Annotated in this window: 89 protein-coding genes (1 of these 89 running past the window's edge); 57 read left to right on the forward strand and 32 right to left on the reverse strand. The window is 60.5% G+C overall.

Going from position 1 to position 115,343, the window contains the following annotated elements; all coding sequences use genetic code 11:
- From CAG02_RS29915 to CAG02_RS00015, 4 genes are all read left to right on the forward strand, one after another.
- Positions 1–183: hypothetical protein (locus CAG02_RS29915; RefSeq protein WP_218190634.1), on the forward strand; the 183-nt coding region annotated here is incomplete at its 5' end.
- Positions 184–486: 303 nt separating this feature from the next.
- Positions 487–1,104: a hypothetical protein gene (locus CAG02_RS00005; protein WP_139831856.1), complete on the forward strand. Its 618-nt coding sequence runs from the start codon at positions 487–489 to the stop codon at positions 1,102–1,104.
- A 76-nt stretch (positions 1,105–1,180) separates the two neighbouring features.
- Positions 1,181–2,209 (forward strand): hypothetical protein, encoded by a 1,029-nt coding sequence (locus tag CAG02_RS29925; RefSeq protein WP_256576861.1) that lies wholly within the window; start codon positions 1,181–1,183, stop codon positions 2,207–2,209.
- A gap of 913 nt (positions 2,210–3,122) precedes the next feature.
- On the forward strand, positions 3,123–3,509 hold the full coding sequence (locus CAG02_RS00015; protein WP_085710167.1) for a DUF6124 family protein: 387 nt from the start codon (positions 3,123–3,125) through the stop codon (positions 3,507–3,509).
- Positions 3,510–4,183: 674 nt separating this feature from the next.
- Here CAG02_RS00015 and CAG02_RS00020 read toward each other — a convergent pair.
- The 3 genes from CAG02_RS00020 to CAG02_RS00030 form a co-directional block, all read right to left on the reverse strand.
- Positions 4,184–4,546, reverse strand: a complete 363-nt coding sequence (locus tag CAG02_RS00020; RefSeq protein ID WP_085710166.1) for a DUF6124 family protein — start codon at positions 4,544–4,546, stop codon at positions 4,184–4,186.
- Positions 4,547–5,041: 495 nt separating this feature from the next.
- Complete coding sequence (locus tag CAG02_RS00025) at positions 5,042–5,383, reverse strand: hypothetical protein (protein ID WP_256576860.1); 342 nt, start codon at positions 5,381–5,383, stop codon at positions 5,042–5,044.
- Positions 5,384–5,507: 124 nt separating this feature from the next.
- The gene (locus tag CAG02_RS00030; protein ID WP_085710164.1) at positions 5,508–5,921 is read right to left on the reverse strand and encodes a hypothetical protein; all 414 of its coding nucleotides are present in this window, start codon (positions 5,919–5,921) and stop codon (positions 5,508–5,510) included.
- Positions 5,922–6,138: 217 nt separating this feature from the next.
- Here CAG02_RS00030 and CAG02_RS00035 point away from each other — a divergent pair, with 217 nt between their 5' ends.
- The 5 genes from CAG02_RS00035 (at position 6,139) to CAG02_RS00055 (ending at position 8,794) form a co-directional block, all read left to right on the forward strand.
- Positions 6,139–6,627, forward strand: coding sequence for a hypothetical protein (locus CAG02_RS00035; protein ID WP_085710163.1), 489 nt, complete (start codon positions 6,139–6,141; stop codon positions 6,625–6,627).
- 6 nt (positions 6,628–6,633) lie between these two features.
- Positions 6,634–7,464 (forward strand): hypothetical protein, encoded by an 831-nt coding sequence (locus CAG02_RS00040; RefSeq protein WP_170931551.1) that lies wholly within the window; start codon positions 6,634–6,636, stop codon positions 7,462–7,464.
- A complete protein-coding gene (locus tag CAG02_RS00045) occupies positions 7,461–7,844 on the forward strand; it encodes a hypothetical protein (RefSeq protein WP_085710161.1) in 384 nt (127 codons plus the stop codon). The genes CAG02_RS00040 and CAG02_RS00045 overlap by 4 nt, the downstream gene beginning before the upstream one ends.
- Positions 7,845–7,898: 54 nt before the next feature.
- Complete coding sequence (locus CAG02_RS00050) at positions 7,899–8,288, forward strand: hypothetical protein (RefSeq protein ID WP_085710160.1); 390 nt, start codon at positions 7,899–7,901, stop codon at positions 8,286–8,288.
- A 125-nt stretch (positions 8,289–8,413) separates the two neighbouring features.
- On the forward strand, positions 8,414–8,794 hold the full coding sequence (locus tag CAG02_RS00055; protein ID WP_085710159.1) for a hypothetical protein: 381 nt from the start codon (positions 8,414–8,416) through the stop codon (positions 8,792–8,794).
- 37 nt (positions 8,795–8,831) lie between these two features.
- On the opposite strand, the gene gspI is transcribed toward CAG02_RS00055, so the two are convergent.
- Positions 8,832–9,212: a type II secretion system minor pseudopilin GspI gene (gspI, locus tag CAG02_RS00060; protein WP_085710158.1), complete on the reverse strand. Its 381-nt coding sequence runs from the start codon at positions 9,210–9,212 to the stop codon at positions 8,832–8,834.
- Between the two features lie 146 nt (positions 9,213–9,358).
- On the opposite strand from gspI, the gene gspG reads away from it, so the two are divergent.
- The 10 genes from gspG (at position 9,359) to CAG02_RS00110 (ending at position 32,968) form a co-directional block, all read left to right on the forward strand.
- Positions 9,359–9,817: a type II secretion system major pseudopilin GspG gene (gspG, locus tag CAG02_RS00065; protein WP_007959380.1), complete on the forward strand. Its 459-nt coding sequence runs from the start codon at positions 9,359–9,361 to the stop codon at positions 9,815–9,817.
- 8 nt (positions 9,818–9,825) lie between these two features.
- Positions 9,826–10,779 (forward strand): type II secretion system minor pseudopilin GspK, encoded by a 954-nt coding sequence (gene gspK / locus CAG02_RS00070; RefSeq protein WP_085710157.1) that lies wholly within the window; start codon positions 9,826–9,828, stop codon positions 10,777–10,779.
- On the forward strand, positions 10,776–11,921 hold the full coding sequence (gspL, locus tag CAG02_RS00075; protein ID WP_085710156.1) for a type II secretion system protein GspL: 1,146 nt from the start codon (positions 10,776–10,778) through the stop codon (positions 11,919–11,921). Before gspK ends, gspL begins: the two co-directional genes overlap by 4 nt.
- The gene (gspM, locus tag CAG02_RS00080; RefSeq protein ID WP_085710155.1) at positions 11,914–12,459 is read left to right on the forward strand and encodes a type II secretion system protein GspM; all 546 of its coding nucleotides are present in this window, start codon (positions 11,914–11,916) and stop codon (positions 12,457–12,459) included. Before gspL ends, gspM begins: the two co-directional genes overlap by 8 nt.
- On the forward strand, positions 12,456–14,828 hold the full coding sequence (gene gspD, locus CAG02_RS00085; RefSeq protein ID WP_085710154.1) for a type II secretion system secretin GspD: 2,373 nt from the start codon (positions 12,456–12,458) through the stop codon (positions 14,826–14,828). The genes gspM and gspD overlap by 4 nt, the downstream gene beginning before the upstream one ends.
- A complete protein-coding gene (gspE, locus tag CAG02_RS00090; RefSeq protein ID WP_085710153.1) occupies positions 14,825–16,231 on the forward strand; it encodes a type II secretion system ATPase GspE in 1,407 nt (468 codons plus the stop codon). The genes gspD and gspE overlap by 4 nt, the downstream gene beginning before the upstream one ends.
- Positions 16,231–17,442 (forward strand): type II secretion system inner membrane protein GspF, encoded by a 1,212-nt coding sequence (gene gspF, locus CAG02_RS00095; protein ID WP_085710152.1) that lies wholly within the window; start codon positions 16,231–16,233, stop codon positions 17,440–17,442. Before gspE ends, gspF begins: the two co-directional genes overlap by 1 nt.
- A gap of 496 nt (positions 17,443–17,938) precedes the next feature.
- Positions 17,939–19,051: a substrate-binding domain-containing protein gene (locus CAG02_RS00100; RefSeq protein ID WP_085710151.1), complete on the forward strand. Its 1,113-nt coding sequence runs from the start codon at positions 17,939–17,941 to the stop codon at positions 19,049–19,051.
- Positions 19,052–19,146: 95 nt separating this feature from the next.
- Positions 19,147–20,271: a substrate-binding domain-containing protein gene (locus CAG02_RS00105; RefSeq protein ID WP_085710150.1), complete on the forward strand. Its 1,125-nt coding sequence runs from the start codon at positions 19,147–19,149 to the stop codon at positions 20,269–20,271.
- Between the two features lie 196 nt (positions 20,272–20,467).
- A complete protein-coding gene (locus CAG02_RS00110; protein ID WP_085710149.1) occupies positions 20,468–32,968 on the forward strand; it encodes a filamentous hemagglutinin family protein in 12,501 nt (4,166 codons plus the stop codon).
- 48 nt (positions 32,969–33,016) lie between these two features.
- Here CAG02_RS00110 and CAG02_RS00115 read toward each other — a convergent pair whose 3' ends face one another.
- The 3 genes from CAG02_RS00115 to CAG02_RS00125 all read right to left on the reverse strand — a co-directional run bounded on the left by CAG02_RS00115 (position 33,017) and on the right by CAG02_RS00125 (position 34,688).
- Complete coding sequence (locus tag CAG02_RS00115; protein WP_346428897.1) at positions 33,017–33,310, reverse strand: type II toxin-antitoxin system RelE/ParE family toxin; 294 nt, start codon at positions 33,308–33,310, stop codon at positions 33,017–33,019.
- Positions 33,291–33,485: a stability determinant gene (locus tag CAG02_RS00120; protein WP_085710147.1), complete on the reverse strand. Its 195-nt coding sequence runs from the start codon at positions 33,483–33,485 to the stop codon at positions 33,291–33,293. The genes CAG02_RS00115 and CAG02_RS00120 overlap by 20 nt, the downstream gene beginning before the upstream one ends.
- Positions 33,486–33,740: 255 nt before the next feature.
- Positions 33,741–34,688, reverse strand: a complete 948-nt coding sequence (locus CAG02_RS00125; protein WP_085710146.1) for a transporter — start codon at positions 34,686–34,688, stop codon at positions 33,741–33,743.
- Positions 34,689–34,899: 211 nt separating this feature from the next.
- On the opposite strand from CAG02_RS00125, the gene CAG02_RS00130 reads away from it, so the two are divergent.
- The 11 genes from CAG02_RS00130 (at position 34,900) to CAG02_RS00180 (ending at position 45,383) form a co-directional block, all read left to right on the forward strand.
- Positions 34,900–35,934 (forward strand): AraC family transcriptional regulator, encoded by a 1,035-nt coding sequence (locus tag CAG02_RS00130; RefSeq protein ID WP_085710145.1) that lies wholly within the window; start codon positions 34,900–34,902, stop codon positions 35,932–35,934.
- Between the two features lie 57 nt (positions 35,935–35,991).
- Entirely contained in the window at positions 35,992–36,879 is an 888-nt protein-coding gene (locus tag CAG02_RS00135; protein ID WP_085710144.1) for a Dyp-type peroxidase, read from the forward strand.
- Between the two features lie 9 nt (positions 36,880–36,888).
- The gene (locus CAG02_RS00140) at positions 36,889–37,857 is read left to right on the forward strand and encodes a Gfo/Idh/MocA family protein (RefSeq protein WP_085710143.1); all 969 of its coding nucleotides are present in this window, start codon (positions 36,889–36,891) and stop codon (positions 37,855–37,857) included.
- A 219-nt stretch (positions 37,858–38,076) separates the two neighbouring features.
- Positions 38,077–38,829, forward strand: a complete 753-nt coding sequence (locus tag CAG02_RS00145; protein WP_085710142.1) for a GntR family transcriptional regulator — start codon at positions 38,077–38,079, stop codon at positions 38,827–38,829.
- The gene (locus tag CAG02_RS00150) at positions 38,826–40,556 is read left to right on the forward strand and encodes a fumarate reductase/succinate dehydrogenase flavoprotein subunit (protein ID WP_085710141.1); all 1,731 of its coding nucleotides are present in this window, start codon (positions 38,826–38,828) and stop codon (positions 40,554–40,556) included. The genes CAG02_RS00145 and CAG02_RS00150 overlap by 4 nt, the downstream gene beginning before the upstream one ends.
- A 25-nt stretch (positions 40,557–40,581) precedes the next feature.
- Positions 40,582–40,827, forward strand: a complete 246-nt coding sequence (locus tag CAG02_RS00155; RefSeq protein WP_085710140.1) for a ferredoxin family protein — start codon at positions 40,582–40,584, stop codon at positions 40,825–40,827.
- Between the two features lie 237 nt (positions 40,828–41,064).
- Entirely contained in the window at positions 41,065–42,468 is a 1,404-nt protein-coding gene (locus CAG02_RS00160; protein WP_085710139.1) for an ABC transporter substrate-binding protein, read from the forward strand.
- Positions 42,469–42,470: 2 nt separating this feature from the next.
- Positions 42,471–43,253 carry an ABC transporter permease gene (locus tag CAG02_RS00165; RefSeq protein WP_085710138.1) on the forward strand — a complete coding sequence of 261 codons (783 nt, stop codon included), beginning with the start codon at positions 42,471–42,473 and terminating at the stop codon, positions 43,251–43,253.
- Complete coding sequence (locus tag CAG02_RS00170; protein ID WP_085710137.1) at positions 43,253–44,101, forward strand: ABC transporter ATP-binding protein; 849 nt, start codon at positions 43,253–43,255, stop codon at positions 44,099–44,101. The genes CAG02_RS00165 and CAG02_RS00170 overlap by 1 nt, the downstream gene beginning before the upstream one ends.
- Positions 44,098–45,060 carry a HEAT repeat domain-containing protein gene (locus CAG02_RS00175; RefSeq protein WP_085710136.1) on the forward strand — a complete coding sequence of 321 codons (963 nt, stop codon included), beginning with the start codon at positions 44,098–44,100 and terminating at the stop codon, positions 45,058–45,060. The genes CAG02_RS00170 and CAG02_RS00175 overlap by 4 nt, the downstream gene beginning before the upstream one ends.
- Positions 45,057–45,383 (forward strand): gamma-butyrobetaine hydroxylase-like domain-containing protein, encoded by a 327-nt coding sequence (locus CAG02_RS00180; protein WP_085710135.1) that lies wholly within the window; start codon positions 45,057–45,059, stop codon positions 45,381–45,383. Before CAG02_RS00175 ends, CAG02_RS00180 begins: the two co-directional genes overlap by 4 nt.
- Here the strand turns inward: CAG02_RS00180 and CAG02_RS00185 are convergent.
- Positions 45,343–49,512 (reverse strand): glycosyltransferase, encoded by a 4,170-nt coding sequence (locus CAG02_RS00185; protein ID WP_085710134.1) that lies wholly within the window; start codon positions 49,510–49,512, stop codon positions 45,343–45,345. The genes CAG02_RS00180 and CAG02_RS00185 overlap by 41 nt on opposite strands.
- A gap of 121 nt (positions 49,513–49,633) precedes the next feature.
- Here CAG02_RS00185 and lexA point away from each other — a divergent pair, with 121 nt between their 5' ends.
- The 7 genes from lexA (at position 49,634) to CAG02_RS00220 (ending at position 57,399) form a co-directional block, all read left to right on the forward strand.
- Positions 49,634–50,251 carry a transcriptional repressor LexA gene (gene lexA / locus CAG02_RS00190; protein WP_085710133.1) on the forward strand — a complete coding sequence of 206 codons (618 nt, stop codon included), beginning with the start codon at positions 49,634–49,636 and terminating at the stop codon, positions 50,249–50,251.
- Entirely contained in the window at positions 50,251–50,868 is a 618-nt protein-coding gene (imuA, locus tag CAG02_RS00195) for a translesion DNA synthesis-associated protein ImuA (RefSeq protein WP_085710132.1), read from the forward strand. The genes lexA and imuA overlap by 1 nt, the downstream gene beginning before the upstream one ends.
- Positions 50,869–50,875: 7 nt before the next feature.
- The gene (locus CAG02_RS00200; protein WP_085710131.1) at positions 50,876–52,291 is read left to right on the forward strand and encodes a DNA polymerase Y family protein; all 1,416 of its coding nucleotides are present in this window, start codon (positions 50,876–50,878) and stop codon (positions 52,289–52,291) included.
- On the forward strand, positions 52,288–55,365 hold the full coding sequence (locus CAG02_RS00205; RefSeq protein ID WP_085710130.1) for an error-prone DNA polymerase: 3,078 nt from the start codon (positions 52,288–52,290) through the stop codon (positions 55,363–55,365). The genes CAG02_RS00200 and CAG02_RS00205 overlap by 4 nt, the downstream gene beginning before the upstream one ends.
- 299 nt (positions 55,366–55,664) lie before the next feature.
- The gene (locus tag CAG02_RS00210; RefSeq protein WP_167748751.1) at positions 55,665–56,351 is read left to right on the forward strand and encodes a CsgG/HfaB family protein; all 687 of its coding nucleotides are present in this window, start codon (positions 55,665–55,667) and stop codon (positions 56,349–56,351) included.
- A 29-nt stretch (positions 56,352–56,380) separates the two neighbouring features.
- Positions 56,381–56,743 carry a DUF4810 domain-containing protein gene (locus tag CAG02_RS00215; protein ID WP_085710128.1) on the forward strand — a complete coding sequence of 121 codons (363 nt, stop codon included), beginning with the start codon at positions 56,381–56,383 and terminating at the stop codon, positions 56,741–56,743.
- Positions 56,740–57,399, forward strand: a complete 660-nt coding sequence (locus CAG02_RS00220) for a DUF799 domain-containing protein (RefSeq protein ID WP_085710127.1) — start codon at positions 56,740–56,742, stop codon at positions 57,397–57,399. The genes CAG02_RS00215 and CAG02_RS00220 overlap by 4 nt, the downstream gene beginning before the upstream one ends.
- A 147-nt stretch (positions 57,400–57,546) precedes the next feature.
- Here the strand turns inward: CAG02_RS00220 and CAG02_RS00225 are convergent, their stop codons facing one another.
- The 7 genes from CAG02_RS00225 to CAG02_RS00255 all read right to left on the reverse strand — a co-directional run bounded on the left by CAG02_RS00225 (position 57,547) and on the right by CAG02_RS00255 (position 64,899).
- Positions 57,547–58,206 carry a flavin reductase family protein gene (locus tag CAG02_RS00225; RefSeq protein ID WP_085710126.1) on the reverse strand — a complete coding sequence of 220 codons (660 nt, stop codon included), beginning with the start codon at positions 58,204–58,206 and terminating at the stop codon, positions 57,547–57,549.
- A gap of 11 nt (positions 58,207–58,217) precedes the next feature.
- Positions 58,218–59,705, reverse strand: a complete 1,488-nt coding sequence (locus CAG02_RS00230; RefSeq protein ID WP_085710125.1) for an amidohydrolase family protein — start codon at positions 59,703–59,705, stop codon at positions 58,218–58,220.
- Positions 59,702–60,898: an amidohydrolase family protein gene (locus CAG02_RS00235; RefSeq protein ID WP_085710124.1), complete on the reverse strand. Its 1,197-nt coding sequence runs from the start codon at positions 60,896–60,898 to the stop codon at positions 59,702–59,704. The genes CAG02_RS00230 and CAG02_RS00235 overlap by 4 nt, the downstream gene beginning before the upstream one ends.
- Before the next feature lie 143 nt (positions 60,899–61,041).
- The gene (locus CAG02_RS00240) at positions 61,042–62,094 is read right to left on the reverse strand and encodes an extracellular solute-binding protein (RefSeq protein ID WP_085710123.1); all 1,053 of its coding nucleotides are present in this window, start codon (positions 62,092–62,094) and stop codon (positions 61,042–61,044) included.
- Positions 62,095–62,109: 15 nt separating this feature from the next.
- Positions 62,110–62,898, reverse strand: a complete 789-nt coding sequence (locus CAG02_RS00245) for an ABC transporter permease (protein WP_085710122.1) — start codon at positions 62,896–62,898, stop codon at positions 62,110–62,112.
- The gene (locus CAG02_RS00250) at positions 62,895–63,812 is read right to left on the reverse strand and encodes an ABC transporter permease (protein ID WP_085710121.1); all 918 of its coding nucleotides are present in this window, start codon (positions 63,810–63,812) and stop codon (positions 62,895–62,897) included. Before CAG02_RS00250 ends, CAG02_RS00245 begins: the two co-directional genes overlap by 4 nt.
- 1 nt (position 63,813) lies before the next feature.
- Positions 63,814–64,899 (reverse strand): ABC transporter ATP-binding protein, encoded by a 1,086-nt coding sequence (locus tag CAG02_RS00255; protein ID WP_085710120.1) that lies wholly within the window; start codon positions 64,897–64,899, stop codon positions 63,814–63,816.
- Positions 64,900–65,038: 139 nt separating this feature from the next.
- Between CAG02_RS00255 and CAG02_RS00260 the strand changes: the two genes are divergently transcribed.
- The 3 genes from CAG02_RS00260 (at position 65,039) to CAG02_RS00270 (ending at position 70,635) form a co-directional block, all read left to right on the forward strand.
- Positions 65,039–65,728: a GntR family transcriptional regulator gene (locus tag CAG02_RS00260; protein WP_085710119.1), complete on the forward strand. Its 690-nt coding sequence runs from the start codon at positions 65,039–65,041 to the stop codon at positions 65,726–65,728.
- 132 nt (positions 65,729–65,860) lie between these two features.
- Positions 65,861–67,972 (forward strand): PAS domain-containing hybrid sensor histidine kinase/response regulator, encoded by a 2,112-nt coding sequence (locus tag CAG02_RS00265; RefSeq protein ID WP_085710118.1) that lies wholly within the window; start codon positions 65,861–65,863, stop codon positions 67,970–67,972.
- A 29-nt stretch (positions 67,973–68,001) separates the two neighbouring features.
- Positions 68,002–70,635, forward strand: a complete 2,634-nt coding sequence (locus tag CAG02_RS00270; protein ID WP_085710117.1) for an excinuclease ABC subunit UvrA — start codon at positions 68,002–68,004, stop codon at positions 70,633–70,635.
- A gap of 120 nt (positions 70,636–70,755) precedes the next feature.
- Here CAG02_RS00270 and CAG02_RS00275 read toward each other — a convergent pair whose 3' ends face one another.
- The 7 genes from CAG02_RS00275 to CAG02_RS00305 all read right to left on the reverse strand — a co-directional run bounded on the left by CAG02_RS00275 (position 70,756) and on the right by CAG02_RS00305 (position 76,943).
- Positions 70,756–72,699, reverse strand: coding sequence for a response regulator (locus CAG02_RS00275; RefSeq protein WP_085710116.1), 1,944 nt, complete (start codon positions 72,697–72,699; stop codon positions 70,756–70,758).
- Complete coding sequence (locus tag CAG02_RS00280) at positions 72,689–73,564, reverse strand: sensor histidine kinase KdpD (RefSeq protein WP_085710115.1); 876 nt, start codon at positions 73,562–73,564, stop codon at positions 72,689–72,691. Before CAG02_RS00280 ends, CAG02_RS00275 begins: the two co-directional genes overlap by 11 nt.
- Complete coding sequence (locus CAG02_RS00285; protein ID WP_085710189.1) at positions 73,557–74,567, reverse strand: ATP-binding protein; 1,011 nt, start codon at positions 74,565–74,567, stop codon at positions 73,557–73,559. The genes CAG02_RS00280 and CAG02_RS00285 overlap by 8 nt, the downstream gene beginning before the upstream one ends.
- Positions 74,564–74,968, reverse strand: a complete 405-nt coding sequence (locus CAG02_RS00290; protein WP_085710114.1) for an anti-sigma regulatory factor — start codon at positions 74,966–74,968, stop codon at positions 74,564–74,566. Before CAG02_RS00290 ends, CAG02_RS00285 begins: the two co-directional genes overlap by 4 nt.
- The gene (locus tag CAG02_RS00295; protein ID WP_007959463.1) at positions 74,965–75,327 is read right to left on the reverse strand and encodes an STAS domain-containing protein; all 363 of its coding nucleotides are present in this window, start codon (positions 75,325–75,327) and stop codon (positions 74,965–74,967) included. Before CAG02_RS00295 ends, CAG02_RS00290 begins: the two co-directional genes overlap by 4 nt.
- A 3-nt stretch (positions 75,328–75,330) precedes the next feature.
- Entirely contained in the window at positions 75,331–76,182 is an 852-nt protein-coding gene (locus CAG02_RS00300) for an STAS domain-containing protein (RefSeq protein ID WP_085710113.1), read from the reverse strand.
- Between the two features lie 239 nt (positions 76,183–76,421).
- Positions 76,422–76,943: a DUF4142 domain-containing protein gene (locus tag CAG02_RS00305; RefSeq protein WP_085710112.1), complete on the reverse strand. Its 522-nt coding sequence runs from the start codon at positions 76,941–76,943 to the stop codon at positions 76,422–76,424.
- A gap of 205 nt (positions 76,944–77,148) precedes the next feature.
- On the opposite strand from CAG02_RS00305, the gene CAG02_RS00310 reads away from it, so the two are divergent.
- On the forward strand, positions 77,149–77,391 hold the full coding sequence (locus CAG02_RS00310) for a YdcH family protein (protein WP_085710111.1): 243 nt from the start codon (positions 77,149–77,151) through the stop codon (positions 77,389–77,391).
- A gap of 109 nt (positions 77,392–77,500) precedes the next feature.
- Positions 77,501–77,671 carry a hypothetical protein gene (locus CAG02_RS29735; RefSeq protein ID WP_170931552.1) on the forward strand — a complete coding sequence of 57 codons (171 nt, stop codon included), beginning with the start codon at positions 77,501–77,503 and terminating at the stop codon, positions 77,669–77,671.
- 33 nt (positions 77,672–77,704) lie between these two features.
- On the opposite strand, the gene CAG02_RS00315 is transcribed toward CAG02_RS29735, so the two are convergent.
- The 4 genes from CAG02_RS00315 to CAG02_RS00330 all read right to left on the reverse strand — a co-directional run bounded on the left by CAG02_RS00315 (position 77,705) and on the right by CAG02_RS00330 (position 82,699).
- Positions 77,705–78,721: an SMP-30/gluconolactonase/LRE family protein gene (locus CAG02_RS00315; protein ID WP_371856480.1), complete on the reverse strand. Its 1,017-nt coding sequence runs from the start codon at positions 78,719–78,721 to the stop codon at positions 77,705–77,707.
- A gap of 56 nt (positions 78,722–78,777) precedes the next feature.
- Positions 78,778–79,923, reverse strand: coding sequence for an SRPBCC family protein (locus CAG02_RS00320; protein WP_085710109.1), 1,146 nt, complete (start codon positions 79,921–79,923; stop codon positions 78,778–78,780).
- Positions 79,924–80,032: 109 nt separating this feature from the next.
- Positions 80,033–80,896, reverse strand: coding sequence for a LysR family transcriptional regulator (locus tag CAG02_RS00325; protein WP_085710108.1), 864 nt, complete (start codon positions 80,894–80,896; stop codon positions 80,033–80,035).
- An 84-nt stretch (positions 80,897–80,980) separates the two neighbouring features.
- Positions 80,981–82,699: a hydrogenase maturation protein gene (locus CAG02_RS00330; protein WP_085710107.1), complete on the reverse strand. Its 1,719-nt coding sequence runs from the start codon at positions 82,697–82,699 to the stop codon at positions 80,981–80,983.
- A gap of 297 nt (positions 82,700–82,996) precedes the next feature.
- On the opposite strand from CAG02_RS00330, the gene CAG02_RS00335 reads away from it, so the two are divergent.
- The 10 genes from CAG02_RS00335 (at position 82,997) to CAG02_RS00380 (ending at position 97,102) form a co-directional block, all read left to right on the forward strand.
- Complete coding sequence (locus CAG02_RS00335; RefSeq protein ID WP_085710106.1) at positions 82,997–83,503, forward strand: sigma-70 family RNA polymerase sigma factor; 507 nt, start codon at positions 82,997–82,999, stop codon at positions 83,501–83,503.
- Positions 83,500–84,450, forward strand: coding sequence for a FecR domain-containing protein (locus tag CAG02_RS00340; RefSeq protein WP_085710105.1), 951 nt, complete (start codon positions 83,500–83,502; stop codon positions 84,448–84,450). The genes CAG02_RS00335 and CAG02_RS00340 overlap by 4 nt, the downstream gene beginning before the upstream one ends.
- A gap of 91 nt (positions 84,451–84,541) precedes the next feature.
- Positions 84,542–87,463, forward strand: a complete 2,922-nt coding sequence (locus tag CAG02_RS00345; RefSeq protein ID WP_085710104.1) for a TonB-dependent receptor — start codon at positions 84,542–84,544, stop codon at positions 87,461–87,463.
- A 249-nt stretch (positions 87,464–87,712) separates the two neighbouring features.
- Positions 87,713–88,204, forward strand: coding sequence for an MbcA/ParS/Xre antitoxin family protein (locus CAG02_RS00350; protein WP_085710188.1), 492 nt, complete (start codon positions 87,713–87,715; stop codon positions 88,202–88,204).
- Positions 88,201–88,704, forward strand: coding sequence for an RES family NAD+ phosphorylase (locus tag CAG02_RS00355; protein WP_085710103.1), 504 nt, complete (start codon positions 88,201–88,203; stop codon positions 88,702–88,704). Before CAG02_RS00350 ends, CAG02_RS00355 begins: the two co-directional genes overlap by 4 nt.
- A 116-nt stretch (positions 88,705–88,820) precedes the next feature.
- Entirely contained in the window at positions 88,821–91,475 is a 2,655-nt protein-coding gene (locus CAG02_RS00360; RefSeq protein WP_085710102.1) for a TonB-dependent receptor, read from the forward strand.
- 118 nt (positions 91,476–91,593) lie between these two features.
- Positions 91,594–93,444 carry an extracellular solute-binding protein gene (locus tag CAG02_RS00365; RefSeq protein ID WP_085710101.1) on the forward strand — a complete coding sequence of 617 codons (1,851 nt, stop codon included), beginning with the start codon at positions 91,594–91,596 and terminating at the stop codon, positions 93,442–93,444.
- Complete coding sequence (locus CAG02_RS00370) at positions 93,431–94,495, forward strand: microcin C ABC transporter permease YejB (RefSeq protein ID WP_085710100.1); 1,065 nt, start codon at positions 93,431–93,433, stop codon at positions 94,493–94,495. Before CAG02_RS00365 ends, CAG02_RS00370 begins: the two co-directional genes overlap by 14 nt.
- Positions 94,495–95,517, forward strand: a complete 1,023-nt coding sequence (locus tag CAG02_RS00375) for an ABC transporter permease (RefSeq protein ID WP_085710099.1) — start codon at positions 94,495–94,497, stop codon at positions 95,515–95,517. Before CAG02_RS00370 ends, CAG02_RS00375 begins: the two co-directional genes overlap by 1 nt.
- Before the next feature lies 1 nt (position 95,518).
- On the forward strand, positions 95,519–97,102 hold the full coding sequence (locus tag CAG02_RS00380; RefSeq protein ID WP_085710098.1) for an ABC transporter ATP-binding protein: 1,584 nt from the start codon (positions 95,519–95,521) through the stop codon (positions 97,100–97,102).
- A gap of 52 nt (positions 97,103–97,154) precedes the next feature.
- On the opposite strand, the gene CAG02_RS00385 is transcribed toward CAG02_RS00380, so the two are convergent.
- Together CAG02_RS00385 and CAG02_RS00390 are read right to left on the reverse strand one after the other, a co-directional pair.
- Positions 97,155–97,472: an SCP2 sterol-binding domain-containing protein gene (locus tag CAG02_RS00385; RefSeq protein WP_010223709.1), complete on the reverse strand. Its 318-nt coding sequence runs from the start codon at positions 97,470–97,472 to the stop codon at positions 97,155–97,157.
- Between the two features lie 48 nt (positions 97,473–97,520).
- Positions 97,521–98,231, reverse strand: coding sequence for a histidine phosphatase family protein (locus CAG02_RS00390; RefSeq protein ID WP_085710097.1), 711 nt, complete (start codon positions 98,229–98,231; stop codon positions 97,521–97,523).
- Between the two features lie 206 nt (positions 98,232–98,437).
- Here CAG02_RS00390 and sohB point away from each other — a divergent pair, with 206 nt between their 5' ends.
- Positions 98,438–99,460, forward strand: coding sequence for a protease SohB (gene sohB, locus CAG02_RS00395; RefSeq protein ID WP_085710096.1), 1,023 nt, complete (start codon positions 98,438–98,440; stop codon positions 99,458–99,460).
- A 191-nt stretch (positions 99,461–99,651) separates the two neighbouring features.
- Positions 99,652–104,523 carry an NEL-type E3 ubiquitin ligase domain-containing protein gene (locus CAG02_RS00400; RefSeq protein ID WP_085710095.1) on the forward strand — a complete coding sequence of 1,624 codons (4,872 nt, stop codon included), beginning with the start codon at positions 99,652–99,654 and terminating at the stop codon, positions 104,521–104,523.
- A 20-nt stretch (positions 104,524–104,543) separates the two neighbouring features.
- Here CAG02_RS00400 and CAG02_RS00405 read toward each other — a convergent pair whose 3' ends face one another.
- Positions 104,544–105,038 (reverse strand): DUF934 domain-containing protein, encoded by a 495-nt coding sequence (locus CAG02_RS00405; protein ID WP_085710094.1) that lies wholly within the window; start codon positions 105,036–105,038, stop codon positions 104,544–104,546.
- Positions 105,022–106,680 carry a nitrite/sulfite reductase gene (locus CAG02_RS00410; RefSeq protein WP_085710093.1) on the reverse strand — a complete coding sequence of 553 codons (1,659 nt, stop codon included), beginning with the start codon at positions 106,678–106,680 and terminating at the stop codon, positions 105,022–105,024. Before CAG02_RS00410 ends, CAG02_RS00405 begins: the two co-directional genes overlap by 17 nt.
- A gap of 525 nt (positions 106,681–107,205) precedes the next feature.
- Between CAG02_RS00410 and CAG02_RS00415 the strand changes: the two genes are divergently transcribed.
- The gene (locus CAG02_RS00415) at positions 107,206–108,279 is read left to right on the forward strand and encodes an ABC transporter substrate-binding protein (protein WP_085710092.1); all 1,074 of its coding nucleotides are present in this window, start codon (positions 107,206–107,208) and stop codon (positions 108,277–108,279) included.
- Between the two features lie 6 nt (positions 108,280–108,285).
- Here the strand turns inward: CAG02_RS00415 and CAG02_RS00420 are convergent, their stop codons facing one another.
- Both CAG02_RS00420 and metH read right to left on the reverse strand, forming a co-directional pair.
- Entirely contained in the window at positions 108,286–108,504 is a 219-nt protein-coding gene (locus tag CAG02_RS00420; protein WP_065257810.1) for a DUF2970 domain-containing protein, read from the reverse strand.
- Positions 108,505–108,604: 100 nt separating this feature from the next.
- A complete protein-coding gene (gene metH / locus CAG02_RS00425; RefSeq protein WP_085710091.1) occupies positions 108,605–112,315 on the reverse strand; it encodes a methionine synthase in 3,711 nt (1,236 codons plus the stop codon).
- A 158-nt stretch (positions 112,316–112,473) separates the two neighbouring features.
- Between metH and CAG02_RS00430 the strand changes: the two genes are divergently transcribed.
- Together CAG02_RS00430 and CAG02_RS00435 are read left to right on the forward strand one after the other, a co-directional pair.
- Entirely contained in the window at positions 112,474–114,768 is a 2,295-nt protein-coding gene (locus tag CAG02_RS00430) for a fatty acid cis/trans isomerase (protein ID WP_085710090.1), read from the forward strand.
- Between the two features lie 59 nt (positions 114,769–114,827).
- Positions 114,828–115,343, forward strand: the 5' portion of a protein-coding gene (locus CAG02_RS00435) for an acyltransferase (RefSeq protein WP_085710089.1). It continues 486 nt past the right edge of the window; only the first 516 of its 1,002 coding nucleotides appear in the window; its start codon is at positions 114,828–114,830; its stop codon lies off the right edge, out of view.

A 115,343-nucleotide genomic window follows, 5' to 3' on the forward strand; every position in this document is an offset into this window, starting at 1 on the left:
GTTGGAGGTGGAGAGGTTGGGGGAGGTGGGGGAAATGCCGAAGCTAACTCGGCACTGAGTTGCGGGCTGATTTTAGTCGCGTCTCCCAGTCAATTGGGATATTACTTCCATGTTTTGCGATTAATGTGTTTCGACAAAGAAATAGAGACGATGGTCGAAAGTGTTTCATCAGTAAATTATTGATATGAAAGGATATATTTTTTGTGGGACGCGAAAAAAGGGGGCTGATTTATTTCTAGAAAATAAGTCAGCCCCCTTTAAATTTTTTCCGCTCCTCAATTGATCCGACGGGAGTAGCTTTTGGCGGCAGTATGAGGGGGAGTGCGTTCAATTCTCACCCGGTAAAGGGTTCCGTTGATAGGCCGTCCGACAGCACTAGGTACTTTCTGGGTTTATCCTAACCAGCAGTACATTTTGAGTATGTCTCGATTTCAAAGTGCTATCATTGTCAGCCGGGCTATGATGCTAGCTACTGCGAGGGATGGCATGCAAGATCATGAGTATTCAGTTATAGGCCATCGCAGGAGCACTGTCGGTCGCTATCTAGGCATGCTGGCCACGATTGTTGTTTCCTTTCTCCCTGCGGTTGGGATCGGGCTATCCGATCTCATGGTGCAATTGGGTGTGCCCGAGTGGGGCAAGTATTTCGTTGTGATCCCACTCACCGCTAGCGTGACTTATACAGCCCTTTATTGGTTCTTCAATAAATATGGCTGGCGCCCGTTGAGCTTTCTGGCTCAGGTTCCCAACATCTCTGGGGACTGGAAGTGTATCGGCCAAACATTAAATGATGACGGGACTGTCGCTCACGATTGGGAGGCAGATCTGGCCGTATCTCAAACCTGGGAGAAGATCCGGGTTAGGCTGGAAACTAAAGCCTCTGTATCTCATAGCTTGTCGGTTGCATTGATTCCTGAGCCAGATGGCTGCTGGATGTTGATGTATAGCTACGTGAACAAACCGAAGACGGGTAATGCTCATCTCAATGGTCATCAAGGATATAGCGAGATGAGATTTTCAAAAGGTTTAAAATTCGCCAAAGGTGAATACTTCACTGCCAAAGGGCGTGGTACTGCTGGGATCATGACATTTACCAGGAGATAAAAGGATGGGTAAGGATGTTAATCGGAGGCTGACAGATCTTAAATCTCGGCGCCGGGGGAGTAGCAGTAACGTTGTAATGGATAGCATTACTGCGAGTTCGAGGTCAATTTCAGAGAAGTTCGAAACCCGTTCGAGCGGGCAGTGGGCAAAGTATGCGCTAGGGATCATGCAGGAAGTTGATCCGACCTACACAAAAAATTCCGTGGCGGAAGGTGAGAGGGTGAAAAATCAGATCACGAACCGCATTTCTACGGGGGTTAGTTTTGAGTACCAAGGCTCTGTTCCACTGAATGTTCACATCCGAGGTGTAAGCGACATCGACATACTGGTACTTCTGGATCGTTACTTGACTATTGATCTTCAGGGGGCTCGGGCGAACACAGCAGATTACTCAAATTGGGTAGGCCCCAGCGGTATTGCTCAACTCGCTAGTCTCCGAAGTGAGCTTGAGTTGGCCTTGACGGCGGCCTACCCAGCCGCCGATGTTGACATTACAAAAGACAAAGCCATTGCATTGTCGGGTGGGAGCTTGTTGCGAAGCGTAGATGTGGTGCCTTCGCATTGGCATGACTCTGCTGAATATCAAGCTAGCAAGATGAAGAAAGATCGTGAAGTGAAGATTTACCAGAAAAATACTGGTGATACTTTTTTGAATAGGCCATTCCTTCATATCGATAAAATAAACCAAAAAGAGGCGAGTACTCGAGGTGGTGCAAAAAAAATTATTCGCATGCTTAAGAACTTGAAAGCGGATAGTGACAATCCTTCGGCGATTCTGGTGAATAGTTACGAGATAGCTGGACTCGTTTATCACTTTGATGATGCTCCGCTTTCGGTGCCTGGGTACAATGAACTAGCTTTGGTTGCTGTGGCAAAGCAGCAGCTTACTCGGCTAATTGATAATAAACACTGGACAATGTCGCTGGTGACGCCGGATGGGATTAGAAAGATTATCGACTCTGAAGAAAAATTCAAATCGATAAAGCTACTGCGAGATGAAGTGAGCGAATTGGGTAGGAATTTGGCAATTGAGCTTACATCGCGTTACTGGATAGATGATCTGGAGACGCTAAAGGCTTTGCGTGAGTCCTATATCGCGGAGTAACAAAGCGCCCGTAGCGGGAAAAGAAACAAAAAAGGGCGGCTGATTTATTTTCGCAAAAAATCAGCTTCCTTTTTTTGTTTTGATAGGCGAATTGCACTCCTGGCTAATCATCTATCAATGTATATTTATATGGTTGTATAACTAGAGTGCGCTAAAAGTCAAGGTGGTAATTAGTTGGTGCAACTTTCAGCGCATTATTGTCTTAGTCAGAATGACGTTGATGCTAATGTTTGGGTGGCGGGAGGAAGCCAAATTTATAGAGTGAAAGTTAGGGTCCCAGAGGCTGGCTGGCAGGAATAAAATTGCCAGACTCGACGAATCAAAGTAATATGGATCAATTTGTATAGTTGTCGAGAGCTAAGCATATGGCTGATGAAAATTTTAAATATATTACTATTGATGGCGACGATATTGGCCAAAAAATAGCTAGTGCTTACTTTGCAAACAACTCGTTGGAGCTTATGGGACTAAAAGGGGACTGATTTATTTCCAAAAAATACTGAGAATCAGCTTGCTGGCCTCTCTACCTCATGAAGGTGCCACAGTAAGACCTCGATAAACACCAACGTTTAAAAAGACATCTCCAGACACTCTCTCAGGCTACATATCCTTGCGCCATTGCCTACAGCTACGCCAGAATCCGCCGGCTTGTGCGCTTTGTACCTGGTCTTTATCGTCTATGGGTCGCTGGCAACCCAGCGACCGGGTTTAGCGACCCGACCAGGTATAAGTTCAACGACGCTCCCGTTTGTCGCAGACATTTGCGATGACGATATGGTGGCTGTGCGTGGGAGACCTTCGGGTCTGCCGGGTCTTATACCTCTCGGTTCGCTAACCCGCGTACAGCTGCCACCCTTACTTGTTTAGCGACAGGTGTTGGTGGTTCCACCAGGTATAAAAATGGAGCTTCACCATGATCAAACCAACACCCAACCCGCCTGAAACCGACTCGGTTTCCCCCTACGAATCCATCGATTCCAGAAAACTCCACGAAGCCGCCGACCGCGCGCTCGACCATTACCTCCGTCCGCCCGGCTCCACGCCGCCGCCACGTAGAACCCGCGGGATGTATGCCGTGACTGCGGACAACAAAAACGAAGAACTGCTGATTGATGCCAGTGAAACACTCGCTTCGGCCCAAACCATTGCCCAAAACATCGCCAGTCTGGTGCCGGCTTCGCAGCGTCGGGCGTTGGTGGGCATTGCGCAGTTGATCATGCTCGGAGAGTTGGCGGTGAATCGGGCGTTGGATAATTTGCAATTGCCGGTGAAGCAGACCTCAGGATCACCTGCTGATTAAGCTGGTATCAATTCTGGCGCCTTCGCGAGCGAGTCGAATCGTGAAAAAGGGGACTGATTCATTTCAATCGGTCCCCTTTTTGTTGCTTAACCCGCGTCGCCGCTATCTGGCTATGAAGGCGCATCCGGCAACTCGATAACAGCTTTGCGTCAGTGCCAGTCTCTAAAACAATGCATGCATTGGCGCGCACGCCAAGTCCTCAACTGCCCTCCGCAGTGTGGACAGTGGGCAAGCTTTTGCTCGCACAGAGGTGACATTCGATGGCGGAAGTATTCCCAAACGATATCCGGATCAATATTTTCTCGACGGACTATCTCATCTACTACTGCTTGGTCACCCTTCTTGTGGAAGACCCCAATGATCGCTAGCGTTTCAACCGATGGACAGTAAGCCGTAATGAGCTCGCCGCATCGATTACAAACACGTTGACCATGGCCATTAATCATAAATTCGCTTCAGTATCGGGAATTGGATAAGTCCTTTTACTAGACGCTCGGTGCAGAGGCAACGGACGCTAATGGCCAAAAGTGGCCGATCGTGAATGGCAGAAATGGGTGATGTCTCAAAATGTCGTTGAAACGTGCCGGAAAAAAGAAAAATGGCCTAGGTCGTCAGCTACACCTGACAAACACGGCCATTTTCTTTTCATCTGTTGAGCTACAGCGATCAGCCGCTTACGTCTTCACCTCAACATGATCCAACGCCTGATTCACCGCCAACCCCGCAACCATAACCACCTGCGCAATCCCCAGCGCAGTCTTGCGGTGCGCAGGTTCCAGAATCGCGGCGAAGTTGCTGAGCATTTCGCTGGCGGAATCCAGGGACTCGCTGGCGTTGGCCAGGAGGGATTCGCTGTTGTAGGCGGGGTTGGCCAGGAACATGGGGTCGTGTGTGGTGTGGCTGCCCATGATGCGTTGTTGCGGGGTGAGGTAGTGATCGAGGGCGCGTTCGGCGGCTTCGTTCAAGGTTCGGGAGTCGGGGAATTTGTAGGGTGAAACCGGATCGGTTTCTGGTGGGTTGGGTGTTGGCTTGATCATAGATGTAACTCCTCATGCTTCAAAAAGGGAGGCCATCCAATTTCGCTACCAAACGAAGGTGGCGGCCATGCTCAGGTTGGTAGACCGGCACATGAGGAACCCGGCGCACCCGAAGGTGCCCTGTGCATGACCACCATAAAGCCGAGACGAAACGACGCCGCGAATGGTGATGCTGTGCAACTCTCATGTGCGGGCTACCAAACCCGATCACTGTTCTTCAGTGACCCGGAAACGATAAAACCCGCACCCTGGACGCACAAGCCGGCGGATTCTGGCGTAGTCGTAGGCAATGACGCAAGGCGTTGTAGCCTTGAGGAAGTAACGATGAGTGTCTTTAAACAGAGTTAAAGAAGTCGGTTAAACGGGCGGGTCAAAAGCTACTATCACCCAAGCCCTCCTGATACGTCGGACCGCCCGGAGGGAGAGGGGACTGACCGGGTTGGCCGGCTCATTCATTGACCTGAACGACCGCAAAAAGGGAGCAGGTTTCTGGCTTCAATCCTTTTCAGGACATTTGAAGTTCCAGGAATAAATCTTCATGTCTTTGACTTCTTCTCCGACAGTTCCTACGCCTAAACAATCTCCGTTCTTGATGTAGTTGAAGCTGCAGTAGCGGACGCCTTCCGTGCAGGACTCGATTTCATTGAAGCCTTTTCTTTGGATGACGCTTTCAACCCCGAACTCACCTGAGTAGGTCGGGTTCGGCTCCCAGCCATTTTTGATCAAAGCTTCTCGGGCTTTTGAAAATGGCATTCCCTCTTTGATAGGAAGGTCTGCTGCGCTAGTAAATAAACTGACGCAACCTAAAAGGCTGATGGCTAATGGTTTTAGTTTCATTTTTTGATGGTTTTCCAACTGCAGTTTTTAAGTCGCCGCCGATCAGCGGTTCGCACGTTGCGCAGGAGCTCAACGGCAATGGGGAAAAGGGGACTGAATTATTTCATTCAGTCCCCTTTGTTTCTTAACCCGCGTCTCCGCGATCTGGCTCTGAAGGCGCATCCGGACATTCATCAGCCCATCGCGTAACCGTCATGTCTTTGAGCTGCTCACCCATGGTGTCAACGCGCAAGCAGGCGCCTTTCTTTGAATAGAACAGGATGCAGCGCGAGCTATCAAAAGAGCAGGTATCGAGTTCCAGGAAATTGCGTGCAACCAGCTCGCGCTCGACACCGCTGTACTCATAGCCATCGCGGGTGTGCATCCGGGTTGGCTTCCATCCTTGTTTGATTAGCTTGGATCTGGCCGACACCAAGGTCTCATCGACGGCGATGCCTGCTGGCCCGTGCTTGTTGTTTGTCGCTTGCGAGCCGCCGGCATGCGCAAGGCTTGTAGCGGTGCAATACATTGCGAAGAGCAAGAGGATCGGGGCCTTCATCTGACATTTCCTCCGGTTGACGTCCATGTACCTATGCTTCGAGCAGGATGCCTGAGGCAAAAGTTGCGCTCAACAGCCGCCATAAAGCACTGATGTTTCGAGCTCGGAATCCGCAAGCCAAAAATCCGGATTTTCCCTACAAAGAACACCGATCCATCCTGCATTCAAACCTGAGTCCGTTCGCCAAAGTCTCCCGTTTTCAGAACGGGACACAGACGTGACCAGACTCATCCCGCAAAGCGAACTCCATGGCCAGCGCGACCGGATCCTCGACTCCTACCAAGCCTTGGAGGACTTCCGACAGGCATTGAATCGCCCGGACGAGCTGCCCGGATTCGACGACCTGTTAAACGCCATGGGCCTGCATCGTTCGAACTGCATGCAAGGCGCGAATGAGCGGAAACTTATCGATGCTGTGCGTAACGGTGAGTGGGCACTGGTGAAACCGCGCCCGGCTACAGACAGCGGCGGCGCCTCCTGGAACGCCTTCAACCCCAAACCCGAACCACCTCCCGCACAACATCTGGTGGAGGAGCACGCCTACACCTTGCCGCAACCCGCTGAATCGGGTTTCCACATCGTTCAGAAATCCATGACGCTCGATGCGCTTGAACGGGAGTTGTACGAAGTCAGGCCCGGCGACTCACTGCGTCGCGAATTCCGCTCACTCAATAGACATCTCGGTGAGCGGGTCAAGCCGGGGTAAATGGTCTTGTTCAGCGATTCACGCAACTACATGTGCCGGCGCGAAGAAGCACAGATGATGGCCGCTGCGGAGAAGGTGAACGAGGCGTTGAAAGATCTCTCGGATGAAGAGGCTTCGTTCATGGTTGAACATCATGAGGTCATTGAGCCGTTTCTGGAGGTGTCGGCGGGTACGTTGGGCGTGGCGTCATTCATGATCGGCCATCATCTGGAAGGATTGAAAAACACCCTCAAAGAGTTGGAGCAACTGCATCAGCAGCAATACACCCAACATCGCCATCTGCATGCCCCGGAGTTCTTTGCCAAACGCAAACGTCTGATGGCGAAACTGGATGCCAGCCTTGGGCCGCTGGTACGCAAAGGCACCGGTCTGCCAGATCATCCAAAACTCAAACGTGCACTGGGGTTGTCCAGCCGCCGAATTGTTCACCGATGGGGCAAGGCAGGCGCACCGGCACAACTGCCTGGATATGCAACCAACATTGCGGGCGTTGCCAGAGCAGCGAAGTTCATGAAGGGAGGGGGCTATCTCGGCATAGGTCTGCAACTCGGCGCATCCAGCTCAAAAATCTACGAGGTTTGCGCGTCCGACCGGGAGGCGGAATGCAGGCAAGTGAGGTTTGTTGAGGGAGGGAAAATGGTCGGCGGTACCGCTGGAGCTCTCGCTGGTGGATATATCGGCGAGAAAGTAGGTTCGGCGGTATGTGCGAAGTTGAAAGGAATGGGAAAACTGGTGTGTGTGCTTGTGGTCGGTGCGGCAGGGTCCGTGGAGACAGGAGCTCAGATGACTGAAGGTGGTGCGTATTTAGGACAAAAAATCTACGAGTACTCCGAATGATAGAAGTCACCAGCACGGTATATGCCTTGGCTTGGGGAGTGCTGATCCTGCTCGCAGTGATCAACTGCGCAATGATTTTCTACGCCGTTTATACAAAACTCGAAGCGCTGGAAAATCACTTTGACGAGTGGCTATACCTGAGCACGGACTGGCGTTCTTCAGGTGGGAGTTTTCACTGGAGAACTCTTCGAATGACAGAGGTCAGCCGGTTGATTACCTCCAAGAGTATCCAACGGCAGGCCCCGTTGCTGATCGACGCCGTTGAACGCCTCCCCAGAGGACTCAGGTTCTGGGCTACGTGTCCGTTTCATGTCGGCTATTTCGTGTGCGGCGGGACGACGCTGCTTTGGCTTTATGGGAAATACAGAGGTTTTTTGTAATGGGGCAAAGAGAAAAACAATCCTTCGGTGAGGTGGTTTACGAAGTCTCTCCCCATGACTGAAATCAAACTTCTGTTCGCCGCCACTGGCATTGGGTTACTGGTGCTGATCATTTCCAACGTTCTGGTGATGATTTATGTCGGGTATTTCAAGCTTTCCGAAATCGAGTCGCACCTTGAAAATTGTTATCTGCTCCAGAATTGCCCGCAGAAAGGAAGTGCCGGTTTTTGGGCGCGCAGGTACAGGCTCAATTTGATCACTGCTTTGCTTCGCAAGCGTCCTTCGCGTCTGTTGCTGGATAATCCGAAGGCTCTCGAAGATGTCCGGCGCCTTCCGCTGAATTTGCGGCGGTGGATCGAAATTCCATATCGATTGAATGCATTTTCTCTGCTGGGAATTCTGGCCTTGTATGGTTGGGCGGAATATCTAGGGCTGTTCAAGTAAGCGCCGTTGAGAGGCGGTCCTCTATAAGAGGGCTATCGCGAGTCGGTAGCGTGCTGTTGAGACAGAAAAAAGATGACTGACTGTGGTGAGTTTTCAGGACAAAAAATCTACGAGTATTCCGAATAATGGAAATCACCAGCACAGTATTCGCCTGGGCCTGTGGAGCGCTGATCCTGCTGGGCATCATCAACTGCGCAATGATTTTCTACGCCGTTTATACAAAACTCGAAGCGCTGGAAAATCACTTTGACGAGTGGCTATACCTGACCACGGACTGGCGTTCTTCAGGTGGGAGTTTTCACTGGAGAACTCTTCGAATGACAGAGGTCAGCCGGTTGATTACCTCCAAGAGTATCCAACGGCAGGAACCGTTGCTGATCGACGCCGTTGAACGCCTTCCCAGAGGACTCAGGTTCTGGGCGACGCGTCCATTTCATGTCGGCTATTTTGTGTGCGGCGGGACGGCGGTGCTTTGGTATTACGGGAAATACAGAGGTTTTTTGTAGGAGCAGGTGTCTTTAACGGTCCAACGCTTCGCGAAGGCTAGGGGCTTTCGGGGCGGCTGAGTAAGGTCTCCAATCGAGCCAGAGGAGGCCGTTCCTGGCTGCGATCAAACACCTGCACCCCAACCTTCAACAACCGCCCATTCTCCACCCCCCCAATCACCTGCTCACACCGCAACAACAACCTCCCTTGATCACACTCCATCGCCTTAACCCCCATCGGCAATCGCCCTTCCAACCGAAGTTCCGCCATCCGACTCTGCGCCGCAATCATCGCAATCGAGCGATCCCGCAAAACCCCGCTGCTCTGCGTCATCAACCCCGCCACGCGCACGGCGGCGGACATGGCGACGGCGATGATCGCCAGCGCGACGAGCACTTCTATCAGGGTGAATCCGGCTTGCGGGGAGGGGGTGCGCATCGGGGGCTCGGGCAGTCGGGCAGCCCTTGACGCTAACGCCCGTGCTTGACGGCTTGACGACGAAAACACCCGAGGATTTTCAACATCCCTGACATATCTTCTTGCAACACTGCGCGTCGAATCGAATCAAGCCAGGGAATGACGAGATGGATATCGCGCAATTCAAACAGCCCAATCGACCGAGCCGGATGCCCCGTGGGCAGCAGGGTTTTACGCTGATCGAGATCATGGTGGTCGTGGTGATTCTCGGGATTCTGGCGGCGATGGTGGTGCCCAAGGTGCTCGACCGGCCGGATCAGGCGCGGGCCACGGCGGCGAAGCAGGACATTGGCGGGTTGATGCAGGCGCTGAAGCTGTATCGCCTCGATCACGGCACTTACCCGAGCCAGAGTCAGGGCCTGAAGGTGCTGGTGGAGCGGCCGGCCGATGCGAAGAACACCAACTGGCGCTCGTACCTGGAGCGTCTGCCGAATGACCCGTGGGGTCGTCCTTATCAGTACCTCAATCCCGGTGCCAACGGCGAGATCGACATCTTTTCCCTCGGCGCCGACGGCCAGCCTGACGGCGACGGTGTGAATGCCGACATCGGTTCCTGGCAGTTGTAAGGCCGGCCATGAACAGCCAATCGAACCAGCAGGGGATGGCGATCATCAGTGCGCTGCTGATTGCGGCGGTGGTCGCGGTGATTGCTGCCGGCATGCTGACGCGCCAGAGCGTTTCGACCCGGGCGCTGGAAGCCGAACAACTGCGCGTGCAGGGCCGTTGGGTGTTGCACGGTGGGCTGGAGATCAGCCGGCAATTGTTGTGGGATGCGCGGCAGCGCGATCCGTTGACCCGGCTCGATCAGCCATGGGCGCAGGTGTTGAACACCCAGGGTTTCGAGGGGCGGCTGGAGGACGAGCAGGGCAAGTTCAACCTGCGCAATCTGGTGGCCAACGAGCGGATCGATGATGCGCAGGTGCAGGCGTTCGAGCGCTTGTGCGAGTTGATTGGTGTCAACAGCGGGTTGAGCCGGCGCATCAGTCAGCGGGTGATCGGCTCTTATCCGCACCTGTTGAATGCCCAAGTGGTGGACAAGCCTGTGGCGAAAAACACCTTCGACAGCGGGCGCGCCACGTCGCCGTCCGCGTCGCGCAAACCGCAATCGCCGACCTTGCCGATGCTGCGTACGCTTGATGATTTGCGCAGTGTCGACGGGGTCAACGATGCGGTTTTGGCGAAACTGGCGCCGTACCTGACGGTGATTCCGGCGACCACCTGGCTCAACGGCAACACGGCCACCGCGCCGGTGTTGGCGGCTTATGTGCCGGGGCTGTCGCTGGAGCGGGCGCAGGCGTTGATCAATGAGCGCGACGCCGGGCGTTGGTTTATCAATCGCGGGGATTTCGTCAATCGTCTGCGCCTGCCGCAATTGGAGATCACCAGCGTCAAGGTCGGCATCACCAGCGACTGGTTTCGGTTGCGCGGGCAGGCGCGGCGTGATCAGCGGCGGGTCAGCCTCGATGCGTTGTTGCATCGCAGTCAGGATCGGTTGCCGCAAGTGATCTGGTCGCGGGTGGGCGTATGAGCCAGTTGCGTGTGAGTTTGCCGCCGCTGGCGGAGCTGAGTCTCGACAGTGAAGTGGATTGTGCGTGGCTGGATCGACAGGGGCAGGTCGTGCGCCAGGAACGCTTGCGGCTCGATGCACTGCCGAAGCAGCCGCTGGTGTGCTTTCTGCACCCGTCGGACAGCCTGCTGGCGAGCATCGATTTGCCGCCGCTGCCCGCGAACAAAACCGCTGCGGCTGTGCAATGTGCGGCGCAGGCCTTGATGCTCGGTGACAGCGCCGAGATGCACATCGCCCATAGCACTCGCAATGAAAGCGGCCAGGTGCAGATTGCCTGGGTAGCACGCAAGGATTTGCAGCACCTCGGGCAGTTCGGTTTGAACCTCAAAGGCCTGTACCCGGCGGCCTACAGCTTGCCGGTGATGGCCGGCGGCGTTGGCTGCTTGCACGACGATCATCTGTTGCTGCGCCACGGCCCGAATGTGGCGCAGGTGCAGCCGATGATCGACGAAGCGTGGCTGCTGGAAACCGGTCTGCCGGCGCACTGGATCGGTGACGGCGCGCCGGAAGCAGTGCAATCGACATTGCCCCACACTCAGCGCAATGCCGGCCCGTTGCCGAACTGGGGCCTGCACGGCGGCCTTCAGCAACCGGGCACCGAACACCGTGGTTGGGGCAGGGCGCTCGGTTGCTGCGCGCTGGCGCTGGCGGTGTGGGTGATCGGTTTGAACCTGTACGCCGCCCGCGAGGCCGGGCAGGGCCAGCAGCTCAAGGCGCAGATGGCGCAGCGGGTGAAGCAGGCGTTTCCCGAGTTGCCGGTGATCCTCAATCCGCTGCAACAGGCCCGTCAGCAAATCGCGGCGCGTCAGCAAGGCGCGGTGGATGCGCCGGGGCAGGACTTCACGCGACTGGTGTTGCAGGCCGGCAGTGGCATGCCGTCCATGGCGGGCACGGTGCAGCGGCTGGAGTTTGTCGACGGTGCGTTGCAACTGAGCCTGCTACCCGAGGCCCGGCGTTCGGGTAACGACAAGGATTGGCAAGGCACGCTGGCCCAGGCCGGCATCAGCATCAGCCCGAATGATGACGGCTGGGTCCTGCGCCCGGCCGGCGAGGTAACCGCCGCCACCGACAACGACGACAGCAGCGGAGCCGAAGATGAATAGCCCCTCGCTTGCGAAATACCGCGCGGGTTGGCAGCGCTTCAATGCTCAGTTGCAGGCCCGTTGGCAGCCGTTGGCGCTGCGGGAAAAACGCATGGTGGGCGGCATGGCGGCGCTGTTGCTGGGGCTGTTTGTGTGGGTGGCGTTGATTCAGCCGCCGCTGAAGAAGATCGCCGCGTCGCAAGTCGAAACCCCAAAACTGCGGGCCCAGGCCGAAGCGCTGGAAGTGCTGTTGCGCGATGTCAACGTGCGCCCGGACGGGCAGAACCTGGAGCAGTCGCTGCAGCAAACCTTGCAGGCCAGCGGACTGGGCGGCCATTACCAATTGGCGGCCGCGTCCGCCGGCTGGCAGTTGACCTTTGACGCGGCACCGGCCGACGCCGTGCTCGACTGGCTGCTGAGTCAACCCCGGAATTTTTCACTGCAAGTGGTCGAGGCCCGTCTGCAACGCGCAGACGACGCCGCGACCGATGACACGGCCGGCACTCTGTCGGGCACCGTACGCATGGATCAGGCGCTGGGCGCTAAGGAAGCTTCATGAAGGGGTCAGGATCCAAACGCATGGCGTTGCCGATGCTGTTGATGGCATTGAGCGCGTGCAGCAACACCACACCACCGAATCAACCGCCGCTGCTGGTGGACAGCGAACTCGGCCGGCCGCTGGCCAACACCCAGCGCAGTGGCGACGCGGTGCTCGACCGCGAGCGTGCGCAGGCTCAGGCCAGACCTGCGCCGAAGCAATTGCACAACATCACCGAACGCGCCCGCAGCGGCGGTTCGGCCCGGGGCACGACATTGCCGGCGAACCCTTTGGGCGATCAGCCGGTGACGCTGAATTTTGTCGACGCGGATATTCAAGCGGTGGTGCGGGCGTTGTCGCGCTCCACCGGTCAGCAGTTTCTGGTGGATCCTCGGGTCAAGGGCAACCTGACGCTGGTCTCCGAAGGCCAGGTACCGGCGCATCAGGCCTACGACATGTTGCTGGCGGCGCTGCGCATGCAGGGTTTCAGCGTGGTGGATGTGGGCGGCGTGGCGCAGGTGGTGCCGGAGGCCGACGCCAAGTTGCTCGGCGGGCCGATCTACAGCGCCGACAAACCGGCCGGCAACGGCATGCTCACCCGCACGTTCCGCCTGCAATACGAGAACGCGGTGAACCTGATCCCGGTGCTGCGCCCGATCGTGTCGCCGAACAACCCGATCAACGCCTACCCGGGCAACAACACCATCGTCGTCACCGACTACGCCGAAAACCTCACGCGGGTCGCGCAACTGATTCAGGGCATCGACACCCCTAGCGCCATCGACACCGACGTTGTGCAGATCCAGAACGGCATCGCCGCCGACATCGCGCCGATGGTCGCCGACCTGCTCGACGCGCCGGGCAATGATCCAACCCAGAAAATCGCAGTGATCGGCGACCCGCGTTCCAACACCATCATCATCCGCGCCGGCAGCCCCGAGCGCACGGAGCTGGCGCGCAACCTGATCTACAAACTCGACAACGCCCAGAGCAACCCGAGCAACTTGCACGTGGTGTATCTGCGCAATGCTCAGGCCGGCAAACTGGCGCAAGCGCTGCGCGGTTTGTTGACCGGCGAGAGCGACAGCGGCACCAGCGACAGTGCGCGTTCGGTGCTCAGCGCCATGGGCAGTTCCACTAATTCGAACGGTGGGCAGAACGGCCAGAGCGGTACGCAAACTAACGGCAGCACCTCGACCACCAACAGCGGCAGCACCGGCGGCAGCTACGCCCAGGGCAGCAGCAATAGCAGTGGCAGCAGCAACGGGCAAAGCAGTGAGCAGAACGTGGCCTTCAGCGCTGGCGGTGTGACCATTCAGGCGGACGCGACCACCAATACCTTGCTGATTTCCGCGCCGGAACCGCTGTACCGCAACCTGCGCGAAGTCATCGACCTGCTCGACCAGCGCCGCGCGCAAGTGGTGATCGAAAGCCTGATCGTCGAAGTCGGCGAGGACGATGCCAGCGAGTTCGGCGTGCAATGGCAGACCGGCAATCTGGCCGGCAACGGCGTGATCGGCGGCGCCAACCTTGGCGGCTCGGGGATCAACGTCAACGGCAAGACCAGTGTCGACGTGCTGCCCAAAGGCTTGAACCTCGGCTACGTCAACGGCACCGTCGACATCCCCGGCATCGGCAAGATTCTCGACCTGAAAGTGCTGGCCCGGGCGCTGAAGAGCAAGGGCGGCACCAACGTGCTGTCGACGCCGAACCTGCTGACCCTGGACAACGAAGCGGCGAGCATTTTTGTCGGCCAGACCATCCCGTTTGTCAGCGGCAGTTACGTCACCGGCGGCGGGGGCACCAGCAACAACCCGTTCCAGACCGTGACCCGTGAAGAGGTCGGTTTGAAGCTCAACGTGCGACCGCAGATTTCCGAGGGCGGCACGGTGAAGCTCGACATCTATCAGGAAGTCAGCAGCATCGACGAGCGCGCTTCAGCGGCTTCGACTTCGGCGGGGATCGTCACCAGCAAACGTGCGATCGACACCAGCATCCTGCTCGACGACGGGCAGATCATGGTGCTCGGCGGTCTGCTGCAGGACGGCTACAGCCAGAGCAATGACGCGGTGCCATGGCTGTCTAGCATTCCGGGGCTGGGCGCGCTGTTTCGCAACGAGCGCCGCTCGATCACCAAGACCAACCTGATGGTGTTCCTGCGCCCGTACATCATTCGCGACAGCGCGGCGGGGCGCAGCATCACCCTCAACCGCTACGACTTCATGCGCCGCGCTCAGGGTGGTCTGCAACCGGAACGCAGCTGGGCGATGCCGGACATGCAGGCGCCGCAATTGCCGACCGCTGCGCAGGGGGTGCCGGCAGCCGTTCCGACTTCCGGGCCTCGCGCGGTCATCAAGGCTGTGCCGATTGAAGCAGGCCCGCGGTTATGAGCAGCTTGCCTTACGCCTGGGCCAAGGCGCAGCGGATTCTGCTGCGCGACGGCGTGCTGACGGTGTGTCCGTCGACGCCAGGCTGGTCGATCAGCGAGGTACGGCGGCAGTTCGGCGCAGCCAGGCTTGAGCGGGTGCGCGATGACGAACTCGATGGCTTGCTCGCCACGGCCTACGCCGACACCGGCAGCGCGGCGGCGGTGGTCGGCGCGGCGGAAAACGAAGTCGACCTCGACCGCCTGATGCAGGACATGCCGGAAATCACCGATCTGCTCGACACCCAGGACGGCGCGCCGGTGATCCGCATGATCAACGCCTTGCTCACCCAAGCGGCGCGGGACGAGGCCAGCGACATTCACATCGAACCGTTCGAAACCCATTCGGTGGTGCGCTACCGGGTCGACGGCACCCTGCGCGACGTGGTCTCGCCACGCAAGGCGTTGCACGGTGCGCTGGTGTCGCGGATCAAGATCATGGCGCAGCTCGATATCGCGGAAAAACGCCTGCCGCAGGATGGCCGCATTGCGTTACGCGTGGCCGGGCGGCCCATCGACATTCGCGTCTCCACCGTGCCCACCGGTCATGGCGAGCGGGTGGTGATGCGTTTGCTGGACAAGCAGGCCGGACGCCTGCATCTGGAAACCCTGGGCATGGACGCGCAGGTGCTGGCGAAACTCGATCATCTGATCCGCCAGCCCCACGGCATCGTGCTGGTCACCGGCCCGACCGGTAGCGGCAAGACCACCAGTCTTTATGCGGCGCTGGCTCGACTCGATGCGAGCACCAGCAACATCCTCACCGTGGAAGACCCGGTGGAGTACGACTTGCCGGGCATCAGCCAGATTCAGGTCAACGCCAAGATCGACATGACCTTTGCCCTCGCGCTACGCGCCATTTTGCGGCAGGACCCGGACATCATCATGATCGGCGAAATCCGCGACCTCGAAACCGCGCAGATCGCAGTGCAGGCTTCGTTGACCGGTCACCTGGTGTTGGCGACCTTGCACACCAACGATGCGGTGTCGGCAGTCAACCGCTTGGTCGACATGGGCGTCGAGCCGTTTCTGCTGGCCTCGTCGATGCTCGGCGTGTTGGCCCAGCGTTTGGTGCGGCGCCTGTGCAATCAGTGCAAACAGGAAGACCCGGCCACGCCCGGCACCTGGCGCCCGGTCGGTTGTGTGGCGTGCAATCACACCGGTTACAGCGGCCGAACCGGCATTCACGAATTGTTCTGCATCGATGACGACATTCGCACCCTGATTCACCAAGGGGCAGGGGAGCAGGCGTTGCGCGCGGCGGCGAGCAAGGCCGGGATGTTCAGCCTGCGCGAGGACGGCGAGCGCTGGATTCGCAGCGGTGCCACGGCCCCTGAAGAAATCCTTCGTGTGACACGGGACGCCTGATGAATCGCTATCGTTTTGAGGCCGCCGATGCCAGCGGCAAGATCGAATCCGGGCATCTGGAGGCGGACAGTCAGAGCGCTGCGTTTGGCGTGTTGCGCGGTCGCGGCTTGACGGCGTTGTCGGTGGAGAAGGAGAGCAACGTCTCCCAGCACGGCGGCGGTGGATTGTTCAGTGCCAAGCTGTCGGACAACGATCTGGCCTGGGCCACCCGGCAGCTGTCGAGCCTGCTCGGCGCCAGTCTGCCGCTGGAAGCTGCACTGAGCGCCACGGTCGAGCAGGCCGAGAAAAAACACATCGCCCACACCCTCAGCGCCGTTCGTGCCGACGTACGCAGCGGCATGCGCCTGGCTGAAGCGCTGGCAGCGCGGCCACGGGATTTCCCGGAGATTTACCGGGCGCTGATCGCGGCGGGTGAAGAGTCCGGTGATCTGGCGCAGGTGATGGAACGGCTGGCGGATTACATCGAGGAGCGCAACAACCTGCGCGGCAAGATTCTCACCGCGTTCATCTATCCGGGCGTGGTCGGATTGGTGTCGATCGGCATCGTGATTTTCCTGCTCAGCTACGTGGTGCCGCAGGTGGTCAGCGCGTTTTCCCAGGCGCGGCAGGATCTGCCGGGGCTGACGCTGGCGATGCTCAATGCCAGTGATTTCATTCGGGCGTGGGGCTGGTTGTGCGCAGGCGTCATGGCCGGTGCGTTCTGGAGCTGGCGCCTGTATCTGCGCAATCCGGCGGCGCGATTGAGTTGGCATCATCGGGTGCTGAAGCTGCCGCTGATCGGGCGGTTTGTGCTGGGGCTGAACACCGCGCGATTCGCCTCGACGCTGGCGATTCTCGGTGGTGCCGGGGTGCCGTTGTTGCGGGCACTGGAGGCGGCGCGGCAGACCTTGTCCAATGATCGCTTGAGCCTGAGCGTCAATGAGGCCACCGCCAAGGTGCGTGAGGGCGTCAACCTGGCGGCCGCGCTGAAAGTGGAGAACGTGTTCCCGCCGGTGCTGATTCACCTGATTGCCAGCGGCGAGAAAACCGGCGCGCTGCCGCCGATGCTTGAACGCGCCGCACAAACCCTGTCTCGTGATATCGAGCGCCGGGCGATGGGCATGACTGCGTTGCTGGAGCCGCTGATGATTGTGGTGATGGGCGGGGTTGTACTGGTGATCGTGATGGCGGTGCTGCTGCCGATCATCGAGATCAATCAGCTGGTGCAGTAGGGGTGTGTTAGTTGGTTTGATGTTGTCTGTTCCGGCCCCTTCGCGAGCAAGCTCGCTCCCACAGGTTTCTCGGGCGTGCACAAAATCTATATCACCACTGTCCATTGTGGGAGCGAGCTTGCTCGCGAAGGGGCCAGTCATAGCAGTAAATAATCCAAACTTTTTTCCAGGACTTCAGCATCACCCGACCCTCATTTCCCCCATCCTCGGGTTCTCCTTTCTGTCATCTGCAACGGCCCTTCAAGGGCTGTGGCCGATTCCCTCGAAAAGCTTGCCGTAGACACTCCGCACAACCGCAAGAACACCCGAGAAAATCCCTCGAAAATCACCTCGCACCTCCCGAGGTTTTTTCCTTTATCTGTCACCGGAAACTGCGAATTTCTCAGTGCGACTTAACCACGGACCCCGCTTGCGAAGGTCAGCGGTGAGTCTTCCCAGTGTCATGCAAGCAATCCGAAAACCTGTGTTCCCAACCTAGTTGAAAAGGAGATTCTTCATGTTCAAGCGCACTCTGATCGCCGCTTCCCTGACCGTCGCTGCCCTGGCTTCCGCTCAAGCCATGGCCGTTACCGGTGGTGGTGCAACTCTGCCAGCCGCTCTGTACAAAGGTTCTGCCGACAGCATCCTGCCAGCCAACTTCAGCTACGCTGCCATCGGCAGCGGCGGTGGCAAAACCGCTTTCCTGACCAACAACCCGGCTGGCTTCAGCACCACTGGCACTGTGCACTTCGCCGGTAGCGACTCGATCCTCAGCGCTTCGGAACTCAGCACCTACAAAGCCACCTACGGTGCTTCGTTCGGTCCGCTGATTCAACTGCCTTCGGTTGCCACTTCGGTTGCCATCCCTTACAAAAAAGCCGGTCAGACTGCTCTGAACCTGACCAGCGCTCAGCTGTGCGATGCCTTCTCCGGCGCCAAAACCACCTGGGGCGATCTGCTGGGCACTGCCGACACCACGCCGATCCGCGTTGTCTATCGCAACGTTTCCAGCGGCACTTCGGAAATCCTCAGCCGTCACCTGAACTCGGTCTGCCCGACTCAGTTCGCCACCAACTCCACCTTCACCAACGCTCGTCTGCCAGCCGGTTCGGCGCTGCCATCGAACTGGGTCGGCGTTGCCAACACTTCCGATGTCGCTACTGCCGTGAACGCGGTTGACGGTTCCATCGGTTATGTCGGTCCGGACGGTGTCGACGCTACCAGCAACGCTGTTGTTGCCCGCGTCAACGGTGTTCAACCTACTTCGCTCAACGTGACCTTGGCGCTGTCGTCGGTGACCCCTCCATCGTCTGCTGTCGATGCTGCCGATCCATCCAAGTGGTCGCCAGTGGTTGCCAACCCGACTTCGGGTTACAAACTGGCTGCCTACACCAACTTCATCTTCGGTCAGTGCTACAAGGATGCAGCCGTGGCCGCGGACGTCAAAGCCTTCCTGACCCAGCACTACAGCAACCCGGGCAACAACACTGCGACTCAGGCCCACAAGTTCGTCGCCGTGCCTAACGCCTGGAAAACCGCTGTAACCGCCAACTTCATCACCAACACCTCGGGCAACAACCTGGACATCAACAACGCCAGCGTCTGCAACGCTATCGGTCGTCCTTTGTAAGCCGTCTGGTTTAGTCAGCTGTAACGGTGGCAGCCCTTCGGGGCTGCCATTTTTTTTTGGCTCCCGTTCGGGTGCATTCGATAAGGAGGTTGAACATGTTCAAACGTATTGGAGTGGCCGCACTGGTATCGGCGGCGCTGGTTTCGGGGCAGGCGATGGCGGTGACGGTAATCGGAGGTGGGGCAACCATCCCGGCGAAACTTTACAGGGGCTCGGTGGACAGCATATTGCCGGCCACCTTCAACTACGCCGCAGCAGGTAGCGGTTACGGAAAACAGGCCTTTCTGACTAACGATCCCATGCGGCTCGGTCAAACCGGGACGGTGCATTTTGCCGCCAGTGACTCCACACTGACTGCCTCGGAGCTTTCGACCTATAGCACCCAATATGGGGCTTCATACGGTCCATTGATTCAGCTACCGTCGGTTATCACGTCCGTGGCGATCCCTTATAGAAAGTCTGGCCAGACTGCTCTGAACTTGTTTGATAATCAGCTGTGCGATGTGTTTTCCGGTAATAAAACCACGTGGGGTTCTCTACTGGGTACCTCGGACACCACTCCTATTCGCATTGTCTTCCGGAAGGAAGCGAGCGGCGCTACGGAAATCCTGACCCGCCATTTGAGCTCGATCTGCCCAACGCAATTCGTGACCGATGCGCGATTCACTGTCGCGCGCATACCCTATTCCTCGATACCTGCAAATTGGGTAGCGGTGGAATATGACCAGGATGTCGCACAAGCCGTAAACGCTGTCGATGGTTCTATCGGATATGCCGGCCCGGATAACGTTGATGCAACGAGCAACGCGGTTGTTGCTCGCATCAATGGCATCCAGCCGACGAACCCTAATGTCCTGTTGGCGTTGGTGAGTTTAAGTCCACCGACGACAATCTTTGATGCGGGTAATCCGGCCAAGTGGTCGCCAGTGGTCGCTAATCCGACTTCGGGTTACAAACTGGCTGCCTACACCAACTTCATCTTCGGCCAATGCTATAAAGATGCTGCGGTTGCAGCGGAAGTTAAGGCCTTTCTGGCAGCTCACTACAGTATTCCCGGCAACAACGTCGCGACGCAGGCCCATAAATTCATTGCCATGTCTTATGCCTGGAAGAACGCGGTCATCGCCAACTTCGTCACTAACACCACCGGCAACAACCTCGATATCAATAACCCCAGCGTTTGCAACGGCATTGGCCGGCCTCTAAACGACAAATCTTGAGACCCAATGGCGGCCCTTTCTGGGACCGCCATTTTATTCGCCCGGCATTCGGTCCCGCGGATTGCGCGAATACTCCCCCAACATGAAGTTTGTGTGACATCCGTTCGGTCGCGCCCCTCGCCAACTGCCTATGACGTAACAGCAGGTTTTTGCATGCCTGCGGCCTTGTGTGGCAATCAAAAAGGATCTCGTAGTGATGCTCGCTCGCCCATCCCGTCGTCGTACCAACGTTCTGTCCTCCAAGCGTGAAACCGGGGAGCCGTCGCTGTGGCTGCTCAAGCCGTTGGCGCACGCGGTGGCGTTGTGTCTGGTGGCGGGCAGTGCGCAGGCGCAGACAGCGTTCAGTTCGGGCTGGTTTGCCGCCAAAGGAGCGGCGCAGCAGGCCGCAGCAGCGCGCCCGAGCGTGGGTGGCTTGCCGGGCATGACGCCGCCGCTGGCCCAGCAGCAAAAGGCCAATGCGCAGTTACAGCGTTCGATTCAGACCCTGAACAACACGGTCGCTGCGATTGCCGCTCAACAGGCGGCGCAGGCGGCCGGACGCGCCGCTGCGTTGGGCACGGTGCAGTTCGTGCCGGACGGCCTGGGCGAGGGTGGTTTGAAGGTCGACAACAGCCTGACCCAGGGCTGGCAGAACGCGAAGGGCCCGCAGCAGAACCAGGTCGATGGCAAAACCACGGTGACGATTGAGCAGACCGCTGACAAGGCAATCCTCAACTGGGAAACCTTCAACGTCGGTCGCAACACCACGGTCGATTTCGCCCAGCAGTCGAACTGGGCGGTGCTCAACCGGGTCAACGATCCGAACGCCCGGGCCAGCCAGATACAAGGCCAGATCAAGGGCAACGGCACGGTGATGCTGATCAACCGCAACGGCATCGTGTTCAGCGGCAGCAGTCAGGTCAACGTGCGCAACCTGGTGGCCGCTGCCGCCAACATCACCGACATCCAGTTCCGTGATCGTGGCTTGTATTTCGACAGCACCGGCACTCAGCCGACCTTCACCGATGCCGCTGGCAAAGTGTTGGTGGAGCGTGGTGCGTCGATTGAAACCCACAAACCGGCGGCTTCCACCGATGCCGGTGGCTATGCGCTGCTGCTCGGCAACGAAGTGCAGAACGACGGCAGCATCAACACTGCCAAGGGCCAGACCGTACTGGCGGCCGGTGACCGTTTCTACATCCGCAAGGGCTCGGGCACCGAAGGCAATGCGCTGTCGACCACATTCGGCAGCGAAGTCATTCCGGGCTTCAAGGCCGGTGCCGTTACGGGCAAAGTCACTAACAACGGACTGATCCAGTCGTCTACCGGCGACATCACAATGGCTGGGCACGAGGTCGTGCAAAACGGCGTATTGCTCGCCAGCACATCAGTGGCGACGCGGGGCACGATTCACCTCTCCAACCCGAGCACCGATACCAACGGCAGTGTGACGCTGGGGCAGGGCAGTGCCACGGCGATCATGCTCGACAGCAGCGACATGACCGCCCTCGACAGTCAGCATCAGGCCGCGCTGACGGGCGTCACGGCCAACAACCGGATCCGTGGCGACCAGTCGCGCATCGAGATCCAGAGCGGCGGCAGTGTCGAGTTCCAGAGCGGCTCGATCACCCTGGCCACCGGCGGTCAGGTCGCGGTCAGCGCACAGCGCCGCAGTCTGGTCCGTGACGGTGCGATGATTGATGTGTCTGGTGCCATCGGCGTCAAAGTGGCGATGGAAAACAACAGCATCAAGATCAACGTGCAGGGCAACGAGCAGCGTGATGCGTCGGTCAACCGCGAGAAAGGCGCGCTCAACAGCAACGATATCTGGGTCGATGTACGCGAGCTGGTGTATGTGCCGGCTGGCACCAACGGCTACGCCACTGATCGCTGGTACACCGCCGGTGGCCTGTTGGAAGTCGGTGGTTATCTCGGCACCCAGGGGCACAGCGTCGGCGAGTGGATGGCCCAGGGCGGTACGGTGAGTTTTGCCGGTAACGACGTTGTGACTGAAAAGGGTTCGCTGATCAACCTGTCCGGCGGCACCCTGGATGTGCAGAGCGGGCAGATTCGCCAGAGCTGGCTGCGCGGCGCCGATGGTCGCTTGTATGAAGTCTCCCGCGCACCGGGGGATCTGCTCTATACCGGGCTGTACAAAGGTTATGAAGACAACAGCGAACGCTGGGGCCAGACCAGTTATTTCTACAACCCGCTGATTGCCCCGCGTTCACGTTTCGAGTCGGGTTACACCGTGGGCCGCGATGCCGGGCAACTGGTGATTTCCACAGCCAACGCCGTGCTCGACGGGCAGATGATCGGCGATGTGTACCAGGGCGAGCGGCAGAATCAGGCGCCGAAACCGGTGCTCGACGGCTATCAGCAGAGTCAGACCGCACTGGCCCGGCGTGCGCAGTTGATCGTCGGCAGTTACGACCCGACCTTTGTCGCGGCGTCGAATGGTCTGCTCTACACCCTCAATCCATTGCTCGATCAGGTGCAGATCGGTGGCACGCGCCCGGTTGCCGGCAATGATCTGGACCTCGCCGGCGCGGTGTCCGATGCCCGCAAGGGCAAGCTGTATATCGATAACGATCAGCTCAACGGATTCCGCCTCGGTGCACTCAAGGTATCTGCCAAGGATCAGATCGCCGTTGACGGTGCGCTCACGGTCGATAACGGTGGCGATATCTCCCTGTACGCCCCGGATGTGCAGGTCGGCGCCGACCTGACCGCTCGTGGCGGCAGTCTGCGTCTGGGCAACGTACTCAACCAGTTCAATGGCGGTACAAGCACCGACACTCGCCTGGCGGCCAAAGCCGGCAAAACGACGCAAACACGCGTCGCCGAGGGCGTGCTTCTCGATACCCGAGGTTTGTGGAGCAACCTGCGCACCAACCCGGACGATAACGCCAGCCTCGCGTATCTGAACGGTGGCCTGATATCGATCCGCAGCAGCGGTGATATCGACGTCGCTGCCGGCAGCCTGCTCGACGTTTCTTCCGGTGGCGCTGTGCTCGCAAACGGCAAGACCCGGGGGGGCAAGGGCGGTGATCTGACGCTGGAGTCGAGCGCTATTTCCACACCGGAAAAATCGCACCTGAACCTCGAGGGCGAACTGCGCGGTTACGGCGTCACGGGCGGTGGCACCCTGACAGTGCAGGCCAACAAAATACTGGTCGGGCAAACGGATAAAACCCTGGCAGACAACACCCTGCAACTGTCCACCGACCTGTTCAACAAAGGGTTCTCCACCTACAACCTGATCGGTCTCAGCGGGCTCGACGTTGCCGAAGGCACCACAATTGACGTGAACATGCCGGTGTATCGTTTCGGTGATGCGGCACCCAACCAGGTCAGTGGCGTCGATCCGCGAACGGCGCTGGAGCTGTGGACACCGACGCTGTTCCAGGAAAACCCGACCAAGGGCGTGCTGACCCAACGCGCCGGTGCCAGCCTGACACTGCAAGGTGGCGCGACGCTGGTCGGGCTGATAGACGCGGCCAAAAGCCCTCTGACCCTGGGCCGTGGCTCGCGCATCAGTGTTGACCCAGGGCAGAGCATCAAGCTGCGCGGTGCCGGGCAGATCACCGTCGACGGCGAACTGAATGCCTGGGGCGGCACGATCGATATTCGTCAGCAACAATTCGGCTCGATCCAGCCGGCCACCTCCATTCAAACGGCGGATCCGAACGCCCATGACCGCTCGATATGGATCGGCGAACAGGCGGTGCTGGATGTCGCCGCGCGTGCCAATACGGCGACCGACACCCTGGGCCGCACTTACGGGCACGTCGGCAAGGGCGGCAGCATCATCATCGGCGGCGAGATCGATTCGAAACTGGCAACCGCCACGGCCGCCGATGCCTACGTGATTGTGCGTCCGGGCGCGCGGCTGGATGCCTCGGGCACCGAGGCCGTTTTGGATATCGCCGGTCAAGGCCCGACCCGTATCGCAACGGACGGTGGGCGCATCAGTTTGAGCTCTTACAACGGTCTTTTCGTTGAAGGCAACTTGCGTGCGGCAGCGGGTGGCGTCGGGGCGGCCGGTGGTCGTCTGGAACTGGCGCTGGAGACGCCGTTGTATTCCGATTCGGCGAGCAACGCGGTGCGGTCGCCGCGGGAAATGATCATTGGCCAAGCGGCAGGAAACGGGCTGCTGCCCGCGAATCTGCAACCCGGCGAAGGCGCCGATGGCTTGCGTTACGGTCAAACCCGTTTGAGTGCCGATAGCTTGATGACGGGCGGGTTCGACAATCTCAGCCTGCTGAGCAACGGCCTGTTGTCGTTTGACGGTGACGTCAATCTGCGCATGAATCAGAGCCTCAGTCTGTTCGCCGGAGCGCTGTCTCTCGCCGAGAATTCCAAAGGTACGGCGCGGGTTGATTTGAGTGCTCCATACCTGCGTCTGTCGGGTGTGGGCACCTACTTTGCCGGCTTCAGCATGATGCGCCCACGGTTGCTCCCTGGCCCGACGGCCCGATTGTCCGACGCGACGTTCAATGCCTCCGCGAACCTCTTGGACCTGGGCAATGGCCTGTCCTTCGGGACTCAGGGTTCGATCCTGCAACGGCAGGCGCCGGCCGTTGAATACAGCCGTCGGGCTTTTGGTCTGGTGAGCCTCGACAGCAGCGGCGACCTGCGTTTCCTCGCGCCGAACGATGGCGCTGTGGGCACCCGTTTGTGGACGCCAGGCGACTTGAATCTAGGGGCGGCGCAGATCTATCCCGCCACCGGTATTCAGGCCGAGGTGCGCGTCGGTTATCAGGGCGGGGTTCCGGCTTCTCAACACACCTTGCGGATCAGCGGCCACGGAGCTGCACCGGCTGCAGTACCGTACTCGGCATTCGGGAAACTGATTTTTTCCGCCGCGTACATCGAGCAGGGCGGTGTCTTGCGTGCACCGCTGGGCAAGATCGTATTGGGTGACGATCTGCTCAGCACTACTCGCGAGGTTCATCTCTTGCCGGGCAGTCTGACCTCGGTCAGCGGCGCCGGTCTGGTCATGCCGTACGGCGGCACCACGGACGGTATCGACTATCGCTACAACGGCAAATCCGTGGTGCTCGACGGCATCACCGGCGAAACTTCAGGCGTGTCGATCGGCACGCAATTCGCCGATGTGCAAAGCGGCGCGGTCATCGACCTGTCCGGCGGCGGGGATCTGCGCGGCGCCGGCTTCGTGTCCGGTCGTGGTGGCTCCACCGATGCGCGCTTCAACCCGCTGGTGCGCAATGCGCCCGACGGGACTTTCAGCCTGCCGGGGCTGGCGAGCAACCCGGTCTATGCCATCGTGCCCGGCAACCAGAGCAGCTATGCGCCGATGCTGGCCGAAGCCGGTGCGGTCGATCCGCGTATCGGCCAGCAGATCACCATTGGTGCCGGCGTTCCGGGGTTGGTAGCGGGCACTTACACATTGTTGCCGTCAACGTTTGCCTTGATGCCCGGTGCGTTCCGGGTTGAAGTAAACGGTCAGGCGACCCCCGGCGTGACAACCGGGGCACTGCCACTGCGCAATGGTTCATGGACCAGCAGCGGGCAGATGTCGATTGCCAATACCGGCCTGCGTGACAGCCTTGCCAGTCAGGTAATTCTCACGTCTGCCGATGTGTTGCGTCGTTACTCGCAGTACAACGAAACCGGTTTTACCCAGTTCATCCAGAGCGACGCCGCCCGGCGCGGTGTGCCGCGCGCGCTGACACCGATGGACGGCAAGATACTGGATCTGCGCCTGGCCCCCGGCGGCAAGCAAGACATCGCTTTGCAATTTAACGGGCGCACATTGTTCGAGGCTGCCGAGGGTGGCATGACCGGCACGGCGGTGGTACGTGGCGGCAATGCCGGTGGCAGCTTCGAGATACTGGGCGCGGGCCGTGCACCGACACCTGGTTTCAACGGTGTGTCGCTGTACGCCGACACGCTCAACAGTCTCAACGCGGGGCGGCTGACCATCGGTGCGATGCCGAATGTTTTGTACAACACTACCGCCAACGTCATCGGGTTCCTGGGCACCAGTGAAAATATTGTCTTGCGTGAAGGGGCGATTCTGTCTGCGCCGCAGGTTTTGCTGCGCACCACGTCAACGCTTGGCGGCATCACGGTCGAGGCGGGGGGCGGGATCAATACGCTGGGGCGTGGCAACGTGGCCTACGACTCAATGGCCGGTTTTGTTTATGAGCCGAAAGCCTCCAGCGTGTTGCTCGTTTCCAACGGTTGGACCCAGGTACTCGCGCCGGAACTGGCCAGTGGCATCGCCGGAGCGGGCAGTATCCGGATCGGCACTTGCGCAACGAGTATGTGCAGTAATCCGGCCCTGCTGTATTCGAACGGCAGTATCACTGCTGCCACGGATAACCAGTTCGAACTCGGTGAAGCGGTGCGTTTCGGCACCCGTCATCTGGCACTGTCTGTCGGCTCGGTCAATGCCGGCAGCGCCGAGGCACTGGCGGCGGCAGGCAGCCGCGTGCCCGCCGGTCTAACGCTGAACCAGAACGTACTCGATCGCTTGCTGCGCGGTGATACGCAGTTTGGCGCGCCGGCTCTGGAAACCCTGAGCCTGACCACTCGCGACGCCTTCAATTTCTTCGGCAGCGTCAGCCTCGACACGATCGATCCACAGACCGGCCAGAGCAAATTGCAGAACCTGTTGCTGGTCACTCCGGCGATCTACGGTCTTGGCAACGCCAGCGACGTGGCGAGTATCCGTACCGCCAACCTGATCTGGAACGGCGCTACCCAGAACCCTGGCGCAGTCATCACGGGCGGCGCGGGCACCGGCAGTGGCACGCTGGACATTCAGGCCCAGCGTATCGAGCTGGGTTATGGCCCGATGCCTCAGGCCAGCGGACTGGATCAGAACAATCGCCTGGCGCTGGGTTTCGCCAACGTCAACCTGAGCGCCAGCGACCGCATCACCGCCAATCACAAGGGCAGCCTGGCGGTGTATCAGGAGCAGGGCGCTTACGATCCGGTCAAGGGTTACAGCTACAGCGGCGGCAATCTGAATCTGCGTACGCCGTTGCTCACTGGCGAGGCAGCATCCGTCAGCCTGCTCAAGGCCGGCAACAGCCTGACGCTCAGTGGCGCCGGGGCTGTTGGAGTGGCCAATGCCCTGGGTGCGGAGTTGAACCTTGAAGCCCGCGATGTCGTGCTCGACAGCCGTATCGCACTGGCCAGCGGCAAGCTGACGGTGAAGTCCGAAGGCGATCTGACCCTGGGCAGCGGAGCCGCTCTGGATATGGCCGGGCGTACCTTGCCGTTCAACGATGTCAGCAAGTACAGCTGGGGCGGCGACGTGTCGCTGTACAGCGCCAACGGCAATATCCGTCAGGCTGTGGGCTCGCGGATCGATCTGTCGGCGAAGAACAATCAGGCCGGTAACCTCAGCGTCGTCGCTCTGGCCGATGCGGCCGGGATGGTCGACCTGCAAGGCGAGATTGTCGGCGGCAGCAGCGGTTACTACGACGCCGGGGGCACGCTGGTGCCGTACAAGGCCGGTGGCGTGGACATCCGCGCGCAACGCCTGGGCGGTGACGCCACCGAGCAGTTCGCCGCGCTCAACCAGCGCTTGAATACCGGACAGGTCTACGGCAGCCGCAGCCTGCAACTCAAACAAGGCAACCTGGTGATTGGCGACGGTCTCAAGGCTGGCGAAATCAATGTGTCGGTGGACCATGGCAGCCTGACGGTTGCCGGTCTGATCGACGCCAGCGGCGAGCGTGTCGGCAGCATTCGTCTGTCGGCGAAAAACGGTCTGACTCTGGCGGGCAACAGTGTGCTCGATGCCCATGGCCGCGTGCTGCGGGTCGACAGCTACGGCAAGATCATCGATGCGCCGAACCGTGCCACGGTCGAACTCGGTTCCGGCGATGGTTTGCTCACGCTGGGAAGCGGCGCGCGCATCGACCTGCGCCACGGCACCGATGCCGTGCCCGGTTTCCTCGCCGGGCAACACGATGGAATGCTGCGCGGCACGCTGGAGCTGAACGCGCCACGTCTGGGCAGCAATGACATCGCCATCGACGCCAGCGGTGTGCTGACCATTCAGGGCGCACGCTCTATCGGGCTCAATGGCATGCGCCGCTACACCGATGCCCGCGATGGTGTCGATCAGGCGATCAGTGGTCGGCCGTATCAAGTGATTGATCAGGCCATGCTTGAACGCATTCACGGTGACAGCAAAGACTTTATCAACGCTGCTTTGGGCAACGGTGATCTGTTGCAACGCAAACTCGCCGGACTGAATAACGCCACCTACGCCGATGCATTCCATCTGCGGCCGGGCGTGGAAATCGCCAGCAAGACTGCCGACGGTGATCTGGTGGTGGAGGGCGATCTGGACCTTTCGGGTTATCGCTACGCCAGTCTCAATCCGCACACGCGACTGAACCCGTTGGTGTACGGGTCAGGGGAGGCCGGCAGCCTGGTGATTCGTGCCGGTGGCAACCTCGACATTTACGGCAGCATCAACGACGGCTTCGCGCCGCCATCGGAAACCAAGGATGATGCCGGCTGGAAACTGATTGCCGGTGTGCAGCCGTTCGGTGGCGATCTGATCGTGCCGGGCAGTGGGGTGACGCTGGCCGAGGGCACGCAGTTTCCGGTGGGCGCGACGCTCAATTACGACGTGACGATTCAAGGCGCGCGACTGGCCAGTGGCACGTTGCTGCCGACCCAGGCGGTACTGGGCGAGGCGTACACGTTCAGTGCCGGCACTGTGCTGGCGGGGGCTATCCATGATGCCAGCGGAAATCTGTTGTATGCGGCGGGAACGTTGCTCGGCGAAAGTGTGACGTTGCCGGCGAACACTCGCCTGGGGGCCGGTATCCGCCTGAACAAGGCCACGAGCCTGCTGGCCATGACCTGGCCCAAGGGCGTGCCGCTGCCAGGGGTTTTCGACCTCGATCTTTTAACGGTTTCCGGTGTGAAACTGAGCAGCTCGCTGGCCTTGCTGCGTGGCTCGCTGATTCCTTCGATGACTGATGTAAAACTTGCCGACGGCACTTCGCTGATCGAACTGCGTCCGTTCAGCGGCACGCAGCAAGGCAAGAACTGGGCGTTGGCCAGTATGTTGCCTTCGGGCAGTGCGTCGTGGTCGATGCGCGTGGTGGCGGGTGCCGATCTTGAGGCGGCGGGCAGCCGTGCCGTGAAGCCTGTCACCACCGATGGCAATCTGCGGCTGGCGGACACTCATTACGGTGTCACGCTTACTCAGGCAACGGGGATACTCGTGTGGGCACCGGACAATCCGTATGACCTTCCGGGGTATTACCCTGTGCCCGATGACCAATTGGAAATCTGTGCGCAGGTGGAAGGACTCTGTGTGCCGATGGCACGCTGGGTCTGGGCGCCGGGCAGTGGTCAAGGACCTGACTACGAACCCGTCCCCGAGGAGTATCAGATCCTTTGCGAGATCTATCCGGAGTTCTGCATCGGCAATAATCCCGGCACAACCGCCAAGGCCCACAGCCAGATGTTCAGTGTGCTGCGCACCGGTACTGGCGATCTTGATCTGATGGCTGCCGGCAACCTGAGCATGGATTCACCGTTTGGCGTGTATACCGCCGGCACTCAATCAGCGAACGTCGATCCGCGGTATAACCAGAAACGCGGACATCTCTCGGACAGTAATTCGGTGCTGGGCACTGCCGGTGCCGATTATGAAAAATGGGTCAACGGCGGCACCGACAGTCTTTACCAGGCCTGGTATCCGCAGATGGGCGGCAATCTGACGATCAACGCGGGCGGGTCTGTTTCGGGCGATTCGGTAGGGCAGAAAACTCGATCGACTTCAGGTGGAACCCGGGAGCAGATCGCAAGCGTCGCGGTGGGCAACTGGCTGTGGCGCCAAGGCACGGGCAACCCGGATATGCCCACGGCCTGGTGGATCAACTTCGGCAGCTATGCCACCCAATTGATGCCAGACACGAACACCAATACCGAACCGTACCTGGTCGGGTTCACCGGTTTTGGCACTTTGGGCGGCGGTAATATCAGCCTGCGGGCCGGTGGTGATGCCGGCATGCTCAAGCCGTTGGGGGATGCCGTGAACAATCCTCGAAGCCAAGGTCTGATCGTCGCAGTCGGCAGCACCGGTCGAGTCGCCAGCGATGGCAGCGTGCAGATGACCGGTGGTGGTGACATGGATATTCGAATCGGCGGTACGTTCAACCCGTCGCTACAAGCGCGGGCAGGAGAAACCGGCATCGGCAAACCGGTCCATGATCTGCAAGGTGCGCTGATCAACCTGCGCGGTGCGGCCCAAATGACGGGTGGAGCACTGGGTGGCATCAACCTGAGGTACGGCGCCAGCACCGTGGTCAATGATCTGCGGGAAACCCGGGCACTTGATCCATTTACCTCGACCACCGGTAGTGCTTCCGGAGGCGTGGTGCTGATTCCGGGAGACTCGGGCATGAGCCTGAGCAGCCGTGGGGATCTGGTATTGGGTGGTGCAGCGGATCCTGGGCGAGTGAGTCTGATGAACGCCAGCCCGATCATGGCCGCCAACGGTAGCGTTCAGCAGGGCGGTACTCTGAGCGGCTTCTCATTGTGGACCGACCACACTGCAATCGATCTGTTCTCGGCTGGCGGGAACCTGACGCCGGGCACGCAGATATCCGAGTTCAATACCTCCAACGGCTTGATCACGGGACGCAATACCTCGCCTACCGATGGCCGGTTTGTCTATCCATCGATACTACGCGCGGTGGCGGGGCAGGGGTCCATCTATGCAGGGCCGTCCGCGACGTTCACTGGCGTAGACAACTACCCGCTGCAAGGTTACTCGCTGCTCCTGGCACCGTCGAAGTCGGGACAGCTTGAACTGTTGGCAGGTGACTCCATCTACGCGGGTGGCTATGCGATCAACCAGTCGGGTGCCAGCCCGATGGCCATTACCACACCGTTCAACCCGGCGTTCAACACCTATGCCAACAGCAACGCCAGTAAACCGCTACGCACCAACTACAGCGAGGATGGCGTGGCACCCCAGGGCAACATGCGATATCCGCTCTTTGCCTTTGGTCCCAACAGCTATTCGGGTTTGAACGACGTACAGGGGCCGGCGCGATTCTACGCACTGACGGGGGACCTGGTGGGCGTTCGCAGTGGTGAAACGTTGAGCTTTTCCACTTCCAAGCGCACCTGGTACGAAGCGGCCGGTCCTGTGTGGATGATCGCCGGTCGTGACATCGTCGCCTCCGGCACCACCCTGGGGCAGCCTACGGCAGTACCGAGTTCGGAAATAAGCAACGGCAAGGATGATATTTCTTCCACCGGCAACCTGTTTGTCCATAACGATCCACGAGACATCTCTCGCGTTTCTGCCGGCCGCGACATTCTCTACAGCAGCTTCGACATCGCCGGGCCCGGCGTCCTCGATATCAATGCCGGGCGCAACATCCTGATGGAGAACCGCGCCAGCATTACCAGCCTCGGCTCGCTGGTGGCAAGCGATAAACAACCGGGCGCCAGCGTGGTGTTGCAGGCCGGTGTGGGCGCGCAAGGGCCGGATTATTCGCGGTTCATTACCCGATATCTGAACCCGCAGAACCTCGCCGACCCGAATGCGTCGCTCAACGGGCAGCCAGGCAAAGTGGTCAAGACTTACCTCGACGAATTGCAGAGCTGGCTGACCCTCGGCTACGGCTTCAGCGGCAACGCAGAACAGGCGCAAGCCTTCTTCGCTGCGTTGCCAAGTGCCGAGCAGGCGATCTTCGCCCGTCAGGTGTACTTCGCCGAATTGCGTGCCGGTGGCCTGGAATACAACGACGCCGATGGCCCGCGCAAAGGCAGTTACCTGCGCGGTCGCAACGCCATCGCTTCGTTGTTCCCGACCACCGATGTGGCCGGCAACCCGGTCCGTTATGACGGCGATATCACGATGTACGGTGGAGCAGGGGTCAAGACCCTGTTCGGCGGCGATATCCAGATGCTCACGCCGGGCGGCGGTCAGGTGTTCGGCATCGAAGGCGCGGCGCCGCCATCCACGGCGGGGATCATCACCCAGGGTTCGGGCAATATTCAGCTCTACTCCGAGGGCAGCATTCTGCTGGGGCAGAGCCGGATCATGACGACGTTTGGTGGCTCGATTCTCGGCTGGTCCGCCACGGGTGACATCAACGCCGGTCGCGGCTCGAAAACCACCGTGGTCTACACGCCGCCGAAACGCGTGTACGACACCTGGGGCAACGTGACCCTGTCGCCATCGGTGCCGAGCACCGGCGCCGGTATCGCCACGCTCAACCCGATTGCCGAAGTGGCCCCGGGGGATATCGACCTGATCGCGCCGCTGGGCACCATCGATGCGGGGGAGGCGGGGATTCGCGTCTCGGGCAACGTCAACATCGCCGCGCTGACGGTGGTCAACGCCGCCAACATCTCGGTGCAGGGCAAGGCGACCGGCGTGCCGGTGGTTTCGGCGGTCAATACCGGGGCGATCACCTCGGCCAGTTCCGCAGCGTCATCGGCGACTCAGGCGGCGGAAGACGTCGCCCGCCAGCAACAAGCCGCGTCACGGCAGAACCAGGCCTCGGTGTTCACCGTGCAGGTGCTGAGTTTCGGCAACGAGCAACTGGCCCCGACCCGCGACGGTGCCAGCCGTGCACCGACGCCGGGCTACAACCCCAACAGCCCGGTGCAGGTGCTGGGCGCCGGGGTGCTGGATGAACAGGCGAAACAGCAGCTGACCGAGGAGGAGCGGGGGCAGCTGACGTTGTAAAGAACTCTCGTGTAGTACGCTTCGGGCGGCCTTTTGGCCGCCCTTTTTTTAGGTTGATGAGGTTCGTGGGTATTGTCGTCGGGTGTGGACTAACGTCAGTATTTTGATGCGCCCGTTCACTCGATAGACCAGCAGATAGTTCGGATTGACCACCATTTCCCGAGTGCCTGGCACTCGACCGGACCGGTAACCATAAGGAATTGATGAAAGCCTTTGCGTTGCTGCACCAACCTTGTGCTGCAGAGCCGTTGAAGCGTTTGAGTTGTATTGTTCAACGTAATCGATAATGTCAGCCAGATCGTCCAGAGCTTGTTCGCTCCATTCAAGCGGCAGCGCGTCGATTCTTGCGTCTCTCTTCTAATAGTTGGTCGAGCCGCATCATGGCTTCTTCATGGGGAATGCCCGGATTAGGATCATCCAGTGCCTCCTGCACCTTGGCACGAAACCAGCGATCGTAGCTCTCTGCCTCTTCTTCGGAGTCGAAGTCAGAGTAAAACGGGGAATGCAATATGCTCATAGTGATCTCCGTGATCAATTTCAGCAGTCTAAGGGGGGAAGGGCCCATTGTCGTCACTGGCAGACGATGCACCCCATGAGCCCTTGAGGAACCATGAGGTAACGGAGCCCAGTATCTGCAAGTCCCCCCTTTGAAATCTGCCGGACGTTTCCCTCGGTTGTCCGGCAATCTCGACCGCCGTTGTAGGCCTATTCCACCCCAGCGTTTTTCAGGTCTTCGGGCTACAAATTCGCGCGTGCTTTCCTACAAATACGCTCAGAACGCATACGGAATACTCACCTTCGCCCACAACATGTCCCCCTCCGGCCGGTTCTCCACGTCGAACTCCCTGGCCCAGCGGATCTCCGCGCTGGCGTACTTGAGGAAGGTGAAGTGCAGCGCCGGGCCGATGGCGAACACCTGGCCGCGCACGCCGTCGTCAACGTCCTGGCCGGCGAACTGCACGGTGTGGCCGAACTGTTTGTCGTCGGTGGTCTGCTTGAGGTAATAGCCATTGACGCCGAGCATCAGGTCGTCGGTGATCTTGTAGCTGGCCGAGTAATCGAAGTGGAAGATCTGCCCGGACTTGTAGTCGGTGTCCTTGTTCTTCTCGTTGAAGCTGTAGGTGGTCTTCATCGAGACTTCGGTCTTGTCCGTCGGCAGCCAGGTGAAGGAGAACAGCGGCTTGTAGGTGTAGAAATTGTTGCTGGTGTTGGCCAGCCGATCGACGCTGTATTCGCCGGTGGGCACGGTGATTTCCACCGCAGCGCCGAGCGTCAGGTTCTTGCCCATGTCCCACAGGATGATCGGGGCGATGGTGGTATCGCCCATGCCTTCGCGGGTGTCGCTCTGGCCGAATACCGAGACTTCCTGCTTCAGCCAGGGCTGGGCGATGTAACCGGCCAGGCGTCCACCGAACACCCGTACCGGGCTCAGGTAATCAATGCGCGGGATGACGGCGGTGGATTCGATCTCGACGTTCGGTACCTTGCCGCCGAACGAGCTGATATTGAGCTTGGTCGCCTTGTAATGGTTGTAGTAGAGGTTGAAGGCGACCATGTTCTCGGGAAGGCTGTCGACCTCCAGCGGCAGCATGAAGAAGCCGTCGGTGCCGGGGCCGATGTTGTCGACGCCGGCTTCGGTGGCCAGCGCCGGCAGGGTGGTGGCGCAGCCGAGCAGGCTCAGCGCCAGTCGCACAGGGAATGTCGCGCGGTTCGGGGTCATGTCCGTCCTCATTATTATTGTGTTTGGGCGCACCGCCGGCGCGCAGGACGCCCGGCCACTATAGAAATAAGCCCTTGGCGCACGCCGGGGCAGGGTATTGGCGGACACGGAAGGGGGCTTCTGCGGACACTTCATCAACCCTGTGCTAACTTCCTTCGACATAACCGGTAACAAAAATAACAATTCAGCGTGATCCGGAATGTCAGCCCCCATGAACGCAAAACTCCAAGACCCCACCTTCGATCTGGCGCTGGTGTCGCCATTTCTGCTGCAGACCCTGGCCGAAGTCGCCGCCAACAAGGGCATCGAGCCGCAAAGCCTGTGCCGTGGCCTGGGCTTTGACGTCGAGGATCTGCAGGACCCGTCGCAGCGGATTTCCTATCGCCAGGCCGTGGCCATGATCCAGCGGGCGCTCAAGGCCTTGCCCAATCAGGGGCTGGGGCTGTGGGTCGGCGCGCAGAACGTGCTCGGCACGCTGGGCCTGCTCGGGCATGTGCTGTCGCTGTGCAAGAACCTGCGCGATGCGTTCGAGCTGGGCATTCGCCATCAACACACGTCAGGCGGGATCGTGGTGATCAGCGTGGATGTGGTGGGCGAGCAGGTGTACGTCGACGTGGAGTGCCGTTTGCCGTTCGCTGAGGTGCAGATATTCGCCGTCGAAGAGTTTTACGCCAGCCTGCTGGTCTACGGCCGGGCGCTGGTGGGCGAGACGTTCAAGCCGATTGCCGTGGAGTTCGTTCACGCCGCGCCGGATTACGTCGATGAATACCGGCGGTTGCTGGGGCCGGACGTGCGCTTCGGCTGCCTGCACAACCGCATGCTGATCGACGTGCAATGGCTGGATGTGAACCTGCCCAACCACCATTCGCTGGCGTTGCGTCAGGCAGTCAAGTTGCTGGAGCTGGAAGCCGCGCAGGTGCATCAGAAGCTCGATCTGATCCAGGCCGTGGAGCGCGCCATTGCCCGGGACCTGAGCCGGGGCAGTCACATCGAAAAGATTGCCGGCGACCTGAACATGAGCAGCCGCACTTTGCGCCGGCGTCTGACCGAGCACTCACTGACTTTCGAGGCGCTGCTGGAGCAAGTGCGGCAGGCGCGAACCATGAGTCTTCTGGCCAATCCCGACATGCCGATCGAGCGCATCACCGAGGAAGTCGGCTACAGCGATGTGCGCAGTTTTCGTCGGGCGTTCAAGCGCTGGACCGGTAAAAGCCCGAGTGCGTGGCGCAACGAGTGCGTCATCTGATCCCCCACAAACCCTCCGGCTACAGTTAAACTCCGCGCTCTTTCCCAAGGAGTTCACATGAGTTACTACCAGCCGGGCATCCTCGCCACCCCAGTTCCGCCGCAAGCACGTCACCTGTTTTTCGCCCTCGAGTCGGTTGAAGCGCTGCCGCAGGCGATCGACAACCTGCTGAACCTGGTGGACGGCAAATCGGCGGTGGTCGGCTTCGGTGAGTCCCTGGCCAAGGCCCTGAATGTGAACATCGACGGCCTGCGCAGCTTCCCGGCGCTGACCGGCGTCGGCGTGGAAAACCCGTCGACCCAGCACGCCCTGTGGGTCTGGCTGCACGGCGTCGACCGTGGTGATCTGCTCAACCGCAGCACCGCGCTTGAGGCCGCACTGGCCCCGGCGCTGCGTCTGGTGCAGATGCAGGAAGCCTTCCGCCACAAGGACGGCCATGACCTCACCGGTTATGAAGACGGCACCGAAAACCCGCACGACGAAGCCGCCATCGCCGCCGCACTGCAAAGTGAAGGCGCCGACGGTCTGGTCGGTGGCAGCTTTGCCGCGATCCAGCAGTGGCAGCATGATCTCAAGGGTTTCCATGCGCTGTCCGCCGAAGACAAGGACAACATCATGGGCCGTCGCCTGAGCGACAACGAAGAGATCGACGACGCCCCGGTGTCCGCCCACGTCAAGCGCACCGCCCAGGAAAGCTTCGCCCCGGAAGCCTTCGTCGTGCGCCGTTCGATGCCCTGGATCGAAGGCGATCGCGCCGGTTTGATGTTCCTGGCATTCGGTTTCTCCCTCGACGCTTTCGAAGCGCAACTGCGCCGCATGAGCGGTCTGGAAGACGGCATCACCGACGGTCTGTACCGCATCAGCCGGCCGATCACTGGCGGCTACTACTGGTGCCCGCCGCTGCAAAACGGCCACCTCGACCTGCGCGCACTGCGCATCGGCTGAGGCACAAGAATGAACGTGGTGCGCTGGGGCATGATCGGTTGCGGCAGTGTCGCCGAACGCAAGAGCGGGCCGGCCTTCTACAAGGTTCCCGGCTCGGCATTGGTGGCGGTGATGGGGCGACGCCTCGAAGCCGTGACCGATTACGCCGCGCGCCACGGCATCGCCCGGACTTACACCGACGTCGATGCGCTGATCAACGACCCCGAGGTGGACGCGGTGTACATCGCCACGCCACCCGACAGCCATCACGCCTACAGCCTGAAAGTCGCCGCCGCCGGCAAGCATTGCTGCGTGGAAAAACCCATGGCACTCAACGCCGGGCAAAGCCGCGAGATGCAGCAGGCGTTTGCCGACGCCGGTTTGCACCTGTTCGTCTCCTATTACCGCCGTTCGCTGCCGCGTTTCCAGCAGGTTCGGCAATGGTTGCAGCAGGGGCGTATCGGCGAGGTGCGGCACCTGAGCTGGACGCTGACCAAAGTACCATCACCGAAGGATCTGGACGGCAGCGCCAACTGGCGCACCGATCCGGCGGTGGCCGGTGGCGGCTATTTCGCGGATCTGGCCAGTCATGGTTTCGACCTGTTCCAGTACCTGCTCGGCGATATCGTCGAAGTGGCCGGATTCACGGCGCGTCAGGCCGGGTTGTATGCGGCGGAAGATGCGGTCAGCGCCAGTTGGCGATTCGCCTCGGGCGCGTTGGGCATGGGCTGCTGGAGTTTTGTTGCGGACCGGCGAGAAGACCGGGTCGAGATCATCGGCAGCCAAGGGCGGATCGGTTTTTCGGTGTTCGACGAACATCCGGTCGAGCTGCACGCCGATGAGGACATCAGCCTGGAAATCCCCCATCACGAACATATCCAGTGGCATCACGTGCTGGGCATGAACGCGCAGATTCGCGGCGAATCGCAGCATCCGGCGACAGGGGCAGAGGCCCTGAAGACCGATTGGGTCATGGATCAAATCCTCAAGCGCCAATAATTCCCCAGACCACACCGTCCCCCCTGTGGGAGCGAGCTTGCTCGCGATAGCGTCCTGTCAGTCAATAACTTTGGTGACTGATACACCTCTATCGCGAGCAAGCTCGCTCCCACAGGGGATGGTGTTGCGCATCTAACCTTATGCTCATTCGGTATTTCTCAAGCTTGTCATAACGTCTCTAAGATCACGTCATAACTCGTTATGACAAGTGATCCCGTGATGACCGATAACGTTCTCTCCCTGGGCAGTGTCCCGCTGCACACCCAACTGCGCGACGTGCTGCGCGCCCGGATTCTCGACGGCGAATACCCGCAAGACAGCCAAATGCCGTCCGAAAGCGAGCTCGGCACGCTGTTCAAGGTCAGCCGCATCACCGTGCGCCAGGCCCTGGGCGATCTGCAGAAAGAAGGGCTGATCTTCAAGATCCACGGCAAAGGCACCTTCGTCGCCAAACCCAAGACCTTTCAAAACGTCAGCACCCTGCAAGGCCTCGCCGAGTCCATGACTGGCCGTGGCTACGAGGTGATCAACCGTCTGCGCAGCTTCAAATTCATCGCCGCCGACAAACTGGTCGCCGAGCGTTTGCAGGTCGCTGAAGGCGAAATCGTTGCGCAGATCAAACGTGTACGGCTGATCAACCGCGAGCCGATCTCGCTGGAAATCACCTACCTGCCCAAAGCCGTCGGCGAACGACTGGAGAAGGCCGATCTGGTGACCCGCGACATCTTCCTGATCCTCGAAAACGACTGCGGCATCGCCCTCGGCCACGCCGATCTGGCCATCGACGCGGTGCTGGCCGACAGCGACCTGACCCAGGCGCTGAACGTCGAGGCCGGCTCGCCGATCATGCGCATCGAGCGTCTGACCCACGATGCCCACGGCCAGCCGCTGGACTTCGAACACCTTTACTACCGTGGCGATGCGTTCCAGTACCGCCTGCGGATCGACCGGCAAAAAGGGGAGCAGGCATGAGTCGAACGACACTCGAGCAGGAATACGACATCGTTGTGATCGGTGGTGGCACCGCCGGCCCGATGGCTGCGATCAAGGCCAAGGAAAAGAACAAGGATCTGCGAGTGCTGTTGGTGGACAAGGCCAACGTCAAGCGCAGCGGCGCGATCAGCATGGGCATGGACGGCCTGAACAACGCGATCATCCCCGGCCACTCGACGCCGGAGCAGTACACCAAGGAAATCACCATCGCCAACGACGGCATCGTCAATCAGGCGGCGGTGTACGCCTACGCCACGCACAGCTTCGAAACCATCGAGCAGCTCGACCGTTGGGGCGTGAAGTTCGAGAAGGACGAAACCGGCGATTACGCAGTGAAGAAAGTCCACCACATGGGCGCCTATGTGCTGCCGATGCCGGAAGGGCACGACATCAAGAAAGTCCTGTATCGCCAGTTGAAACGCGCACGGGTCAGCATCACCAACCGACTGGTCTGCACCCGTTTGCTGACCGACGAGGTGGGCGCCGTCAACGGCGTGATGGGGTTCGATTGCCGCACCGCCGACTTCCACGTGATCAAGGCCAAGGCAGTGATTCTTGCCTGCGGCGCTGCCGGGCGACTCGGTCTGCCGTCCTCGGGTTACCTGATGGGCACCTATGAAAACCCGACCAATGCCGGTGACGGCTATGCGATGGCCTATCACGCCGGGGCCGAACTGGCGAACCTTGAGTGCTTCCAGATCAACCCGCTGATCAAGGATTACAACGGCCCGGCCTGCGCCTACGTCACCGGCCCTCTCGGTGGCTACACCGCCAACAACAAGGGCGAGCGCTTCATCGAATGCGACTACTGGAGCGGGCAGATGGCGTGGGAGTTTCATCAGGAACTGGAAAGCGGCAATGGCCCGGTATTCCTCAAGCTCGATCACCTGGCCGAAGAAACCATTCAGAACATCGAGGAAATCCTGCACAGCAACGAACGTCCGAGCCGCGGCCAGTTTCACGCCAATCGCGGCACCGACTACCGCACGCAGATGGTCGAGATGCACATCTCGGAAATCGGCTTTTGCAGCGGCCACTCGGCGTCCGGCGTGTGGGTCAACGAGCGCGCCGAAACCTCGGTGAAAGGTTTGTACTCGGCCGGCGACATGGCCGCCGTACCGCACAACTACATGCTCGGCGCGTTCACCTACGGCTGGTTTGCCGGGCATAACGCGGCGGAGTTTGTCGCAGGGCGTGAGTTCTCCGCGCTGGATGCCGAGCAGATCGCGAAGGAAAAGGCCCGGGTCTACGCACCGCTGGACCGAGAACACGGCCTGCCGCCGGCTCAGGTCGAGTACAAGCTGCGGCGCTTCGTCAACGACTACCTGCAACCGCCGAAAGTGACCAAAAAAATGGAAATCGGCTTACAACGTTTCAGTGATATCGAACGCGATCTCAACGAGATGAAGGCCAACAACGCCCACGAACTGATGCGTGCCATGGAAACCAGTGTGATCCGCGACTGCGCCGAAATGGCCGCCCGCGCCTCGCTGTTCCGCGCCGAAAGCCGCTGGGGCCTGTACCACTACCGCGTCGATCACCCGCAACGGGACGACCGCGAATGGTTCTGCCACTGCCACCTGAAGAAGGGTGAGGACGGGCGCATGACCAGTTTCAAGAAAGCCGTCGAGCCTTACATCATCCCGCTCGATGCCGAGGAAATGCAGGCCTACGACCGCCTTCGGGTCGGCGCTTTTGCCGCTTGAGCCATCACTAGAGAGAGTCCGGATCATGGCCTATCAAGCCCAGGAAATTTTCTTCCGCTCCAATGCTCCCGTCACCGTGGACGAGGACAAATGCATCGCCGAAAAGGGCTGCACCGTGTGTGTCGACATCTGCCCGATGGACCTGCTGGCGATCAACCCGGCCACGCAAAAGGCCTACATGGCCTTCGATGAATGCTGGTACTGCATGCCTTGCGAAAAGGACTGCCCGACCGGTGCCGTCAAAGTCGAAATTCCATATTTACTGCGTTGACCGGTAGTCCGCTTTCGCGAGCAAGCTCGCTCCCACAGTGGATAGAAGCCAGCCGCAAATAATGAGTACACCGAAGATCATGTGGGAGCGAGCTTGCTCGCGAAGAGGCCCGCACAGACAACACAAAAGCCATCCGTAAACCCCGGACGCTGGATTCACCAAACACCCCTCGTTTCCCACCGCGCCCTGATCGCGGCGGAGACGAACATCCTATAAATGATTCGAGGGGATTCAACCATGTTGCGTGCAGCAATCGCCGGTCTGGTACTGGCTTCGTTTACATTGTCGGCCTCGGCCGAAACCATCCGCATCGCCATCGGCACCCAGGACACCACCATCAACTGCGCCGCCGGCGGGCTGTTGATTCGTGAGTTGGGTCTGCTCGACAAATACCTGCCCCACGACGGCGCCTACAAGGACGCCAAATATGATGTGCAGTGGAAGAACTTCACCAGCGGCGCACCGCTGACCAACGAGATGGTCGCCGGCAAACTCGACTTCGGCGCCATGGCCGATTTCCCCGGCGCGTTCAACGGCGTGGCGTTCGAAACCGCCGGCAAACACAGCCTGTTCATCAGCGTGCTGTCGGGCAGCATCAAGGGCAGCGGCAACGGCATCGTGGTGCCGAGTGCGTCCGGCGTGCAGTCGTTGAGCGAGCTCAAGGGCAAGACCATCTCCGTACCGTTCGCTTCCACCGCCCACGGCATGCTGCTGCGGGCCGTGGCGGAGCAGGGCTGGGATCCGCTCAAGGACGTGAACATCATCGCCCAGCCGCCAGAGGTCGCAGGCTCGGCATTGCAGGCCGGCAAGATCGACGCCCATGCCGACTTCGTGCCGTTCGCCGAGCTGTTCCCGAGCCGTGGTTTCGCCCGCAAGATCTACGACGGCGCCCAGGCCAATGCGCCGACCTTCCACGGTGCGCTGGTCGATCAGGCCTACGCGAAAAAGTACCCGGAAATTGTCGTCGCCTACCTGCGCGCAAGCATCGAGGCCAATCAACTGCTGGCTGCCGAACCCGAGAAATACAGCGAACTGATCGCCAAGGTCACCGGCGTCGATGCCGAGGTCAATTACCTGTTCCACGGCCCGCTCGGCGTGCAGACCCGCGATCTGAGCTGGAAACCGGAATACCGCCAGGCCGTGGGCACGGCCATCGATACGCTGAAACTGCTGAAGAAGGCCGATCGCGGGCTCGATCTGAATACCTTCATCGACGATCAGTACATCCGCGCAGCGTTCAAGGCCTCGAATCTGGATTACACCGCGCAACTGGCCAACTACGCGCAGACGCCGTTGAAGTCTGTTGATGCGGTGACTGGAAAAGCCATCACCGATTTCAGCCATGTCGCGGAAATCTGGGTGCGAGGTGAGGACAAGGTTCGTCGCTATGCCTCGGCTGAAGAGGCGTTTACCGCACTGGCCAGCCTGAAGTCGGAAGGCAAGAGCATACGGGCGGTGTATGCCCAGGCGAGTGACAGCGGGATCAAGTTGCTGGCGGAGCAGGCTTGGTTTGCCAGTGATGGGAAGGGGCGCCTCAGTGCGTTTTTGTTGAAGGGGCAGGCGCAGGAGTTTGCGTCGGCACAGGGAGGCAAGGTGTTTGATTTCACTGACGCCACCGCGCAGGCCGTGGTCAGTCGCTAATCATGAAAATCTCAAAAGGACGCTGGATATCAAGAGCAGCCTCGCTGCTGCTCTGCCTGCTCTTCTGGCAACTCGCCGCCAGCCACCACTGGAACCTCGGCCTGGTCACCTTCGCCAACGTCCCGACCCCGCTGGCCGTGATCGAAGCCGCCCTCGGCTTCGGCGACTCCGGCAAACTCATCCAGCACCTGACCGCCAGCCTCGGCCGAGTCTTCGCCGGCTACCTCGCCGCACTGATCATTGGCATCGCCCTGGGCCTGGCCATCGGCCGCTCGAAGTGGGCCGAAGACCTGCTGCTGCCACCACTGGAAGTACTACGCCCGATCCCCGCCGTCGCATGGATACCGCTGGCCATCCTGATGTTCCCGTCGTCGGAGTTGTCGATGGTCTTCATCACCTTCACCGGCGCGCTGTTCCCGATCCTGCTCAACACCGTGCACGGTGTCGAAGGCGTCGACCCGCGCCTGATCGCCTCGGCCAAAAGCCTCGGGGCCGGACGCCGGGCGATCCTGTTGGAAGTGACCCTGCCGGGCGCCGCGCCGAGCATCATCACCGGGCTGGCGATCGGCATGGGCACGTCGTGGTTCTGTCTGGTGACCGCCGAAATGATCTCCGGCCAGTTCGGCATCGGTTACTACACCTGGGAGTCCTACACCATTCAGAACTACGCCGACATCGTGGTCGGCATGTTGCTGATCGGCGTGTTGGGCATGGGCAGCAGCCTGCTGATCAAACGCCTGGGCGGGCTGTTCACGCCCTGGCATCGACCACGAGGAAAAGCCTGATGAGCGTGATGCAAACCCCGGAAGGGCGGATCGACATCCGCCAGTTATCCATCGTCCTCGGCGAAGGCCGGCACGCGTTCGAAGCGGTGCAGGGGCTGGATTGCCAGATCGAGCCCGGCCAGTTCGTGTGCATTCTCGGCCCGTCCGGTTGCGGCAAATCGACCTTGCTCGGCGCATTGGCCGGGCATCTGCAACCCCATGGCGGGCAGTTGAAGGTCGATGGTGCCGAAGTGTCCGGCCCGTCACCGCAGCGCGGCATGGTGTTCCAGCATCACACCCTGTTCCCGTGGCGCACGGTGCGCGACAACGTTGCCTTCGGCCTGAAAATGCGTGGCATCGGCAAGGCCGAGCGCCATCGCGCCGCCGACGACATCCTCAAACTGGTCGGCCTCGAAGGCTTCGCCGAGCGCTGGCCCGATCAACTCTCCGGCGGCATGCAGCAACGGGTGGAGATCGCCCGGGTGCTGGTCAACCGGCCACGGCTGTTGCTGATGGACGAACCCTTCGGCGCGCTGGATGCGCTGACCCGACTGAACATGCAGGAACTGCTGCTGGACATCTGGACGCGGATTCGCACCACGGTGGTGTTCGTCACCCATGACATCGATGAAGCGCTGTTCCTCGCCGACCGTTTGCTGGTGATGAGCGCACGGCCGGGGCGGATCATCGAAGACCTGCGCCTGGATTTCCCGCGCCCACGCACCACCGGACTGGTCACCAGCCACGAGTTCTCGCGCCTCAAACGCCATTGCCTCGACCTGCTGCGCCACGACAACCATCGACCGCTGCCGCGCCTCAACCCGCTCGGTTTGCCTCCTGAAAACGCCTTGCCGAGATTTGCCTTATGACCTCATTTTTTGCTGTGACCGAAAACGACGACATTCTCGCCCTGCAACCGCGCCTGACCGCCGATGACGCCGGGGTACGCCGGATTGCCCTGATCGATCTGGCCGACCTCGAAGAGCCGGACGGCTTGCTCTGGCTGGTTGAGCGACTGGCTGAGGACCCCGCAGAAGAAGTGCGTGCCGAAGCGGCGCGTCTACTGGAAGCCTGGGAAGATGAACCGGTGGTGGAAGCGCTGTGCCAGGCGCTGACGGATCCGTCGCCAGCGGTGCAGGCCGCTGCGGCGCAGAGCCTGAGCCTGCTCAAGACCGAAGCGGCGGGGAGGGTGATTCTGCCGTGGACCGCCCACGCCGAAACCAGCGTGCGGATTGCCGCGTTCCGGGCCTTGCGCGAGTTGCGTTTCCCCGGCGCTGCGTCCGCCGCGATTCAAGCGTTGAACGATGCTGATGCCAGTGTTCGCCGCGAGGCGGTGGGCGTGCTCGGCTGGCTCAAGCAACTCGACGCACTGCCAGCCTTGGCCCGATTGGCGAGTGACGATCCGGACACCGAAGTACGCCGCGCCGCCACCGGCGCCCTAGGCCTGGCGAGTGGCGCAGATGTGCTGCCGGCCTTGCGTCAGGCCTTGCAGGACGACGCGTGGCAAGTACGCGAAGAAGCCGCGACAACGCTCGGCAAGGTCGGCCACACCGACGCGGGGCCGGCACTGATCGAAGCCTTGGGCGACGACTACTGGCAAGTGCGCCTGCGCGCCACTCGCAGCCTCGGCCGTTTGCGTTACGTGCCAGCACTCGACGCCCTGATCGAAACCCTCGGCCATCGCATCAGCAACCTGCGCAAGGAAGCCGCGCTGGCGCTGGGCGAATTGAACGATCGCGGCGCCGTGGCAGCGTTGCAGGCCGCGCAGGACGACGGCGACCCGGAAGTGCGTAAAGCCGTGCGAATTGCCTTGAGTCAACTGCAATGAATCCGCTGGCGATCGGCAATTCCCAAAGTGAACACCGCTTGCGGCTGAGCTGGCCGGATGGCCGCGAGCAATTGCTCGACCATGCCGAACTGCGCCGCCAGTGCCCGTGCTCACAGTGCCGGGCATTTCGCCTGCGGGGTTCGGCTCCGCTGGTGGATGATCGAGTGCGGGTGATCGAACTCAACCTGCAGGTGTATGGTGTGCAGTTAGTGTTCAGCGATGGTCATCAGCGGGGTATTTATCCTTGGAGCTATATTGGAAAATTGAGTAGTGACCTTTCCTTTACCCTAGATAGGCTACAAGGTCACAGCCAATCCTTTTAGCTATTTCAACCATCCAAATCGGCAGACTTTCTGTTCGCTTTTTTCTATAGGTGGTCATTTGAACGCGCCATTCTTCGGGTGCTGAGTTTCTTCCATATAAAAAATCGGCAATAGATGCAATTGTCAGGAAGGAGCTCAAGTTAATGTGTTGTTGTATTGGGGTCATTCTGTTCCAGCACTCGAATGCATGCTGCAAGTTAATGTTGTTCGGCCTTATGGCAGCTTGTGTATATGCTCGAGTAAAGGTCAGAAAGCATTCTTGTCTATCATTTAGTTTTGCGGTCGATGGCGCTGGAATTTCGTCTGGAGAAATGTTGTTATTTTCCAGCCATCTCCAAAGGAATAGCTCTAGTTGGAAAAATTGATGCTGGAAATGATACTGGTTTGATTGCGGGTCTAAGTGTTTCTCTATCGTTTCGACTGCTTCGCTAGAGCACTTTACTGCTAGGTGATAAAGTCCGAGTTCTGCGAGGTGATTTGCATGGTTGTTCAGTGCTTGTGCTAATTCAGGTATGAACTTTTTTGGTCTGGCGAGGGCTAGTGTTTTGTATATATTAAGCGATCTTTCCGAGGTGTCGATGGATTCGGCAGAGTGACCTTTTTCAAGAAGGTGCGCTGCGAGATTGTTTAATGAGCCTGCTAAGTCTTCTTGAAATCTTTCAGGCTTGATTTTTACTAGTTGTTCGCGCATTGCTACTGAGCGTTTGGCTATGTCAATGGCGTCGTTTATTTGACCTTCTTTGGCAAGTAAGCAGGAGTGATTGCTCAATATTTGAGAAAGCTCAGGGTCGAAGTTTTTCGGGTTGTTTTGTGCCAACTGCTCCAGGGTTTTCAATGCTTCACTTCCGAACTGTAGTGCTTGTGCACTATCGCCGCAGTCAGAGAGATAATTTGCGCAGTTTGATAGTGATTTGGTTAGTCCAAATTTGTAATCGTCCGAGTCGTTGGCTGTGTTTTTGAATATTTCAAGATCCTCTAACCCAGCCTTTAATGCCTCATCGTGGCGTTCAAGGTTGCTTAAATGATTGGCGTAGTTTCTCAGTGTCTCAGCCAGTATTGTTTCATGGTGTCCTGGGTATTTAGTTGCCATTTTGCGGATTAGTGTAAGGCTTTCCTCGCAAGCATTAAGAGCTTTTTCATAATGCCCCAAGTCCGACTCGGTATTGGCATATCTGTTGAGGGTTGCAACATGGTTGTGGTTGATTACAGGGCTTGATGAGGGGGTAAGTTTTTTATAAATTTCAATTGCTTGCAGAATTGGTTTCGCAGAGTCTTCTATCCGGCCATCATATTTTAATGCGAGGCTCAGGTCAGTCAGCGCTGATGCGTAGTTTTCTATGGTTTGTGTGCGCTTGAGTTTTGTTTTTTCTTCTGCTTTTTTTACTAGCTCCTTGCAGATTAGTAACTTCAAGCCGGTAAGTGGTAGTGTGTCGAATTTTATCTTGGAGTCGAGCAGTGCAGTGGCTTGCGATTTTTTGCCTTTAGGAAGTCGTTGATAAGCCTGCTCAACAATTGTAGATAGCTTGTCTGGTGTTTCAATGCACACTGCTACTATCTCGCTTACGCAGTTTACGAAATTTTTTGTCAAAACCTCTTCCACCATGGTTGCGAGGTCAGGCCGATTGCGCAACAGGCGCGCAAGTACTGTAAGCGTAGTTTGTCGCAATTGACTATTGCCTTTCGCCAGCACGGTATCCAGTAACCACTCGCCTTTGAATCCCAGTAGGCTTTGAGCGACGAGTGCTTCACCGATCAAGTCCGGTCTTAGCCCTTGCAATCGTTGACGTTCGGAGTAGAGCGGTGTCAATGCTTTGAACAGGCGCCTTAGCTCACTTTTGTCTTCATTGATAGTGACCCAGATATCTTCACATTGACGATCTGGAAAAAGCCCGTTTGCCAGGGTCGCAAGGGTCATCAGCAGTGCTGCCTGACGTATTTGCTCGTCACGATTGCTTCCAGGGGAAAGTACTCGTCCCCAGTAACGCTGCTCGTGGTTGATCAGTGCCCGGGGCAAAGCCTCGGCAGATTTAGGGCGCTCTCCGCGCAGTGTCATCAGTGCTGCCATCTGGATATAGAGCGGGCGGGAAAAATGCTCTTCATTCAGCGCTGGCGTGTGCTCGGGAGCCTTTACCCCCAAACGCTCTGCGTAAGTGGCCAGAGCTTGCTGGTAGGCATGCTGACGCTCACCGATATTGTCGTGCAACAAGGGGACAGGAAACGGGCCGCTTGTCGATGGGCCGTCCAGCAAACCTTCGCATTCGGCATCCTTTCCTGGCAATGATGCCCACCACTCGCCTCCGGCGCGAGCCAACAACATTATCCGTATGGAATACAACGGATTTTTGTTTTTCAGAGACTTTTTTAGAAGTGCGAGAAGTATTGGTTGTCGGGTTTCTGCGTAGTCAATCACGATGCAGCAATTACGCTGCGATTCGACGATCTGATCTACCAGTGAATCAACTTGATTGAGCTCGCATTCTCCACTGAGAAAGCCTGTCTGCCAGCCTTGATTCTTCAAGCGACGGCAAAGCTCAAGTCCCAAGCGGGTTTTACCAACGCCCCCCAATCCGGTTAACAGGCGGACAGCGATATCTTCGTCGCCTTTCGCCCACTCGATCTGAGTATCGAGAAAGGGTTCGCGGTTGCGATCAAACGGTACGATGGCCTCTTCTGCTCTCAAGAGCTGGCTGTCGCTCAAGCCTGCATCCGGATGCCAGGTCGATTCCGGTAACAGTAGCCCATCGATGCGAACTTCCTGACCTGTATCTTCGGGCTGAGCCACCGGCAATGTTGTCGCCACAGTCTGATGAGCCAGATTTGTTTGCCATCCGATGGCTGTCGCAAATTCTTTGGCACAATCGGCCCAGGTAAAGTGGCGTAGCAATTCTTCACGCAAGCAAACGGCTCGATTCCTTGCTCTTTTGTCAGTGGCCACATCCATCAGCTGCGTGGTCAACGTATGGACGTCATCTTCCTGAAAATAGGGGTCAGACGTGTCACCCATTACATCAATGGCTTTTACAGCATTAAGGTAAAGCCCATCTTTCAGGTCTTCGAGCAACTGATAGACGCCACTCTTGTCACTTATAATCAGCGGGACCCCTGCCGCAATGGCTTCCCAGGCGACAAGTCCGAAACCTTCATGCCATGAGGGCATCATTGCAACGCTTGCCCGACTTACCTCATCGAAAAGTTCGGTTCGATCCGTGGTAAATGGCAGTGCGTTCAGATTGAACACCCGGCCGGCCCGTTTGAACGCAAATTCATTCAGTTCATTTTCGGCTTCGGTTTTATCTCCATTAGCCAGTCCACCGAAATTTACCCCGCGAAGAGTCAGCATGGGCTGGTTCCTGCTTAGCAAAACTTCAGGCATCTTGTTATCTGTTGCCTTGCGTATGGCGTTGGCGAAAGCGGCAACTCCCAGATGCGCTTGCTTTATCTTCCGCGCATCGTCAGTGAGACGTCCGCTCAAAAAGGCTCTGAAGGTTTTTGAAGGTGGCTGAACGGCAATGTCCGCAAGGCCTGGTATAAGGACTGCTACATCCTCTTTTCGTGAAAGCTCAATGAGTGAGTCGCGCAAGAGTGGCCCTACGGCCAGCAAAATGTCTGCCTGCCTGAACAGCTTTTCCTGTTCCTGGACCTTTAATTGAGCCATTGCGCTATTTTCGGCAATGGTCTCGTATCGGCTGTAGCTCATATGATGAATGAGTGCTGCGCGGCCACCTCGCAATTTGGCTGCTGCCAGTGCAATAGCACCCGTAATGCGATCATGTCCGAGCCAGATCGTGTGTTCGGAATCAATGACGAACCCCGTATCGAGCAGCGACTCCCAGACTTTTGGCTCGAAATTGGCACTGAACGTGGATTGCTCTTCCAGATTCATCGATAGCAGATGCACCTGGTGTTCATCAAGAGCACTCTGAATCTCTTTTGAAGAAGCTGTCAGCACAACACAAATAGTGGTGACTTGCTCATAGCAAGCTGCGGCGAATGCACTCACCAGATCTTGATTGAAGCTATTTATACCGCCGAACTGAGCCCCCCATCGAGTTGCGAAAACAATCATTGTTTTAGAGGTTGGCTTCATGCGTACGGGTCTTTTCAAGGAGGGTGTCAGGAATTCGTTCATTCTAACCTCAAAAAAACACTAATGCCGATTTGATGGCAATCACCCTGTTGGGTGGGTTCTCCAACACTTTCAAGACATCTCGACTGGCGGTGCTTGTCAGGAAATTCCCACAAGAGTACAAATGTACTCAATGACAAATCTGACTCCCCGCCGTACCGCCATCCTGACCTTTATCCGCGAACGCATCGCCGAACACGGTCAGCCCCCAAGCCTCGCTGAAATCAGCGAGGCTTTTGGTTTTGCCTCCCGCAGCGTGGCGCGCAAGCATGTGCTGGCGCTCACCGAAGCCGGGTTCATCGAGGTCAATCCGCATCAGGCCCGGGGCATTCGCCTGCTCGGGCAGCCGGCGCGACCGGAGCTGCTTGAAGTGCCGGTACTCGGCCGGGTGGCCGCCGGTGCACCCATCGGCGCCGATGCCGACATCCACAATCGGCTGATGCTCGATCCCGCACTGTTCTCCCGCACGCCCGACTACATGCTGCGGGTGCAGGGCGATTCGATGATCGAGGACGGCATTCTCGACGGCGATCTGGTCGGCGTACGACGCAACCCCGAGGCACTCAACGGCCAGATCGTGGTGGCGCGGCTCGACGGTGAGGTCACCATCAAACGTTTCGAACGGGTCGGTGATGAGGTTCACCTGTTGCCGCGCAACCCGGCGTACCAGCCGATTGTGGTGCGTGACGATCAGGACCTGGCCATCGAAGGCGTGTTCTGCGGTCTGGTGAGGCAAGGCTGATGGGTGCCGTCGTTGCGCTGGATACGCTGTTCAATGGCGGCCAGGTCTGGAAGGGCCGGCCTGCGCCACCGGCCGCCAGCCCGCAACCCACCGGGCATGCGGCGCTGGACGCAGCCTTGCCCAGCGGTGGCTGGCCGGAAGCGGCGCTGAGCGAAATCCTTCTGGCCGGGCCCGGGGTCGGCGAATTGCAACTGGTGTGGCCGACGTTGGCGCGGCTGTCGGCGGCGGGGGAGCGCATCGTGCTGGTGGCGCCGCCGTTCGTGCCGTATCCGCAGGCGTGGGCCAATGCCGGGGTCGATCTGCGCCAGTTGTCGGTGATCCAGGCCAGCGAACGCGATGCCTTGTGGGCGGCGGAACAATGCCTGCGTTCGGGCAGTTGCGGCGCGGTGCTGTGCTGGCCGCACAAGGCCGATGACCGCGCCTTGCGCCGTTTGCAGGTGGCGGCGGAAACCGGCCAGACCCTGGCGTTCGCGTGGCGGCCATTGAGTGAAGCGGTCAACCCGTCGCCGGCCGCACTGCGTATTGCCATCGATGCGCGCCCGGCGCAGTTGCGTGTACTCAAATGCCGGGGCGGGCTGGCGCGTACCGCACCGATTGCCTTCGCCGTGGGGCACTGAGGTCGCCATGCGCTGGGTTTGTATTCTGTTCCCGCAATTGGCCCTCGACGCGGTGCTGCGTCAACGGCCCGATTCCGAGCAACCCTTGGCGCTGCTCAGCGGCCCGGCCCAGCGCCGGGTGCTGCAAGCGGTCAACCCGGCGGCGCGGGCACTGGGCTTGCGACCGGGGCAGTCGATGACCGCTGCGCAGGCCATGAGCAAAGGTTTCGCCACCGTCGATTACGACGCGGCCGAGATCGAGCACTGGCAGCAGTTTCTTGCCGCCTGGGCCTATCGCTTCAGCGCCCAGGTCAGCGTGCATTACCCGCGCACCGTGGTGTTCGAGATCGAGTCGAGCCTCGGGCTGTTCGGTTCCTGGGCGCAGTTCGAGGCGCGCTTACGCACGGAGCTGACGGAGCTGGGCTTTCGTCACCGCATCGTCGCCGCGCCCAACCCGGTGGCGGCGCGGGTGTTGGCCAACGCCTATGACGGGCTGGTGGTGCCGGATGGTGAAGCTCTGCGCCATCACCTCGGGCAATTGCCGGTCGACCGTGTCGGACTTGATCCGGGTGTGGCCACGGCGTTGTCGCGCATGGGCCTGCGCCACCTCCATCAGGTGCAGAGCCTGCCGCGTCAGGCCCTGGCCCGGCGTTTCGAGGCGCCGATGCTCAAGCATCTGGATACGCTGTTCGGCGCACGGCCACTGGCGCTGGCGTTCTACCTGCCACCGGATCGCTTCGACGTGCGTATCGAACTCAACTTCGACGTGCAGTCCCATCAGGCGCTGCTGTTTCCGTTGCGCCGCCTGACCTCCGATCTGTCGGCGTTCTTGTGCGGGCGCGACAGCGGCGTGCAGCGCTTCGATCTGCATCTGGAACACGCGGGGCTGCCGGACACGCTGATCAAGGTCGGCCTGCTCAGCGCCGAGCGCGATCCGGCGATGCTCTTCGAGCTGGCCCGTGGCCGATTGGAGCAGGTGCAGGTCGAGGCCCCGGTGCGGGGTTTTCGTCTGCGAGCCGAGGATCTGCCGAGTTTCGTGCCGCAGTTCCAGGAACTGTTCGACGACCGTCCGCAGCAGACCTTGCCCTGGGAGCAACTGCGCGAACGCCTGCGCGCGCGACTGGGGGATGACGCGGTACAGGGCCTGCGCTTCCAGGCCGATCATCGCCCGGAGTGCGCGTGGCAGAACGCCGATGACAAACAGCCTTGTGCTGCGTTACCCGGCGTGCAGCGTCCGGGCTGGCTGTTGGGCGAACCGCAGTCCGTGCCCGAAGGTTCGGCGCGCATCCTCATGGGCCCGGAACGCATCGAGTCCGGCTGGTGGGACGGTGACGACGTGCGCCGCGACTATTACCTGATCCAGAACCGCGCCGGCCAGCAAGGCTGGGCGTACCGGGCAGTGGGTGAGGTTGGTCCGTTGTGGCTGCAGGGCTGGTTCGCATGAACGAGGGTTATGCCGAGCTGCACTGCCTGTCGAATTTCAGTTTTCAGCGCGGTGCGTCCAGTGCGCTGGAGCTGTTCCAGCGGGCGAAGAGGCACGGCTATCAGGCGCTGGCGATCACTGATGAATGCACCCTCGCCGGAATTGTCCGTGCCTGGCAGGCGGCCAAGTCCGTGGAGCTGCCGCTGATCATCGGCAGCGAAATCCGCATCGAGAACGGTCCGAAACTGGTGTTGCTGGTGGAGAACATCGAGGGTTATCAGGCGCTGTGCGGCTTGATCACCCAGGCCCGACGGCGCACGCAGAAAGGTCAGTATCAAGTGCTGCGCGAGGATTTCGGCGAACCGTTGCCGGGGTTGCTGGTGCTGTGGGTGCCGGAGGCGGTCGATGAAGTGGAAGAGGGCCGATGGCTGAAGCAGACCTTCGGCGAACGCCTGTGGCTGGCGGTGCAATTGCATCGCGGGCAGAACGATCAGCAACGGCTAGGCGCACTGTTGAGTCTGGCGGATGAACTGCAGATTCCAGCCGTGGCCAGCGGTGATGTGCACATGCACGCCCGTGGTCGCCGGGCCTTGCAGGACACCATGACCGCGATCCGCCATCACGTCCCGGTGGCCGAGGCGGGGTTGCGTCTGCACCCCAACGGCGAGCGGCATCTGCGCAGCCTCGATGTGTTGCGCGAGTTGTATCCGCAGACCTTGCTGGAAGAGTCCGTGAAGCTGGCCCGCCGCTGCACGTTCGACCTTGGCCAGTTGCGCTATCAATATCCGAAAGAGTTGGTGCCCGAGGAACACGACGCCAGTTCCTGGCTGCGCCACCTGACTGAACAAGGTATCGCCTGGCGCTGGCCGAAAGGCGCACAGCCCAAGGTGATCAAACAGATCGACGATGAGCTGGAGCTGATCGCCGAGCTCGGCTACGAAAGCTACTTCCTCACCGTGCACGATGTGGTGCGCTACGCCCGGGAACAGAAAATCCTTTGTCAGGGGCGCGGGTCGGCGGCCAACTCGGCGGTGTGTTTTGCCTTGGGCATCACCGAGATCGACCCGGATCGCACCACGCTGCTGTTCGAGCGTTTCATGTCGAGGGAGCGCAACGAGCCGCCGGACATCGACGTGGATTTCGAGCACGAGCGCCGGGAAGAAGTCCTGCAATACGTGTTCCGTCGTTATGGCCGCCGTCGTGCGGCGCTGACGGCGGTGGTCAGCACCTATCACGCGGCCGGCGCGGTGCGCGATGTTGCCAAGGCGCTGGGCTTGCCGCCGGATCAGATCAATGCGCTGGCCGATTGCTGCGGCCACTGGAGCGATGAAACGCCGCCCGTGGAACGCCTGCGCGAAAACGGCTTCGACCCGGACAGCCCGATCCTGCACCGGGTGCTGAGCCTGACCGGGCAACTGATCGGCTTCCCCCGGCACCTGTCGCAGCATCCCGGCGGTTTCGTGATTTCCGAGCAGCCGCTGGACACCCTGGTGCCGGTGGAAAACGCCGCCATGGCCGACCGCACCATCATCCAGTGGGACAAGGATGACCTCGATGCGGTCGGGCTGCTCAAGGTGGATATCCTCGCCCTCGGCATGCTCAGTGCGATTCGCCGCTGTTTCGACCTGCTGCGCCGTCATCGCCATCAGGACCTGAGCCTGGCCACCATCCCGGCTGACGATCGCCCGACCTACGACATGATCAGTCGCGCCGACACCATCGGCGTGTTCCAGATCGAGTCCCGGGCGCAGATGTCGATGCTGCCGCGCCTGCGCCCGCAAAACTTCTACGATCTGGTGATCGAAGTGGCCATCGTCCGGCCGGGACCGATCCAGGGCGGGATGGTCCATCCGTATTTGCGCCGGCGGAACAAGGAAGAAAAGGAAACCTATCCGTCGCCGGAGCTGGAGGTGGTACTCAAACGCACCCTCGGCGTGCCGCTGTTTCAGGAACAGGTGATGCAGATCGCGATTGTCGCTGCCGACTACAGCCCCGGCGAGGCCGACCAGTTGCGGCGTTCCATGGCGGCGTGGAAACGTCACGGTGGGCTGGAGCCGCACAAGGAGCGACTGGCGGCCGGCATGAAGAAAAACGGCTACAGCCCGGAATTCGCCGCGCAGATCTTCGAGCAGATCAAGGGCTTCGGCAGTTACGGTTTTCCCGAGTCCCATGCCGCCAGTTTTGCCTTGCTGACGTACGCCAGTTGCTGGCTCAAGTGCCATGAACCGGCGGCGTTCGCCTGTGCGCTGATCAACAGCTGGCCGATGGGGTTCTACAGCCCGGATCAGATTCTTCAGGACGCGCGCCGGCATCATTTGCAGATCCGCCCGGTGGACGTGCGCGCCAGCGACTGGGATTGCAGCCTGGAGCCGATTGTCGGCGCGCAACCGGCCATCCGCATGGGCCTGCGCATGATCAAGGGCTTTCGCGAAGAGGATGCGCGGAACATTGAAAAGACTCGGGCGAGGGGCGCGTTTGCCGATGTCGCCGATCTGGGCGAACGGGCCGGGCTCGACAGTCGGGCCCAGGCGTTGCTGGCGGATTCTGGAGCGTTACGTGGGCTGGCCGGTCACCGTCATCGGGCGCGCTGGGAGGTGGCCGGGGTGCAAAAGCAGCTCGGGTTGTTTGCCGGGTTGCCGAGTCAGGAAGAGCCCGATGTGCGGCTGCCCACGCCGAGCGTCAGCGAAGATCTGTTCACCGACTACGCCACTCTCGGCACCACGTTGGGGCCGCACCCGCTGACGTTGTTGCGCGACGAGTTACGGGCGCGGCGCTGTCGCAGCTCCCGGGAGTTGCTGGAAGTCGAGCATGGACGACCGGTCAGCGTGGCGGGGCTGGTGACCGGCCGCCAGCGACCGGCCACCGCCAGCGGCGTGACCTTCGTGACCCTGGAAGACGAGTTCGGCAACGTCAACGTGGTGGTCTGGCGCGATCTGGCCGAGCGTCAGCGTCAGGTGCTGGTCGGTTCGCAACTGCTCAAGGTCGATGGCCGCTGGGAGCGCGAAGGCGAGGTGCGGCATCTGATTGCCGGACGCTTGAGCGATCTCAGCCCGTTGCTCAACGGGATTCGGGTGCAAAGCCGCGATTTCCACTGACACGCCGTAGTGATCGTTCCCACGCTCCGCGTGGGAACGATCGGCACTGACCCTGTGGGAGCGAGCTTGCTCGCGAAAGCGGTGTATCAGACGAATCATCTTTGGCTGACAGGTTGCTTTCGCGAGCAAGCTCGCTCCCACAGTTGATGTTTATAGAACTCAGGCTTTGCCAATTCGCTGGCGTCAAAAAAACCTGTCCTCACTGATGGCACTTTGGCATAATGCCGGCCCTTTCCCGATCCCCCACGATTTTTGCCGTGCCGGGACACATCATTTTTCAGAAGGAATGCACAGTGAGAATGATCTCCCGGATGTTGGTCTCGGGCGTTGCGATTGCCGTCCTCGGCACCCTGGCCGGCTCGCTTTCCGGTTGCGCCACCGAAAGCTCCCGCGCATTGCCGGTGGCCAAGGTGGAAAGCGCCACTCAGGCCTGGACCGGTGTCCGTATCCCGATGGCCGTGGGCAAGTTCGATAACCGCTCGAGCTACATGCGCGGGATCTTCTCCGACGGCGTCGACCGTCTCGGCGGTCAGGCCAAGACCATCCTGATCACTCACTTGCAGCAGACCAACCGTTTCTCCGTGCTTGATCGCGACAACATGGGCGAGATCCAGCAGGAAGCGGCGATCAAGGGCCAGGCCCAGCGTCTGAAAGGCGCCGATTACGTGGTCACCGGTGACGTCACCGAGTTCGGCCGCAAAGAGACCGGCGATCATCAGCTGTTCGGCATTCTCGGCCGTGGCAAGACCCAGGTCGCCTACGCCAAGGTCAACCTGAACATCGTCAACATCAGCACCTCCGAAGTGGTGTATTCGACCCAGGGCGCCGGCGAATACGCCTTGTCCAACCGCGAAATCATCGGCTTCGGCGGCACCGCTGCCTACGACTCCACCCTCAACGGCAAAGTCCTCGATCTGGCCATGCGCGAGGCGATCAATCGCCTGGTTGATGGCATGAACGCCGGTGCCTGGAAACCGGGCAACTGAAAGACGCCCATCGCAAGGAGCAACACACCATGAATCTGTCCCTGTCCCGGTCGCTGATGGCCCTGACCGCCAGCGCCTTGCTTGCCGGCTGCAGCAGCCCGCAAACCCTGTACCAGTGGGAAGGCTACCAGCCACAAGTCTACGAATACTTCAAAAGCGAAACGCCGAAAGAGGCCCAGGCTGAAGCGCTGGAAGCCGATCTGCAAAAAATCCGCGCCAGCGGCAAGCCCGTCCCGCCGGGTTACCACGCACACCTCGGTCTGCTGTACCTGAGCATGGGCAAGGACGATCAGATGGTGCAGCAATTGCGCACCGAGAAGACCCTGTTCCCCGAGTCCGGCACCTACATGGACTTCTTGCTCAAGAACGCCAAGACCGGAGACGCCAAATGATCTCCCGTGCCTTGAAACTGCTGGCCGCCGGCCTGGCGCTGACCGTTCTCGGTGGCTGCGTCGCACCGAAAACCGTGGACTATTCGGCGTACAAGCAAGCGCGTCCGAAGTCCATTCTGGTATTGCCGCCGCTGAACACCTCGCCGGACGTCAAGGCGTCCTACAGCCTGTTGTCGCAAGTGACGTTCCCGCTGGCCGAGGCCGGTTACTACGTGCTGCCGATCACGCTGGTCGACGAGACGTTCCGCCAGAACGGCCTGACCACGCCGGATGACATCCATCAGGCGCCGGTCAACAAACTGCACGAAATCTTCGGTGCCGACGCGGCGCTGTACATCACCGTCAGCGAGTACGGCACGCGCTACATGGTGATCAGCAGCGAAACCGCAGTGACCGCCAGCGCCAAACTGGTGGACCTGAAAACCGGTGCCACCCTGTGGACCGGTGCAGCCCGGGCGTCGAGCGAAGAGGGTGGCAACAACAGTGGCGGCGGCCTGATCGGCGCGCTGATCACCGCGGCGGTGAAACAGATCGTCAACAGCTCCACCGATGCCGGCTACCCGATTGCCGGTGTGGCCAGCAATCGTCTGCTGTCGGCCGGACATCCGGCAGGCCTGCTGTATGGGCCACGGTCGCCGAAGTACGGCACTGACTGAGCAAACGATATAGGTCCTGTGGGAGCGAGCTTGCTCCGGGCGGCGCTCCGACGAAAGCGGTGGTTCAGTCAGCATCCATGTTGAATGACAGACCGCCTTCGCGAGCAAGCTCGCTCCCACAGGGGGGCAATGTGTTCATCCGCCGTTTTATTTGCCAGGCCAGAACCGCTCGCCACCCCCCGGCGCCTCCGTCCACGCTTGCAACGATCGGGTCGGCAGGTCGAAATAATCCCGGGTCCGCGCATAACCATGCCCGCCCATGCGCCCGATCGCATCCAGCCCCAATTGATCGATGTACAGGGTTTTCGGGTCGATCAACTCGTCGCGCACGTGCGCCATCAACACCTCGCCAAAAATGATCTCCCGCGACTGGCCGATGTTCAGCGCCATCATCCGCCGACATTCCAGCGCCACCGGTGCTTCGCCGATTCGCGGGCATTTGACCGAAGTGCCGGGGATTGCCGTCAGGCCTGCTGCGGTCAACTCATCGAAGCCCGGTGCGAATGGCACTGCGCAAACGTTCATGGCTTCCACCAGTGCATCGTTGACGATGTTGACGGTGAATTCCTGGTTCATCTGGATATTGCGCGTGGTGTCCTTCGGACTCTGGTCGCCGTAGTTCTCGACGCCCAGCGCGAGAATGGGCGGGTCCGCCGACAGCGCGTTGAAGAAGCTGAACGGCGCGGCGTTGACCCGGCCTTCGGCATCGATGGTGGTGACCAGCGCAATCGGGCGTGGCACCACGCTGCCGATCAGAATCTTGTATTTTTCCCGTGGGCTCAGTTGGCTGAAATCGAAGCTGTGCATGGCAGTGTTCTCTAAAGAAGTGGATCGATGGCGCTCAACGGCGCCTCGGCGCTGTAGTCGTCGGCGAACGGAATGGCCGGCCGGAACAGGGTTTTCCAGTCCGGTCGGCCAGGGGCGCGGTCGCTGTGGCTGCGCATCAGTTTTTCGTATTGGCGTTGGGCCTGGCGTTGCAGGGCCGGGTAGTCGATGCCGTTGACCTGACCGTCGTGCATCACGCAGCGACCGTCGATGTAACTGGCGATGCAGTCGTCGCCGCGCCCGGCCAGCAGCAGGTTTTTCAGTGGGTCGAACAGCGGACCCAAATGCAGGCCGCGCAGGCTGAATACGGTGATGTCGGCCCTGGCGCCGGGGGCAAGGCGACCGAGGTCGTCACGGCCCAGCGCCTTGGCACCGCCGAGGGTTGCGGCGTTGTACAGGTCGAGGCTGCTGGTCAGCGCCGGGCCGCCCTCCATCAATCGGGCGATGTTCAAACCGTGGCGCATGTTGGCCAGCAAGTCCGCCGGCCAGGTGTCGGTGCCGAGGGCGAAGTTGATGCCTTTGGCCCGATAACGACCAAACGAGTTCAGCGCCTCGCCGTCGCGGGCGAACACCAGCGGGCAGTGCACCAGACTCGCGCCGCCGTCGATGACCCGTTGCAGATCGTCATCGCCCGAGGTGTAAATGCCGTGGGGCAACAGGCTGCGCGGGCTGAGCAGGTCGAGTTGCTGCAACCAGCCCAGCGGCGAGGTGCCACGCAATTGCTCGACCATCGCCACTTCACCGGGGGCCTGACAGCAGTGCAGACGCATCGGTGCATTCAATTCGCGGCTCAGTGCGGAGGTACGTTGCAGCAGTGTCGGGGTGCAGGTCTGGATGCGATCCGGCAGCAGTGCACCGTGAATCAGCCCCGCGTGGGCGCCATCGAAATCCTTGAAAAACCGTTCGGCCGCGTCGAGCCCGGCCAGGCCCCGAGCCTCATCCCAGTGGTGGGCGAGGCTGCCGTCGGCGCGCCAGTAACTCATGCCACTCATGTAGCAGGGGCCGAGATAGGTGCGCAGCCCCAGTTCACCCGCCACGTCGGCGACGGCGGCGAACTCGTCGTAGGTCTCCGCCCATTCGCGGTAATACATCGAAGTGATCGGCATCGCCGTGGTGATGCCGTTGCGGATCAACTGGGTGAAGGCGTAGCGGTATTTGAAAACCTCTTCCTCGGGGCTGAACGACTCACGCGGGCCGGCCGCCAGATACTCTGCCGACCACATCCGGCCCATGGCGCGTTCATCGCCGTTGTCCAGGGTCAGCACCGTGGAATCTAGATCGCCGAGGGCGTCGAGGTCGATGAAGCCGGGGCCGATCAGCGCATTGCCGTAGTCGATCCACTGATCCACCGGCCCTTGGTAACCGCGCCCGACAAACTCGATCCGCGAGCCGGCAAACACCACTTCACCGTCGCGCCACAGCACATGCTGCCAGCCGTCGAAGCCGACCACGCAACCGGCCTTCAGGCCGATCCGTTTCACAGACGGCTGCCCAGCAAGCGACCGCCGCTGGCGATCAGTTCACCGCCGCGATAGACCTGACGAACAGGCCGCGCGACCACGGCTTCACCGAGGGTTTCGACCGGCATCAGCAGAAAGTCCGCAGGCTTGCCAATGTCGAAGCCGTAACCTTCGACACCCAACGCGCGGGCACCATTGACCGTCGCCGCTTCGAACGCCGCCGCCAGTTCATCGTCCTTGCCCAGGTCGAAACGGAACGCCAGCAACATCGCCCGTTCCAGCATGTCGCCGTTGCCCATCGGCGACCACGCATCGCGGATGCCGTCGGAGCCGAGGCACACGTTGACCCCGGTCTCGCGCAGCGCCAGGAATGGCGGAACGGCACAGTCGGCCGGTGCCGAACTCATCAGCGAAATGCCAAGTGCAGCAAGGCGTTCGGCGACGGGTTTGACCTGGCTCCACGGCAGCATGCCGAGGCAATAGGCGTGGCTGATCATCACCCGGTTTTGCAGGTTGAAGCGCTCGGTGTAATCGGCGATCCGGGCGATCTGCCACAGGCCCAGTTCACCTTTGTCGTGCAGATGGATGTCGACGCCGCGCTGGAATTCGCTGGCCAGTTTGAATACGAAATCCAGTTGCGCGATGGGATCGTTGTCGATGCCGCAAGGGTCGAGCCCGCCGACGTTTTCCACGCCCAGGGCCATGGCTTCGCGCATCAACTCGGCGGTACCGGGGCGGCTGATCAGACCGGTTTGCGGGAAGACCACCAGTTGAAGGTCAATCAGGTCGTTGTAGCGTTCGCGCAGTTGCTGCATGGCTTCGACATGATGCAGGCCGAATTCCGGGTCGATGTCGACGTGGCAGCGCATGGTCAGCGAACCCCGGGCGATGCAGTTTTCCAGCAGCGCGCCGGCGCGTTCGGCAATCGGCGCTTTCACTTCGCGCAACACGCGGCGCTCGTTGCTGATGTAGTCCTTGAGCGTCGGGCCGGCGCTGTTCGGGCGCCAGGGTTGGCCATAGAGCGTCTTGTCGAGGTGGACGTGGCTTTCCACCAACGGGGCGGTGAGCAGCTGGTTCTGGCCGTCGATGTCGGTGGCGGCCAATGGAGTATTGGAGGCCGGACGGCGTTGGGTGAATTTGCTGTTTTCGATCAGCAGGTCTTCGGCGGGGGCGCCGTAGGGGCGGATGTTTCTGAGCCAGCGGGGGTGGGACATTTCATACCTCTGTTTCTATGTTGTCTGGGCGGTCTCATCGTCGGAGCGCCGCCCGGAGCAGGCTCGCTCCCACAAGGTGAGCGCATTTCAATGTGGGAGCGAGCTTGCTCGCGATGGCCGCGACGCGGTCTTGAGTCAGGCAATCAGCCTTTGAGCTTCGACCAGATTCGATCCTGCAGCTCCCGCGCCTTGTTGCTGCATTCCTTCTCCGGACGCAGCCGCGAGGCGTATTCCTCGGGCATGTTGATGGCGTCCATGACCTTCCATTTCGCATCCAGCAACTGATCGCTCTGAATGCCGTTGGCATAGGCAATCGCGTTGGACACGGCAGCGGCGTTCTCGGGTTTCATCATCCAGTCGATGAAGATCTTCGCGTTGCCCGGATGCGGGGCGCTTTTCGGTACGGCGAAGTTGTCCTGGAACATCGCCACGCCTTCACGCGGGTACACGTACTTGATGGTGTTCTTCTGCAAGGTGGCGCGGGCCGTCGAGCCGTTCCAGTTCTGCATCATGATCACTTCGCCCGAGGCCATGCGGTCGACGGTGTTGTCGGAGCTGTACATCTTCAAAAACGGTTTCTGCTTTTGCAGCAGCTCGAGGATGCGCTTGGCGTCCTGCGGGTTTTCCGTGCACTCGTCGACGTTCAGGTAATGGCTGGCGGCGTTGATCACGCTGCTGGAGGTGTCGAGGGCGGCGAGCTGGCCTTGCAGTTCCTTGCGTGGCTCGAAGAACTCTTTCCACGAGTCATCGAGCTTGCCCCCCGGCACCCGTGCGCTGTCATAGGAGAACCCGGTAGTGCCCCACAGGTACGGCGCCGAATATTTGCGCCCCGGATCGAAGCCCGGATCACGAAACGGGCCTTTGACGTACTGGAAGTTGCTCAGGGTCGGGGAGTCGATTTCCAGCAGCAGATCCTGCTTGATCAGCGTCTGCATGATCGACTGCGACGGCACGATTACGTCATACGCGGCGCCGCCGGCCTGCAACTTGGCGAGCAGGGTTTCGTTGCTGTCGTAGCCGTCCATGGTGACCTTGATTCCGGTCTCCTTTTCGAACTTGGCCAGCAAATCCACCGGGTAGTAATCGGTCCAGTTGTAGAAAAACAGCTCCTTGGGCTCGGCGGCGTGGGCGCCGAACGCGGTGAAACAACTCAGGGCCAGACCGGATACTGCCAGACGCATGTTTTTGACTTTCATGAGCGCGCTCCAGGTTTATTGTTGTTTGCCGCGTTGGCCGAGCCAGAAGGCCAGCACCACGAGAACGATGGAAATCACCAGCATCAGGGTCGAGATCGCGTTGATCTCGGGCGTTACGCCGGCCTTGATTGCCGAGAAGATGTACACCGGCAACGTGGTCGAACCGGGGCCGGCGACGAAGAAGGTCATGATGAAATCGTCGAGGCTGACCACGAACGCCAGCACCGAGCCGGACAACACCGCCGGCCACAGCAGCGGCAAGGTCACGCGGCGAAACACCTGCCACGGGTTGGCGTACAGGTCGTTGGCGGCCTCCAGCAGGCTCTTGTCCAGATCGTTGAGGCGTGCGCGGATCGGCAGGTAGGCGAACGGAATGCAGAAGCCGATGTGCGCGACGATCACCGTTATCAGGCCGAGCTTGATCCCCAGCGCCATGAACAGCAGCAGGGTGGCCACGGCGGTGACGATCTCCGGCAGGATCAGCGGCAGGTTGATCCCGCCCTCGACCATTTTCTGCCCGTAGAACGGCCGGTAAGTCGCCAGCGCCGCCAGCAGCGCAATCGCCGTGGCGCACACGGTGGCGATGGTCGCGACGATGATCGAATTCAGCGCCGCCGTCTGGATCGACGGGTTGGCCAGGATCCGTCCGTACCAGGCGAACGAGAACTCGGTCCACACCGTCGCCGAGCGGTTGGCGTTGAAGCTGTAGACGATCAACACCAGGATCGGCACGTACAGGTAGGCGAGGATCAGCAGGCTGATTTCCCGGGTGGCCGGGAGTTTTTTCAGGTGCAGAGAGATCATGCTTTCGCTCCCCGGTTCAGGGTTTTCGCCGCACTGCGGCTGTAGAGGGCGTAGAGCACCAGCGACAACAGCAGAATCCCCAGCAGCAGGAACGACAGCGAACTGCCCAGCGGCCAGTTGCGTGCGGTGCCGAATTGCTGCTGGATCAGGTTGCCGATCATCAGGGTCTTGCCGCCACCGAGAATCGCCGGAGTGATGAAGGCACCGAGGCTCGGCACGAACACCAGCAACGCACCGGCAATCACCCCGGGCATCGACAGCGGCAGGATGATCCGGCGCAGCGCGTGCCAGCGGTTGGCGCCCAGGTCATAGGCGGCTTCCACCAGACGCCAGTCGAGTTTTTCAAGGGTCGAGTAGATCGGCAGGATCATGAACGGCAGGAAGCTGTAGACCAGACCGACGCTGACCGCGAAGTCGTTGTAGAGCAGGGTGATGCCGCCGGCGCTCGGGAACAGCGCGTTGAGGCTCTGGGCGACCCAGCCCTGTTCACGCAGGATGATCAGCCACGCGTAGTTGCGGATCAGCAGGTTGGTCCAGAACGGAATGGTGATGAGCAACACCATCAGGTTGCGCCGGCGCGGGGTCAGGCTCGACATCCACAACGCCACCGGAAAGCCGAACAGGAAGCACAACAGCGTGGTGCCGCCGGCCTGGAACACCGAGCGCAACAGCGCCTGGGCGTAGACCCAGTTCAGCTCCAGTTCACCGTCGAAACCTTCCTGGAAAAACAGTTGCACGTAGCTCTGCAGTTGCCATTGGGCCTGCCAGTCGACACCGCCGTAGGTGTTGCGCGGCAGCAGGCTGATGTAACCCATGATCCCCAGCGGAATGGCGATCAGGGCGAGCAGGGTCAACACCACCGGGCTGAGCAACAGCGCGCGGTTGAGGGAGGGGGAAGTGCTGCTGACGCTCATCTCAGGCCTCCATCAACAGGCAGGCCTGGGGCGGCAGGTGCACCGCCACGGGCTCGCCGACCGCGCGACAAGCGCTCAGGCCTTCGTTGTTTTCCCTCAGCATGACTTTGATGTCGTTGTTCAAGCGGCACTGGTAAAGAGTCGCGGTGCCGACATACAGCACGGCCTCGATCACGCCGCGCAGATGATGGGGCTGATCCGCTGTGACCAGTTGCGAACGCTCGGGACGAAACGCCAGTTGCACGCTGCTGCCATTGACGCCTTGTGGGGGGCAGGGGATTTCCACCGGCATGCCGTTGGGCACGAAGAGGTTCTGGTTGTGGTCGCCACGCTTGAGCTGGCCGGGGAGGAAGTTGATATCGCCGATGAACTGGGCGACGAAACGGTGTTGCGGGCGTTCATAGATGTCGGTCGGGGTGCCGATCTGCAGGATCTTGCCGGCAGACATCACCGCAATCCGGTCGGACAGGGTCAGGGCTTCTTCCTGATCGTGGGTGACAAAGATGAAGGTGATCCCGGCTTCCTGCTGCACGCGCTTGAGTTCGACCTGCATTTCCTTGCGCAACTTCAGATCCAGCGCCGACAGCGGTTCATCCAGCAACAATACTTCCGGCTTTGGCGCCAAGGCCCGGGCCAGAGCCACGCGCTGCTGCTGGCCGCCGGACAATTCCGCCGGTTTGCGTCCGGCCAGGTGCTCCATTTGCACCAGCGCGAGCATCTCGTCGACCCGTCCGGGGATCGTCTTGCGATCAAGACCCTGCATCTCGAGGCCGAAGGCGATATTCTGCGCGACACTCATATGCGGAAACAGCGCGTAACTCTGGAACACGGTGTTGACCCGACGCTTGAACGGCGGCAGGTGATTCACGGTTTCGCCCGCCAGACGGATCTCGCCGTCGCTGACGTGTTCGAAACCGGCGATGGTGCGCAGTAAGGTGGTTTTGCCGCAGCCCGAAGGGCCGAGCAGGGTGAAGAACTCATTGTCGGCGATGTTCACCGAGACATTGTCGAGGGCTGGCGCGAGGCCGGGATCATCGGAGTACCGTTTGGAGACATTACGCACTTCAATTGCTATTGGTTGACCCATAATGGTGCAATCCTCTAATTATTGTATGCAATATCTGAATGCAATTTAGAAATACCCGGATTAATCTGCTTGTGCAACCCCCATTTCCCTGGCTGAGTCTTTCGCCGGGTCGCGTTGCCAGCATCGAAGGAGCTTTCAAATGACCGAAAAGAAAACGGAAACCACGGTCGACCGCGTCTACCAAGGGGTTTACGAGGCGATCAGCAAACGATCGCTGCGTCCGGGAATGAAACTGGGTGAGGCGTCGCTGGCGGAATTGTTCAATGTCAGCCGCACGTCGGTTCGCGCCGCGCTCAAGCAACTGGAGGCCGACGGGCTGGTCACCACCGAGCCCAATAAAGGTGCGTCGGTGTCGCTGCCCAGCGATGAAGAAATCCGTTCGCTGTTCGAAACCCGGCGCCTGATCGAGATCGGCATCGTCACCGAGCTGTGCCGGCGCAAGGACTCCGCCGCGATGCAGGACCTGCGCGAGCATTTGCTGCTGGAAGATGAAGCCCATGCGGCCGGCGACCACGAGCGGCTGATTCACCTGCTCGGCGAGTTCCACCTCAAACTGGCCCGCAGCCTGAACAACCCGGTGCTGCTCGACTGGTTCCAGAAGCTGATTTCCCGCGCTTCGCTGTACGCCGCTGCGCTGGACGACGACAGCCACGAAGCCTGTCGCGATGACGAACACCTGCGGTTGATCGAGTACATCGAGGCCGGTAACCAGAGCGCTGCAATCGAACTGACCTGCATGCATCTGGATGGCATCCAGAAGGCGATTCTCGACGTCGCTGCGAAGCTCAAGACCGGCTACCACCCGCTCAAACACCTGATCGAAGTCTGAGCGTCGGGCAAGGGTGAAATCGGCTATACCTCTAATGAAACCATCGTTGCCCGGTGCGCTCGAAACAGACGGGCGCGACGCTTGACCGCGCAGCGATTGAACCGGATCAACCACAAGGCGTTAAAGCAGCCAATGCAGTTTTTATCCGATAGCCATGGGTGTGACGGCTGGCAAGGCGAGATGGCCGGGCGAATCCGTGCGTTCGACTGGAGCGGCACGGATCTGGGTCCCCTCGAAACCTGGCCGGCCAGCCTGTGCAGCACGGTGCAACTGATGCTCGCCTCGCCGTTGCCGATGGTCATGCTCTGGGGCCACGCCGGTTACATGATCTACAACGATGCCTATTCGCGCTTTGCCGGCGGGCGTCATCCGTACCTGCTCGGTGTGCCGGTGGAACTGGGCTGGCCGGAAGTCGCCGATTTCAATCGACATGTGGTCGACACCTGTCTGGCGGGCGGCACCCTGGAATATCGCAACAAGGATCTGGTACTGCTGCGCGACGGCGTGCCCGAAGATGTCTGGCTCGACCTTTATTACAGCCCGGTGGCCAACGATGCCGGGGTTCCGGCAGGCGTGATGGCGATGGTGGTGGAAACCACCGAACTGGTGCTGTCCGAACGCCTGCGCCAGGCCGCCGAAGACGCCTATCGCGCCGACAACGAGCGAGTGCGTCTGGCGCTGAATGCCGGGGCATTGCTCGGTTCGTTTGTCTGGAACGTGAGAAACAACGTGCTGTCGGCGGACGAGCGCTTCGCCCGCACGTTCTCCTTTCCGCCGGATCAGGACCTGACCAACCTGCCGCAGCACATTGCCGAAGCGCACATTCATCCCGATGATCGCCCCTGGGTGCAGGAGTGCGTCGAAAATTCGGTGCGCACCGGCGAACCCTACAACGCCGAGTACCGGGTGATCCGCGCTGACGGCAGCCATCTGTGGGTGCTGGCCAGCGGCTGTTGCGAGTTCGATGAACGAGGCCAGCCGTACCGTTTCCCCGGGGTACTGATCGACATCCACGAACGCAAGACCGCTGAAGAGTCCCTGCTCAAATTCACCCGCAACCTTGAGCAACGCGTGGCTGATGAAGTGGAAGCACGCCTCAACGCCGAAGAGCAATTGCGCCAGTCGCAGAAGCTCGAAGCCATCGGTGGCCTCACCGGCGGTGTGGCTCACGACTTCAACAATTTGCTGCAAGTGATCGCCGGCAACCTGCACTTACTGGCGCGACACGAGCCGAACAATGCCAACGTGCAACGCCGGGTCAGCGCTTCGCTGGCGGCGGTGGAGCGCGGTGCCAAGTTGTCCTCGCAACTGCTGGCGTTTGCCCGGCGTCAGCCGCTGTCGCCGGCGGTGTGCGACCCACGGCAGATCTTCGAAGGCGTCGGCGAATTGCTGCAACGGGCACTCGGGGAAACCATTCAGATCGACGTGCAGTTGCCCGAAGAACCGTGGCACATCAACGTCGATCGCAATCAACTGGAAAACGCCATTCTCAATCTGGCGATCAATGCCCGGGATGCCATGAAGGGCGAGGGCACCATCGTCCTCGGCGCCGCCAACACGTCGCTGGACCGGGCGTTCTGCGCCGGCAAGGGCATCGTGCCGGGGGATTTTGTCCGGGTCTCGGTCAGTGACAGCGGTGTCGGCATTGCACCGCATATGCTGGAGCAGGTGTTCGAACCGTTCTTCACCACAAAGGCCGATGGCCAGGGCACAGGCCTCGGATTAAGCATGGTGTTCGGCTTCGTCAAACAGAGCGGCGGGCATGTCGAGATCGACAGCCAGATCGGCGAGGGCACGCGGGTGCAGCTGTATTTCCCGCGCAGCCTGCGGCCGCTGATCGATGAGACGCCCGGTGTGCGTCGACAGCAGGCGGGCGGCAACGAAACGATTCTGGTGGTAGAGGACAACGAAGCTGTGCGCACCTCGGCGGTCGAACTGTTGCGCGAAGAAGGCTACCGCGTGCTGATTGCCGGGAATGGCGACGCGGCCATGCAGATGTTGCTGGAAGGCGCCCGGGTGGACCTGATCTTCACCGACGTGGTCATGCCCGGGCTGATCAAAAGCTCCGATCTGGCGGCGTGGGCCAAGGTGCAAATGCCACCGGTGGCCGTGCTGTTCACCTCCGGCCACACCCGCGACATCATTTCGCGCAATCATCAGCTCAGCCCCGACACTCATTTGCTCGGCAAGCCTTACGGGCCCGAGGCGTTGTTGCAGATGATCCGCTCCGTGCTCAGTGCCTGAGCTTCGAATCCCCTGACCAAGGTTGGCCAATGACTTCCAAGCGCAGCTCAAATTCCGCCGCCGGCATGGTTCGCGTGCGCGGCGCCCGTGAACACAACCTGAAGAACGTTGATGTCGACATCCCCCGGGATGCGCTGGTGGTGTTCACCGGCGTGTCCGGGTCGGGCAAGTCGTCGCTGGCGTTCTCCACCTTGTATGCCGAAGCGCAGCGCCGCTATTTTGAATCGGTAGCGCCCTACGCGCGGCGGCTGATCGATCAAGTCGGCGTGCCGGACGTCGACTCCATCGACGGTCTGCCACCGGCAGTGGCGCTGCAACAGCAACGTGGCACACCAAGTACACGTTCGTCGGTGGGCAGTGTGACCACGCTGTCGAGCCTGATCCGCATGCTGTATTCCCGCGCCGGGAGTTACCCGGCGGGCCAGCCGATGCTGTACGCCGAGGACTTTTCGCCGAATACGCCACAAGGTGCCTGTCCAGATTGTCACGGGCTAGGTCGGGTCTACGAAGTGACCGAGGCATTGATGGTGCCCGATCCCGAGCTCACCATCCGCCAGCGCGCCGTGGCGTCCTGGCCGCTGGCCTGGCAGGGACAGAACCTGCGCGACATCCTGGTCACCATGGGTATCGATGTCGACATACCCTGGCGCAAGCTGCCGAAAAAGCAGCGCGACTGGATCCTCTTCACCGAGGAAACGCCGACGGTTCCGGTGTACGCCGGGTTGACGCCGGAAGAAACCCGCGTCGCCCTCGAACGCAAGATGGAGCCGAGCTATCAGGGCACCTTCACCGGCGCCCGGCGCTACATCCTGCACACCTTCACCCATTCGCAAAGTGCGCTGATGAAGAAGCGCGTATCGCAATTCATGCTCGGCAGCCTGTGCCCGTTGTGCGATGGCAAACGCCTGAAACGCGAGGCGCTGTCGGTGACGTTTGCCGGGCATGACATCGGCGAGTTGTCGCGGATGCCGCTGCTGCAAGTCGCCGAGATCTTGAAACCGGTAGCTGACGCGAGCTGGCTGGAACACGCCGATGAAACCGGCGAAACCCTGACCCACAGCCAGACTCGCGAAGCCCGCCAGCAGCGCGTGGCCCATGGCGCCAGCGGCCACGCCAACGCGCCGGACGTGCGCCATACACCGAACCTGTCGCTGGAAAAACGCCTGGCCGCGCAACGCATTGCCGAGGACTTGCTGGAGCGGGTCAGCACCCTGACCGATCTCGGCCTCGGTTATCTGGCCCTGGAGCGCAGCACGCCGACCCTGTCGTCCGGCGAGTTGCAACGCCTGCGGCTGGCTACACAATTGGGCTCGCAATTGTTTGGTGTAATTTACGTGCTTGATGAACCCTCCGCCGGTTTGCACCCGGCTGACGGCGAGGCGCTGTTCGCAGCCTTGCAGCGGCTCAAGGCTGACGGCAACAGTGTGTTTGTGGTCGAGCACGATCTGGAAACCATGCGCCGTGCCGACTGGTTGATCGATGTCGGCCCGGCGGCGGGTGAAAAGGGCGGGCAGATTCTCTACAGCGGTCCGCCTGCCGGGCTTTCAGCCATCGAGCAATCCCAGACCCGCGCCTATCTGTTCGCCGAACAGCAACGGCCGACCCGCACCGCGCGCAAACCGTCGGGCTGGCTGAAGCTCGACGGCGTCACGCGCAACAACCTCAACAACCTCAGCGCCGAGTTTCCGTTGGGCTGTTTCACTTCGGTCACCGGCGTCTCCGGCTCCGGCAAATCGAGTCTGGTCAGCCAAGCGCTGCTGGAACTGGTCGGCGCACAACTCGGGCGCAGCGTCAGTGACGCCGAGCCGGAAGAGCTCAATCTGGAAGACGATACCCCGACTGCAAGCACAGGCCAGGTCAGCGCAGGGCTGGAGTCGATCAAGCGTCTGGTGCAGGTCGATCAGAAACCCATCGGCCGCACCCCGCGTTCCAATCTGGCGACCTACACCGGGCTGTTCGACAACGTGCGCAAGCTGTTCGCCGCCACCCCTCAGGCGCAAGAGGCGGGCTACGACGCCGGGCAGTTTTCCTTCAACGTCGCCAAGGGCCGTTGCCCGACTTGCGAAGGCGAGGGCTTTGTCAGTGTTGAATTGCTGTTTATGCCCAGCGTGTATGCGCCGTGCCCGACCTGCCATGGCGCACGTTACAACCCCGAGACGCTTGCGATTCAGTGGCAGGGGTTGAGCATTGCTCAGGTGCTGCAATTGACCGTGGACGAGGCGGTGACGGTGTTTGCCGAGCAACCGGCGATCCGCCGCTCACTGGAAGTGCTGCGCGATATCGGCCTCGGTTATCTGCGCCTCGGACAACCGGCGACGGAGCTGTCCGGGGGTGAAGCGCAGCGGATCAAACTGGCCACCGAGCTGCAACGCAATGCCCGTGGTGCGACGTTGTATGTGCTGGACGAGCCCACTACCGGGCTGCACCCGCGAGACGTCGACCGCTTGCTGGAGCAACTGGACAACCTGGTGAGCGCAGGGCACACAGTGATCGTGGTCGAGCACGAAATGCGCGTGGTGGCGCAGAGCGACTGGGTGATCGATATCGGTCCGGGCGCTGGGGATCAGGGCGGCAAGATCGTCGTGGCCGGTACGCCGCAGAAGGTCGCCGCGAACAAGAAAAGCCGGACTGCGCCGTTTCTTGCCCGGGCCTTGAGCCGCTAACTGCGTCGTCAGGGCCGGCCTCATCGCGGGCAAGCCCGCTCCCACAGAGTCTGATGTGTTCACGAATTTGTGTACGGCACAAAAAACTGTGGGAGCGGGCTTGCCCGCGATGGCGGTGTATCAGGCCCCGTCGAGCGTGCGGCGCACCTTGTCCAGCAGTTCGCTGATCTGGAACGGTTTGATCAGCATGTCCATGCCGGCGCCGAGGAACACCTGACGGTTGATCGCGGTTTCCGCGTAGCCGGTCATGAACAGGATCGGCAACCCGTCGCGCCAGCCCCGGGCCACGTCCGCCAGTTCGCGGCCGCTCATGCGCGGCAAGCCGACGTCGGTCAGCAGCAGATTGATCGACGGATCGTTCTGCAGGCGCTCCAGCGCGGTTTCGATATCGCCGGCCTGGGTGCAGCGGTAACCGGCGTCCTCCAGCACTTCGGTGACGAACAGCCGCACCGACGGCATGTCCTCGACGATCAGCACATGCTCGCCGGAGCCTTGCGGATCGACCGCTGGCGGCACCAGATCGACGGCCGTCGGGTCGGTGGTGGCCGGCAGCATGATGGTCACTTCGGTGCCGCGCCGGGCCACGCTGCGGATGTGTGCATCGCCGCCGGACTGACGGGCGAAGCCGTAAATCGTCGACAACCCCAGACCGGTGCCCTGACCCAATGGCTTGGTTGTGAAAAACGGGTCGAACACCTTGTCGATCAAGCTGTGCTCGATGCCGGTGCCGTCGTCGCGTACCGACAGCGCTACGTAAGAGCCATCGGTCAGATTCGGGTCGCCGTGGGAGTACGCCGCATACGTGCTGACCCAGATATTGCCGCCCTGAGGCAAGGCATCCCGGGCATTGATGACCAGGTTGAGCACGGCGCTTTCCAGTTGAATCGGATCGACCAGCGCAATGGCCGGTTTGGTGGTCAGCTCGAGCTTGAGGGCGATGCGTTCGCCAATGGTGCGCACCAGCAACTCTTCAAGCGAACGCACGTGATCGTTGATGTCCACCGGCCGGGTGTCCAGCGGTTGTTGCCGGGCGAAGGCCAACAGGCGATGGGTGAGTGACGCTGCGCTCATCGCCGAATTCAGCGCGGCGTCGGCGTAGAACTGCACCTTGTCGAGACGGGCGTCGGCGACACGTTTCTGGATCAGTTCCAGGCTGGTGATGATCCCGGTCAGCAGGTTGTTGAAGTCATGGGCGATACCGCCGGTGAGCTTGCCCAGCGCGTCCATTTTCTGCACTTGCAGCAATTGCGCTTCGGCGCGTACCCGGTCCGCGACTTCCTTGGCCAGTTGCGTGGTGGTGTCGTCCAGCCGCGCCAGGTGCGAGCGTTCGCGGTGGCGGTGTTCGGTGACGTCTTCGACGAACACCAGGCTCAGTTCCGGCGTGCGGTACGGGGAAATCTGCCACTGGGTTTCGCGGATTTCGCCCTGCACGCGCATGTTCAGCGTGCCTTTCCAGCGTTCGCCGTCCACCAGTCGCAGGCGCAATTCCTTGAGGATGGCGACCTGATCTTCGGCAAAACACTCGTCGAGGATCTGCGCGTCGCGGTTGTCCTGGATCAGTTGGGCAAAGGCGTGGTTGCACTCGTGGACTTTCAGGGTTGCATCGATGACCGCAATCGGCGCCGAGACATTGACGAAGATTTCCCGGAAGCGCGCCTCGCTTTCGCGCAGGGCATTTTCCGTGTCGCGCACCCGCAGCAGGGTGCGCAGGGTTGCCAGCAGCACGTCCGGGTCCACCGGGTGAATCAGGTAGGCATCGGCCCCGGCGTCGAGGCCGGTGATGATGTCGCCGGTCTGGATCGACGCCGCCGACACATGGATCACCGGAAGCAGGGCGGTGCCGGGATCGGCGCGCAGTTCACGGACAATATCGAAGCCGCTCATGTCCGGCAGGTTGACGTCGAGAATCAGCGCATCCAGCTCTTCGCTGGCAATCAGCGCCAGACCTTCGCCGCCGGTGCCGGCCTCCAGTACTTCGTAGCCGTGGCGCTCCAGGCGCCGACGCAGGGCGTAGCGGGTGGCGACGTTGTCGTCGACGATCAACAGGCGGATGTCATGTTTCATCGACGTTCTCCAGAGCGATCGCCAACGGGATGATCACAAAAAAGGTCGAGCCGACTCCCGGTGCGCTTTCCACGCCGACTTCGCCGCCCAGCAGCTCCGCAAAACGCTTGCACAGGGATAATCCGAGCCCGGTGCCGCGCAGGCGTTTCTGCAGCGGCGAATCGACCTGGGAGAAGTCTTCGAACAGGGTGCCGTGCAACTCCGTAGCGATGCCGATGCCGGTGTCGCTGACGGCGAAACGCACCTTGTCCTGGCCTTCAAGCCGTGCCGAGACACGGACCTCGCCGCGAGTGGTGAACTTCAGCGAGTTGGAAATGAAATTGCGCAGGATCTGCGCGAGCTTCTTGTCGTCGGTGTACAGGCGCGGCAGGCCGACCGGTTCTTCGAAAATCAGGTCCACCGCCGTGGCGTCGACAATCGGCCGGAACATCCCGCGCAACGCCGCGAACAGGTCGAACATGTCGAACCACGCCGGGGAAATGGTGATGCGTCCGGCCTCGATCTTCGCCAGATCGAGCAGGTCGTCGACCATGTCGCTGAGTTCCCGGGCGGCGCTGCTGACGAACGCTACCTGCTTGTGTTGCTCAGGGCTGAGCGGGCCGTCGAGTTCGTCGGCCAGCAGGCTGTTGATGCTCAGGATCGAACCCAGCGGGGTGCGGAATTCGTGGCTCATGTACGACAGGAAGCGGCTTTTCAGGTCCGAGGCCTGGCGCAGTTGTTCGGCCTGGGTGTCGAGTTCGGCGTACAGGGCGAGGACGCCCTGATTGGTTTCGTCGAGTTCTTCGCGCAGTGCCGCGGTTTCGCTCTGCAACTGGGCGATCAACGCGCTCTGTTCTGCGTTGCTCAAGGTCGGGGACTCAGCCATGGGCGGCCTCCAGGGCAACGACCAGCACCGTTACATCGTCGCGGCCGCGACAGAAATCGCGGTGCAGGACGGTGGCTATCACGGCGGGATGGCGATGCACCAGGCCGGGGTAGTCTTGAAGGTTCCAACGGGACTGCAAGCCGTCGCTGTACATGATCAATAGATGTCCATTCACGTGAGCATAGTCAAAGGGCCGGGCTTTCCGGTACTGGCCGCCGACGATCCCCGGGTGCGAGGCCAGTCCACGGGATTTGTCGGCGCTGACGAGGCTGGCGCCGATGTTGCCGATACCGGCGAAACTCAGGCTGTCGCGTTCGCCATGGAACTGGGCAAATGCCACCGCGCCACCGCGGCTGCCGATCATTTCCCGGTGCAGGTCCTCCATCAGCATCGCCGGAGCCGCGAAGGGATCCAGTGCAAAGGCTTTCTCCCCGGCACGGGCCGCGCGCTCGGCGTCCTCGCCGTGGCCCAGACCGTCAACGATCAGCGCGCTGATACTGTTGCGATCAACCGCCAGATGCCAGACATCACCGCATGCCGGGTCGTTGTGCAGTGAGTGCTGGCTGACGCCGTAGCGCAGGTCCGGCGTCTGGTCATTGCGTGGATAAAGGCGTGCGAGCAGCACCGCGCCACGGGCATCGGCATGCACGTCGAAGACCTCGGTCTGCCGCGCCACCGCGCCCAGCCCGATGCCCTGGGTGCCACCAGTGGAAAAGCCATCCATCATGCAGGCCTCCAGATCGAAGCCCTTGGCCCGATCCACCGCCAGCATCTCGATGCCGAAACCGTTGGCGCGGGGCAGGGCGCGCAGGTGCAGCTCGCCGACACCGGCGTGCTTGAGCACATTGCTCGCCAGTTCCGTGGCCACCAGCGCCACCCGCCCGGCATCGCGTTCATCGAAGCCGTGAGATTCGGCGAGCTGCTGGGCGGTGCGCCGTGCATGGCCGATCTGACTGCTGTCTTCGATCAGCAAGACCTGGGTCAACGACCCGCTGATGTTCATGTCCATCGGGTGATCGTTATGCGAGTGCCTTTGCCGGGCGCGGTGTCCAGTTCGAATTCGTCCACCAGCCGCTTGGCGCCGGTCAGGCCCAGGCCCAGACCGCTGCCGGACGTCCAGCCATCGGTCATCGCCAGTTTGATGTCGGGAATGCCCGGGCCTTCATCGCGGAAGGTCAGGCGCAGGCCGACCTTGTGGTTGTCGTCGAGGATCTGCCAGTCCATGTCGCCGCCCCCGCCATACACCATGGTGTTGCGCGCCAGCTCGCTGACGGCGGTCACCAGTTTGGTCAGGTCGATCAGGCGCATGCCGCACTCGGTGGCCAGTTTGCGCGCCAGTTGCCGCGCCAGCACCACGTCCTGCTCGATGTTGATCGGTTGCGTACCGCTGCTGCGCACCGTCATTGCTGGCGTACTCGTTCCTGAAGCAGTTTCATGCCGCGCTCGACATTCAGCGCGGTGCTGACGCCGGGCAGGTTGAGGCCAAGCTCGACCAGGGTGATCGCCACCGCCGGCTGCATGCCCACCAGCATGGTTTCGGCATCCATGATTTTCGACAGGCCGGAGATGGTGCCGATCATCCGGCCGATGAACGAATCGACCATGTCCAGCGCCGAGATGTCGATCAACACCCCACGGGCGGAAGTCTTGCTGATGCGCTCGGACAGGTCGTCCTGCAGGGTGAGGGCGAGCTGGTCATGCATGTCGACCTGGATGGTCACCAGCAGGAAGTCGCCCATCTGGAGAATCGGGATACGTTCCATCGCTTAAACCGTCTTGGCGAGAGTGATACCCAGGCGGGTCAGGGCCAGCTTCAAGGCGTCGGCCAGGTTGGCTTTGGTCACCACGCCTTGCAGGTCGAGGCCCAGGTGGACGATGGTCTGGGCAATCTGCGGGCGCACGCCGCTGATGATGCAGTCAGCGCCCATCAGGCGGATCGCGGTGACGGTCTTGAGCAGGTGCTGGGCAACGAGGGTGTCGACGGTCGGCACGCCGGTGATGTCGATGATGGCGATTTCCGAACCGGTGTCGACGATGCGTTGCAGCAGCGATTCCATGACGACCTGGGTGCGTTGCGAGTCGAGGGTGCCGATCATCGGCAGCGCGAGGACGCCGTCCCACAGTTTGACCACCGGGGTGGACAGCTCCAGCAGTTCTTCCTGCTGACGCTTGATCACCGCCTCACGGGATTTCTGGAAAGTGCGGATGGTGTGCAGGCCGAAAGCGTCGAGCAGTTCGGAGATTTCCCAGAGCTGTTCGGCCAGCAGCGCTGGTTGATCCTGATAATGGTTTTGCAGCAGGGCGAACAGCGGGCCCTTGAGCGAGAAAATGAAACTGGCGGTTTGTTGCGAGTCCTGACCGAGCAGGGCGCGGCTGTGGGAGAGTTTTTCGAGGAACTGGCGAGTGTTTTCCCAGCCCGGCGCGGCAATGTTGGTGCCGTTGTCGTTTTCCAGGCCAGTGATCACCAGTTGCAGGAATTCGCTGGTCTGCTGCTGTATGTCGTGTTCCTTGAGGTTGCGGGTGGCGCCGCTGGCCTGCAATCCGTTGATCCATTCGCCCAGCAGTTGTGTCTGTTTGTTTTTCATCGCATCGAGTGTGCTGTTCTGCAGTGCTGCCATGTGCGTCGTGCTCCATTGCGAATTGGGGGCCGGCTCTTCGGAAAATGACCGGCGCGAAGTGAATGACCCTGGCCGTTCGAAATAGTTGTTCGTTCCCGTGAGGATATTTTTGATCCGGCGCAAGGAATGCCCCGTTAACTCTAGTTGGCGTGGCCGGTGACGCCGATCTTTCGCACCTTTGAATGCCCAATAAAAAGAGGCCGCGTCCAGTGGAGGCGGCCTCTTGGCTTGATTTGCGATTATTTGGAAGGGTGTTTGGCCTGCAATTCCTTGGCGGCTGCCAGGTGTTTTTCCAGGCCAGGCAGCATTTTCTGGGCAAAGCCCTTGAGCTCGGTGGCGCCCTTGACCTGGTCGTCGGTCACGGTGTTGGCTTCTTTCTTGAACAGCTCGATGGCTTCTTCGTGGGCCTTGACCTGGTTGTTGGCGTAGGCGGCGTCGAAGGACTCGTCGCGCATGTCGAGGATCTTCTCCTTGGCCTGTTTCACGAGGGTGGTGGAGTCCGGAACCTTGATGTCGTGGGCCTGGGCAATGGCCGCCAATTCATCGTTGGCCTTGCTATGGTCGGTGATCATCATGTTGGCGAAATCCTTGATGTCCGCCGACTGGCTTTTTTCCAGGGCCAGGCGGCTGGTTTCGATTTCGGCGATGCCGCCGGCCGCCGCATTATCGACAAAACTGTTGGAGGTGGCGGCGAAGGCACTGCCCATGCCGGTGCTCAGTGCGATGGCGAGGGCGAGATGACGCAGGTTGAATCCGTCCATTGGTGTTTCTCCACGCAGATGTTTTGGGGGTGTTACTCAATGGAGGGAAGCCTGCTGCGTAAGGTTTTATCGTATTTGCCTCAGGGCGACGAACGGCCACCGCTGGTCTGACAGGTGGTCGACAGAAGGGTACAACCAAGGCCATTCTGGTAATGGCTGACGCAATCGGTCGCGTCGGCTGCCGATCAATTGACGGAGGTGTTCCATGCCGGTGACCCATGACCTGTATCAGGACTTGAAGCTTACGAAGGAAGAGATCCAGCAACGACGCACCGAGGATCCACATCTGGACGCACTGATCAACAAGTATTCCCAGGCGGACGCCGAGGTCGTCAAGGCCGAGACGGCAGCCTCGGATGCGCCCAGTGATGACGCCCTGAAGAAACTCAAAGAAAAACGCTTGCAGGTCAAAGACAAGATCGTCGAGCAATTGCAGGCTCGAACCTGACCGTCAGTCGCGCCATCGACCTTCGGGGGTGGCACGACTGGAACGACAGCCACGACCGGCACCTCGAATGTACAGAGTCTTCACTTAGCGACTCTTTGCGAGGTGCCTTATGAACAAACCCAGATTCCCCAGTGAAGAGCAGGGTGCATTCGACCCGGTTCCCACTCATCCCGAGCCGAACAGTCCGGCGCATACCGTCCGCCATCCGGAAGAAAAGCGGAAGGACGACGAGGTGCCGGAGGATGAAGACCCGGACAAGTTCGATCGGTCCAGCAACTGACCGTCCGCCATCGCTGGCAAGTCGATACGGTATTCACTTCAAGGCTGCATCCAGCGGCATCCGCGCCATATGCGTGGCCTTCAGCGAGCCGAAATACAGCCAGTCGCCATATTCGCGCGCCGTGGTGATCGGCGAGTAATTGCCGTCGCTCGCATCCTGCAAATTGGCGATCACCTTGCCGTCCAGATCCAGCCCCAGCACAAACCCGCGTTTTTCCACCGGTTTGGGCACGACGGTCATCGCCCGCACGATCATCTTGCGCACGAACGGGTGTCCGGCGGTGCCATCGAGCAGCGGATTGCGCGGCGTGTACAGCGCCACCCAGAAACGGTCCCGGCCATTGAAAGCAAGGTTGTCCGGTAGCCCCGGCAGGTTGTCGATGAACAGGTCGTGGGTGCCGGCCTTCGGCCCGGTCAGCCAGTAGCGGCTGATGCGGTAGGCGCCGGTTTCGTTGACCAGCACATAGGCGTCTTCCGGGCCGAGGGTCACACCGTTAGCGAACTCCAGCTTGTCGAGCAGGACGCTGGTCTTGCCGGTCTGGAAGTCATAGCGCAGCAGACGCCCGTCACCGCCATGCTCGATGATCGCCTCGCCGTCATGACCGTAACCCCAACGACTGCTGGCATCGCTGAAATAGGCGTAATGCCCGGACTTGTCGATGGCCACGTCATCAGTGAAACCGAACTTCAGGCCATTGGCTTCGGTGGTCAGCGCGGTCAGTCGCCCTTGAGCATCCAGGGACAGCAAGCCCTTGACCCCGTCGGCAATCACCAGCAGGCCGTTCGGGTGCCGCGCCAGGCCCAACGGACGCCCGCCGGTATCGGCAAGTACCTGACGCTGCTGGCCGTCGAGGCTGCTCCGCAACAGGCGCCCGTCGTGCAGGCCGGTGATCAGAAAACCATCCTCCAGCAGCAGCGCTTCAGGGCCTTCGATATCGCCCGGGCCGACCTGTTTCGCGCTTTTGAGGCGTTGATTGTCCGCGTAGACCCCTTCGGTCAGCGACGGTGCTGTTTGCGGCTTCCACGCCACGGGCTCGACTTTGGTCGGCATCAGCAACAGGAAGGCCAGAATCAAAATCACCAGCAGCAAGATCAGATGGCGCAGCTTCACACGTGAGCTCCCGCGAGTGCCAGATGACGGGTCGCCATATCGCGCAAGGCCAGCATCGAGGCCGCCGACTCACGTTCGATACGGCGTTTGAGCAACAGCTGATTGGCGATGCGCATGCCCAGACTCTCGAAGCGGTAATCCAGGGTGCGCACGAATCGTGTGCCGTCGTTATGGGCCGAGCATTCGTAAGTCAGATGCAATGACAATCCATGATCGCCCTGGGCTCGGGCACACCAGCGTCGCCCTGGCAGGTATTCGGTGACTTCCCAGCTCAAATGGCCTTCGCGGCCACCGGCATGAATGTCTTCCTCGAAACGCGCGCCGGCATGTAACGGGCCGGCAGGGCCGTCGATTTTCAGCGAGGAAGGGTGCCACTCCGGCCAGCGGCTGACCGTGGCGGCGTAGGCGAGGACGGCAATCGGCTCGCCGGCGATGTCGATCGGATGCTGCATGCGGGTCATGGGCGTTCTCGAATCGGTCAGAGGGACGGGTTCCGGCTCCCAGTAGAGGGTGCCGAACAGGTAATCCATCAACGGCAGGACGATGTTGAAATTGCGCTCCTGCATGCGTTCACGCCGGTGATGCAATTCGTGCAGACGGCGCATCTGGCGAATCCACGGCAGACGACTCAGCGGATGCTTTTCCGGCAAGTGTTCGCAGGCGTGAAACACCTCATAGGTCAAATAACCCAGCACCATGCAGCCGCCGAATAGCCCGGCGACGTTGGCGTTGACCTGTGCGAACAGCCACCATAGGGGCAGGGTAATCACCACGGTGTGCACGACAATGAGCCACGCCGGAAACAGGATCACCCGCCAGTCGCGGGCGCTGTCCCAGGTCATGTGGCCGGGGGTGAAGAAGCTGTGATGGTCGCCGGCATGGCGGGCGTAGAACATTTTGGCGAAGGCTTTCTTGTGATGCCCGAGATGGCGGTGCACCACGTACACGCCGAAATTGAAGAACAGCAAGGTCAGCGGCACCGCCAGCCATTCCAGCGGACGCACCTGCTGCACGCTGCCCCAGAACGCGCCGATGGCCAGCACTCCGAACAACAGCACGAAGGCACCGTGCAGCCACGGGTTGTACAGCGGATGAATCGCCGCGCGATAGCGGCTGCGAAATGCCTCGGTGGTCTGCCTCACTGCGGTCACCTGCGGATATTGTCGTTATCCCGGCAGATTAGCCGATCCCGCCGTTTGTGCAGGGTCTACCTTGAGGTCACAACTGCCATGCTCCGGTGCATAGCGGTCGTCAGCTCAACGGGTTCCAGCGCTGGGACCAGTCGTCATCGGCCTTGATCACTTCGCGCAGCAGATCGAACGCCTGTTGCAGGGTCGCCGAATCACGATCGCGGGAATAGACGAGGTAGGTCGGATAACCGAATTCCGGGGCTTTGGTCACGACTTCCAGGGCGCCGCTTTCCAGGTAGGTGCGAACGACACGGGTACGGAAGTAGCCACTGCCGCCGTTCTCCAGAATGTATTGCAGGGCCAGCGGTCCGAGGTTGAAGCTCAGGGCGGCCTTGGCTTTCTCCGGCAGTGCAGCATCGTGCTGACGGCGGAAGTCGGTGCCCCAGTCGATGTACACGTAGGGAGCAGGGCGGTTGGGTGTCCGGACCAGAATCAGTTTCTCTTCCAGCACTTGCTCGACCTGCAAACCCGGCCAGTATTCCGGTTGATAGACCAGCGCTGCGTCGAGCACGCCGAGCTCCAGCTGGCGCAGCAGGTTCTCGCCGTCGCGGATGTCCATGCGCAGGGCATGGCTGGGGATCTTCTCGCGCAGTTCGGCGGCCCAGCTGAGCATCAACGGGTTGCACAGGCTGACTTCGCCACCGATGTGCAGCACGTTGTCGTAGCCCTCGGGCAGCGGCAGGTCGCGGCGCGCGGCTTCCCAGGTCTGCACCAGTTGATTGGCGTAGACCACGAACGCCTCGCCATTGGCAGTCAGCCGCGCACCGGCTCGGTTGCGCACGAACAGCGTGCTGCCCAACTGGCTTTCGAGTTTTTGTACGCGGGCGGTGATCGCGGTCTGGGTGACGAACAGCTTTTCCGCCGCCGCCGCGAGGCTGCCGTGGCGGACGATTTCCAGAAAGGTGCGGGCGAGGTCGATGTCCATGGGCGGGCCGGAGATTGAGGTGCCGGCATTGTAGGTGCAGGTTCGCGATCACGTCATCGTGCAATCGCGAACCTGCATCGGGATTCAACCGGCCAGCTCAGCCTCCCGAACCCGCGCCCAATCCTCCACCAAGCGTGCCGGCGTGCAGCACGTCTTGCGCTTGTACACGAAATTGCGGCACTTCTCGGCAAACTGATTGCGGTTGTAGAGCATGTCTTCCTGCATCTCTTGCAGCTCGGTTTCACGGCATTGGCGAATCAACTCATGATCGACCCGTAGCTTGCGCTCACGCACCGGCGCATACGTCGGATCGGTCAGTACCGAATTGGCCCGCTGCAGCAACCACAAACCGAATTCGTCCGGGCAGCGCGGGCCGATTTCCTGGACCATGCCCAGTTGCAACGCCTGGGCAGCGCTGACCGGCAGACAGGCCTGGGTCAGTTGTTCGGCCATGGCCGGGCCGACGGCGCGGGGCAGGCTGTAGGTCCAGTATTCCGAGCCGTACAGGCCCATGCTCTTGTAATGCGGGTTGAGCACGATGTCGGCGCGGGCGAACACGATGTCAGCCGCCAGGGCGAGCATCACACCGCCGGCACCGGCATTGCCAGTGACCCCGCTGACCACCAGTTGCCGTGCGCTGAGCAATTCTGCGCAGACATCATCGATGGCCTGGATATTGGCCCAGGCTTCGGCGCCCGGATCTTCCGCCGCCTGAATCACATTCAAATGCACACCGTTGGAAAAGCTGCCGCGCCCGCCCTTGACCAGCAACACCTGCGTGTCGCGGGACTTGGCCCAGCGCAGCGCCTCGACCATGCGTTGGCATTGCTCGGTGCTCATGGCGCCGTTATAGAACTCTAGCGTCAGCTCGCCGACCCGTCCGGATTCCCGATAGCGGATCGGCTGATAGGCCTCGTCGTTGAACGGTGCGTTGGCGATCGACCAGTCCAGCACCGGTACATCCGCCAATTGCCCGGCCAGCACATGCCGCGCCGGACGCTTGAAGGTTTCTTCGCCCGGTTGCGGTTTGCGTCGCAGCGAGCCGATCCACAGGCTGTGATCACCGGCCGCCACCAGCACGGCGTCGTCGTGTACCGCGAGGATCTCGCCGGGGATGCCGGTGCGCTGGTCGAGGTGCGCGTCATACACGTAATACTGGCCGCCGGCGAGGCTGGCGAGCACGCCGGGCTGGCCGTCCGCCGCGTCGATGCAGCGTTTGATGAAGCGCGAGCAGTCGTGCCAGCTGAAGGTGCGGTCGTCCTGTTTCATGTTCGGTTGCAGGCAGCCACGAACCTTGGGATCGGTGTAATCCAGGGGCACCGGGACGAAGCCGTCGATGAATTTTTCCACCACTTCGCGGATGCAGCGAATCGCCGCGTCACTGACCCGGCCGTTATACAACTCGGATTTGCGCAAGCCTGCCGGCAGGTTGAACTCGCAGGTGGCCCAGACCGGGCCGGCGTCCATTTCTTCCACCGCTTGCAGCGCGGTCACGCCCCAGGACGGCAGCTCGCGCATGATCGCCCAGTCCAGCGCGCTGGCGCCGCGATCACCGACGATGCCGGGGTGAATGATCACCACCGGACGTTGCGGATTGCTCCACAGCGCATGGGGAACACGATCCTTGAGGAATGGGCAGATCACCAGGTCGGCGCCGCTGTTTTCGATCTGTTCGCACACGGCGGTTTCATCGGTGAACAGCACTACGCTCGGCGAATGGCCCGCCTGACGCAGGTCCAGCCAGGCACGTTGGGTCAGACCGTTGAACGCCGAAGACAGAAGAATGATGTTGAGTGATCGCATGATTGCTCTTCCTTGAAAGGTCAGCCGCAGGCTCCGGTGAGCCGTCCGTGGCTATCGATGGAGGCGCAAGGTTAGAGAGAGGCGCGGCGGGCGCCACTGATCGAGATCAACGTTGTGTCAGCCAATGTTGCCGTGGCGACAAAGCGTCTTATGCTCAATGGTTTGCATATCCTGATTTTTTATTACTTCAAATGTCCGCGACGCTATTGCACAGTCGCAGCCCTGATCAACGCCGGACGATCCCGGCGTATCCATGGATTTTCGCAGCGGGTGGAGCCCGTTTTCAGGGAGTAAGGCATGGGGAGTCACAACCCGCATTACCAGCTCATCGGGCAAATGTTCCAAAAGGACTACCGATGGTTATGCGCCGCAGTCAGCCGTACCCTCGGCTGCCCGCACAGCGCACAGGACATTGCTTCGGAAACCTTTCTGCGGGTGCTGGCATTGCCTGACCCGCTGGCCATTCGCGAACCTCGCGCACTGCTGACCACAATTGCCCGGCGTCTGGTCTACGAAGGCTGGCGCCGGCAGGATCTGGAGCGTGCCTATCTGCAAAGCCTGGCGTTGGCGCCGGAGCCGGTGCATCCGTCGCCAGAGGAACGGGAACTGGTGATCGAAGCGCTGCTGGCGGTGGATCGCTTGCTCAATGGCTTGTCAGCGAAGGCCAAGGCTGCGTTTCTCTATCATCAGCTCGATGGTTTGACCTACAGCGAAATCGGCGAGCGCCTCGGCGTCTCTACCAGTCGGGTGCAGCAGTACATGGTCGAAGCCTTCAAACGTTGCTATCAGGCGATGCAGGCATGAGACCGGACGAAACACTGATCGACGAAGCAGCGCAATGGATGGCGTTGTTGCAATCGGGGGATGTCGGCCTGCAAGAGCGCGCAGCCTTCGACGCCTGGCGTGCAGCGGATCCACGGCATCAGCAGATCATCGAGCAAATGGGCGGCGGACTGAATCTGTTGCGCCATGCAAACCTGCGCGGGTTGCCCCGTGAGAGTGTGCTGCACAGCCTGAATGCGCCCTCCAGCAGCCGTCGTCGATTCATCAGCGGCAGCCTGAGCGTGCTCGGCCTCGCGGTGCTGGCCGGGTTGCTCGGGCGACGTTATGGCTGGTTGCCCGAGGCCGGCGAGTTGTCGACCGGAACAGGCGAGCGACGTGAATTCACGTTGGAAGATGGCAGCACCTTGATGCTGAACGCCCGCAGCCGCGTGGTGCCGCGATTCGACAGCGCAGAGCGTCTGCTGGCCCTGCGCAGCGGTGAACTGCTGGTCGATGTGGCGAAAAATCCGGCCCGGCCGTTTGTGGTCGAAACCGGACACGGGCGGATGCACGCACTCGGTACGAAATTCCTGGTGCAGCGCGCTGAGGATTCGACACGGCTGGTGATGCTGCATTCGCAGGTCGAAGTGGTCACTGCCGGCGGCGCGCGGCAAGTGGTGGAGGCGGGCGAGAGTCTGTTGTTCAACGAACGGGAAATCCTCGCTCTGGAACGCAGCAAAGGACAGGAAAGCGCCTGGGTTCAGGGACGTCTTGAAGTGCGCGACCGCCCCTTGAGCGAAGTCATCGACAGCCTGCGCAGCTATCGTCGCGGGATTCTGCACCTCAGCCCCGAAATCGCCGGCCTGCGCCTCAGCGGCCTCTACCCGCTGGACGACAGTGACCGCACCTTGCAGTTGCTCGAACGCTCGCTGCCGATTCGCGTGACCTGGCACAACCCGTACTGGGTGAGCATCGAAGCGCGGTTATAAAACCATAACTTCCCGGTCTATCCGCCCCCCTATAAAAAGCGCCGGCCCGCTGCTCATTCCCTGCAGACGCCTTCAACAGGGAAGCCCCTCGATGTTCTCATTCAAACAACAATCAACCCGTCTGACGCTGGCCGCCGCGCTGGCGATGGGCATCGTTCCTTCGGCCGTTCTGGCGCAAGATGCCGCCACTCAGGTGTTCACTTTCGACATCGCCCCGGGAGCGCTCGACGAGGTGCTGCTGGACATCTCGCGCCAGACCGGCGTGCCGATTTCCTTCAGCCAGAATCTGGTGCAGGGCAAACGCAGCAGTGCGGTACGTGGTGCGTTGGGTGGTCGGCAAGCCGTAGAGAAAGCCTTGCTCGGCAGCGGCCTGCAAGTCGAGCAGGGCACTCAGGGTTTGAGCATTCGTCAGGCTGACGCGCCGAGCGCGGTGCCCGTGAAAGCTGCTGCCGTGGCGCCCGCCAGCAGCGCCGATTACCGTATGGAAAAGGTCACGGTCACCGGCTCGCGCATCGCCCGGGCGCAGAGCGATGGTGCGACCCCGGTCAACGTCATCACCCACGAAGAAATGGAAGCGCGGGGCTACAAGAACGTCTACGACGCCCTCGCCACGCAAACCCAGAACACCGGCATGACCCAGGGCGAAGACTACGGCAACACCTGGCAACCGGCCGCCAGCGCCCTCAACCTGCGTGGGCTTGGGCCCAACCACACGCTGGTGCTGATCAACGGCCGGCGGGTCGCCGATTACCCGACGCCGTACGACGGCAAGGTCAACTTCACCAACCTCGCGAACATTCCATCGGCGATCATCGACCGCATCGAAATCCTCAGCAGCGGCGCCTCGGCGATCTACGGTTCGGATGCGATTGCCGGGGTGGTGAACATCATCCTCAAGGACAAGATGAATGGCGTCGACGTCAACCTCAAGGGCGGCACCAGCGAGCGCGGTGGCGGTGACAATCAGCGGTTGCAGATCAGTGGCGGCGGCAGTTGGGGGGACTTCGATGGCTTGTTCGGACTTGAGCTGACCAATCGCGATCCGATCTGGGCCGATGACCGGGGCTTCATGCAGAGCGGGCCGCTGGCGGATGTCGGTTACCGTCGCGATCTGAGCAACAACCGTTACCTTGGGCCGGGCTGCGGCGCCTATCAGGGCACGTTCGACAACAAACTGTTCAACAACGGCGGGCGTTGCCGCACCGATCAGATGTACAACGATTACTGGACGATCCAGACGCAAAAGGAAAACTACGACGGCTACAGCCGCGGTACCTGGCATTTCAGCGACAGCGGTCAGGTCTTTGCCGACCTGATGTATGGCCTCGACCACATCCAGAACAACACCCGTGGCCCGACCTTCACCTCGCCGGACTTCATCAACCAGAACAGCGGCAATCTGGAGCGTTGGTATCGGCGTTTCGGTGAAGAGGAAATCGGCGGGCGCACCAGTAACAACAGCAAGTGGCGCGATACCTCGTGGACCGGCACCTTGGGCCTCTCCGACAAAATCGCCGACACCGGCTGGCACTATGATCTGGCGGCCAATCGCTCGGAATATAAAAGCGTGCGCACCACACGCTATACGCCGCTGTCGTCGATCCAGGATTTCTACTTGGGCCCACAGCTCGGCACACGCGGCGGCTACCCGGTGTTCTCCCCGGATGCCTCGCGTCTCGACCGACCATTGACGCCTCAGGAATGGCAGCAGTTTCGCGGCAACCTGACCCAGAGCAGCAAGTCGGTGTCCACCAGCTACAACGCCTCGGTCAATGGCGATCTGTTTGACCTGCCGGCCGGCCCGGTCGGATTTGCCGGCGTACTGGAAGCGGGCAAACAGGAATACCGCATCGACCCGGACGACAGTCTCAACGATGGCAGTTTTTATGGCGTGACACCGGCGCAAAGCTCAGGGGGGGCGCGCAAGCGCTATGCGGCGGGTGGCGAGTTCAGCATTCCGGTCACTGACACTGTGCTGGCGACAGCGGCGGGGCGTTGGGACCAATACAAATTCAGCGGCCGCACCGAGCAGCAGAAAACCTACAACCTCGGCCTGGAGTGGCGGCCGATCACCAGCCTGTTGCTGCGCGGCAGTTACGGCACCAGTTTTCGTGCGCCGGACCTGAATTACATCTACCAGTCCGACAGCAACGGCTACTACCCGGCGCAGATCGATTACTACGGCTGCAGCCAAGGCGTGGAAGGCGCCTGTGATCGCGGGCGGGTCGACTACACCCAGAGCGGCACGGCGGACCTGGCATCCGAACGCGGAAAATCCTGGACGTACGGGTTTGTCTGGTCGCCGTCGCGCAATTTCGATTTCTCCACCGATTTCTGGCGGGTGGAAATCGACGACCTGCTGACCACCGTCGACGAAAACCGCCTGTTGCAGGAAGAGAACGAATGCCGCAATGGCACCCAGGACATCAACTCGGCCAACTGCCAGTCGACCCTGGCACGCGTTGACCGTAATCCTGGCAATGCCGCCATTGATCCTAACCAGTTGCAGCGGGTGCGAGTGAATGCGATCAACGCCGCCAGCGAGCGGGTCAGTGGTCTGGACTTCAAGAGCAACATCCGCTGGGGCGCCGGGCAATACGGTGCGTTCAGTTCGGCGTTGGGATACACCCTGGTGCTGTCGCATTTCTACAAGGAATCGGACGAAGCCCCGACCCAGGACTTGCGCACTTCGCGCAGCAACTACGACTGGCGTAGCAAGGTCAACGCCAGCCTGACCTGGGATTATCAGAAGGCCACGGCGACCCTGATGGGCATCCGTTATGGCTCCGTTACCAACGGCGCGGGCGACGGGCGTCTGTCACCGTGGACGGTGTTCAACGCCAGTGCGCGCTATCGCTTGAACGACCGGGCGAGTGTCGGGCTGACCGTCAACAACCTGCTCAATCAGGTCAAGCATGACGACTCGGCGGGCTGGCCTTATTACCCCACCGGCAACTACGACCCGTATGGGCGGCAGTGGTGGCTGGATGTAAGTTATCACTTCGGGGGATGAGACTTTTCGCCCGGAACGTCCTACGGAAACAAGCGGGTTTTGCGTGAAAACGGGGATATTTCCGACGACTTTTTCAGGTTGGTCGTCGGAAGCGTGATCTATAGCATCGGCTGTGACATTGAAGTCGTAAACGGCCTGGACGTTCAGGCCTCTGATAATGGATGGATCATGCGTACTGCACACCTCGAATACGAAACGCCTGCTTATTCCACCTGCCATCAATGGCGCGCTGATCGTGCCAGATGCCCCATGGAGGACGTCGCGTTGCCCAGTGCAAAGGTTCCCCGGTTGACGGGTTTGAAGAAGGTCGTGGGCAAGCCTGTCGAATTGCTCGTACATGGCCGGAACATCGGTGATGACGCCATGTTGATCGTTCACCTCACGAATGAAGGCTTTGAGCTGAAAGACGTCGTCGACATGCTTTCAACCTCCGAGCTTTACCAGCAAGGCGACGTGGTCAAACTCATCACTGGCAAGTCGGTCAGAACGATCCGGCGACTGCTGAAGGAGGATGAACCGATACGGCTTGACCCACAGCAGAGCGTCATCGCCTACCAATATGCATTGGTGCTGGAACTGGCCATTCGGGCCTTCGGGGGGCAACCACGGGCGGAGGACTGGATGCAGAAACCCTCTACTTATTTTCACGGCCATGTGCCGCTGGAATTGACCCTGCATCCATTGGGTTTTCAGATGGTGGAGCAGTATCTGATGCAACTGATCTACGGGGTTTACCCATGAACCCCTTGCCGTGGGACAAACATTGGTATGCATGGCGGCTTGATCGCGAGGTTTATGGAAGAACATGGGATAGCGGGATGGGGTCAAAGATGAGAGGAGGTCGATGGAACATTCCCGGACGACGCGTCGTGTATGCATCCGTCGATCCGTCGTCGGCCATTCTGGAGGTCGCAGCCAACCATAGTTTCGATGCTCTGGACCGCGAGCCTTATGTTTTGACGTGTTTCGAAGTCATCAACAATGCGAAGGTAAAAATCGTGCAGCCCGAAGAGGTGCCGAATCCTTACTGGCTGAGCCCTGCACAGCCTTCACCCAATCAGCAATTGTTTGCCGACGCGTTGCTGGCCGAGCACCCGTTTGTACTGATTCCCTCGGCGGCAACCCGGCATTCGTGGAACTTGCTGGTGAGCTGCGACCTGGCAGAGGGGCAGTTCAGGATGGTCTCGCAGGAGCGGTTCGGGCTGGATACCCGTTTGGTCAAGGAGATGGTTTTGAGTTGATGAGTGGGCTTGTCGATTTGCATAACCTCATCACCCAACGGTCTAAACCACGCCCTATAAATCCCTGTTGGTCATCGCACATCCCTGCATAAACCAAAACGCAGGGATGGCTGTTCATGATTCGATTTTCACCCGTTAGATCCCCGTTGAGCCTGGCCTTGCTGCTGGCGATCAACACATTGCCGGCGATTGCCGCCGAAAGCAGTGCCACGGAACCGACCACTCAACTGCAACGCGTCGAAGTGACCGGCACCGCGATCCGCCGGGTCGATGCCGAAACCGCCGTGCCGGTGACCATCCTTCGGGTGGAAGAATTGCAGAAGCAGGGTGTGACGACGACTGAAGAGCTGGTCAACCGGATTTCTGCCAACCAGTCGTCCGTAGGTTCCGGGCGTTCGGTGGGGTCGAGCAGCGGCGGGGCGTCTTACGCCGACCTGCGCGGTATCGGACCGAACAAGACCCTGGTGCTGCTCAACGGCCGCCGCTTGAGCAACAACGCGACCAACGCCATCAATGGTTCCGGTGTGGATCTCAACACCATTCCGTTCGCCGCCATCGACCGGGTGGAAGTGCTGCGTGATGGTGCCTCGGCGCTGTACGGCACCGATGCCATCGGCGGGGTGATCAACTTCATCACCAAGACCAGCCTCACCGAAGGTCAGATCAGTACGAGTTACGACACGCCGACGCACTCCGGCGGCGGTGACAGCCGTAACTTCAGCGGCAGCTGGGGATTCGGTGATTTGCAGGACGATCGCTTCAACGTCTTCGGCGTCGTGAGTTACGACAAGCAGCAACGGCTGGCCGCTGAAGATCGTGGTTACACCTACAACTATCAGCCGGGGCGAGGGCTCGATTACACCTCCGGCACGGCATCGCCGGCCAACTGGAGCCAGGGCAGCAACGCTACCAACCCGTTGGCGGGATCCAGTTGCAATGCACCGGGCCTGCTGTCGCGTAACGGCATCTGCCGCCAGAGCCTTTGGAATTACCTGGATCTGGTGCCGGAAACCGAGAAGACCTCGGCTTTCGCCAAAGCCACCGGCAAGCTGTCGGACGATCACAACGTCAGCCTCGAATATTTCTGGGCGCGCAACGAAAACCGCACCCAGATCGGTCCCGGTACCCTGATGGGTAATCAGGTCAATCCCGGCACGGCGTTTTATCCGGGCAACGGCATCACCCCCGGGCCGAGCGGTTTTGCCCTTGATTCAACGCAGCCGGTGGACGTGAACTGGCGTGAAACGGCGGTCGGTGCCCGCCGCCACGAAGACGACAACACCGGTCAGCGCCTGCTGCTGAATTTCGACGGCACGCTGGTGGGGTGGGATTACAACCTTGGCGCTTCGTACAACCAGAACAAAGTGGTCAACACGATCCGCAGTGGTTACGTGAACGACCGCGCCGTCAGCCAGGGGATTGCCAATGGCGTGATCAATCCGTTCGGCCCGCAGACGGCTGCCGGTTCGGCATTGCTGGCTGCCAACGCGGTGGACGGTGATTACGCAACTGCCGTGGGTCGGGTGAAGGCGATTGACGGCCGTGTGAGCCGCGAAATCGGCGACTGGTTCGGCGCCGGTCCATCGGCATTGGCGCTGGGCGGCGAGTACCGCAAGGAAGACTTCCATCAGGATTTCGCCGCGTTTGCCGGTGATGTGCAGAGCCTCGGCGTGGACCCCAACGGCAGCGTGTCAGGGGATCGCAGCGTCTCGGCGCAATATGCCGAGGTCAATGTGCCGGTGCTCGACAGCCTGGAGTTGTCCGCTGCCGTGCGGCATGACAAGTACAGCGATTTCGGCAGCACGACCAACCCGAAATACTCGTTCCGTTTCCAGCCGTTCAAAGAACTGGTGGTTCGCGGCGCTTACAGCGAAGGTTTCCGCGCGCCGTCGCTGTATGAACTCTATAACCCGAATTTCACCACCTTCACCAATGCCAACTACAACGACCCGCGCCTGTGTGCCGGTGGCAATCCGAGCAATGGCGGGATCGCCAACCGCGACTGCGCCCAGCAGTTCAACCGGACCACGGGCGGCAACACGGACCTGAGCCCGGAAACCGCGCGCAACGTCACCGTCGGTTTCGTTTATCAGCCGTTTGATCGCCTGACCACCGGGCTGGATTTCTGGTGGATCAGCATCGCCAACCAGATCGCCGAGTTCCCCGAGTCGGCGGTGTTCGAGAACCCGGAACTGTATCCGGAACGTTTGATCCGCAAGCCTGACGGCTCCATTGATCACGTCGTTACCGGCCTGGCCAACCTCGGCAAGATCAAGACCAACGGCGTCGACGTGAGCTTCGACTATCGCCTGCCGAGCACGTCCTACGGTGATTTCGGCATCGGCCTGCAAGGCACCTACGTCAGCCGTTACGAGTATCAGCAGCAGCTCAAGGGCGATTTCATCGACAAGCTCGGAGATTTTCGCGGGGGTGACTTCGCGTCGGCCGGCGCGGTGGCCCGCTGGCGTCACAGCCTGACCGGCAGCTGGAACTACGGCCCGTTCGGCGCGAGCCTGACCAACCGCTACACCAGCGGTTATCACGACTCGGACCGCGAGACCCACGACTACGTTGGCTCCTACAACGTCTGGGACGTGGCCGGCACCTACACCTGGCGCAAGACCCTGGCGGTGACGCTGGGGGTGAAAAACCTGTTCGATCGCGAGCCGCCATTCAGTAACCAGACCTACACCTTTCAGAGCGGCTACGACCCGAAATACGGCGACCCGTTCGGGCGAACGCTGTACACGCGGCTCAACTACAAGTTCTGAAAATGACCAGACATGGCCGGTTTTAGTAACCCATCGTTCTAAAACCGGCCCTATAAAAAGTGCCCGCCTGTTGCACATCACAGACAGACAGGCAGGCACGCGGTTAAAGGATCTGCCCATGTTTTCCAGACTTACTTTGCTGGGCGTATGTCTTCTGCTGAGCCCGGCGATATTTGCCCAGCCTCGACACGCCCTCACGGTCTACGGCGAAGCCCCGAAGTACGCCGCGGACTTCCAGCACCTGGCCTACGCCAATCCCGATGCGCCCAAGGGCGGTAGCCTGCGGCGTTCTTCGCTGGAGAGCGGTCCGTTCGATCACCTGATCCCCTACATCGATAAAGGCACCGGGGTTGCCGAAATCGACGGCTGGCTTTATGCGCCGCTGGCTTATCGCAGCAAGGACGAGCCTTACAGCGTCTACGGTCTGGTGGCGCAGCGGATGGAGCTGGATGCGGATCGACGCTGGGTACGTTTCTATCTCAATCCAGAGGCGCGTTTTGAAGACGGTACGCCGATCACCGCCGAGGACGTGCGCTACACCTTTGACCTGTTCATCACCAAGGGCAGCCTGAAGTACCGGCAGCAGTTTCGCGATGTCGCCGAGGTGCAGGTCGAGTCGCCAACCCAGGTGCGCTTCGTCTTCAAGAACAACGACAGCCGCACTTTGCCGCTGGATCTGGCGGTGCTGCCTGTCTTACCCGAGCACTGGTGGCGTACCCGGGACTTTGCCGAAGGCGCCGGTTTCGAGATTCCGCCCGGCAGCGGCCCTTATCGGATCAGCGCGGTGGATGCTGGTCGCAGTGTGAAATTCCAGCGGGTTCAGGACTGGTGGGGCAAGGATCTGCCGGTCACCCGCGGGCTCTACAATTTCGATCAGTTGAGTGTGGAGTTCTTCGCCGACACCGACGTATCGCGACAAGTGCTCAAGGCCGGCGGCTTCGATTACAACCGCGAATTCTCCGCCACCAGTTACACCATCGGTTATGCCGGCGCAGCGCTGGAGCAGGGCAAGTTGTTGCGGGAACACCTCGCGCCCGGCGCGGCTCAAGGTGCCCAGGGTTTCGTGTTCAACCTGCAGAAGCCGATGTTTCAGGATCGCCGGGTGCGGCAGGCGATTGCCATGCTCTGGGACTTCGAATGGAGCAACCGGCAGATGATGCGCAGCATGTACCTGCGCCAGCGCAGTTACTTTTCCCATAGCGCGCTGTCGGCCACGCAATTGCCGGACGCCGAAGAGTTGAAGATCCTCGAACCCTGGCGCGGCAACATCCCCGAAGAAGTGTTCAGTCAGGTGTTTGAAGCGCCGCACACCGACGGCAGCGGCAACATTCGCGCGCAACAGTTGCAGGCGTTGAAACTGCTGGAGGCCGCAGGATGGAAACCTAGCGGCGATCAACTAGTGAATGCTCAAGGCGAGCCGCTGCAATTCACTTTTCTCAACGGCCAGAAAGGATTCGAGCGCCTGCTGCTGCCGTTCAAACGCAACCTGGCGCAGATCGGCATCGGCTTCGATATCCGTCAGGTCGATACCGCGCAATACACCAATCGCGTGCGCAGTCGCGATTACGACATGATCGTCGTCGGTTATCCGGTGAGCCAGGCGCCGGGCCGTGAAATGTTCAATTACTTCGGTTCCGATGGGGCCGATGATCCGGGCTCGAACAACTACATGGTGCTGCGTGATCCGGCGGTGGATGCGTTGCTCGAAGGCGTGGTGCAGGCCGACAGCCGTGAAAGTCTCTTGCGCCATGCACGGGCGCTGGATCGGGTGCTGCAGTGGGGCTACTACTGGATTCCCAACTATTACCCGCCGGGCATTTCCACGGTGTGGTGGAACCGTTTTGGCCGGCCGGCGATTGCTCCGCTGTATGACGCTGGCCTGGATACCTGGTGGGAAATCAGCCCTACGGCGTTGACCGCCAATCAGGCGCCAAAACAGCAAAAGGAGTTTGCTCATGTGGGGTTATAGCCTGCGGCGTCTGCTGCTGATCGTGCCGACCCTGTTGGCGATTCTGCTGGTGAACTTCGTGATCGTGCAGGCCGCGCCCGGTGGCCCGGTCGAGCAGGCCATCGCCCGTTTGCAGGGCATCGGTGTCGGCGGGGCGGTGGGCGCCAGCCATGTCGAAACCATTGGCGGCGAGTCCCGCGCGACCCGTGGCCTGGACCCGAAACTGGTGGCCGATATCGAGCACCAGTACGGCTTCGACAAACCCGCCAGCGAGCGCCTGTGGCTGATGCTCAAGAGCTACGCGCAACTGGACTTCGGCAAGAGTTTCTTCCGAGGCGCGACGGTCACTGAACTGATCTGGCAGAAACTCCCGGTGACCTTGTCGCTGGGGCTGTGGGCGACGCTGATCACCTACCTGGTGTCGATCCCGCTGGGCATCCGCAAGGCTGTGCACAACGGATCGGCGTTCGACGTCTGGAGCAGCGCGGCGATCATCATCGGTTATGCGATGCCGGGGTTTCTGTTTGCGCTGCTATTGATCGTGGTCTTTGCCGGCGGTACCGCGCTGGACTGGTTCCCGGTGCGGGGTCTGGTCTCGGACAACTTCGCCGAGCTGACGCCGTGGGGCAAGGTGGCCGATTACTTCTGGCATCTGGTATTGCCGGTCAGTGCGCTGGTGATTGGTGGTTTTGCGACGCTGACGATCCTGACCAAAAACAGTTTTCTCAACGAGATCTCGCGGCTGTATGTGGTCACGGCCCGGGCCAAGGGGCTGAGCGAGCGGCAGGTGTTGTACGGGCATGTGTTTCGCAACGCGATGTTGCTGGTGGTCGCCGGGTTGCCCCAGGCACTGGTGACGGTGTTCTTCGGCGGTTCATTGCTGATCGAGGTGATCTTCTCCCTCGACGGCCTCGGACGCCTGAGCTACGAAGCGGCGGTGTCGCGGGATTACCCGGTGGTGTTCGGTTCGCTGTTCATCTTCACCCTGTTCGGGCTCTTGATAAAACTGCTGGGCGACCTGTGCTACACGCTGGTCGATCCGCGTATCGACTTTACGGCGAGGGCTGCCTGATGCTGACACTTTCTCCCATCGGGCAGCGCCGCTGGGCGCGCTTCAAGGCTCATCGTCGCGGCTGGTGGTCATTGTGGCTGTTTCTTGCGCTCTTTGGTTTGAGCCTTGGAGGTGAACTGGTCGCCAACGACAAACCGCTGCTGCTGACGTATCAGGGCGAATGGTATTTCCCTGCCTTCAAACGTTATACCGAGCAGGATTTCGGCGGCGAGCTGCCGTTCCAGCCTGACTATCGCAGTGCCCAGGTGCGTGAACTGATCGAGGGGCAGGGCGGGCGAATGTGGTTTGCGCCGATCCCGTTCGGTTTCGACACGGTCAATTACGACCTCACGAAACCGGCACCGAGCCCGCCCTCCGGCGAGAACTGGCTGGGCACCGATGATCAGGCGCGGGATGTGCTGGCGCGGGTGATTTTCGGCACCCGGGTGTCGTTGCTGTTTGCCTTGGCGCTGACCGCCACTAGTGCGCTTATCGGTATCGCGGCCGGCGCGTTGCAAGGCTATTACGGTGGCTGGATCGACTTGATCGGTCAGCGTTTGCTGGAGGTCTGGTCGGGGCTGCCGGTGCTGTATCTGCTGATCATTCTGTCCGGGTTCGTCGAGCCGAATTTCTGGTGGCTGCTGGGGATCATGGCGCTGTTTTCCTGGCTGAGCCTGGTGGACGTGGTGCGCGCCGAGTTCCTGCGTAGCCGGGGGCTGGAATACGTGAAAGCTGCGCGAGCGCTGGGTGTCGGCGATGCGCAGGTGATCGTGCGGCACATCCTGCCCAACGCCATGAGTGCGACACTGACGTACCTGCCGTTCATTCTTACCGGGGCGATTGCGACCTTGTCGGCACTGGATTTTCTCGGTTTCGGCATGCCGGCGGGCAGCGCTTCGCTGGGTGAGTTGATCGGTCAGGGCAAGACCAATCTGCAAGCGCCGTGGCTGGGCCTGACGGCGTTCTTTGCGCTCGCGCTGATTCTTTCATTGCTCGTCTTCATCGGCGAAGCCTGCCGTGATGCCTTCGACCCGAGGACTTGATATGCGTGAACATTTGATCGAAATACGCGACCTGCGGGTCGCCTTCAAAGGCCAGGAAGTGGTCCACGGCATCGACCTCGACATCCTTCCGGGGGAATGCCTGGCGCTGGTGGGCGAGTCCGGTTCCGGCAAGTCGGTGACGGCACACAGCATCCTGCAACTGCTCGACCCGAACATCACGCGGATCGATGGCAGCATCCGCTATGAGGGCGAAGAGTTGCTCGGCGTGCATGAGCGTTATCTGCGGCAACTTCGCGGCAACCGGATCGCGATGATCTTTCAGGAGCCGATGAGTTCTCTGAACCCGTTGCACAGTATCGAGCGGCAACTCGGCGAAAGCCTGGCGCTGCACAAAGGCCTGGCCGGGGCTGCGGCGCGGGAACGGATTCTGGAGTTGCTGGAGCTGGTGGGCATTCAACGCCCCCACGAACGCTTGAAGGCTTATCCGCATCAGCTTTCCGGTGGGCAACGGCAACGGGTGATGATCGCCATGGCGCTGGCGTGTGAGCCTCAGTTATTGATTGCTGATGAGCCGACCACTGCCCTCGACGTCACCGTGCAACGCAAGATCCTGCTGTTACTCAAGGACCTGCAACAACGACTGGGCATGGCGCTGCTGATCATCAGCCATGACTTGAATCTGGTGCGCACCATTGCCCAGCGGGTGGCGGTGATGCGCGCCGGCGAGATCGTCGAGCAAGCGACTTGCGAGCAGCTATTCCGGGCACCACAACATCCCTACAGCATCGAGTTGCTCAATGCCGAACCCGGTGGCGTGGCGCTATGCCGGGACAATACCGAGGATCTGCTGCAAGTGCGCGATCTCAACGTGCGCTTCCGGCTCGGTGGTGGCTGGCTGCGCCGCAAGTCCTGGCTGCACGCGGTCAATGGCATTGATCTGAGCCTGCAACGTGGCCGGACCCTGGGAATCGTCGGTGAATCCGGTTCGGGAAAATCCACCCTCGGGCAGGCGATCCTGCGCCTGATCGAAGCCGAGGGCAGTATCCGCTTCGAGGGCGAAGCACTGGAACATTTGAGCGGCAAACAACTGCGGCCGCTGCGCAAGCGCCTGCAAGTGGTGTTTCAGGACCCGTTCGGCAGCCTCAGTCCGCGCTTGTGCGTGGAGCAGATCATTGCCGAAGGTTTGCAGGTACACAGTGAGTTGAACGCGCGGGAGCGCGAGCAGGCCGTGATCGAAGTCTTGCGGGATGTGGGGCTCGATCCAGCGACACGTCATCGCTATCCCCACGAGTTTTCCGGCGGGCAGCGGCAACGCATCGCCATCGCCCGGGCGCTGGTGCTCAAACCGAATCTGATCCTGCTGGACGAACCCACTTCGGCACTGGATCGCACCGTACAGAAACAGATCGTCGCGCTGTTGCGCCGGTTACAGGAGGAGTACGGGTTGACATATTTGTTCATCAGTCATGACCTGGCGGTGGTGCGGGCACTGGCTCACGACCTGATTGTGATGAAGGACGGCGAAGTGGTGGAACGAGGGGAAACGGACGCGTTGTTCGGCTCGGCGCGGCATCCGTATACACAGGAGTTGTTGGCAGCGTCGTTTGCCGGTTTGAGCGCCTGAAACGACAAATCCCGCCACAGGGGCGGGATTTGTTCGCAGTCTGGCTGCCGACTTACGCCGGGAACAGCTCGGACAGTTTCATCGACAGCATCATGTCGCCTTCAACGCGCAGCTTGCCGCCCATGAAGGCCTGCATGCCGTCGGTTTCGCCGCTGACGATGCCTTTCAGGGTTTCGCTGTCCAGCACCAGTGTGCAGTTGGCGTCGGCGTTTTCGCCTTCCTGGATGTCGCAAGTGCCGTCTTTGACGATCAGAGCGTAGTGCTTGTCTTCGTCAGTGATGTTGAAACCGAAGACCAGATCCAGGCCGGCAGCAGCGGCTGGGTTGAACTTGGCTTGCATTGCTTTTACGGCATCAGCTACGGAGGTCATGGTTCGATCCTTTTTGGTTGATTGCAGCAGGGTCACAGTAATCCGGACTCAGCGGAAAGTGATGAGTTCCGGGGCCTTCAGCAGTTGCAGGTGTGCATGACTGTTGAAGGAAGCCAGAGCCACCTCGCGACCGCGGAACTTCAGCTGGTTGAGCGAGGTGTTGACGATTTGCCAGTTCAGTTCAAAGGCCTGTCGGGCAGGCATTTGCGTGATCAGGTGGAGCAGGGCGGTGATGGTGCCGCCCGAGGTAAACACGGCGATTTTCTGGGTGTTGTCGGCCTGATCGAGAATACGGTTCAGACCGGCCTGGACCCGTTCGACGAACCCCAGCCAGCTTTCCAGGCCGGGCGTGTCGTAGGTGCCGGCCAGCCAGCGTTCGATGATCAGGGCAAAGATGCGCTGGAACTCGCCACGGTTCTGTGCGGCGTTACGCAGGATGTCCAGTGCTTCGGGCTCTTCGGGCAGCATGGCCGGCAGCAGGGCGCGGATCACGGCGTCGGCGTCGAATTCGTTGAAGGCTGAGTCGATTTCCAGGGCAGGCACCGGCAGACCGGCTGCGGCGAACTGTTCCAATGCGCTGTTGGCCGTGTGCTGCTGGCGGCGCAGATCGCCTGACAGGCAACGGTCGAAGCTGACGCCGAGTTCGGCGAGGTGGCGGCCGAGGATCTCTGCCTGGCGCACACCCGTTGGCGACAGGACGTCATAGTCGTCTGCACCGAAGGAGGCCTGGCCATGTCGAATCAAGTAGATGCTGCCCACGTCCGCGTCATCCCGGTACGTTGAAGGTTGTCGCGAGGTTATGGGGATGGCAGTGAGCTGTCAATGAAAAAACATACGCTTGTTTGAAATGCCCGTTACAGGCCTGTTTCCAGAGGTTTCACGGCTGGCCGGCGAGGCGGTGCATGGGTATGCTGGAGTCATCCCCGCGCGCGTTTTTCAACGGCGCATCGTTTGAAGGAGTCACTGTGGAGTTTTTGACTGAATACGCCAGCTTTCTGGCCAAAACCGTCACACTGGTCATCGCCATTCTGGTGGTGCTGGCCAGTTTCGCTGCGTTGCGTAGCAAGGGCCGGCGCAAAGCCGCGGGCCAGCTGCAGGTCAGCAAGCTCAACGATTTCTATAAAGGCTTGCGTGAACGCCTGGAGCAAAGCCTGCTCGACAAAGATCAGCTCAAGGCCCTGCGCAAGGGCGAGGCCAAATCCGAAAAAAAACAGAAGAAGCACCCCGAAAGCAAACCTCGGGTGTTCGTGCTGGATTTCGATGGCGACATCAAGGCCTCCGCTACCGAGAGCCTGCGCCATGAAATCACTGCCTTGCTGACCCTGGCCACACCGAAGGACGAAGTCGTCCTGCGTCTGGAAAGCGGCGGTGGCATGGTGCACAGCTACGGCCTGGCCTCGTCGCAACTGGCGCGTATCCGTGAAGCCGGCGTGCCATTGACCGTGTGCATCGACAAGGTAGCGGCCAGCGGCGGCTACATGATGGCGTGCATCGGCGAGAAGATCATCAGCGCGCCGTTTGCGATTCTCGGCTCCATCGGCGTAGTCGCGCAGTTGCCCAACGTCAACCGCCTGCTGAAGAAACACGATATTGATTTCGAAGTGCTGACCGCCGGCGAATACAAACGCACCCTGACCGTGTTCGGCGAAAACACCGAGAAGGGCCGGGAGAAATTCCAGGAAGACCTGGACATTACCCATCAGTTGTTCAAGAACTTCGTCGCCCGATATCGCCCGCAGCTGGCGATCGACGAAGTCGCCACCGGTGAAGTCTGGCTCGGCCTCGCGGCGCTGGAAAAACAACTGGTGGACGAACTCAAGACCAGCGACGAATACCTGGCGGACCGGGCGAAAAAATCCGAGGTATATCACCTGCACTATGCCGAGCGCAAAAGCCTGCAGGAACGCATCGGCATGGCGGCCAGCGGTTCGGTGGACCGTCTGTTGCTGAGCTGGTGGAGCCGTTTGACCCAACAACGTTTCTGGTAACGGGTTTTACGCTCGTGCGGCTATGCCGTGCGGGCGTATATCAACTTCAATACGCAAACCTGTCTTATCTATCTATTTCATTGTCTCGCATTGTTGTTTGATTGAATCTGAAACCATCAGTTATTCGTGCTGTTTTCGAGTGTGGCTGCACCTTAGTCTGAGTGTTCCTTTTCAGATCAGGGGTGTCGAACATGGATGTCGAAAACCGTCTTGAAGCAATGCCTATAATGACGGCGGAAGAACAGGGCATTTTCTTTGATTTACTCAAACAACAGATGCCATCCTGGCTGCTCAATGCACCGATCAATGATCGAAATGTTCTCTATAACAATCTGAAATCCAGCTTTCAGTCTCGACAGACTCTTCTCAAACAGTTGCAGGCACTGAAGTCTCCGGAGCATTTTTGTGCACCATTGCTGGCCAAAGCCATGTCAGACAGGCTGGGCGAACCATTCGATGTCGCAGGTGCGGTTTTTCAGCATGTGCGTTCTACGTCGAGCCTTTTGGGCTTGCGCAAGAAACTGATCCTGCCTATCGGCCGGGATTTGCTGACCGCAGCCTGCGAGAACTTCGAACTGTCCGAAACGCTGCCCGGTAATTACCACGAGCTTTCGCTGCTCTACATTCCGGAGCAGGTAACGGGGAAAACGAGTCGCGTGCTGGCAATCAGACCTCATGAGTTCGCCATCTTGTGTCGGGATCTCGATCTTGGGAAACAGTACCGGAAACATATAGAGACATTGTTTGGCGATGGCGCACGACCTGCAACTTTTCTTGATGCCTCCGTTGCCTGTTTTCGCGATCGCTTTGAAGTTGATCGGCATATTGCATATTTGCGCGGGCATATCAGTGTCAGTGTTTATCAAAGACTCAAATTGGTTGCAGTTTCGCAGTCAGGCGAGAATGCACTTGAATATCAGAATATTGAAATACTTGGCGTCACGCTGAGAGGACCGATGTTTATCGGTTCGATCATGGTGTCTGCGGGCGACGTTGATCGTTGCGTCGTTTACATACCGGAGGACCCTGATCACCCGTTGAAAGAGTACGCATCCTTTCTCGACTTCGAGATCAGCTTGAGCAAGCGCCTGAAAGACGCCGGTTTCCGAAGTTTTTTCATGCGTTTCGTCACGCTGCGGGATCGCCCTTCATTCCTCAGGGGCATCGATGTGCGACTGCTGAATGTCGGGCCGCTCCATCTTCCTTTCGATACCCCGTATTTGCCGCTTACAGTCGTGTACCCGGAAGGTAAAGCGAAAACGGAGCTCTTTCTGGCCCTCTTCGAACATCGAGCCGAACAGGTCCGGGCCGATGCCAGAGTGCTGGTCGTGTCCACGGACGATGAAGATGAAAAAACACGTCAGCAAAGGCTCGAGACCTACGAGTCCATCGGCGTCAATACATTGCTGTTCCTGGCCTCCTTTGTACCGGTTCTTGGAGAGGTCATGTGTGCCGTGGCCGGCCTGCAGCTGCTCAATGAGGTTTACGAGGGCATCGACAGCTGGGCGCATGGCGATCAGGAGAGCGCGACGGATTACCTGTTCGACACCCTTGAGAACCTGATAGTCATGGCGGCCTTTTCGGCAGGCAGCGCAGTCGCAGGCAGAGCCTATCGAAGTGTCCGGACGTCAGGTTTCGTGCAGGGACTGAGGCAGGTACCGATTGGCTGGATGTCCCGAAGGCTCTGGAATCCCGAGGTGTCGGCTTTGCGCATGCCCGAGAGCCTGCTCGATCGGCTTCCGGCCGATGAGCGTGGCCTGATCCTGTACGACAACCACCGGCTACTGAAATTGGGCAGCCACGCCTATACGGTGCATCCCGTGCCAGGCAGCGGGTTGTGGGAAATCGGCAATCTGCAGGCATCGGCGCGCTACCGGCCCCCGCTTGAGACCAACGGGGTCGGCGCCTGGCGTCATCACAGTGAAATACCGCAGGACTGGAGCTTGCTCACGCTGTTTCGTCGTACGGGTTATCGCGAAGCGGCGATACCGGATGCCCGAGCCCTGCAGATTCTCGCTGTCAGCAACGTCGACGAATCGGCGATGCGGCAGGCGATCATCAGCCGCAGCAGACCCATGGCGATACTGACGGACACTGTGCGCCGCTTTCAGGCCGACACTGAAGCCGGGCATTTCATGGCCTCGGTCGCGTCACCTTTGTCTGCGCAACAGGCAGACGCCGACCTGCAGTTGTATTTGCTGACCTCGGCTGGGCACTGGCCGCAGGACCTGGCGATTGTTGTCACGGACGCCCGGGACATCGAGGTAGCACGGTATGGGGATCACAACGCCTCTCGATCCGTCACGGTAAAACAGGACGCGCTTCGAAAAGCAGCGTTCTATCCGCCGTTGCTGGCAGCACTTGGCGAGCGCGAACGCCTGCATCTGCTGGGGGAGGCTACCGAAGATCTGAGCCTGCAAGGCACCTTGCTGGCCGAACACATAGGCGAACTCGCCCCCTTTCAGCAGATCGCCTTGACGGAACGTCTGTACCGTCGAACGGACACTATCGAACAGTCGAGGGCCGAACCGGTCCGGTCCGCGTTCGCAAACCTGCCGGCCAGTGTCGCCGATGAGCTGGTGCTGCATGCCGACGGCAGTGAATGGCAACAACTGGCGGCTGGCAAGGTGCCGTTGCGCCTGGCCGAAGAAGCGCGACGCTATCAAGCAATTCTGCGTCTGAATCGTGCCTTTGAAGGTTTGTACCTCGACGCTGCCTGCGGCCGGGACGTGAACAGGCTGATTCTCGATACCTTGAGTCATCTTCCGGGCTGGCCGGGCGATGTGCATATCGAGATTCGTGATTGGGCAGCGGGTGCCGAGGAAAGAGCCGCCATCGGCCCGCCAGACGCCCGGTACAATGTCATTATCGAAGCCTACGCCGACCGGTATACGGGGCTGGATACTGAAGAAAACCTGGTATCCAGCTCACTGACGCGCACCCGCACGGATTTCTTTCGGGTGCTTTGGGAAAGTCTTCCGGCACACAGTCGCCAGGCGCTCGGGCCCGAAACGGGAGGTCAGGGATTGCGCCAGAAGATCACATCATTGGCGCTGCAGCGACGCGAGGAAATCCGCGCAATGCTGAGCATCGCAGCGCCGGACAGGCGTTACCGTTCACCGATGGGGCTTGCGGATCGGCCAGTCGAACGCTCTGTCCCTCTGACCGGCGGCACGGCAACTGTCGGACGCAGGTCAGCTGTTCTGGTGCAACGGGCACGTGAGCTGTATCCGTCATTTTCGTCCGCTCAAATCGATCAGTTTCTTTTGTCCCTCGACAGCGATGACGTGTTGGCCATCAGAGCGCTGGATCACATGCGGGAGCAATACCACGCAATGGTTCAAGCGCTGGAGCGTTGGACCCATCGCACGACTTATTATCAGGCGGGAGACGGTCCCAGGCGTCAGGTGCCCGCGCACAACAAGGCGCGGGCAACGCAAGCGATATTGCGCGCCTGGCGCAGGGAGTCTGCCGTTGCTTCAAACGCCGGATACTTCCGGCATCCTTTGACGCTTGATGGCATTCCTCTGGGGGACTTGCCGGTCTTGATCGGTGACTTCAGCCATGTCGATGCGTTGCACTTGAATGCTGTCGGAGCCGGTTCCGGGCTGAACAGCTTTCTGCATAACTTCCCGGGATTACGCATGTTGCGTCTGACCGGCAATGAGCTGACACGCATTCCCCAGGCCATTGAAGCAATGCCCGGACTGACGGTGCTGGATTTGAGTGACAACCGGATTCGGTTGATCGAGCAGGCGATGACTACCCTGGCTCCTCTGGAACATTTGCAGTCACTGGACCTGAGTTTCAACCCGACGCTGGGGCGCCCGCCGCGGGTCGGTACACTGCGCAGATTGCGTCACCTGGGTTTGCGTGAAACCGGCATCAGCGAGTGGCCGGGCGAGATGGAGGGGCTGACCGCTCTGCAAACACTCGACCTGCGCGACAACCGGATCATCGAAATACCTCGGTCTGTATTCGATGCACCTGAAGCGTTGAACAGAGGCACCCAGGTCGATGGCAATCCGTTATCGGAGGCGAGTCTTCAGGCGATTGCGACCTATCAGCAGTCTCAAGGTATCAACCTGGGCGTGATCACGCCTGATTACGCCACTGCGCAGCACTCCGTCGCCGATGGTACAGCCTCGGGCTGGGTGATCGGTTTGCCCGCTGTGAGGGTGTCGCGGGTCAAGGAGGTGTGGTCGGCGTTGTCCGCTGATCCCCAATCCAGGAGCTTTTTCGACGTTCTGAAGGCGTTGCGTGGTACCGCCGATTATTCACATTCGCTGGGTGAGCTGTCCCAACGAGTCTGGAATGTGCTGGAGGCGGCCTGTGAAAGTGACCGGCTGCGTCGCACGCTTTTTCGCATGGCCTGGGCGGGCAGGGTGAGCATGGTCAATGCCGCTGAGGTGTTCAGTGATCTTGAAGTCAGAGTCTTGTGCGATCAGGCCGTGGCGGATCAATCACCGGGCGGGTCGGTGGAAGGGCGATTGGTTCAACTGTTGCGGGGGCGGTTTCGATTGCGGGAAGTCGAAAGACAAGCATCGATGGACGCCGCCCGACGAGCCGGTTCAGGTCCGTTCACTCGCGAGCAGATGCTGGAACTCAGCCTGCTTTACCGCGTACGAATGGCGCAACGTCTGGAATTGCCTGCTCAGCCCGATGCGTTGAACACACGGCTCGATGTCGAGGTTACTGATGCGCAGATCGAGCATGTGTACCGGGAAGTGCAGAGGCTTGAGCAGACGACTCAATTGTCAGTGTCGATGAGCAATCAGGAGTTCTGGTCCGAGTACCTGAGGGCAACCCATGAGGGGGAGTTTTCGGCCGCTCTGGAGCGCTGCGCAGCGTCACTGGCGCAACTGGAAAGGCGCAACGAATTGTCCCGGCAAGCGGCTTCACGGCAGGTGACGGTGATTCTGGAGAATCTGAGAAATGAAAATACTGACGTGCTGAGAAGGCTGACCAACGAGGCGTTGGCTCGGCACCCTGACACGAGGCAGTCGACGGGGATGCCAGAACAGCAGCAGGAGAGCGTACAAGGAAATGCCCCGAACCCGTGATGAGGGTGCGGGGCATTTTCTCAACGACGACGGAACAGCGGCAGCGGTTCGTCCGTGGAGGCCTGATAGGTCACCGAGAAGTCCTTGAGGCTTTCAAGAGCGTCGTACGGGTCTTTGTCCGCGCGCAGGGCGAAGGCATCGAAACCGCAGCGGCGCATGTAGAACAGCTGATCGCGCAGCACGTCGCCAATCGCCCGCAGTTCGCCTTTGAAACCGTAACGGTCACGCAGCAGGCGAGCGTTGGAGTAGTTGCGGCCATCGGTGAACGCCGGGAAGTTCAGGGCGATGACTTCGAACTGATCCACGTCGTCGCCGATTTCCTCGGCTTCTTCGTCGGCGTCCAGCCACACACCCAGGCCGCCATCGCGGGCCTTGAGCATGCGGGCGTGTTCACGCCACAGCTGCAACGGGACGATCAGGTCGTCGCAGTTGCTGATTTCGTCGATGTTGAAATCCTTGGGCAGCAGGTGCCAGGTTTCGTCGACGACCTCGTTGTTCTTAATGATTCGCTGCATAGACGCGTTCCTTGAAGAGGTCGATGCCAATACGCTGGTAGGTGTCGATGAAGCGCTCGTCTTCGGTGCGCTGTTCCACGTACACGTCGATCAGCTTGGAGATCACATCCGGCATGTCGTCCTGGGCGAACGACGGGCCGAGGATCTTGCCCAGGCTCGCGTCACGGCTGGCGCTCCCGCCGAGGGAGACCTGGTAGAACTCTTCACCTTTCTTGTCCACCCCGAGAATGCCGATGTGGCCGACGTGGTGGTGACCGCAGGCGTTCATGCAGCCGGAGATGTTCAGGTCCAGTTCACCGATGTCGAACAGGTAGTCCAGGTCATCGAAACGGCGCTGGATCGATTCGGCGATCGGGATCGACTTGGCGTTGGCCAGGGAGCAGAAATCACCGCCAGGGCAGCAGATGATGTCGGTCAGCAGGCCGATGTTCGGCGTGGCGAAACCGCCTTCACGCAACTCGCCCCACAGAGTGAACAACTGGCTCTGCTCGACGTCGGCGAGAATGATGTTCTGCTCGTGGGACGTGCGCAGTTGACCGTAGCTGTAGCGGTCCGCCAGATCGGCGACGGCGTCGAGCTGTTTGTCGGTGATGTCGCCCGGTGCAACACCGGTCGGCTTCAGGGACAGGGTCACGGCCACATAACCCGGCTTCTTGTGCGCCAGGGTGTTGCGGGTGCGCCAGCGGGCGAAGCCCGGGTATTCCTTGTCGAGGGCGGCCAGTTCGGCGGTCTGGTTTTCCAGCGCCTTGTAGTCCGGGTCGACGAAGTGTTTGGCGACGCGATGCACTTCGGCTTCGGTCAGCGTGGTCTGGCCGCCGCGCAGGTGTTCCATCTCGGCATCGACTTTCTGGGCGAAGACTTCTGGAGTCAGCGCCTTGACGAGAATCTTGATCCGCGCCTTGTATTTGTTGTCGCGACGCCCGTAGCGGTTGTAGACCCGCAGAATGGCATCGAGGTAGCTCAACAGGTCCTGCCATGGCAGGAACTCGTTGATGAACGCGCCAACCACCGGAGTACGGCCCAGGCCGCCACCGACCAGTACGCGGAAACCGAGTTCGCCAGCGGCGTTGTGCACCGGCTCGAGACCGATGTCGTGGACTTCGATGGCCGCACGGTCGGAGGTCGAACCGTTGACGGCGATCTTGAACTTACGCGGCAAGTAGGCGAATTCCGGGTGGAACGTGGTCCATTGACGGACGATTTCGCACCATGGACGCGGGTCGATCAACTCGTCGGCCGCGACACCGGCGAACTGATCGGTAGTGACGTTGCGCAGGCAGTTGCCGCTGGTCTGGATCGCGTGCATCTGCACGGTGGCCAGCTCGGCGAGGATGTCCGGGATGTCTTCGACCGCCGGCCAGTTGAACTGCACGTTCTGGCGAGTACTGATGTGGGCGTAGCCCTTGTCGTAGTCGCGGGCAATCTTGGCCATCATGCGCATCTGACGCGAAGTCAGTTGGCCGTAAGGCACCGCCACCCGCAACATCGGCGCGAAACGCTGGATGTACAGGCCATTTTGCAGGCGCAGGGGGCGGAATTCTTCTTCGCTCAGCTCACCTGCCAGATAGCGTCGGGTCTGATCACGGAACTGCTTGACGCGGTCCTCGATGATCCGCTGATCGTACTCGTCGTATACGTACATATAAGTCCTGTTCTCAGGCTTTGGGCTACTCGGAAAACGCTGCGTTTTCGCTTGCTGGAGTCCGATGGTGCCTCGGCAATTACGCGCGCACGGCCGCGCACTCCCTAATGGAGCCGGGGCAATATACCCGTTTGCAGTTATGCGCAAAAGTGATGTTTGAGTATATGTAAAGAACCAAATCGCCTAACGAGAACGGGTGTCAACTAACCCACATTTGTCGTGCGGACAATCATCGTCTTAACTGTGGTCGAGTCTTTCTGCAATCACCGATAAAACCGACAAGAGGCGATGCAATGAGCAATCCAACCAAGGCAAGGAAAAGCGATAGCAGTGTCGATGCGTGGGCCATTCTGTTCCTGATCATTCTGGTCGTGGGCACAGCGGTGTTCTGGGTCAGTCATCAGTAAAACGACCCCTCCGGGCCCGCTTCCGACGATTGTCGGACAAAAAGCGGGATCAGGCGCTAATGGCCGGCGATTGAATGGCTATAATGCGCGGCCATTTTTCCCCGGGCCCGGATGTTTCATGTTCAAGTTTCTCCACATCAGTCTGCTTGTGCTGGGCCTGGCCTTTGGAGCCGGCGCGCGGGCAGAGTCTGTGCTGTTTCTGAATCCGGGCGCCACCGACGAAGCGTTCTGGGTCAGCTACTCGCAATTCATGCAGGCTGCCGCGCGAGACCTGGGCATCGATCTGCGGATCCTCTATTCCCAGCGCCAGCCCGAAATGACCCTGGCCCAAGCCCGGGTGGCCTTGCAGGGCCCTGATCGCCCCGACTATCTGATGTTCGCCAACGAGCAATACATCGCGCCGCAGATCCTGCGCATGGCCAATCAGAGCGGGGTGAAGCTGTTTATCGTCAATGCCGCGTTGACGCCCAATCAGCAAGCGCTGGTCGGGGACCGGGCCGACCGGATCGGCAGCCTTGTGCCCAATGACGAGGAGGGCGGTTACCTGTTGATGAAGGAGTTGATCCGCCTGCATCCACCGGTGGCCCCCGGCGCCAGCATCGAATTGCTGGCGTTCTCCGGCCTGAAGATCACGCCGTCGTCGCAGTTGCGCGAGCAAGGCATGCAAAGGGCGCTGGCCGAACATCCTGAAGTCCGTTTGCGGCAACTGGTTTACGGCGGCTGGACACAGCAGCGGGCCTACGAGCAGGCCCGGCAGCTGCTGGTTCGTTACCCCAAGGTGTCATTGGTGTGGGCGGCCAACGACGAAATGGCCTTCGGTGCGATGCGAGCGGTTTCCGAGATCGGGAAAGTGCCGGGCAAAGACGTGCTGTTCAGCGCGGTCAATACCTCGCCTGCGGCGCTGCAGGCCATGATCGACGGACGCTTGAGCGCCTTGCTCGGCGGTCATTTCACCCTGGGAGGCTGGGCGCTGGTGGAAGTGCACGACCATGCACAGGGCGTCGACCTGAACCACTACGGTGGCCGCGACCGGCAGATTCCCTTGCTGCAACTGATCGACAAGGATCATGCCCGCCGAATGCTGGCCATGGGCACGTCGCCGGATTACGGCGTGCACTTTCACAAGATGTCGGCGAAGGGCCGCCCGACCTCGTACCGTTATCCGTTCAACCTGCAGACCCTGATGCACTGAGGCTGTTCAGGCGCCCGCCAGATGCACCACGAGCTGCACGATGCCAAACAGCGTCAGGGCGAACACCGCCGTGAACGCAATGCCCAGGAAGATGAAATGGCTGGGCTTGCCATGGGTGAAGTCCCTTGCCCGGTTCTTGCCGCTCTGCACGCCGAACGCCGCCGCCATGACGCTGTGCAGCATCTGCCAGAAGGTCGGTGGCTTGTTGTCGACTGGATCGTCCATAAATCCCTCGTCTGCCGTGTGTGTCAGACAAGCATAGCCAACCCATGAAAAAAGACCGCAGCCTGCGGGGCAGGCTGCGGTCTTTTGTTCGGACTTCTGCTTAGTTGTCGTAACCCAGGTTCGGCGCCAGCCAGCGTTCGGTCAGGCTCAGTTCCTGGCCTTTGCGCGAGGTGTAGCTCTGCACCTGATCCTTGTCGATCTTGCCCACGGCGAAGTATTGCGCCTGCGGATGGGCGAAGTACCAGCCACTGACCGCCGCCGCCGGGAACATTGCGTAGTGCTCGGTCAGGAACACACCGCTGCGGCCGGCGCGCATTTCCTGCGCCTCAGGATCGAGCAGGGCGAACAGCGTGGCCTTCTCGGTGTGATCCGGGCACGCCGGGTAGCCCGGAGCAGGGCGAATGCCGGAATACTGCTCTTTGATCAGCGCCTCGTTGTCGAGGGCTTCGTCCTTGGCATAACCCCAGTGCTCTTTACGTACCTGCTGGTGCAACCATTCGGCGCAGGCTTCGGCCAGACGGTCGGCCAGGGCCTTGACCATGATCGAGTTGTAATCGTCGCCAGCGTCCTGATATGCCTTGGCCACTTCTTCGGCGCCGATCCCGGCGGTGGTGATGAAACCACCGACATAGTCGGTCACTTCGCTGTCCTTCGGCGCAACGAAGTCGGCCAGGGAGAAGTTCGGCTTGCCGTCGGTCTTGATGATCTGCTGGCGCAGATGATGCAGGCGCGCCATTGGCTTGCCGTCATCGCCGTATAGCTCGATATCGTCATCGTGCACCTGATTGGCCGGCCAGAAACCGAACACCGCACGGGCGCTGATCAGTTTCTCGTCGATCAGCTTGGTCAGCATCTCGCGGGCATCTTTGTACAGCGAAGTCGCGGCTTCACCGACCACTTCGTCTTCAAGGATGCGCGGGAACTTGCCGGCCAGGTCCCAGGAGATGAAGAACGGCGTCCAGTCGATGTATTCGGCCAGGACGTTGAGGTCGATGTTGTCCAGCACCCGGGTGCCGGTGAACGTCGGTTTGACCGGTGTGTAGGAGGCCCAGTCGAACTGCGGTTTTTTCGCGATTGAGGCGGCGTAGCTCAGGCGTTCGGTACGGGCGCTGCGATTGGAAGTGCGCTCACGCACGTCGATGTACTCTTCGCGGGTCTTCTCGACAAAACCGGCTTTCAGCTCCTTGGACAGCAGCTGCGTCGCCACGCCCACGGCGCGGGAAGCGTCGGTGACGTACACCACCGCGTCGTTGCTGTACTTCGGCTCGATCTTCACCGCCGTGTGCGCCTTGGAGGTGGTGGCGCCGCCGATCATCAGCGGCAGATGGAAGTCCTGGCGCTGCATCTCGCGGGCCACGTGGACCATCTCGTCCAGCGACGGAGTGATCAGGCCGGACAGGCCGATGATGTCGCATTTCTCTTCGCGGGCCACCTGCAGGATCTTCTCTGCCGGCACCATCACGCCGAGGTCGACAATGTCGTAGCCGTTGCAACCCAGCACCACGCCGACGATGTTCTTGCCGATGTCGTGCACGTCGCCTTTAACGGTGGCCATCAGGATCTTGCCCTTGGCTTCCGGCTTGTCGCCTTTTTCCAGTTCGATGAACGGGATCAGGTGAGCCACGGCCTGCTTCATCACGCGGGCGGATTTCACCACCTGCGGCAGGAACATTTTGCCGGCGCCGAACAGGTCGCCGACGATATTCATGCCGGACATCAGCGGGCCTTCGATCACTTCGATCGGGCGGGCGAAGGACTGACGGGACTCTTCGGTGTCCTCGACGATGTGGGTGGTGATGCCTTTGACCAGGGCGTGCTCCAGACGCTTGTTAACGTCCCAGCTGCGCCACTCTTCGGTCTCGGCTTCCTTGACGCTGCCGTCGCCCTTGTACTTGTCGGCGATGGCGAGGAGGGCGTCGGTGCCTTCCGGGGTGCGGTTGAGGATCACGTCTTCAACGGCGTCGCGCAGCTCCTGCGGGATCTGGTCGTAGATCTCCAGTTGACCGGCGTTGACGATACCCATGGTCAGGCCGGCGCGGATCGCGTACAGCAGGAACACCGAGTGGATCGCCTCGCGCACCGGGTTATTGCCACGGAACGAGAACGACACGTTGGACACACCGCCGGAGCTCAGGGCATACGGCAGCTCGTCGCGGATGTAGGCGCAGGCGTTGATGAAGTCCACAGCGTAGTTGTTGTGTTCTTCGATGCCGGTGGCCACGGCGAAGATGTTCGGGTCGAAGATGATGTCTTCCGGCGGGAAGCCGACTTCGTTGACCAGAATGTCGTAGGAGCGTTTGCAGATTTCTTTCTTGCGCGCTTCGGTGTCGGCCTGGCCGGCTTCGTCAAACGCCATCACCACCACGGCAGCACCGTAGCGTTTGCACAGTTTGGCGTGGTGGATGAACTGCTCGACGCCTTCTTTCATGCTGATCGAGTTGACGATGCCCTTACCCTGAATGCACTTGAGGCCGGCTTCGATCACGTCCCATTTCGAGGAGTCGATCATGATCGGTACGCGGGAGATGTCCGGTTCACCGGCAATCAGATTGAGGAAGGTCACCATGGCCTTCTTCGAATCGAGCATCCCTTCGTCCATGTTGATGTCGATCACCTGGGCGCCGGCCTCGACCTGTTGCAGGGCGACTTCCAGGGCTTCGGTGTAGTTGTCTTCGCGGATCAGACGGGCGAATTTCGCGGAACCGGTGATGTTGGTCCGCTCGCCGACGTTGACGAATAGCGAGCTGCGATCAATGGTGAACGGTTCCAGACCCGACAGGCGGCAAGCCTTGGGAATGTCCGGAATCTGCCGTGGCGCGTAACCGGCGACGGCTTTGGCGATGGCTTCGATGTGGCCCGGGGTCGTGCCGCAGCAGCCGCCGACGATGTTGAGGAAACCGCTCTGGGCGAATTCTTCGATGACTTTTGCGGTGTCCACCGGCAGCTCGTCATATTCGCCGAACTCGTTCGGCAGGCCGGCATTCGGGTGCGCCGAAACGTGGGTGCTGGCCTTGTCCGACAGCTCTTCCAGGTACGGACGCAGTTCACGGGCGCCGAGGGCGCAGTTCAGACCGACCGAAATCGGCTTGGCGTGGGCTACGGAGTTCCAGAACGCTTCGGTGGTCTGGCCAGACAGGGTACGGCCGGAGGCGTCGGTGATGGTGCCGGAAATCATGATCGGCAGTTCGATGTGCAGCTCTTCGAACACGCCTTGCACGGCGAAGATCGCAGCCTTGGCGTTGAGGGTGTCGAAGATGGTTTCGATCAGGATCAGGTCGGCGCCGCCCTCGATCAGGCCTTTGGTGGCCTCGGTGTAGTTTTCCACCAGTTCATCGAAGGTGACGTTGCGGTAGCCCGGGTTGTTGACGTCCGGCGAAAGCGAGCAGGTACGGCTGGTCGGGCCGAGGACGCCGGCGACGAAGCGTGGCTTGTCCGGGTTCTCGGCAGTCTTGGCGTCGGCCACCTTGCGCGCCAGTCGTGCGCCTTCTACGTTGAGTTCGTAGGCCAGCTCTTCCATGCCGTAGTCGGCCATGGAAATGCGGGTGGCGTTGAAGGTGTTGGTTTCCAGGATGTCGGCGCCGGCATCCAGGTAGGCTTTCTCGATGCCGCCGATCACGTCGGGACGGGTAATGACCAGCAGGTCGTTGTTGCCCTTGACGTCGGTCGGCCAGTCGGCGAAACGCTTGCCGCGATAATCCTGCTCTTCGAGCTTGTAGCTCTGGATCATCGTGCCCATACCGCCATCGAGTATCAGGATGCGCTCTTTGAGGGCTTGCTTGAGAGCTTGAAGGCGGACGCTGCGATCGGACATTGGGACTACTCGAAAAAGACCATGACGAAGGAGCGGGATCATAACAAACCTGTGCGGATTTAGAGCATGTGGCGCTTTTGCATGAATATCGCTCATGTTGGCACGGGCGTCATAACGGTAGAATCGCGGCGTTTTTATTCAGGATCAGGATCAGGGATATGTCGTACCGCGTCGTCAGCATGGTGTTGCTGTTTTTGAGCTTTGGCGCGGCGGCGCAAAGTCCTGCGATCTCGCCTACGATTTCTTACACCCGCGATATCCAGCCGATCTTCACCGAGAAGTGCGTTGCCTGCCATGCGTGCTACGACTCAGCCTGCCAGTTGAACCTGGGCAGCGGTGAAGGCGCGGCCCGTGGCGCGAGCAAGATGCCGGTCTACGATGGCGAGCGCACCCAGGCAGCGCCGACCACGCGGCTGTTCTACGACGCTTTTGGCAAACGCGCCTGGCAGCAGAAAGACTTCTATTCGGTGCTCGACGCCCAGGGCAGTCAGGCGGCGCTGATGGCGCGCATGCTGGAGCTGGGGCACAAAACGCCACTGACACCCAACGCCAAACTGCCGGAAGACATCGTCCTCGGCCTGCAACGGGAAAACATGTGCGCGATGCCGGCCGAGTTCGACGGCTATGCCGGCGCCCACCCGAAAGAGGGCATGCCGCTGGCGGTCACCGGCCTGACCGATCAGCAATACCAGACGTTGCAGCGCTGGCTGGCGTCCGGCGCGCCGATCGATGAGCAAGGCCTGGCGCCGAGTGCCAAGGAAGCGCTGCAGATCGTGCAGTGGGAAAACCTGCTCAACCAGCCCGGCGCCCGGGAGAGTCTGGTCGGACGCTGGCTGTTCGAGCACTGGTTCCTGGCGCACATCTACTTCAAGGACGGCGAGCCGGGGCATTTCTTCCAGTGGGTGCGTTCACGCACGCCGACCGGCCAGCCGATCGATCTGATTGCCACCCGCCGTCCCAATGACGACCCGGGCACCCAGGTGTATTACCGCCTGTGGCCGGTGCAGGGTGTGATCGTGCACAAGACCCACATCACCTATCCGCTGAGTGCGGCGAAGATGGCGCGGGTCAAGAGCCTGTTCTACAACGGCAACTGGCAGGTGCATGCGCTGCCGGGCTACGGGCCGCAGAGCCGGGCCAATCCGTTCGCTACTTTCGAGGCGATTCCGGCGCAGGCGCGGTATCAGTTCATGCTCGATAACGCCGAATACTTCGTGCGTACCTTCATTCGCGGCCCGGTATGTCGCGGGCAGATCGCGACCGACGTGATCCGCGACAACTTCTGGGCGCTGTTTCAGGCGCCGGAGCATGACCTGTACATCACCGACCCGAACTATCGGGGCCAGGCCACGCCGTTGCTGGCCATGCCGGGGCAGAACGACGATGTCGGCAGTGTCCTGAGCCTGTGGCACGACTACCGCAACAAGCGCAACAAGTACGAAGCCCTGCGCCGGGACAGCTACGCCGACCAACCGGCGCCGAGCTGGTCGACCCTGTGGGCGGGCAACGACAACGCACTGTTGAGCATCTTCCGCCACTTCGACAGCGCCTCGGTGACTAAAGGCCTGATCGGTGAAGTGCCGCAGACCATGTGGCTGTTCGACTATCCGCTGCTGGAGCGCACTTACTACCAATTGGCGGTCAACTTCGACGTGTTCGGCAATGTTTCCCATCAGGCGCAGACCCGCCTGTACTTCGACCTGATCCGCAACGGCGCCGAACAGAACTTCCTGCGCCTGATGCCGGCCGATTCCCGTGAGGATTACCTCGACGATTGGTACCAGAGCAGCGGCCAGTTCAAGATGTGGCTGGATTACGAGTCCATCGACGACGACAAGCCGACCGCGCTGAAACTCGACGAAAAAGACCCGAAACACGATTTCGCCATGCAGTTGCTCGCTCGCTACGGCGACCTCAACGCGCGGCCCGATCCGATCAACCGCTGCGTGGATGCCTACTGCTCGCGGCCGAACATCGATCCGGCGCTGCAAAACGCTGAACAGGCCCTGAGCCGCCTGACGGCGCGTCCTGCGGCGGGGCTGAAGGTGATCGATCAATTGCCGGAGGCGACCATGCTGCGCATCGAAACCCGCAGCGGCAAACGTGAGGTCTACAGCCTGCTTCGCAACCGCGCCCACAGCAACGTGGCGTTCCTGCTCGGTGAATCCCTGCGCTACCAGCCGGGGCTCGACACCCTGACCATTTATCCGGGCGTGCTCAGCAGTTATCCGAATTTCATGTTCAACATCCCGGCGGATCAGGTGCCGGCGTTTGTCGATGCCATGGAAAGCGCCAAGGATGCGCCGCAGTTCGAGAAAATCGTCGAACGTTGGGGGATTCGCCGCAGCCATCCGCAATTCTGGTTCTACTTCCACGATCTGAGCCAGTACATTCACGAAACCGACCCGGTGGAAGAGGGCGTGCTGGACATGAACCGGTACGAGAATCTTTGATCGTTTGAACGATGGCCGCTGTCCCAATCCTGTGGAGTACGGGATCGGGAGCGCCATCGATGTTGATTTCAGTGCAGGCCTTGCGAGCGCTCGCCGCGTGGACGGTGGTCTGCCATCACTTCATGCAGATTTTCTTCGACTTCAAGGCGCGCGGGCCGATAGGGCAGTTGTTCATCGACAAGGGCGCGGTGGGCGTCGATATCTTTTTCGTGATCAGCGGGCTGGTGATTTTCCTCTCCACTGAAGGCAAGGTGCTGCCGCCGGCGCGGTTTCTGCTGTATCGACTATTCCGTATTGTCCCGGCGTATTGGCTCTACACCGTGCTGATGGCGTTGCTGGTGGTGTTTGCCCGGCCGCTGCTGCCGGATCAGACGGTGGACTGGCGTCATTTGCTGCTGTCGATGCTGTTTATCCCGAGCGAAAACCCCGGTGGCTACGGGATCTATCCGACCCTGAATGTCGGCTGGACGCTGAATTACGAAATGCTGTTCTACGTGTTGTTCGCCTGGGCGCTGCTGTTTCGGCTGCAAGTGCGCTTGCTGGTGGTCGCGGCGCTGTTGTTCGCGGTGTGCCAG

The sequence above is a fragment of the Pseudomonas sp. R43(2017) genome (assembly GCF_002112345.1).
In the GTDB taxonomy this organism is placed as follows: Bacteria; Pseudomonadota; Gammaproteobacteria; order Pseudomonadales; family Pseudomonadaceae; genus Aquipseudomonas; species Aquipseudomonas kribbensis.

Bases quoted from the DNA above. Each gene is read 5' to 3' on its own strand.
- CAG02_RS00145 (WP_085710142.1), top strand. From the start codon at position 38,077: ATGACCGATAACGTTCTCTCCCTGGGCAGTGTCCCGCTGCACACCCAA.
- CAG02_RS00130 (WP_085710145.1), top strand. From the start codon at position 34,900: ATGAACGCAAAACTCCAAGACCCCACCTTCGATCTGGCGCTGGTGTCG.
- CAG02_RS00415 (WP_085710092.1), top strand. From the start codon at position 107,206: ATGTTCAAGTTTCTCCACATCAGTCTGCTTGTGCTGGGCCTGGCCTTT.
- CAG02_RS00360 (WP_085710102.1), top strand. From the start codon at position 88,821: ATGATTCGATTTTCACCCGTTAGATCCCCGTTGAGCCTGGCCTTGCTG.
- CAG02_RS00365 (WP_085710101.1), top strand. From the start codon at position 91,594: ATGTTTTCCAGACTTACTTTGCTGGGCGTATGTCTTCTGCTGAGCCCG.
- CAG02_RS00410 (WP_085710093.1), bottom strand. From the start codon at position 106,680: ATGTACGTATACGACGAGTACGATCAGCGGATCATCGAGGACCGCGTC.
- CAG02_RS00020 (WP_085710166.1), bottom strand. From the start codon at position 4,546: ATGATCAAGCCAACACCCAACCCACCAGAAACCGATCCGGTTTCACCC.
- CAG02_RS00125 (WP_085710146.1), bottom strand. From the start codon at position 34,688: ATGACCCCGAACCGCGCGACATTCCCTGTGCGACTGGCGCTGAGCCTG.
- CAG02_RS00245 (WP_085710122.1), bottom strand. From the start codon at position 62,898: ATGATCTCTCTGCACCTGAAAAAACTCCCGGCCACCCGGGAAATCAGC.
- CAG02_RS00180 (WP_085710135.1), top strand. From the start codon at position 45,057: ATGAATCCGCTGGCGATCGGCAATTCCCAAAGTGAACACCGCTTGCGG.
- CAG02_RS00100 (WP_085710151.1), top strand. From the start codon at position 17,939: ATGTTCAAGCGCACTCTGATCGCCGCTTCCCTGACCGTCGCTGCCCTG.
- CAG02_RS00110 (WP_085710149.1), top strand. From the start codon at position 20,468: ATGCTCGCTCGCCCATCCCGTCGTCGTACCAACGTTCTGTCCTCCAAG.
- CAG02_RS00120 (WP_085710147.1), bottom strand. From the start codon at position 33,485: ATGAGCATATTGCATTCCCCGTTTTACTCTGACTTCGACTCCGAAGAA.
- gspE (WP_085710153.1), top strand. From the start codon at position 14,825: ATGAGCAGCTTGCCTTACGCCTGGGCCAAGGCGCAGCGGATTCTGCTG.
- CAG02_RS00405 (WP_085710094.1), bottom strand. From the start codon at position 105,038: ATGCAGCGAATCATTAAGAACAACGAGGTCGTCGACGAAACCTGGCAC.
- CAG02_RS00205 (WP_085710130.1), top strand. From the start codon at position 52,288: ATGAACGAGGGTTATGCCGAGCTGCACTGCCTGTCGAATTTCAGTTTT.
- gspF (WP_085710152.1), top strand. From the start codon at position 16,231: ATGAATCGCTATCGTTTTGAGGCCGCCGATGCCAGCGGCAAGATCGAA.
- CAG02_RS00220 (WP_085710127.1), top strand. From the start codon at position 56,740: ATGATCTCCCGTGCCTTGAAACTGCTGGCCGCCGGCCTGGCGCTGACC.
- CAG02_RS00240 (WP_085710123.1), bottom strand. From the start codon at position 62,094: ATGAAAGTCAAAAACATGCGTCTGGCAGTATCCGGTCTGGCCCTGAGT.
- CAG02_RS00185 (WP_085710134.1), bottom strand. From the start codon at position 49,512: ATGAACGAATTCCTGACACCCTCCTTGAAAAGACCCGTACGCATGAAG.
- CAG02_RS00150 (WP_085710141.1), top strand. From the start codon at position 38,826: ATGAGTCGAACGACACTCGAGCAGGAATACGACATCGTTGTGATCGGT.
- CAG02_RS00255 (WP_085710120.1), bottom strand. From the start codon at position 64,899: ATGGGTCAACCAATAGCAATTGAAGTGCGTAATGTCTCCAAACGGTAC.
- CAG02_RS00210 (WP_167748751.1), top strand. From the start codon at position 55,665: ATGATCTCCCGGATGTTGGTCTCGGGCGTTGCGATTGCCGTCCTCGGC.
- CAG02_RS00260 (WP_085710119.1), top strand. From the start codon at position 65,039: ATGACCGAAAAGAAAACGGAAACCACGGTCGACCGCGTCTACCAAGGG.
- CAG02_RS00030 (WP_085710164.1), bottom strand. From the start codon at position 5,921: ATGAAGGCCCCGATCCTCTTGCTCTTCGCAATGTATTGCACCGCTACA.
- CAG02_RS00345 (WP_085710104.1), top strand. From the start codon at position 84,542: ATGTTCTCATTCAAACAACAATCAACCCGTCTGACGCTGGCCGCCGCG.
- CAG02_RS00235 (WP_085710124.1), bottom strand. From the start codon at position 60,898: ATGTCCCACCCCCGCTGGCTCAGAAACATCCGCCCCTACGGCGCCCCC.
- CAG02_RS00330 (WP_085710107.1), bottom strand. From the start codon at position 82,699: ATGCGATCACTCAACATCATTCTTCTGTCTTCGGCGTTCAACGGTCTG.
- CAG02_RS00355 (WP_085710103.1), top strand. From the start codon at position 88,201: ATGAACCCCTTGCCGTGGGACAAACATTGGTATGCATGGCGGCTTGAT.
- gspL (WP_085710156.1), top strand. From the start codon at position 10,776: ATGAGCCAGTTGCGTGTGAGTTTGCCGCCGCTGGCGGAGCTGAGTCTC.
- CAG02_RS00295 (WP_007959463.1), bottom strand. From the start codon at position 75,327: ATGGAACGTATCCCGATTCTCCAGATGGGCGACTTCCTGCTGGTGACC.
- CAG02_RS00375 (WP_085710099.1), top strand. From the start codon at position 94,495: ATGCTGACACTTTCTCCCATCGGGCAGCGCCGCTGGGCGCGCTTCAAG.
- CAG02_RS00285 (WP_085710189.1), bottom strand. From the start codon at position 74,567: ATGAACATCAGCGGGTCGTTGACCCAGGTCTTGCTGATCGAAGACAGC.
- CAG02_RS00290 (WP_085710114.1), bottom strand. From the start codon at position 74,968: ATGACGGTGCGCAGCAGCGGTACGCAACCGATCAACATCGAGCAGGAC.
- CAG02_RS00400 (WP_085710095.1), top strand. From the start codon at position 99,652: ATGGATGTCGAAAACCGTCTTGAAGCAATGCCTATAATGACGGCGGAA.
- CAG02_RS00370 (WP_085710100.1), top strand. From the start codon at position 93,431: ATGTGGGGTTATAGCCTGCGGCGTCTGCTGCTGATCGTGCCGACCCTG.
- CAG02_RS00225 (WP_085710126.1), bottom strand. From the start codon at position 58,206: ATGCACAGCTTCGATTTCAGCCAACTGAGCCCACGGGAAAAATACAAG.
- metH (WP_085710091.1), bottom strand. From the start codon at position 112,315: ATGTCCGATCGCAGCGTCCGCCTTCAAGCTCTCAAGCAAGCCCTCAAA.
- gspD (WP_085710154.1), top strand. From the start codon at position 12,456: ATGAAGGGGTCAGGATCCAAACGCATGGCGTTGCCGATGCTGTTGATG.
- CAG02_RS00350 (WP_085710188.1), top strand. From the start codon at position 87,713: ATGGAGGACGTCGCGTTGCCCAGTGCAAAGGTTCCCCGGTTGACGGGT.
- CAG02_RS00265 (WP_085710118.1), top strand. From the start codon at position 65,861: ATGCAGTTTTTATCCGATAGCCATGGGTGTGACGGCTGGCAAGGCGAG.
- CAG02_RS00105 (WP_085710150.1), top strand. From the start codon at position 19,147: ATGTTCAAACGTATTGGAGTGGCCGCACTGGTATCGGCGGCGCTGGTT.
- CAG02_RS00055 (WP_085710159.1), top strand. From the start codon at position 8,414: ATGGAAATCACCAGCACAGTATTCGCCTGGGCCTGTGGAGCGCTGATC.
- CAG02_RS00420 (WP_065257810.1), bottom strand. From the start codon at position 108,504: ATGGACGATCCAGTCGACAACAAGCCACCGACCTTCTGGCAGATGCTG.
- CAG02_RS00380 (WP_085710098.1), top strand. From the start codon at position 95,519: ATGCGTGAACATTTGATCGAAATACGCGACCTGCGGGTCGCCTTCAAA.
- CAG02_RS00140 (WP_085710143.1), top strand. From the start codon at position 36,889: ATGAACGTGGTGCGCTGGGGCATGATCGGTTGCGGCAGTGTCGCCGAA.
- CAG02_RS00280 (WP_085710115.1), bottom strand. From the start codon at position 73,564: ATGGCTGAGTCCCCGACCTTGAGCAACGCAGAACAGAGCGCGTTGATC.
- CAG02_RS00385 (WP_010223709.1), bottom strand. From the start codon at position 97,472: ATGACCTCCGTAGCTGATGCCGTAAAAGCAATGCAAGCCAAGTTCAAC.
- gspI (WP_085710158.1), bottom strand. From the start codon at position 9,212: ATGCGCACCCCCTCCCCGCAAGCCGGATTCACCCTGATAGAAGTGCTC.
- CAG02_RS00160 (WP_085710139.1), top strand. From the start codon at position 41,065: ATGTTGCGTGCAGCAATCGCCGGTCTGGTACTGGCTTCGTTTACATTG.
- CAG02_RS00155 (WP_085710140.1), top strand. From the start codon at position 40,582: ATGGCCTATCAAGCCCAGGAAATTTTCTTCCGCTCCAATGCTCCCGTC.
- gspM (WP_085710155.1), top strand. From the start codon at position 11,914: ATGAATAGCCCCTCGCTTGCGAAATACCGCGCGGGTTGGCAGCGCTTC.
- CAG02_RS00300 (WP_085710113.1), bottom strand. From the start codon at position 76,182: ATGGCAGCACTGCAGAACAGCACACTCGATGCGATGAAAAACAAACAG.
- CAG02_RS00270 (WP_085710117.1), top strand. From the start codon at position 68,002: ATGACTTCCAAGCGCAGCTCAAATTCCGCCGCCGGCATGGTTCGCGTG.
- CAG02_RS00315 (WP_371856480.1), bottom strand. From the start codon at position 78,721: ATGCCGACCAAAGTCGAGCCCGTGGCGTGGAAGCCGCAAACAGCACCG.
- CAG02_RS00200 (WP_085710131.1), top strand. From the start codon at position 50,876: ATGCGCTGGGTTTGTATTCTGTTCCCGCAATTGGCCCTCGACGCGGTG.
- CAG02_RS00005 (WP_139831856.1), top strand. From the start codon at position 487: ATGCAAGATCATGAGTATTCAGTTATAGGCCATCGCAGGAGCACTGTC.
- CAG02_RS00335 (WP_085710106.1), top strand. From the start codon at position 82,997: ATGGGGAGTCACAACCCGCATTACCAGCTCATCGGGCAAATGTTCCAA.
- lexA (WP_085710133.1), top strand. From the start codon at position 49,634: ATGTACTCAATGACAAATCTGACTCCCCGCCGTACCGCCATCCTGACC.
- CAG02_RS00430 (WP_085710090.1), top strand. From the start codon at position 112,474: ATGTCGTACCGCGTCGTCAGCATGGTGTTGCTGTTTTTGAGCTTTGGC.
- CAG02_RS00135 (WP_085710144.1), top strand. From the start codon at position 35,992: ATGAGTTACTACCAGCCGGGCATCCTCGCCACCCCAGTTCCGCCGCAA.
- CAG02_RS00025 (WP_256576860.1), bottom strand. From the start codon at position 5,383: ATGAAACTAAAACCATTAGCCATCAGCCTTTTAGGTTGCGTCAGTTTA.
- imuA (WP_085710132.1), top strand. From the start codon at position 50,251: ATGGGTGCCGTCGTTGCGCTGGATACGCTGTTCAATGGCGGCCAGGTC.
- CAG02_RS29925 (WP_256576861.1), top strand. From the start codon at position 1,181: ATGGATAGCATTACTGCGAGTTCGAGGTCAATTTCAGAGAAGTTCGAA.
- CAG02_RS00250 (WP_085710121.1), bottom strand. From the start codon at position 63,812: ATGAGCGTCAGCAGCACTTCCCCCTCCCTCAACCGCGCGCTGTTGCTC.
- CAG02_RS00050 (WP_085710160.1), top strand. From the start codon at position 7,899: ATGACTGAAATCAAACTTCTGTTCGCCGCCACTGGCATTGGGTTACTG.
- CAG02_RS00165 (WP_085710138.1), top strand. From the start codon at position 42,471: ATGAAAATCTCAAAAGGACGCTGGATATCAAGAGCAGCCTCGCTGCTG.
- CAG02_RS00325 (WP_085710108.1), bottom strand. From the start codon at position 80,896: ATGGACATCGACCTCGCCCGCACCTTTCTGGAAATCGTCCGCCACGGC.
- CAG02_RS00215 (WP_085710128.1), top strand. From the start codon at position 56,381: ATGAATCTGTCCCTGTCCCGGTCGCTGATGGCCCTGACCGCCAGCGCC.
- CAG02_RS00045 (WP_085710161.1), top strand. From the start codon at position 7,461: ATGATAGAAGTCACCAGCACGGTATATGCCTTGGCTTGGGGAGTGCTG.
- gspK (WP_085710157.1), top strand. From the start codon at position 9,826: ATGAACAGCCAATCGAACCAGCAGGGGATGGCGATCATCAGTGCGCTG.
- CAG02_RS00015 (WP_085710167.1), top strand. From the start codon at position 3,123: ATGATCAAACCAACACCCAACCCGCCTGAAACCGACTCGGTTTCCCCC.
- CAG02_RS00170 (WP_085710137.1), top strand. From the start codon at position 43,253: ATGAGCGTGATGCAAACCCCGGAAGGGCGGATCGACATCCGCCAGTTA.
- CAG02_RS00175 (WP_085710136.1), top strand. From the start codon at position 44,098: ATGACCTCATTTTTTGCTGTGACCGAAAACGACGACATTCTCGCCCTG.
- CAG02_RS00275 (WP_085710116.1), bottom strand. From the start codon at position 72,699: ATGAAACATGACATCCGCCTGTTGATCGTCGACGACAACGTCGCCACC.
- CAG02_RS00310 (WP_085710111.1), top strand. From the start codon at position 77,149: ATGCCGGTGACCCATGACCTGTATCAGGACTTGAAGCTTACGAAGGAA.
- CAG02_RS29735 (WP_170931552.1), top strand. From the start codon at position 77,501: ATGAACAAACCCAGATTCCCCAGTGAAGAGCAGGGTGCATTCGACCCG.
- CAG02_RS00340 (WP_085710105.1), top strand. From the start codon at position 83,500: ATGAGACCGGACGAAACACTGATCGACGAAGCAGCGCAATGGATGGCG.
- CAG02_RS00305 (WP_085710112.1), bottom strand. From the start codon at position 76,943: ATGGACGGATTCAACCTGCGTCATCTCGCCCTCGCCATCGCACTGAGC.
- gspG (WP_007959380.1), top strand. From the start codon at position 9,359: ATGGATATCGCGCAATTCAAACAGCCCAATCGACCGAGCCGGATGCCC.